The 108,943-nt window shown below is 60.8% G+C and carries 119 protein-coding genes and 3 pseudogenes (2 of these 122 only partly in view); 57 read left to right on the forward strand and 65 right to left on the reverse strand.

The features are described from left to right. The 9 genes from ACXMDM_RS11625 to ACXMDM_RS11665 all read right to left on the reverse strand — a co-directional run. On the reverse strand, positions 1–184 hold the beginning of the coding sequence (locus ACXMDM_RS11625; protein ID WP_499569662.1) for a hypothetical protein. The gene continues 662 nt to the left of window position 1, outside the view; 184 of the gene's 846 nt are visible here — the first part of the coding sequence; its start codon is at positions 182–184; the stop codon falls past the left edge of the window. Positions 185–715: 531 nt separating this feature from the next. Next, entirely contained in the window at positions 716–892 is a 177-nt protein-coding gene (locus ACXMDM_RS11630) for a hypothetical protein (RefSeq protein WP_186437686.1), read from the reverse strand. Between the two features lie 437 nt (positions 893–1,329). Beyond that, positions 1,330–2,388, reverse strand: a complete 1,059-nt coding sequence (locus ACXMDM_RS11635; protein ID WP_071799714.1) for an IS91 family transposase — start codon at positions 2,386–2,388, stop codon at positions 1,330–1,332. Then, positions 2,385–3,293 carry a tyrosine-type recombinase/integrase gene (locus tag ACXMDM_RS11640; protein WP_071799715.1) on the reverse strand — a complete coding sequence of 303 codons (909 nt, stop codon included), beginning with the start codon at positions 3,291–3,293 and terminating at the stop codon, positions 2,385–2,387. Before ACXMDM_RS11640 ends, ACXMDM_RS11635 begins: the two co-directional genes overlap by 4 nt. Positions 3,294–3,689: 396 nt before the next feature. Continuing rightward, entirely contained in the window at positions 3,690–4,655 is a 966-nt protein-coding gene (locus ACXMDM_RS11645; protein WP_499569665.1) for a tyrosine-type recombinase/integrase, read from the reverse strand. Positions 4,656–4,672: 17 nt separating this feature from the next. Further along, positions 4,673–6,184, reverse strand: a complete 1,512-nt coding sequence (locus ACXMDM_RS11650; RefSeq protein ID WP_071799716.1) for a cryptochrome/photolyase family protein — start codon at positions 6,182–6,184, stop codon at positions 4,673–4,675. Then, on the reverse strand, positions 6,175–7,389 hold the full coding sequence (locus ACXMDM_RS11655) for an FAD-binding domain-containing protein (RefSeq protein ID WP_071799717.1): 1,215 nt from the start codon (positions 7,387–7,389) through the stop codon (positions 6,175–6,177). Before ACXMDM_RS11655 ends, ACXMDM_RS11650 begins: the two co-directional genes overlap by 10 nt. 6 nt (positions 7,390–7,395) lie before the next feature. Further along, positions 7,396–8,052: a DUF3598 family protein gene (locus ACXMDM_RS11660; protein ID WP_071799718.1), complete on the reverse strand. Its 657-nt coding sequence runs from the start codon at positions 8,050–8,052 to the stop codon at positions 7,396–7,398. A 69-nt stretch (positions 8,053–8,121) separates the two neighbouring features. Beyond that, positions 8,122–8,799: an AhpC/TSA family protein gene (locus ACXMDM_RS11665; protein ID WP_071801817.1), complete on the reverse strand. Its 678-nt coding sequence runs from the start codon at positions 8,797–8,799 to the stop codon at positions 8,122–8,124. A 207-nt stretch (positions 8,800–9,006) separates the two neighbouring features. Here ACXMDM_RS11665 and ACXMDM_RS11670 point away from each other — a divergent pair, with 207 nt between their 5' ends. After that, entirely contained in the window at positions 9,007–10,392 is a 1,386-nt protein-coding gene (locus tag ACXMDM_RS11670; protein ID WP_162922889.1) for a cytochrome P450, read from the forward strand. Positions 10,393–10,926: 534 nt separating this feature from the next. On the opposite strand, the gene ACXMDM_RS11675 is transcribed toward ACXMDM_RS11670, so the two are convergent. The 7 genes from ACXMDM_RS11675 to ACXMDM_RS11705 form a co-directional block, all read right to left on the reverse strand. Continuing rightward, positions 10,927–11,364, reverse strand: coding sequence for a lysozyme inhibitor LprI family protein (locus ACXMDM_RS11675; protein ID WP_186437656.1), 438 nt, complete (start codon positions 11,362–11,364; stop codon positions 10,927–10,929). Positions 11,365–11,400: 36 nt separating this feature from the next. After that, a complete protein-coding gene (locus ACXMDM_RS11680; protein ID WP_071799719.1) occupies positions 11,401–12,498 on the reverse strand; it encodes a hypothetical protein in 1,098 nt (365 codons plus the stop codon). A 66-nt stretch (positions 12,499–12,564) separates the two neighbouring features. Further along, a complete protein-coding gene (locus tag ACXMDM_RS11685; protein ID WP_071799720.1) occupies positions 12,565–12,813 on the reverse strand; it encodes a DUF8653 family protein in 249 nt (82 codons plus the stop codon). Positions 12,814–13,166: 353 nt separating this feature from the next. After that, positions 13,167–13,616, reverse strand: a complete 450-nt coding sequence (locus ACXMDM_RS11690) for a hypothetical protein (protein ID WP_259723013.1) — start codon at positions 13,614–13,616, stop codon at positions 13,167–13,169. Further along, positions 13,613–14,467, reverse strand: coding sequence for a sulfite exporter TauE/SafE family protein (locus tag ACXMDM_RS11695; RefSeq protein WP_071799722.1), 855 nt, complete (start codon positions 14,465–14,467; stop codon positions 13,613–13,615). The genes ACXMDM_RS11690 and ACXMDM_RS11695 overlap by 4 nt, the downstream gene beginning before the upstream one ends. Continuing rightward, positions 14,464–14,973, reverse strand: a complete 510-nt coding sequence (locus ACXMDM_RS11700) for a rhodanese-like domain-containing protein (protein ID WP_083544311.1) — start codon at positions 14,971–14,973, stop codon at positions 14,464–14,466. Before ACXMDM_RS11700 ends, ACXMDM_RS11695 begins: the two co-directional genes overlap by 4 nt. A gap of 11 nt (positions 14,974–14,984) precedes the next feature. Further along, positions 14,985–16,148: a rhodanese-like domain-containing protein gene (locus ACXMDM_RS11705; protein ID WP_071799723.1), complete on the reverse strand. Its 1,164-nt coding sequence runs from the start codon at positions 16,146–16,148 to the stop codon at positions 14,985–14,987. A gap of 153 nt (positions 16,149–16,301) precedes the next feature. Here ACXMDM_RS11705 and ACXMDM_RS11710 point away from each other — a divergent pair, with 153 nt between their 5' ends. Continuing rightward, positions 16,302–16,625: an ArsR/SmtB family transcription factor gene (locus ACXMDM_RS11710; protein WP_071801821.1), complete on the forward strand. Its 324-nt coding sequence runs from the start codon at positions 16,302–16,304 to the stop codon at positions 16,623–16,625. A 14-nt stretch (positions 16,626–16,639) separates the two neighbouring features. On the opposite strand, the gene ACXMDM_RS11715 is transcribed toward ACXMDM_RS11710, so the two are convergent. Continuing rightward, positions 16,640–17,932: an NAD(P)/FAD-dependent oxidoreductase gene (locus ACXMDM_RS11715; RefSeq protein WP_071799724.1), complete on the reverse strand. Its 1,293-nt coding sequence runs from the start codon at positions 17,930–17,932 to the stop codon at positions 16,640–16,642. A 184-nt stretch (positions 17,933–18,116) separates the two neighbouring features. Here ACXMDM_RS11715 and ACXMDM_RS11720 point away from each other — a divergent pair, with 184 nt between their 5' ends. Next, positions 18,117–18,623: a DUF3122 domain-containing protein gene (locus ACXMDM_RS11720; RefSeq protein WP_162922813.1), complete on the forward strand. Its 507-nt coding sequence runs from the start codon at positions 18,117–18,119 to the stop codon at positions 18,621–18,623. A 76-nt stretch (positions 18,624–18,699) separates the two neighbouring features. On the opposite strand, the gene ACXMDM_RS11725 is transcribed toward ACXMDM_RS11720, so the two are convergent. Together ACXMDM_RS11725 and ACXMDM_RS11730 are read right to left on the reverse strand one after the other, a co-directional pair. Next, on the reverse strand, positions 18,700–19,242 hold the full coding sequence (locus ACXMDM_RS11725; RefSeq protein ID WP_259734974.1) for a rhodanese-like domain-containing protein: 543 nt from the start codon (positions 19,240–19,242) through the stop codon (positions 18,700–18,702). A 229-nt stretch (positions 19,243–19,471) separates the two neighbouring features. Then, positions 19,472–19,702, reverse strand: a pseudogene (locus tag ACXMDM_RS11730) (Rieske (2Fe-2S) protein); the annotation flags it as partial. 82 nt (positions 19,703–19,784) lie between these two features. Between ACXMDM_RS11730 and ACXMDM_RS11735 the strand changes: the two are divergent. Together ACXMDM_RS11735 and ACXMDM_RS11740 are read left to right on the forward strand one after the other, a co-directional pair. Further along, complete coding sequence (locus ACXMDM_RS11735) at positions 19,785–20,459, forward strand: methyltransferase domain-containing protein (RefSeq protein WP_071801823.1); 675 nt, start codon at positions 19,785–19,787, stop codon at positions 20,457–20,459. A 189-nt stretch (positions 20,460–20,648) separates the two neighbouring features. Further along, positions 20,649–21,188, forward strand: coding sequence for a ferritin-like domain-containing protein (locus ACXMDM_RS11740; protein ID WP_071801824.1), 540 nt, complete (start codon positions 20,649–20,651; stop codon positions 21,186–21,188). Between the two features lie 139 nt (positions 21,189–21,327). Here ACXMDM_RS11740 and cysK read toward each other — a convergent pair whose 3' ends face one another. From cysK to ACXMDM_RS11760, 4 genes are all read right to left on the reverse strand, one after another. Then, positions 21,328–22,308, reverse strand: coding sequence for a cysteine synthase A (gene cysK / locus ACXMDM_RS11745; RefSeq protein ID WP_071799727.1), 981 nt, complete (start codon positions 22,306–22,308; stop codon positions 21,328–21,330). A gap of 19 nt (positions 22,309–22,327) precedes the next feature. Then, a complete protein-coding gene (locus tag ACXMDM_RS11750; protein WP_259723012.1) occupies positions 22,328–24,922 on the reverse strand; it encodes a cyclic nucleotide-binding domain-containing protein in 2,595 nt (864 codons plus the stop codon). A gap of 424 nt (positions 24,923–25,346) precedes the next feature. After that, positions 25,347–26,348: a cytochrome d ubiquinol oxidase subunit II gene (gene cydB / locus ACXMDM_RS11755; protein ID WP_071799729.1), complete on the reverse strand. Its 1,002-nt coding sequence runs from the start codon at positions 26,346–26,348 to the stop codon at positions 25,347–25,349. A 2-nt stretch (positions 26,349–26,350) separates the two neighbouring features. Beyond that, positions 26,351–27,760 carry a cytochrome ubiquinol oxidase subunit I gene (locus ACXMDM_RS11760; protein WP_071799730.1) on the reverse strand — a complete coding sequence of 470 codons (1,410 nt, stop codon included), beginning with the start codon at positions 27,758–27,760 and terminating at the stop codon, positions 26,351–26,353. Positions 27,761–28,118: 358 nt separating this feature from the next. On the opposite strand from ACXMDM_RS11760, the pseudogene ACXMDM_RS11765 reads away from it, so the two are divergent. Continuing rightward, positions 28,119–28,424 (forward strand): annotated as a pseudogene (locus ACXMDM_RS11765) (transposase); the annotation flags it as partial. A 172-nt stretch (positions 28,425–28,596) separates the two neighbouring features. Here the strand turns inward: ACXMDM_RS11765 and ACXMDM_RS11770 are convergent. After that, complete coding sequence (locus ACXMDM_RS11770) at positions 28,597–29,439, reverse strand: hypothetical protein (protein WP_145537087.1); 843 nt, start codon at positions 29,437–29,439, stop codon at positions 28,597–28,599. Between the two features lie 101 nt (positions 29,440–29,540). On the opposite strand from ACXMDM_RS11770, the gene atpD reads away from it, so the two are divergent. The 9 genes from atpD to ACXMDM_RS11815 are packed head-to-tail and all read left to right on the forward strand — an operon-like array spanning position 29,541 to position 36,248. After that, positions 29,541–30,920, forward strand: a complete 1,380-nt coding sequence (atpD, locus tag ACXMDM_RS11775) for a F0F1 ATP synthase subunit beta (RefSeq protein ID WP_071799733.1) — start codon at positions 29,541–29,543, stop codon at positions 30,918–30,920. Then, entirely contained in the window at positions 30,920–31,309 is a 390-nt protein-coding gene (locus ACXMDM_RS11780; RefSeq protein WP_071799734.1) for a hypothetical protein, read from the forward strand. Before atpD ends, ACXMDM_RS11780 begins: the two co-directional genes overlap by 1 nt. Next, positions 31,306–31,626, forward strand: a complete 321-nt coding sequence (locus ACXMDM_RS11785) for an AtpZ/AtpI family protein (protein WP_071799735.1) — start codon at positions 31,306–31,308, stop codon at positions 31,624–31,626. The genes ACXMDM_RS11780 and ACXMDM_RS11785 overlap by 4 nt, the downstream gene beginning before the upstream one ends. 30 nt (positions 31,627–31,656) lie before the next feature. Next, on the forward strand, positions 31,657–31,965 hold the full coding sequence (locus ACXMDM_RS11790; RefSeq protein ID WP_071801825.1) for an ATP synthase subunit I: 309 nt from the start codon (positions 31,657–31,659) through the stop codon (positions 31,963–31,965). A gap of 3 nt (positions 31,966–31,968) precedes the next feature. Then, complete coding sequence (locus tag ACXMDM_RS11795) at positions 31,969–32,682, forward strand: F0F1 ATP synthase subunit A (protein ID WP_071799736.1); 714 nt, start codon at positions 31,969–31,971, stop codon at positions 32,680–32,682. Next, entirely contained in the window at positions 32,679–32,948 is a 270-nt protein-coding gene (locus ACXMDM_RS11800) for a F0F1 ATP synthase subunit C (protein ID WP_071799737.1), read from the forward strand. The genes ACXMDM_RS11795 and ACXMDM_RS11800 overlap by 4 nt, the downstream gene beginning before the upstream one ends. A gap of 1 nt (position 32,949) precedes the next feature. After that, positions 32,950–33,744, forward strand: coding sequence for a F0F1 ATP synthase subunit B family protein (locus tag ACXMDM_RS11805; protein ID WP_071799738.1), 795 nt, complete (start codon positions 32,950–32,952; stop codon positions 33,742–33,744). Next, the gene (locus ACXMDM_RS11810) at positions 33,719–35,275 is read left to right on the forward strand and encodes a F0F1 ATP synthase subunit alpha (protein ID WP_071799739.1); all 1,557 of its coding nucleotides are present in this window, start codon (positions 33,719–33,721) and stop codon (positions 35,273–35,275) included. The genes ACXMDM_RS11805 and ACXMDM_RS11810 overlap by 26 nt, the downstream gene beginning before the upstream one ends. Before the next feature lie 4 nt (positions 35,276–35,279). Next, positions 35,280–36,248 (forward strand): F0F1 ATP synthase subunit gamma, encoded by a 969-nt coding sequence (locus ACXMDM_RS11815; RefSeq protein ID WP_071799740.1) that lies wholly within the window; start codon positions 35,280–35,282, stop codon positions 36,246–36,248. Between the two features lie 260 nt (positions 36,249–36,508). Here the strand turns inward: ACXMDM_RS11815 and ACXMDM_RS11820 are convergent. From ACXMDM_RS11820 to pdxH, 3 genes and pseudogenes are all read right to left on the reverse strand, one after another. After that, positions 36,509–37,381: pseudogene (locus tag ACXMDM_RS11820) on the reverse strand (damage-control phosphatase ARMT1 family protein). Positions 37,382–37,470: 89 nt separating this feature from the next. Then, positions 37,471–37,986, reverse strand: a complete 516-nt coding sequence (locus tag ACXMDM_RS11825; protein ID WP_083544314.1) for a DUF4079 domain-containing protein — start codon at positions 37,984–37,986, stop codon at positions 37,471–37,473. After that, positions 37,952–38,632 (reverse strand): pyridoxamine 5'-phosphate oxidase, encoded by a 681-nt coding sequence (gene pdxH, locus ACXMDM_RS11830; protein WP_071799741.1) that lies wholly within the window; start codon positions 38,630–38,632, stop codon positions 37,952–37,954. Before pdxH ends, ACXMDM_RS11825 begins: the two co-directional genes overlap by 35 nt. Before the next feature lie 85 nt (positions 38,633–38,717). Here pdxH and ACXMDM_RS11835 point away from each other — a divergent pair, with 85 nt between their 5' ends. Together ACXMDM_RS11835 and ACXMDM_RS11840 are read left to right on the forward strand one after the other, a co-directional pair. Beyond that, complete coding sequence (locus tag ACXMDM_RS11835) at positions 38,718–39,119, forward strand: thiol-disulfide oxidoreductase DCC family protein (protein ID WP_071799742.1); 402 nt, start codon at positions 38,718–38,720, stop codon at positions 39,117–39,119. Further along, positions 39,116–39,784 carry an HD domain-containing protein gene (locus tag ACXMDM_RS11840; RefSeq protein ID WP_083544315.1) on the forward strand — a complete coding sequence of 223 codons (669 nt, stop codon included), beginning with the start codon at positions 39,116–39,118 and terminating at the stop codon, positions 39,782–39,784. The genes ACXMDM_RS11835 and ACXMDM_RS11840 overlap by 4 nt, the downstream gene beginning before the upstream one ends. Positions 39,785–39,902: 118 nt before the next feature. Here the strand turns inward: ACXMDM_RS11840 and ACXMDM_RS11845 are convergent, their stop codons facing one another. Then, positions 39,903–40,130 (reverse strand): DUF433 domain-containing protein, encoded by a 228-nt coding sequence (locus ACXMDM_RS11845; protein ID WP_071799743.1) that lies wholly within the window; start codon positions 40,128–40,130, stop codon positions 39,903–39,905. A gap of 86 nt (positions 40,131–40,216) precedes the next feature. Between ACXMDM_RS11845 and ACXMDM_RS11850 the strand changes: the two genes are divergently transcribed. From ACXMDM_RS11850 to ACXMDM_RS11870, 5 genes are all read left to right on the forward strand, one after another. Beyond that, complete coding sequence (locus tag ACXMDM_RS11850) at positions 40,217–42,040, forward strand: class I SAM-dependent DNA methyltransferase (RefSeq protein ID WP_259723011.1); 1,824 nt, start codon at positions 40,217–40,219, stop codon at positions 42,038–42,040. After that, a complete protein-coding gene (locus tag ACXMDM_RS11855; protein WP_071799744.1) occupies positions 42,030–43,352 on the forward strand; it encodes a restriction endonuclease subunit S in 1,323 nt (440 codons plus the stop codon). The genes ACXMDM_RS11850 and ACXMDM_RS11855 overlap by 11 nt, the downstream gene beginning before the upstream one ends. 535 nt (positions 43,353–43,887) lie before the next feature. Continuing rightward, a complete protein-coding gene (locus ACXMDM_RS11860; RefSeq protein WP_071801696.1) occupies positions 43,888–44,826 on the forward strand; it encodes an IS481 family transposase in 939 nt (312 codons plus the stop codon). A gap of 51 nt (positions 44,827–44,877) precedes the next feature. Next, positions 44,878–45,192: a hypothetical protein gene (locus tag ACXMDM_RS11865; RefSeq protein ID WP_145537208.1), complete on the forward strand. Its 315-nt coding sequence runs from the start codon at positions 44,878–44,880 to the stop codon at positions 45,190–45,192. Further along, complete coding sequence (locus ACXMDM_RS11870; protein ID WP_071799746.1) at positions 45,189–46,055, forward strand: hypothetical protein; 867 nt, start codon at positions 45,189–45,191, stop codon at positions 46,053–46,055. The genes ACXMDM_RS11865 and ACXMDM_RS11870 overlap by 4 nt, the downstream gene beginning before the upstream one ends. A gap of 272 nt (positions 46,056–46,327) precedes the next feature. On the opposite strand, the gene ACXMDM_RS11875 is transcribed toward ACXMDM_RS11870, so the two are convergent. Then, positions 46,328–46,528, reverse strand: coding sequence for a hypothetical protein (locus ACXMDM_RS11875; protein ID WP_071799747.1), 201 nt, complete (start codon positions 46,526–46,528; stop codon positions 46,328–46,330). A gap of 38 nt (positions 46,529–46,566) precedes the next feature. On the opposite strand from ACXMDM_RS11875, the gene ACXMDM_RS11880 reads away from it, so the two are divergent. Then, complete coding sequence (locus ACXMDM_RS11880; protein ID WP_071799748.1) at positions 46,567–46,749, forward strand: hypothetical protein; 183 nt, start codon at positions 46,567–46,569, stop codon at positions 46,747–46,749. A 303-nt stretch (positions 46,750–47,052) separates the two neighbouring features. Then, the gene (locus ACXMDM_RS11885) at positions 47,053–47,226 is read left to right on the forward strand and encodes a DUF4357 domain-containing protein (protein ID WP_162922815.1); all 174 of its coding nucleotides are present in this window, start codon (positions 47,053–47,055) and stop codon (positions 47,224–47,226) included. 7 nt (positions 47,227–47,233) lie between these two features. Here ACXMDM_RS11885 and ACXMDM_RS11890 read toward each other — a convergent pair whose 3' ends face one another. The 4 genes from ACXMDM_RS11890 to ACXMDM_RS11905 form a co-directional block, all read right to left on the reverse strand. After that, positions 47,234–47,650, reverse strand: coding sequence for a type II toxin-antitoxin system VapC family toxin (locus ACXMDM_RS11890; protein WP_162922816.1), 417 nt, complete (start codon positions 47,648–47,650; stop codon positions 47,234–47,236). Between the two features lie 5 nt (positions 47,651–47,655). Beyond that, positions 47,656–47,904: an AbrB/MazE/SpoVT family DNA-binding domain-containing protein gene (locus ACXMDM_RS11895; RefSeq protein WP_071799750.1), complete on the reverse strand. Its 249-nt coding sequence runs from the start codon at positions 47,902–47,904 to the stop codon at positions 47,656–47,658. Between the two features lie 109 nt (positions 47,905–48,013). Beyond that, entirely contained in the window at positions 48,014–48,532 is a 519-nt protein-coding gene (locus ACXMDM_RS11900) for a GNAT family N-acetyltransferase (RefSeq protein ID WP_071799751.1), read from the reverse strand. Next, positions 48,529–48,813, reverse strand: coding sequence for a type II toxin-antitoxin system TacA family antitoxin (locus ACXMDM_RS11905; protein WP_071799752.1), 285 nt, complete (start codon positions 48,811–48,813; stop codon positions 48,529–48,531). The genes ACXMDM_RS11900 and ACXMDM_RS11905 overlap by 4 nt, the downstream gene beginning before the upstream one ends. A 96-nt stretch (positions 48,814–48,909) precedes the next feature. On the opposite strand from ACXMDM_RS11905, the gene ACXMDM_RS11910 reads away from it, so the two are divergent. From ACXMDM_RS11910 to ACXMDM_RS11935, 6 genes are all read left to right on the forward strand, one after another. Next, positions 48,910–49,428 (forward strand): hypothetical protein, encoded by a 519-nt coding sequence (locus ACXMDM_RS11910; RefSeq protein ID WP_233830904.1) that lies wholly within the window; start codon positions 48,910–48,912, stop codon positions 49,426–49,428. A 220-nt stretch (positions 49,429–49,648) separates the two neighbouring features. Continuing rightward, positions 49,649–49,999 (forward strand): hypothetical protein, encoded by a 351-nt coding sequence (locus ACXMDM_RS11915; protein ID WP_071799753.1) that lies wholly within the window; start codon positions 49,649–49,651, stop codon positions 49,997–49,999. A gap of 75 nt (positions 50,000–50,074) precedes the next feature. Next, positions 50,075–51,124, forward strand: coding sequence for a virulence RhuM family protein (locus ACXMDM_RS11920; RefSeq protein ID WP_071799754.1), 1,050 nt, complete (start codon positions 50,075–50,077; stop codon positions 51,122–51,124). Further along, positions 51,121–54,237, forward strand: a complete 3,117-nt coding sequence (locus ACXMDM_RS11925; protein WP_071799755.1) for a type I restriction endonuclease subunit R — start codon at positions 51,121–51,123, stop codon at positions 54,235–54,237. The genes ACXMDM_RS11920 and ACXMDM_RS11925 overlap by 4 nt, the downstream gene beginning before the upstream one ends. Before the next feature lie 67 nt (positions 54,238–54,304). Then, positions 54,305–55,126 carry a polyphosphate kinase 2 gene (ppk2, locus tag ACXMDM_RS11930; RefSeq protein ID WP_071799756.1) on the forward strand — a complete coding sequence of 274 codons (822 nt, stop codon included), beginning with the start codon at positions 54,305–54,307 and terminating at the stop codon, positions 55,124–55,126. A gap of 130 nt (positions 55,127–55,256) precedes the next feature. Beyond that, positions 55,257–55,640 carry a hypothetical protein gene (locus ACXMDM_RS11935; protein ID WP_071799757.1) on the forward strand — a complete coding sequence of 128 codons (384 nt, stop codon included), beginning with the start codon at positions 55,257–55,259 and terminating at the stop codon, positions 55,638–55,640. A 157-nt stretch (positions 55,641–55,797) separates the two neighbouring features. Here the strand turns inward: ACXMDM_RS11935 and ACXMDM_RS11940 are convergent, their stop codons facing one another. The 3 genes from ACXMDM_RS11940 to psbA form a co-directional block, all read right to left on the reverse strand. Further along, positions 55,798–56,337 (reverse strand): cytochrome b/b6 domain-containing protein, encoded by a 540-nt coding sequence (locus ACXMDM_RS11940; protein ID WP_071799758.1) that lies wholly within the window; start codon positions 56,335–56,337, stop codon positions 55,798–55,800. A gap of 57 nt (positions 56,338–56,394) precedes the next feature. Next, positions 56,395–57,012 carry a Tll0287-like domain-containing protein gene (locus tag ACXMDM_RS11945; RefSeq protein ID WP_071799759.1) on the reverse strand — a complete coding sequence of 206 codons (618 nt, stop codon included), beginning with the start codon at positions 57,010–57,012 and terminating at the stop codon, positions 56,395–56,397. A gap of 82 nt (positions 57,013–57,094) precedes the next feature. Beyond that, positions 57,095–58,174, reverse strand: coding sequence for a photosystem II q(b) protein (gene psbA / locus ACXMDM_RS11950; protein WP_071799760.1), 1,080 nt, complete (start codon positions 58,172–58,174; stop codon positions 57,095–57,097). A gap of 127 nt (positions 58,175–58,301) precedes the next feature. Between psbA and ACXMDM_RS11955 the strand changes: the two genes are divergently transcribed. Then, positions 58,302–58,850 carry a DUF3122 domain-containing protein gene (locus ACXMDM_RS11955; protein WP_083544317.1) on the forward strand — a complete coding sequence of 183 codons (549 nt, stop codon included), beginning with the start codon at positions 58,302–58,304 and terminating at the stop codon, positions 58,848–58,850. Positions 58,851–58,922: 72 nt separating this feature from the next. On the opposite strand, the gene ACXMDM_RS11960 is transcribed toward ACXMDM_RS11955, so the two are convergent. After that, on the reverse strand, positions 58,923–59,312 hold the full coding sequence (locus tag ACXMDM_RS11960) for a hypothetical protein (RefSeq protein ID WP_071799761.1): 390 nt from the start codon (positions 59,310–59,312) through the stop codon (positions 58,923–58,925). Between the two features lie 159 nt (positions 59,313–59,471). Between ACXMDM_RS11960 and ACXMDM_RS11965 the strand changes: the two genes are divergently transcribed. Next, a complete protein-coding gene (locus ACXMDM_RS11965) occupies positions 59,472–60,356 on the forward strand; it encodes an SHOCT domain-containing protein (RefSeq protein WP_071799762.1) in 885 nt (294 codons plus the stop codon). 15 nt (positions 60,357–60,371) lie between these two features. Here the strand turns inward: ACXMDM_RS11965 and ACXMDM_RS11970 are convergent, their stop codons facing one another. Together ACXMDM_RS11970 and ACXMDM_RS11975 are read right to left on the reverse strand one after the other, a co-directional pair. Beyond that, complete coding sequence (locus tag ACXMDM_RS11970; protein ID WP_071799763.1) at positions 60,372–61,037, reverse strand: SDR family oxidoreductase; 666 nt, start codon at positions 61,035–61,037, stop codon at positions 60,372–60,374. Between the two features lie 56 nt (positions 61,038–61,093). Further along, positions 61,094–61,522: a heavy metal-responsive transcriptional regulator gene (locus ACXMDM_RS11975; protein ID WP_233830907.1), complete on the reverse strand. Its 429-nt coding sequence runs from the start codon at positions 61,520–61,522 to the stop codon at positions 61,094–61,096. Between the two features lie 75 nt (positions 61,523–61,597). Here ACXMDM_RS11975 and ACXMDM_RS11980 point away from each other — a divergent pair, with 75 nt between their 5' ends. Further along, positions 61,598–63,685: a copper-translocating P-type ATPase gene (locus tag ACXMDM_RS11980; protein WP_233830910.1), complete on the forward strand. Its 2,088-nt coding sequence runs from the start codon at positions 61,598–61,600 to the stop codon at positions 63,683–63,685. Continuing rightward, on the forward strand, positions 63,682–64,287 hold the full coding sequence (locus ACXMDM_RS11985; protein WP_233830913.1) for a cupredoxin domain-containing protein: 606 nt from the start codon (positions 63,682–63,684) through the stop codon (positions 64,285–64,287). Before ACXMDM_RS11980 ends, ACXMDM_RS11985 begins: the two co-directional genes overlap by 4 nt. A 7-nt stretch (positions 64,288–64,294) precedes the next feature. Here the strand turns inward: ACXMDM_RS11985 and ACXMDM_RS11990 are convergent, their stop codons facing one another. Then, positions 64,295–65,011, reverse strand: a complete 717-nt coding sequence (locus ACXMDM_RS11990; protein ID WP_071799765.1) for a DUF305 domain-containing protein — start codon at positions 65,009–65,011, stop codon at positions 64,295–64,297. A gap of 149 nt (positions 65,012–65,160) precedes the next feature. On the opposite strand from ACXMDM_RS11990, the gene ACXMDM_RS11995 reads away from it, so the two are divergent. The 3 genes from ACXMDM_RS11995 to ACXMDM_RS12005 all read left to right on the forward strand — a co-directional run bounded on the left by ACXMDM_RS11995 (position 65,161) and on the right by ACXMDM_RS12005 (position 66,581). Beyond that, positions 65,161–65,583 (forward strand): hypothetical protein, encoded by a 423-nt coding sequence (locus ACXMDM_RS11995; RefSeq protein ID WP_499569687.1) that lies wholly within the window; start codon positions 65,161–65,163, stop codon positions 65,581–65,583. Continuing rightward, positions 65,576–65,719: a CAB/ELIP/HLIP family chlorophyll-binding protein gene (locus tag ACXMDM_RS12000; RefSeq protein ID WP_071799767.1), complete on the forward strand. Its 144-nt coding sequence runs from the start codon at positions 65,576–65,578 to the stop codon at positions 65,717–65,719. Before ACXMDM_RS11995 ends, ACXMDM_RS12000 begins: the two co-directional genes overlap by 8 nt. Positions 65,720–65,849: 130 nt before the next feature. After that, positions 65,850–66,581, forward strand: coding sequence for a hypothetical protein (locus ACXMDM_RS12005; RefSeq protein WP_071799768.1), 732 nt, complete (start codon positions 65,850–65,852; stop codon positions 66,579–66,581). Between the two features lie 571 nt (positions 66,582–67,152). On the opposite strand, the gene ACXMDM_RS12010 is transcribed toward ACXMDM_RS12005, so the two are convergent. The 5 genes from ACXMDM_RS12010 to ACXMDM_RS12030 form a co-directional block, all read right to left on the reverse strand. Next, the gene (locus tag ACXMDM_RS12010; RefSeq protein ID WP_233830916.1) at positions 67,153–68,142 is read right to left on the reverse strand and encodes a fatty acid desaturase; all 990 of its coding nucleotides are present in this window, start codon (positions 68,140–68,142) and stop codon (positions 67,153–67,155) included. Between the two features lie 287 nt (positions 68,143–68,429). After that, a complete protein-coding gene (locus ACXMDM_RS12015; RefSeq protein WP_071799713.1) occupies positions 68,430–69,383 on the reverse strand; it encodes an IS1595 family transposase in 954 nt (317 codons plus the stop codon). A 188-nt stretch (positions 69,384–69,571) separates the two neighbouring features. After that, positions 69,572–70,357, reverse strand: coding sequence for an ABC transporter permease (locus tag ACXMDM_RS12020; RefSeq protein WP_071799770.1), 786 nt, complete (start codon positions 70,355–70,357; stop codon positions 69,572–69,574). Positions 70,358–70,359: 2 nt separating this feature from the next. Then, complete coding sequence (locus ACXMDM_RS12025) at positions 70,360–71,172, reverse strand: ABC transporter permease (protein ID WP_071799771.1); 813 nt, start codon at positions 71,170–71,172, stop codon at positions 70,360–70,362. Beyond that, positions 71,169–72,152, reverse strand: coding sequence for an ABC transporter ATP-binding protein (locus tag ACXMDM_RS12030; protein ID WP_186437675.1), 984 nt, complete (start codon positions 72,150–72,152; stop codon positions 71,169–71,171). The genes ACXMDM_RS12025 and ACXMDM_RS12030 overlap by 4 nt, the downstream gene beginning before the upstream one ends. Before the next feature lie 56 nt (positions 72,153–72,208). Here ACXMDM_RS12030 and ACXMDM_RS12035 point away from each other — a divergent pair, with 56 nt between their 5' ends. The 3 genes from ACXMDM_RS12035 to ACXMDM_RS12045 all read left to right on the forward strand — a co-directional run bounded on the left by ACXMDM_RS12035 (position 72,209) and on the right by ACXMDM_RS12045 (position 75,335). Continuing rightward, complete coding sequence (locus ACXMDM_RS12035; protein ID WP_083544318.1) at positions 72,209–73,390, forward strand: family 10 glycosylhydrolase; 1,182 nt, start codon at positions 72,209–72,211, stop codon at positions 73,388–73,390. Further along, on the forward strand, positions 73,387–75,063 hold the full coding sequence (locus ACXMDM_RS12040; protein WP_083544591.1) for a mechanosensitive ion channel family protein: 1,677 nt from the start codon (positions 73,387–73,389) through the stop codon (positions 75,061–75,063). Before ACXMDM_RS12035 ends, ACXMDM_RS12040 begins: the two co-directional genes overlap by 4 nt. Before the next feature lie 89 nt (positions 75,064–75,152). Then, on the forward strand, positions 75,153–75,335 hold the full coding sequence (locus ACXMDM_RS12045; protein ID WP_145537311.1) for a hypothetical protein: 183 nt from the start codon (positions 75,153–75,155) through the stop codon (positions 75,333–75,335). Positions 75,336–75,393: 58 nt separating this feature from the next. Here the strand turns inward: ACXMDM_RS12045 and ACXMDM_RS12050 are convergent, their stop codons facing one another. The 11 genes from ACXMDM_RS12050 to ACXMDM_RS12100 all read right to left on the reverse strand — a co-directional run bounded on the left by ACXMDM_RS12050 (position 75,394) and on the right by ACXMDM_RS12100 (position 84,352). After that, positions 75,394–75,885: a hypothetical protein gene (locus tag ACXMDM_RS12050; protein ID WP_499569693.1), complete on the reverse strand. Its 492-nt coding sequence runs from the start codon at positions 75,883–75,885 to the stop codon at positions 75,394–75,396. Positions 75,886–76,046: 161 nt separating this feature from the next. Continuing rightward, positions 76,047–76,262 (reverse strand): chlorophyll a/b-binding protein, encoded by a 216-nt coding sequence (locus ACXMDM_RS12055; protein WP_071801837.1) that lies wholly within the window; start codon positions 76,260–76,262, stop codon positions 76,047–76,049. A 201-nt stretch (positions 76,263–76,463) separates the two neighbouring features. Further along, a complete protein-coding gene (locus ACXMDM_RS12060) occupies positions 76,464–76,973 on the reverse strand; it encodes a DUF1993 domain-containing protein (RefSeq protein ID WP_071799772.1) in 510 nt (169 codons plus the stop codon). A gap of 495 nt (positions 76,974–77,468) precedes the next feature. Further along, the gene (locus tag ACXMDM_RS12065) at positions 77,469–78,251 is read right to left on the reverse strand and encodes an IS3 family transposase (RefSeq protein WP_120352736.1); all 783 of its coding nucleotides are present in this window, start codon (positions 78,249–78,251) and stop codon (positions 77,469–77,471) included. Continuing rightward, positions 78,248–78,577, reverse strand: coding sequence for a transposase (locus ACXMDM_RS12070; RefSeq protein ID WP_071799773.1), 330 nt, complete (start codon positions 78,575–78,577; stop codon positions 78,248–78,250). Before ACXMDM_RS12070 ends, ACXMDM_RS12065 begins: the two co-directional genes overlap by 4 nt. 131 nt (positions 78,578–78,708) lie before the next feature. Next, on the reverse strand, positions 78,709–79,437 hold the full coding sequence (locus ACXMDM_RS12075) for a hypothetical protein (RefSeq protein WP_145537314.1): 729 nt from the start codon (positions 79,435–79,437) through the stop codon (positions 78,709–78,711). Positions 79,438–79,755: 318 nt separating this feature from the next. Next, a complete protein-coding gene (locus ACXMDM_RS12080; RefSeq protein ID WP_071799714.1) occupies positions 79,756–80,814 on the reverse strand; it encodes an IS91 family transposase in 1,059 nt (352 codons plus the stop codon). Further along, positions 80,811–81,719, reverse strand: a complete 909-nt coding sequence (locus ACXMDM_RS12085) for a tyrosine-type recombinase/integrase (RefSeq protein WP_071799715.1) — start codon at positions 81,717–81,719, stop codon at positions 80,811–80,813. The genes ACXMDM_RS12080 and ACXMDM_RS12085 overlap by 4 nt, the downstream gene beginning before the upstream one ends. Positions 81,720–82,355: 636 nt before the next feature. Next, positions 82,356–83,024, reverse strand: coding sequence for a uracil-DNA glycosylase family protein (locus ACXMDM_RS12090; RefSeq protein ID WP_499569696.1), 669 nt, complete (start codon positions 83,022–83,024; stop codon positions 82,356–82,358). Between the two features lie 486 nt (positions 83,025–83,510). Continuing rightward, on the reverse strand, positions 83,511–84,026 hold the full coding sequence (locus ACXMDM_RS12095; RefSeq protein ID WP_145537336.1) for a PIN domain-containing protein: 516 nt from the start codon (positions 84,024–84,026) through the stop codon (positions 83,511–83,513). Beyond that, positions 83,990–84,352, reverse strand: coding sequence for a UPF0175 family protein (locus ACXMDM_RS12100; RefSeq protein WP_145537333.1), 363 nt, complete (start codon positions 84,350–84,352; stop codon positions 83,990–83,992). The genes ACXMDM_RS12095 and ACXMDM_RS12100 overlap by 37 nt, the downstream gene beginning before the upstream one ends. 103 nt (positions 84,353–84,455) lie before the next feature. Here ACXMDM_RS12100 and ACXMDM_RS12105 point away from each other — a divergent pair, with 103 nt between their 5' ends. The 5 genes from ACXMDM_RS12105 to ACXMDM_RS12125 all read left to right on the forward strand — a co-directional run bounded on the left by ACXMDM_RS12105 (position 84,456) and on the right by ACXMDM_RS12125 (position 89,195). Beyond that, positions 84,456–85,988, forward strand: coding sequence for a DUF4055 domain-containing protein (locus ACXMDM_RS12105; RefSeq protein WP_499569698.1), 1,533 nt, complete (start codon positions 84,456–84,458; stop codon positions 85,986–85,988). Positions 85,989–86,037: 49 nt separating this feature from the next. Beyond that, the gene (locus tag ACXMDM_RS12110; RefSeq protein ID WP_145537326.1) at positions 86,038–86,571 is read left to right on the forward strand and encodes a hypothetical protein; all 534 of its coding nucleotides are present in this window, start codon (positions 86,038–86,040) and stop codon (positions 86,569–86,571) included. Then, on the forward strand, positions 86,571–87,719 hold the full coding sequence (locus ACXMDM_RS12115; RefSeq protein ID WP_145537323.1) for a LysM peptidoglycan-binding domain-containing protein: 1,149 nt from the start codon (positions 86,571–86,573) through the stop codon (positions 87,717–87,719). Before ACXMDM_RS12110 ends, ACXMDM_RS12115 begins: the two co-directional genes overlap by 1 nt. A 74-nt stretch (positions 87,720–87,793) precedes the next feature. Continuing rightward, positions 87,794–88,678: a hypothetical protein gene (locus ACXMDM_RS12120; protein WP_145537320.1), complete on the forward strand. Its 885-nt coding sequence runs from the start codon at positions 87,794–87,796 to the stop codon at positions 88,676–88,678. A gap of 385 nt (positions 88,679–89,063) precedes the next feature. After that, positions 89,064–89,195: a hypothetical protein gene (locus ACXMDM_RS12125; RefSeq protein ID WP_259728618.1), complete on the forward strand. Its 132-nt coding sequence runs from the start codon at positions 89,064–89,066 to the stop codon at positions 89,193–89,195. Between the two features lie 66 nt (positions 89,196–89,261). Here the strand turns inward: ACXMDM_RS12125 and ACXMDM_RS12130 are convergent, their stop codons facing one another. Further along, a complete protein-coding gene (locus ACXMDM_RS12130) occupies positions 89,262–89,594 on the reverse strand; it encodes a hypothetical protein (protein WP_071799781.1) in 333 nt (110 codons plus the stop codon). Between the two features lie 364 nt (positions 89,595–89,958). Beyond that, positions 89,959–90,174: a hypothetical protein gene (locus ACXMDM_RS12135; RefSeq protein WP_071799782.1), complete on the reverse strand. Its 216-nt coding sequence runs from the start codon at positions 90,172–90,174 to the stop codon at positions 89,959–89,961. Between the two features lie 432 nt (positions 90,175–90,606). Between ACXMDM_RS12135 and ACXMDM_RS12140 the strand changes: the two genes are divergently transcribed. Continuing rightward, positions 90,607–90,906, forward strand: a complete 300-nt coding sequence (locus tag ACXMDM_RS12140) for a galactose oxidase (RefSeq protein WP_233830923.1) — start codon at positions 90,607–90,609, stop codon at positions 90,904–90,906. A 39-nt stretch (positions 90,907–90,945) separates the two neighbouring features. Continuing rightward, positions 90,946–91,158 carry a DUF1651 domain-containing protein gene (locus ACXMDM_RS12145; RefSeq protein ID WP_499569702.1) on the forward strand — a complete coding sequence of 71 codons (213 nt, stop codon included), beginning with the start codon at positions 90,946–90,948 and terminating at the stop codon, positions 91,156–91,158. Positions 91,159–91,201: 43 nt separating this feature from the next. Here the strand turns inward: ACXMDM_RS12145 and ACXMDM_RS12150 are convergent, their stop codons facing one another. Then, a complete protein-coding gene (locus ACXMDM_RS12150) occupies positions 91,202–91,483 on the reverse strand; it encodes a hypothetical protein (RefSeq protein WP_499569704.1) in 282 nt (93 codons plus the stop codon). A 61-nt stretch (positions 91,484–91,544) separates the two neighbouring features. Between ACXMDM_RS12150 and recD2 the strand changes: the two genes are divergently transcribed. Beyond that, complete coding sequence (gene recD2 / locus ACXMDM_RS12155; protein WP_499569706.1) at positions 91,545–93,770, forward strand: SF1B family DNA helicase RecD2; 2,226 nt, start codon at positions 91,545–91,547, stop codon at positions 93,768–93,770. Between the two features lie 390 nt (positions 93,771–94,160). After that, a complete protein-coding gene (locus ACXMDM_RS12160; protein ID WP_071799785.1) occupies positions 94,161–94,880 on the forward strand; it encodes a DUF305 domain-containing protein in 720 nt (239 codons plus the stop codon). 206 nt (positions 94,881–95,086) lie between these two features. Here ACXMDM_RS12160 and ACXMDM_RS12165 read toward each other — a convergent pair whose 3' ends face one another. From ACXMDM_RS12165 to ACXMDM_RS12190, 6 genes are all read right to left on the reverse strand, one after another. Next, the gene (locus tag ACXMDM_RS12165; RefSeq protein ID WP_499569708.1) at positions 95,087–96,181 is read right to left on the reverse strand and encodes a DMT family transporter; all 1,095 of its coding nucleotides are present in this window, start codon (positions 96,179–96,181) and stop codon (positions 95,087–95,089) included. 111 nt (positions 96,182–96,292) lie between these two features. Continuing rightward, entirely contained in the window at positions 96,293–97,255 is a 963-nt protein-coding gene (gene dmeF / locus ACXMDM_RS12170; protein WP_071799786.1) for a CDF family Co(II)/Ni(II) efflux transporter DmeF, read from the reverse strand. Between the two features lie 16 nt (positions 97,256–97,271). Next, positions 97,272–98,525, reverse strand: a complete 1,254-nt coding sequence (locus tag ACXMDM_RS12175) for a TolC family protein (RefSeq protein ID WP_233830929.1) — start codon at positions 98,523–98,525, stop codon at positions 97,272–97,274. A 331-nt stretch (positions 98,526–98,856) separates the two neighbouring features. Beyond that, positions 98,857–99,822 (reverse strand): efflux RND transporter periplasmic adaptor subunit, encoded by a 966-nt coding sequence (locus tag ACXMDM_RS12180; RefSeq protein ID WP_259723015.1) that lies wholly within the window; start codon positions 99,820–99,822, stop codon positions 98,857–98,859. A gap of 269 nt (positions 99,823–100,091) precedes the next feature. Further along, the gene (locus ACXMDM_RS12185; RefSeq protein ID WP_083544322.1) at positions 100,092–103,262 is read right to left on the reverse strand and encodes an efflux RND transporter permease subunit; all 3,171 of its coding nucleotides are present in this window, start codon (positions 103,260–103,262) and stop codon (positions 100,092–100,094) included. Between the two features lie 42 nt (positions 103,263–103,304). Further along, the gene (locus ACXMDM_RS12190; protein WP_071799788.1) at positions 103,305–103,871 is read right to left on the reverse strand and encodes an efflux RND transporter periplasmic adaptor subunit; all 567 of its coding nucleotides are present in this window, start codon (positions 103,869–103,871) and stop codon (positions 103,305–103,307) included. 123 nt (positions 103,872–103,994) lie between these two features. Here ACXMDM_RS12190 and rppA point away from each other — a divergent pair, with 123 nt between their 5' ends. From rppA to ACXMDM_RS12230, 8 genes are all read left to right on the forward strand, one after another. Next, the gene (gene rppA / locus ACXMDM_RS12195) at positions 103,995–104,693 is read left to right on the forward strand and encodes a two-component system response regulator RppA (protein WP_083544323.1); all 699 of its coding nucleotides are present in this window, start codon (positions 103,995–103,997) and stop codon (positions 104,691–104,693) included. A gap of 15 nt (positions 104,694–104,708) precedes the next feature. Next, positions 104,709–106,085, forward strand: a complete 1,377-nt coding sequence (gene rppB / locus ACXMDM_RS12200; protein ID WP_071799789.1) for a two-component system sensor histidine kinase RppB — start codon at positions 104,709–104,711, stop codon at positions 106,083–106,085. A gap of 243 nt (positions 106,086–106,328) precedes the next feature. Continuing rightward, positions 106,329–106,859 (forward strand): DUF305 domain-containing protein, encoded by a 531-nt coding sequence (locus ACXMDM_RS12205; protein ID WP_233830931.1) that lies wholly within the window; start codon positions 106,329–106,331, stop codon positions 106,857–106,859. 8 nt (positions 106,860–106,867) lie between these two features. Then, positions 106,868–107,290 carry a DUF302 domain-containing protein gene (locus ACXMDM_RS12210; RefSeq protein ID WP_071799791.1) on the forward strand — a complete coding sequence of 141 codons (423 nt, stop codon included), beginning with the start codon at positions 106,868–106,870 and terminating at the stop codon, positions 107,288–107,290. A 281-nt stretch (positions 107,291–107,571) separates the two neighbouring features. Continuing rightward, complete coding sequence (locus tag ACXMDM_RS12215; protein WP_071799792.1) at positions 107,572–107,859, forward strand: nucleotidyltransferase family protein; 288 nt, start codon at positions 107,572–107,574, stop codon at positions 107,857–107,859. Positions 107,860–107,902: 43 nt separating this feature from the next. Further along, entirely contained in the window at positions 107,903–108,019 is a 117-nt protein-coding gene (locus ACXMDM_RS12220) for a HepT-like ribonuclease domain-containing protein (protein WP_205526842.1), read from the forward strand. Continuing rightward, on the forward strand, positions 108,016–108,681 hold the full coding sequence (locus tag ACXMDM_RS12225) for a thermonuclease family protein (RefSeq protein ID WP_233830935.1): 666 nt from the start codon (positions 108,016–108,018) through the stop codon (positions 108,679–108,681). Before ACXMDM_RS12220 ends, ACXMDM_RS12225 begins: the two co-directional genes overlap by 4 nt. A 77-nt stretch (positions 108,682–108,758) precedes the next feature. Next, positions 108,759–108,943, forward strand: partial view of an AbrB family transcriptional regulator gene (locus tag ACXMDM_RS12230; protein WP_071799793.1) — the start only. It continues 187 nt past the right edge of the window; only the first 185 of its 372 coding nucleotides appear in the window; the start codon lies at positions 108,759–108,761; its stop codon lies beyond the right edge, outside the window.

Consider the following 108,943-nt stretch of genomic DNA (forward strand, 5'->3'; position numbering starts at 1 on the left):
AGCCACATTTCGTCCATATCGAATAACTTATATCGTGCGTTGTATCAATTTCTCCTTTATGCTGAGCGAAGAAATACCATAATTCAGCATCTATTCGAGTGAACAAGTCCGAAAGGCATATGGCCCCAGATAGTTCATCAACCAGTCGAATAGTTGCCAAAAGTGTATCTGGATCGCTTTGCATGAAGATCTCAGCAAAGCTATCCTGCGAAATGGGACAGATTGCACGCTCGGATTCAACGGCATTACGAATTAGATCGAGAAGTGCAACGAGGTTCTCGTCAGTCCTCCGACCTATGGCCACGTCACGAAACATTATCCAATATCTAGTGTCTAGGTATATCTTGTAACGCCCAGTTATTGAAGTCGCTAACTCGATGTGCCGGCTACGAACATATGAGGACGGAGCAATCTCGGGCTGTCCCAAGTGCTGCATAAGTGTGTTTACTAACTTCATGGGGGCAAGGCGGAGCGTGGTAGTCTCTCTTTGCAAGTAGCGGGCTGTTCGGAAAAGTCTAAACGAGTAACGCTCAAGATCAGTGGCAGGTCGTAGCTCTGTGATTTAACATGAATGTCAACTTCCGTCCGCAGTACCTTGATGTTAGACGGCTAATGAACTCTTGGTTTATGGTGCTGCACCCCCCTCGTTCCGCTGCTTGTGCTACTGAAATCAATATGAAGAAAACAAGGGAAAGTCCAAGAGATTAGGCTCTTACTATCGCGGAGCTGGAAAGTGCTGTTCGGCAAAATTCTTCAGTTCATTGTCGCTGAATTCTTCTGGCACATCCACTGAGAGGGCAGCTGTTCCTGCAGCATTAAGTGCATAGAAATAGTCTTTACTGTGCGTGTCGTTCGCAAATGCGATGCGCCTTCCTGTGATTTGTTTCAGCATGAGCCGTGAAGATAACATCACGAGTTTCTGAGATTTGTGTCACATCAAATTCAGGTGGCAAGTTCATGGCAGATATGAATCTGCCTAAAAGCTAATCACGAACTTTGCCATTGTCAATATCTGTAGCATCGGCTCCCTAGTCCGTATAACGAATATGGATAGATCGTGCGCAGCCACGATCTTATCCGAAGTTGAACAAGCCCGCAACTCAGAAATCCAAGGCCTACTGCAGAAACATCCAGCCTGATTTCACAGTTGCTCCAGATTCACTGTGGGGGCAATGGCCTGTCGCATGACCCACATGACTCTGGCGTTGCGTCACTGGTTAGTATAAGGGCGCAACCGTACTGGCAGGCCAGTTCTCTGCATAGGGATCGGCCTGGATCAGGCTATAGGGTCTATCTCTCGATTGATCTTCTAGGCCTTTCTTGATCGGCTCAACACAATCGTGGTGCCATATTGCGCACCCGCACGGCGATGATGTTCATCACCCCTCTGCAACGTGGGCAGAGAATGGGGGGCTTTTGGCTCGCTGCTGGCTGATCTGGTAGCGACACCCTGAGAAGGAGTTGCACCAGCTGAATCAGTCGCTTGCAATGGCCATGCAGGATGCCGAAATCGCGGACACGACGGAACCGTTTAGGCAGTACATGCCGCAGAAGCAGCCAGAGGAAGTCACCCCCGGGCACAGTCTGGATTGTCTCGTGTCCCTGGTTGTCCGTCGTTCGGAACGTTACCTTGCCATCCGCGTCAGAAAGGATGTTCTTCTCAGGTAGAACGCCTCGATACAAATAGCGACCAAGGTAGAGCAAGACCTTGTCGCCACGTCCCACATGCTTGCAGTTCACCACCCATTCCTGCGGCAGGGCTGTCTTAATTTGCAAGCCAAGTCGCCGCATTCCCTCATACCACTTGGCACGGAAGACCTTGGCCAGGTTGGCAGCATGAAACAGGTACTGTGTCGCCTTAGTCCTCCATTCCTGACGCTGCTGATTCACAGCACCTGCAGGCACAATCAGATGCACGTGTGGATGGAAATAGAGTTTGCGGTTATGGGTATGCAGTACAGCATGGGCACCGATCTGCCCCTTGAGTTTCGGGTCACGCCGAGCGAATGAATCAATTGTTTGCCAGGCTGTTTTCAGCAACAGATCGTAGGCGGTGCGCTGATGCTGCCAGATCAATGGCCGTAGTTCTGCCGGTACCGTGAAGGTGATCAGGAAATACTGCACAGGTAGCAACTTGGCTCGTTGCCGTTCAATCCACTGTTGGCTTTCATGGTGCTGGCAGTGCGGGCAACTGCGATGGCCGCAGGAATGGGGGATCTTGATGGTGTGTTCACAGTCAGAACATTGCAGCACCATCAGGTCGCTGCCTTGACGGCGGCAGCGCCGCATCGCCTGCAGAGCCTGGCGATGACTCGGCAGCAGTTGAGGGCCATGGCGGCGTTCCAGGTCGCCCTGGTAACGCTCCACCAATTGGGAGAGAAGAATCATGACTCCTCCACCCAGCGCAGCTGGAAGCCGCTCAGCAGCGTTTCAATGCGATCGCCGGTGTGATCGCGGACCACCTTGGTGATGTGGGCGTAGCGGGCTGTGGTGTTGCTATGGCTGTGCCCGAGCAGGGACTGGATGAGGCGCAGGTCCATTCCCTGCTCCAGCAGGTGCGTGGCGTAGGCGTGCCGCAGCGAGTGAACCGTGAGCCTCTTCTCAATCCCGCATTCCAGGCGAGCTGCTTTCAGTGCCGCCTGCACGCCGCTGGCATCCATCGGTGCACTGGCGATCCGCACGATGAATTGGCTGCCGGCCGGACTGGGGAACAGCAACCGGGGATGGCGGTGAGTCGTCCAGAAGCGACGCATGGCTTCCAGCGTCAACGCCGGCATCGGAACGTAGCGATCTTTGCCGCCCTTGCCATCGCGAATATGCACGCGTCGCTGTGAACCGTCGATGTCGGACACTTCCAAGGCCAGACCTTCACTGATGCGCAGGCCCAGGCTGTAGATCACCAGCAGAACAATCCGGTAGCGCAACTTGCGCACCGTATTGATCAGCCTGTGCACTTCCTCGCGAGTTGGAATATCCGGCAGGCTATGAACTCGAGGTGGACGGATGATCTTGATCCACTCCATCTCGCGATCGAGCACATAGCGATGGAAAAACTGCAGACTGCAGAGATCGACCTTGATCGTGCTCCACGAATACTGCTCAAGCAAAGCGGCAAAGTAGTCTTTGAGTTCAGAGGGGCTGAGATCATCAGGGCAACGGTCGAAATGACCGGTCACTCGACGTAGCGTTCGGCTGTAGCTGTCGATCGTCTTGCTGCGTAGGCCATGCAGCCTCATCGCTTGCAGGTTCGCATCAAACAGGCCATCAAAGCGCTCCTGTTCAGCAGGATCCATTGCGGTAGCTTCCCGTTGGAAAGACGAAGGGAGTGGGCGCATCAATAGATGCGCTTCCCTCAGTGTGTTCTCGGAAGACCTCCGCAGTCAGAACACAACAGGAATTGTTCAGCCTTGGTCCGCAGCATCAACCACGTGGGATGGCCTCAAAGACAAGACGAAGCTCCGACTCGAAGTCGTTATATTATGCTTGGATTTTAAATCTGCCGCGTAGCGGCTTTGTTCAACGCTGATTAGGCGGGTCCGGTAACCGCCTCTTGTCTGTGGATCTAACCAGCCTAAGCACTCGTCCTGATCCTCGCATCGGCAGGAAAGCCCTGCCGTCACAGATTTCTCAGATTGAGTCTGCAAGCCCCTAGCAGTTTATGCGGACCCGATAACCATCTGTTTGTTTGGTTACAGAAGATCGACCGGGCTGCTCACCCCCAGCGGTCCCCTGTTCAGCACGTGGGTGTAGATCATGGTGGTTTTGACATCACTGTGCCCCAGAAGTTCCTGGATTGTGCGGATGTCCTGCCCCCGCTCCAGCAGATGGGTCGCGAACGAGTGGCGGAAGGTGTGGCAGGTGGCTGGCTTGGTTAGTCCAGCTGCCAGCACGGCGCGGCGCACCGCCTTCTGGATCAGGCTGGGGTCGAGATGGTGTCGGCCCTGTTGTCCGGAGGAGGCGTCGCGCCACCGCTGATGCTGCGGAAACACCCATTGCCAGCCCTGGGCCAGGTCTTCCCGGTGGATCTGTCTCACCGCCTCAAGATGCCCTCTGAGCCGGACTCCCAGGCTCTCCGGCAGCAGGGTGCGGCGATCCTTGCCCCCTTTGCCATCACGCACCATCAGCTCGTGTCGGCTGAAGTCAAGATCGTGCACCCGCAGCCGCAGGGCTTCGATCAGCCGCAACCCACTGCCATACAGCAGGCCAGCCACCAGCGCCTCCACTCCATACAGTCTTTGCAGCACGGAACGGACCTCCTCCGGCGTCAGCACCACGGGTAGCCGTGGGCGCTTGCGGGCCCGCACCACCCCCTCCAGCTCCAGATCGCGATCCAACAGTTCCCGGTAAAGAAACAGGAGTGCCGCCAGGGCCTGGTTCTGGGTGGAGGCACTCACCTGCTGCTCCACGGCCAGATGACTGAGAAAGGCATTCACTTCGGCACTACCCATCTCCCGGGGATGCCGCAGCTGGTGAAACCGCAGAAAGCGCCTGAGCGACTGCTCATAGGTCTTCACAGTGCGGCGGGCGTAGTGACGCACCTGTAGTTCTTCTCGGTAGCGCTGGATCAGTCCTGGCGGGCGGGCTTCTGTGGCCACAAGCCTTTCACTGTGGAGGGGATTTTCCCAGAGTTCCCAATCAGTGGCTCCCTCAGCCACGGCAACGATCGGGAAAATCAAGGCACAACCGTGGCGCGCGCCAGGAAAGCTTCAGCTGCAGCGCTTAAGCCAGCTCGGCGCTCTGGATCCATCTTGTCGAGCAGGCTCACCATCATCGAGAGGCGGGGGTTGGCACGGAAGAAGGTGCGGTGGTGGTCAATGAAGCGCCAGTAGAGGCCATCCCAGATCTCGCACCAGGGGCCGCGTTTGAAGTCGCCCATTTTAAGGATGTAGTTGGAGCCGCCGATGTAGGGCTTGGTGGCAAAGAGGCCGCCATCGCTCATCTGGCCCATGCCGTACACGTTCGGGCCCATCACCCATTCGTAGGAATCGAGGTAGCGCTCCATGAACCAGCGCTGCACCTCCTTGGGGTGGATCTCACACAGCAGCATCAGGTTGCTGATCACCATCAGCCGCTCGATGTGGTGGTTGTAGCCGAGGCGATTGACTCGCTCGATCGCCGCATCCAGGGGCGGCAGGCCGCTGCTGCCGTCGTTCCAGCAGGGCGCCAGCTGGCGGTGGTGGTTCCAGAAGTTGCTGATCTCCTGGCGTTCGCCATGCACCCGATCGATGCCGCGCACGAACTCGCGCCAGCCGATCAGTTGACGCAGAAACCCCTCCAGCGAGGCGATCGGCAACGCCTGTTCGCTGTCCTGTCGATCGCTCACATGCTTCAAGGTGGCGGCGATCACAGCAGCGGGCGTGAGCAGGCCGATGTTCAGGAGCGCCGAGAGCAGCGCGTGGTGGAGCGTGTCGTGCGTTCGGCTGAGGGCGTCTTCGTAGGGGCCGAACCCGTTCAGCCGGTCGTGGAGAAAGCGTTGCAGCCAGGCATCGGCGCCGGCGTGATCAAAAGGGATCCAGAGATCGCCCAGCTCGCCGGGGTTGTTCGCGAATTGGCTCTCGATCAGCTTGCGCAGTGCCGGCTCATGGCCACTGGCCCCAACGGCAGGCAGGGATGGCTCGTCATAGCCCTTCGGCAAGCGGCGCCGGTTTTCGGTGTCGAAGCTCCAGCGGCCGCCGCTGGGTGTGCCGTCGGCTTCCAGCAGCAGCCCCAGGCGTTGGCGCTGCCGTTGGTAGAAGGTCTTCATCCAGGGGCGGCGGCGGCCTTCGAACCAGGCCTGGCTCTCGGCAATCGATTCGAGGAAAGCGGGCGAAGGCAGCACGCTCAGCTGCACGCCGTGGTCCTGGCAGAACTGTTGCAGGGTTGCTTCAAAGCGGCGATCAGCGATCTCGGCCACCTGCAGGGTGTCGCCATCGCCCAGTTCCGATCGGAGCCGCTGCCAGAACGGCACAGCCAAGGAATCGGCCAGCTCGAAATAACGCACCGCCAAGCCCTGCTCAACAAGGGCATCACGGAAGCTGCGCATCGCCACGAAGGTGTGGAGCAAGCGCAACTTGTGGTAGCGATAGGCCGAAGCCACGCCGTGGTCTTCGATCATCAGCACCCGGCTGCCGGCGGCGAGCTGCAGCGCCGAAGGGCTGAACCACTCGCGGTGCAGCTGATCGCCCAGAATCAGGGTTAAGACCATCGCGTCTGGTGCGTCAGATCAGGGTCATAGCGGCGCACCTGGCGCTCCAGATCGAAGCGGCGTGGTGCTGCTCCACCGAAGCTGCGGGGATCGGAGCCCACACCAGCCAGATAGGCCCAGTTGCCCGTGTTGAGGGCGGGATGGGCGTCGATCAACCACCACTCGAAGCAGCGGGCGCCCCAGGTCCAGGGCAGACGCAGCTCGTTGATGAAGTGCGAGGCCACCCACTGGCGACCCCGGTTGGAGAGGTAGCCAGTGGCGCGCAATTCGCGCAGCTGGGCATCAATCAAGGGGTGGCCGCTCTGTGCCAGCTTCCAACGCCGAAAGCGCTCGCGGTTGGCGTCCCACTGGGGTGGTCGCTGCTGGATGCCGCCGGGGGCATGGAAGGCCGCCCCGTGGCGCTGCTCCGACCAGATGAAAAACTCACGCCAGAGCAATTCCTGCTTCATCCATTCAGAGCCCTCATCAGCGCCATGGCTGGCCTGGTAGTTGAGCAGCTCCTGCCAGATCCGCCGCACCGAGAGCGACCCGATCGCCAGGAAGGGGGAGAACTTCGAGGAGAACTCCGTGCCCACCAGTTCGTTGCGGCTGGCCTTGTAGTCGCGAAGGCCGGTGGAGTCGAACACGTAGTGCTGCAGCCGGGCGAGGGCCGTGGCTTCATCGCCGCAGAAGGGGAAGGCGCTGCGTGGATCGCATGCGCTGGGCTCGGGCGCTGGGATTGGCTGCTGCGGCTGCAGCCAGGCCTGGGGCCAAGCCTCCAGCCCAGCGCCGAGGCCTGTGAGATCGGCTGGCGGCAGCGGTGGCTGCGGAGCCTGCTGCAAGCCGCGACGGAACTCCGCAAACACCCGCGGAAACGTTTCGGCCGGGATCGGCCAATCGGCAAAAAGCCGGCTCTCCTGGCCCTGCAGCACCACAGCGGGGACGACCAGGCCACGGATCGTTTCGAGCGCTTCGGCGGTGGTGCTCTGCGGGAACTGGAGCAGGGGAATGGCCACCGCCGCCAGGTTGGCCTGCAGTGAGGCCATGGCCTCTCGCTCCAGCCGTTGTTGGTGGGGACCCCGCAGCCGCTGGCCCTCGCGCCGGCAGACCAGCACGATCAGGCGCTCACCATGCTGGCGGGCTAGGGCCGCAGCCTCGTGGAAGGCGGGCTGGTCATCGAGGCGCAGCTGCCCTTCGAGAGCCACCGCGATGGTGGTCTCACTCACCGGGGGTTACCAAGGTTTTGGACCGAGGTGATCCAGCCTGGCAAGCACAGCCGGCTGCGCTTGGGGCAGGCCGTTGGCGCCATAGCCACGCTCGATCACCAGCCTCCGGCCCGGCTCGGGCTGCCAGCAAAGCTTGACCGCCAAGGGATCGCCGAAGCGCCGCTCCAGCGCAGTGGTGAGGGTGAGGTCGGCGGTGAGCTGCCAGGAGCAACTGGCAGGGGCTTCGTCACCCTCCACCAACACAGCTCGCAGGGGCTGCGCCGGAGCGGGATCGGCAACTCCGGGACGGGCCTCCACCACGACAACCACGCTCTCAAGTCGTTCGGCGCCATGACGCACCACCACCCGGCGGCGGCGCTCGCCATCCACCAGGCAGAGCTCCATCACGGCTGGCCAGGGGCCAGTTTTGTCGGGGCCGAGGCTCCAGTGGCCCTCGGGGCTGATTGTCATCAAGTCCGGTGGGTCAACGAAACGCATCGTCGCCACCTTGCCGGTGTTCAGGTAAGTGAGAGCCGCTTCGATCTGGCCGTCTAATTCCTGCACGTGCAGGCGTGTACCGAAGCGCTCGCTCTCGAGGCCCTGGCCATCCAGGCGGATGAAGCTGCCTTCCCAGTGGCCGGCATTGTGGTCCAGCAAGTTGGCTCGGCGATTGGAGCTGGGCACTGGTTGGCGTAAGGCAGAGGGCCCTCGATGCTGGCAACCGGATGGACTCCAGCGTGGCTGGCGCAGGCATCAGCTGAGGAAAGGATCCAGGAAGCTGAGCGGCCTGGCCATCGTGGCCGAAAAGCCGAGGATGCCCGCGTCCCGATGGCTGTAGAGCAGGGTGTCGTCGACGCCCAACAGGAAGGTGCCGCCCCGCTGGGTGAGGAAGTCATCCCGTGGGACGTAGGTGCGCCAATGGCCCAGCACCTCAGCCATGTTGCGCAGCCGCATCGTGGCCAGCTCAAACGGTCGCTGGAACCCGCTCCCGCCCGCTTTGGCAAAGAAGGAACCCTTGATCGGCGGCAGCGGGCCCGCCTGGATGGTGTCGTCGTCGGCGATGCGCTGGGGAGCGCTGCGATCGCCCGTGTAACCACGCAGCACCTCGGCCAAGGTGCCCGGTGAGCCAATGCCGGCGCACATCAACAACAGGTTCGGCCAGGCACCGCCCGGCTGCTGCAAGCCTTCGTAGAGCCCCAGGGCTCGATGCAGCTGGGGTTCGGCGTTCACCAGCAGGTTCTGCAGGGGGAACCCGGTGAAGGCGCAGAACCGCTTCCGGCCCGCCTCCGCGCCGATGCCGATCGCCAGCACGGCAATGCCGGCAGACTCCAGCCGCGGCAAGGCGGGCACCAGGGCCTGGGCGTATTCGAGGCTGTCAAAATCGCCCAGCTGGGGCAGCAGCAGCACAAGCCGGCGGCGGCCCGATCCCATCCCCTCCACCTGCGCCAGCAGCTCCAGCAAGGCAGGGACCGCAACAGGCCAAGCCTCGGCCAAAGCGGGATCGACGGTGGACACGGGGCTCGGCGCACGCATGAAGCGTCCATCGTGGCGCGCCAAAGAAAGGCTGCCGCGATAGCGGCGTTGTTCCGGCAGCCTGGTGCGTACCACGAGCGACTTTGATTGGCCCTCGACCCTGGATTGCCCCCCGATCCCGCCAGCCTCCGGCCCCTGCCCACCACACCCGCCGTGAGCGGGGTGCTCGAGACCCTCTCGTTTCTGCGTGATCCCGGTTTTGCCCGCTCGCGCTTTGAGCGCTACGGCGATGTCTATGGCACCACCCTGCTTGGGCAGCGCACCGTGTTCATCCGGGGGGAGAAGGCGATCAGCGACCTGTTCGCCGGCGGCGATGCCCTCGAAGGCTGGTGGCCAGACAGTGTGCGCAAGCTGCTGGGCCCCCTGTCGCTGGCCAACCGCAACGGCGCCGATCACAAGGCCCGCCGCCGGGTGGTGGGACAGCTGTTCGCCGCGTCTGCTCTCAAGCGCTACAGCCCGGCAATCGTGGCGTTGGTCGATGACCTCAACAACGAGCTTCTCAGCGAAGAAGCGCCGCTGGCGCTGGTGCCCAAGCTGAGGCGCTTTGCCTTCAGCGTGATCGCCAGCACGGTGCTGGGGCTTGATCCCGTTGATCGCGATGCCCTGTTCGGCGATTTCGAGACCTGGTGCCAGGGCCTGTTCTCCCTGCCGTTCGCCCTGCCAGGCAGCCCCTACGCCAAAGCCCTTCAGGCCCGTCAGCGCCTGCTGCGCCGCCTCGGCGCGGTGCTCAAGAAGGCGCAAAGTGCCGCTGCAGCTGGTGAGCCTCTTGCCGCTGGCGGGCTTGATCTGCTCGCCGGTGGCCTCGATGAAGCCGGCCTACCCCTTGGCGATGACGACGTGGCCGAGCAGCTGTTGCTGTTGCTTTTTGCCGGCTATGAGACCACCGCCTCGTCCCTGAGCTGCCTGCTGCTGAGCCTTCTGCAGCATCCAGCCGAGCTGGCCTGGCTGCAGCAAGAGCTTGACGGCCTGCCCTGGCCTCCTGCGCAGGCTGAGGCCGTAACCGCCTACGACGCCAGCCGTGCGCCACGGCTCGATGCCGTGGTGAAAGAGGTGATGCGCCTGACCCCGCCGGTGGGGGGCTTCTTCCGCCGCACCCGCAAGCCGCTTGCCCTGGCGGATGTGCTGGTTCCAGCCGATCAGGTGGTGCAGGTGAGCATCACCGCCAGCCACCGGCAAGGAAGCGGCAACGAAGATCTGGAGGTCTTCCGGCCGCAGCGCCATCTCTCGGGAACCTGCACCGCCACCCTGCTGCCGTTCGGTGGCGGAGAGCGGGTCTGCCTGGGTAAGGCGCTGGCCGAACTGGAGATCAGGCTGCTTGCGGTGGGGCTGCTCAAGCAGCTGAGCTTGGCGCTGGAGCCCGATCAGGACTTCACCCTCAGGGTCATTCCCAGCCCCTCCCCAAAGGACGGCCTTTTGGTTCGGCCACACAGGCGGGCCGCCATTCTTGAAAAGGGAGCTGAACTTGGAGCGGCTGCGCTTGATGCTGACTGAGTATCGATGGCTTGCTCTGCTTTGTGGTCAGCGGCGGCGATGATTTGGATTGGCTGATGGCCTCGGATCGGGCGAAGGCCTTGGCTTGGGCGAAGGCCTTGGCTTGAATGTTGGGCTTGGCATTCTTGCTTGTAACTAGAAATCATCGCTAATGAGACTCTTAAAAGCAGGATCAATAGGATTTTGCTATTGCCTAATCGCGACCGAGCAAACCTCGTGGTTTCGATAATTTAAGCCAAGTAGGCATGTCAGTGGATTTGAGCTACAATGGTGATGAGTATATTTTGACCCATGCGAATTCTTCTCCTGGCTGGCGCGCTCCTCCTCTCCTCCCTGGCCCCGGTGGCAGAGGCAAAAACAACCAGGACTTTCTCCGGAGGAGCCCCCGCCGATGTCGAGAAGAACGCCAAGAGAGCAGGATTTGACTATCCCGACGGAGAGATGAAGTGTTCTTCAACACAATGCACGCAACGCTGGGCCCAAGAATGATTGGAGCCAGCGTGCCGTTACAACAAAGCCCTGATCAGGTTGGCTTCAAGGCCGGAATTGATCAAGCATCGTCTTGCTCAGTTCAATCTCACAGGATGTGGTGAAGATGCCATAGCCACTGCCCTGAAAGCTCAATGATTTGGCATAGGCGCAGACCTTGCGCCGTTCGCGGCGAAAGGCCTCTGCCTGCCTGATCGGATCAGGGCTGGTGCGGAAGACGTTCCTGAGGTTGTCGCGCCAGAGGCCCTGGAAATCATCTTCAGGCACGGCTTGCGCCTGTTTGGCAACGCCGCCCAAGGCCTCTTCCAGCTCCTGGTCCAGCTTCCTGAGAACCTTGACCAGACAGCGGCTTGTTTCGACCGTGGTCATGGCATCGCTGCAGGCGTCCTGTTCTGCATGGGCTGCTCCCTGCAGCGGCGGCAACAGGGCCACAAGCGTTCCGAGCAGCAGCACAAGGGGCTTCAAAGGTAGAGAGAATTTCATCAAGGCCATTCAGCGGGTCTGTCAGCGGGGCTGGTTTTATCCTGGGGCATCGCAGCTGGCAGCGACCCGCGTAGAACCACCGGGTGATCGCGGGCGCCGAAGACTGAACAGAACGGCCAACCCAAAGCCACCCAGCTGCATGGGCAACGCGTAGGACAGTCCGGCCAGCTGGGCCAGCAACCCCATACCCAAGCTGCCGGCCAAACCTCCCACACTCCCGGAGCGCTCCAGGCGGTCCCAGCCCATCGCCTTGTCCTCAGCATCGATGCTCTCGGCCAGCCCATGATCGCTTGCGGCGGCCACTCCACCCAAGGGCAGAAACAGCGCCACGGCGCCCCAGCCCGGCACAAATTGGGTGGCGAGCAACAAGGCGGCCATCAGGCCATAGCGGCCGGGAGGCGCCAAGCCAACGAACAAGCGACGCAGCGATCGGCCCAGAAGATAGGCGCTGAGAACCATGCCGAAGTCGAAGCAATTGCCGCTCCCCAACTCGCGCACCCAGAGGGCGATCATCGCGAACAGCCCCCCGAACAACATCCCCTGACCCAGGGAGGCGGCATGCAACTGATCCTGATGGGGACGCGAGCGCTGGTCCAGCTCCTGAGGAACCGGCTCTTCTGGCATCCCCGCCTCGGCCCCAGGCTCAGCACGCAGTGACACCAGCAACAGGGGCAGCAGCAGAAGCAAGGCGTTGACGTACTGGGCCAAGGCACGGCCCAACGGGAAAAGCACGCCCGTCAGCACCGTGCCGATCCATTGCCCCAGGTCACCACTCGAACGCAACTGATTCACGCTGAGGTCCGAGCCCCTGAGCAAGGTCTGCTGCATGGGCAGAACGCTGATGCGTTCACCCAGGGCGAGCAGAACGGCAGCCAGCAGAACCCACAACGGTGAACGCCCAGGAATCCCGAGGCTGGCAAGCAACAACAGCAGTACGGCTACCAGCTTGAGCAGATAGCCCGACCGCCGCCGTGGCAACGCAAACAGGGCCGGCACACTGCTGAGAGCCGGCAACATCGCGTTCATCAACGGCGATGGGGTCAGGCCACTCAGCAGCCAAGCGGTGGAGGCATAGCTCAGACTTCCTCCTGCGACAGCACTGGCCCAGAGCAGGGGACGAAATGCAGGTGACATCGCGTTAAAGTGAAACGGCGCTGAAGCCTTGGACGTTGACTTCTTCGCCATAGCGAAAAGTAACCGTCAGATCATCCTGTACCTGCCAATCTGGATTTTCTCTTCAATTTTTATGGTTTTATTATAAAGATCGATACCTTCCACAGAAGCCACTTCTCCCTGAATGCCTTGGGCTGCCATCTGCTCAACAAGTTGCTTGATGAAGGCTTCTTCAACTTTATTTTGATCAAAGCCGCTTGGAGTTAGCTTCGCAAAGAAGCGACCAATCCTTGATGCCACCACAGAACTAGGATTGCTGATTTTAATCAAGATCATTGGATCTATGCAAAGCGGTTAGCGTGGATCTTAACTCATTACTGAGCTAGTCATTGCCGGAGAGCGTTTAGCCTGTAGCGATACGCACAGATCGGCCGGCTCAGTCAAGCATTCTTGAGCGATAACACAATAAAGACTGCCTTCTTTTGAGTGTATTGATAAAAAATACATTTACGGATATTTGTCACTGTTGCAGCAAATTATTCTGGTATTGAGCAAAGACACCAGGCCTGCATTGATGCGGCAATGCCAATCAAGTTGGCAGTTTTGCAAATAGCAAGAAGTAACAAGAGCAGGCTCTGATTCCAGTTCTGGACAACAACTCCTTCACAAAGAAGCTGATGCTGGTCAGCTCAAGCTTCAGCCAACTCCAAGCTGATGGCTTTCTCCACAGCAGCTGGCAGGTTGCGCGACACAGGGCAGAGCTTCATCCGCCGACTGATGAAGGCGATGGCCACGTCATCGGCGCGGGCCAACTCCTCGGCGGGCGCTCCAGGATCAAGCGTCAGGCGGAAGTGGCCATTCACCTGCTCAAGAATCCAGTCAGAACTGGTGATCACCGTGAACGTCCCCTCCACCCGTTGCAAGGGAATGGCCCGCTCCTGGGCATTGGCCACCAGATAAAAGTGCTGGCAGAGCAACAACGAAAGCAGGTAGAGCCGGAACCCTGGTGTGCTGAGGCTTGGGTGTTGTGCTTGCCAGTCTCCGGAGTCAGCGTGGAATTCCACCAGAAGTTCATCGCTGGCAGGGTCGGCAGCACCGTGGCTGCTGCACAGCCGGAACTCAAACGTGCGTGTGCTCATGGCATGGACCTCAGGGATAGGGGAGCAGAACGGAAGCTGATCGGCGCGGCACGTTGGGCGCTGGCGGTCTGGCGGCGAACAGCCTCCATGCCACTGAGCAGGGCCGAGCCGATCAGCAGGGCCGCGAAACCGCGCCGCAGCTTGCGGTCATTGAGCCGGGGGGCCAGCCACTGGCCCAGCCCGGCGCCGATCGCCCCGCCAGCCAGCAGGGGCAGCACCAGCGGCAGGCTGGCCGCCGGCCAGTGGCCCAGGGCTTCGAGGGCCACCAGGCTGTTGGTGATGATCAGCAGCAGGCTGGTGCCACTGGCCAGCGGCATCGGCAAACCGGCCAGCAGCACCAGGGCCGGCACTAGCGCGAAGCCTCCACCAACGCCGGCAATGCCGGTAAGCAGACCCACCAACACCCCCTGGACGGCCAGGGCGGCTGGCCGGCGCAGCGTCCCGCTGGCTGAGTGGGTGCGATCATCTTCATCTGCGGCCGGGCCACGCCGGGTGAGCAGCCAGGAGGCGACCAGGGCCGCCACAGCGAAGATCCCCAGCTGCACCGGTTCGGAGATCAAGCCGGCCTTGACGAGGCTGCCGCCGATCCAGCTTCCCGCCAATGCCGGCACGCCCAACACCAGGGCGGGCCGGAGGGCCACCTGGCGGCGGCGCAGGTAAGGGCCGATGTTGGCCAGCGCCAACACAATCACAACAACCAGGGAAAGGGGAATGGCCTCCTTGGCCGGCAGCCCGGCACCGCTGATCAGCAGGGGTAACAACAGAATCGAACCACCAGCCCCGAGCACCGCCAGCAGGAAGCCGATCAGGGCTCCGCCGAGGATCAACAGCAGGGCGGTGGAGGTGATCATGCCCTCACCCGGTTCCAGGGCATGGCAGCAAGCAGGCGGGCCATGCCGCAGAAGCCGCTGACCCCGGCAAAAACAAGGCCAGCCCCCACGAAGCCAGCCAGCCAGATCCATCCCGGTGCCACGGTGCTGAGGATCACACCGAGAAGCACCAGCCCCCCGGCCGCGATCTGCACCTGGCGCATCAGCGGCAGGGGAGCGCCGCTGCGTTTGTGGATCGGCAGCCCCGCCTGCTGCCAGGCGTCGATGCCGCCGCTGAGATCGGTGAGGCGATCAGGGTGTCCCCGCCGCAACAGCTCGGCCAGTCCCTTCGCGCTGCGGTTGCCGCTCTGGCAAACCAACACCAATGGTCCCTCGGGGAGGGAGGTGCGGCCCAGCCGGGAGAGGGGAATGTTGCGGCTGCCCGGGATCGATCCGCTGCTGAATTCAACCGGCTCGCGCACGTCGACGACGCTGATCGGGTCGCTCTTGAGCTGGTCGGCCAGCTGGCGTGGGGTTTGGGAGGTCATGGCTCGTGTGGTCAAGGCAGTTGTGGTCGAGGCTGTGGGGATGAAGCGTCGGCGAAGTTGAGGGGGTAGCCATTGGCCTGCCAAGCACGCAGACCGCCGCGAAGGTTGGCCACCTGGGGACGTCCTGCCTTGAGCAGGAGCTGGGTCCCCAGAGCCGAGCGACTGCCGGAGTGGCAGAGCACCACGACGGGTTGATCCTTTGGGATCTCAGCGGTCCGTGCCTCCAGTTCGGGCAAGGGGATCAGCAGGCTGCCGGCGATGCGACCATCGGGACCATCGAATTCCTCGGCCGAGCGCACATCCACCACCACCGCCTCGCCCCGATGGCTGGCGAGCCAGGCCGGCGGCAGCTCGGGCAGGCCGGCATAACTGCGCTGGACCTGCGCCCAGGAGGCACCTCCGGCCGTTGAATCCTCGCGGGGTTTGCCGGAACGCAGATTGCCGGGCAGGGCGATGGCGATGCGGTGGGGGTGGGGCAATTTCATCGTCTCCATGTAGACGACGAAATCGCGTTCGTTGGCCTCGCCACCGAGGCGGGCGTTGAAGGCCTTCTCCTCAGCCACCGAGGTGACGCCTCGGCCGGTGTAGTCGTGGCCTGGATAAAGCAGGCAGGACTCCGGCAACGAGAGGAGTTGCTCGGTGATCGAGCGGTAGAGGGTATGGGCGTCGCCCTGCTGGAAGTCGCAGCGGCCGCAGCCCCGCACCAGCAGGGCGTCGCCACAGAAGGCCAGGCTGTGGTCGTCGAGTACAAAGCTGAGACAGCCATTGGTGTGCCCCGGTGTGGCGCGCACCTCCAGGGCCCGCTCTCCGAAGGCCACCCGATCACCGTGCTGCAGGGGCAGGCTCACGTGTTCCGCCCCGACGCTGGCGGCCAAACCGATGGCGCTGCCGGTGGCGGCGTGCATCAGCCAGCTGCCCGTCACGTGGTCGGCGTGGGCATGGGTGTCGAGGCAGGCCAGCAGCTCGATGCCCAGTTCGCGGATCAAGGAGAGATCGCGGTCGTGCTGCTCGAAAACCGAATCGATCAGCAGGCCCTGGCGGCTGCTGACATCGGCGAGTAGGTAGGTGAAGGTGCCGGTGCCGGCGTCAAAGAGCTGGCGGAAGAGCAGGGGCTGACCACCGGCTGCAGCGGCCAGGGACAGGGCGGCAGACGCTGGAGCGCGAGCAACGGCCATGGGAGAGCAACGGCAACTGCTATGAGCATAACCGCATAAAGAGCTTAGAAGCGTTTTTTTTATGAGCGCAGTGGAGTTAGGCGCCAGGGTTGACATGTTTTTGGCATAATGCTTTGAGCGTCATAAAGACCATTCATGGCCGCCGCCGATTCCATGCCCAGCCCCGAGCTCCTCGAAGAACTCAGCGGTTTCTTTCGGCTCCTGAGTGAACCGGCACGCCTGCAGTTGCTCTGCCAGCTCAAGCACGGCAAGGCCAGGGATGTGACCTCCCTGATCGAAGCCACGGGCTTCAGCCAGTCGCACATCAGCCGTCAGCTCGGCCAACTACAGCGTGCCGGCCTGATCCGTTGCGAACGTGATGGCACGCGCCTGATTTACACGGTGGCCGACCCGTTGGTGGAGGAACTCTGCAACCTGGTTCAGGGCCGCCTGAGGCAGCGCTTGGAGAAGCAACTTCGGCAGCTGCAGGCGGTCTGATCACTCCGGCTTGATCACGGCTGCTGATGCGCCAGCCCCAGCCAGCGCACCAGCGGAGCCAACGGCTTGATGAAACGACTTTCGAGCAAGCGACCCTTCAGTACCCGATTCCAGTACACCCAAGGGAACACCCGTGTTTCCACCAGCCACATGCTCCAGCGCTCCTTGGTTGGATCCACGAGGAAGGAGCTGACCGGCTGGAGCTGGTAGTCAAATTCCGCCATCACCACGCGGCCAAAACCGGTGATCAACGGGCAGGCCGTATAGCCGTCGTACTGGGCCGGTAGGGGAGCAGCATCGAGCTGGGCCAGCAGGTTGGCCACCAACACCGGCGCCTGGCCACGGATGGCGGCCAGGCTCTTGGAGGTGGGCAGAGAGCTCACATCACCGAGGGCGAACACATCGGCAAAGCGCTTGTGCTGGCAAGTGAGCCTGTTCACGTCCACCCAGCCACCCGGTCCTTTGATGGCCAGGGGACTGGCGGCCATCACATCAGGGGCCGACATCGGCGGCACCACATGCAAGAGGTCGAAGTGGATCGCCTCTTGCTGGGGCGGCTTACCTTCTGAGCTGACCTCGAAGATCGCCAGCTGTTCCTCGGCGCGCACCTCGATCAAGTTGTGGAGCAGACGGGTCTCGATCCCCCGGCGCGCCACGACGCGCTCAACCGTGGCGTTGTAGGCCTTCACCGGATAGAGATGGGCCAGGGCCGTGCAGAAGATCACCCGGGCGTTCACGCCCACACCGCTGGTGGCCTGGAAGATGTCATCGGCCAGATACATCACCTTCTGGGGAGCACCGCCGCATTTGATCGGGGTGGCAGGGTGGCTGAAAACAGCCGTACCACCCTTGAAGCTGCGGATCGCCTCCCAGGTGGTCGCGATGTGGGCGCGTGAGTAGTTGCTGATGATGCCGTAGCTGCCGAGTGCCTCCGGCAGCCCTTTGATCTGACTCCAATTGAGCTGGAGACCCATGGCCACCACCAGCACGTCGTAGCTGAGGGCTTCGCCGGCGGCCGTGATCACCCGGCGGGCCTGGGGTTCAAAACTTGCGGCGCTGCCCTGAATCCAGACAGCCCCAGCCGGGATCACGCTGGCCTCGGAACGGTGGGTCTGCTCGAGCGCCAACAGACCAGCTCCAGCCGGGATCCAGCCGGACTGGTACTCGTGGACGGCTGCGGGCTCCAGGATGGCCAGATCCAGGCCGGGCCGAGCCCGCAGCAACTGGGCCGCGACGATGAGCCCGCCGGAGCCGCCACCGACAATCAAAACCTGGAAGTGCCTTGCGCTGGAAGCAGATTCAGCCATCTCTCCATCCCGAGCTCGCCTTTAGCTCTAACCCGGCCTGGCGCGCCGTGCCGCCATTGGCACATCTGTTGATGCGTTTGTAGCCATAAGCGGGTAAGAGCCAGCCTGGCGCAGCACGGCGAAGACCAACAGCCCAGTCCCGATGCTTGCACTAGAATTGCTAGGCCTTTATGCGTTTAGAGCCATGAATTGCCTTGACCGGGGTGAGCTTCGTCCGATGCAATGGTTGCTGGGCGTCCTGCCGCTGCTGATGGCGTTGTTGCTGGGAACGTCGCCAGCCCTTGCGGCGGATACCTGGTCGCTCAGCGATCAGGCGGGCCATCGCCTCAGCGCCCAGGTCTTTGAGCAGCCTTTCCCGGAGTACCCCTCTGGCCTGCGCATCCGCTTCAACGCCCTGGATGCCAAAACAACCCTGGATCACGGGACCGATCTGGTCTTGAGCGATTCGCTGGGTCAGGAGTGGAACCTGCCCAATCGCAGCGAAGAAATCGTGCCCAGCGATGGCTCAGTGGTTCCCGCCGGATCGGCCCAGTTCGATCTCGATGCCTTGATGCCACGGCCCAGTGAAGCCCTGCCCCTCCACGTCGCCGTTCCCAGCGGCCAAGGTGTTCTTGACTTCAACCTCAGCCCCGAGCAGGTGCTGGAACTCCACGCGATGGGATCGGTTCAGCGGCGCAGCGACCTGACCTGAGCACACCGGCATGGAAGGCCCCAGCTCAGGAGCCTTCCAGCCAACTGGGCTGATCAAACTCGATGGACTGATCCGCTCATGGCCAATTGTTCGCTGATGGGATCACAGCTTGTTCTGCGGCTTCCCAGCCAACGAAACCAGGCGGGAAACCCTTGACACGATCAAAGCCCTGCAGCTGAAGGGCCATCACGGCCATGGCCGCTCGATACCCGGTTGAGCAATACACAACGACGTCTTGATCGTGCGGAACGGCATCAAGATGCCGTTCCAAGTCGCTGAGCGGAAGATTGATCGCTCCAGGGATGTGACCAACCTCATACTCCGCTGGATTACGAACATCGATAAGCATAGAATTGCCAGCTTCGATCAGGCTCTTCATGGCTGGAACCGAGCCGATCGCATGAAAATTTGCGGGCAGGAGATCAAGGTAGTGACCAACAGCTGTTTCTATTGGGGTTGGATTCACTGAAGTTGTTGGCACTGTGGTTGCAGCCGCCGTGTTAGCAGCCATGGCGATTGGATGGCTACCAATGCCAAGCAGAATAAAAGCCATCAAGGCAACGCCAAAAAGCGCTGAGGTGATCGAAGCCCAGATTTTCTGGTGGGGAACAGTGTTCATGCGCTCAGCAACTTTTGAACATTGGCGAAGCCAGTAAAAGCCTGCCAGCGATTCCAGCAGCACCGCCCCACCCCCGTCAGCACGGGGTAGACAACGTTAAGGGCGAAAGGCATCGGACTTGAGCGGAGGTCGTGGACCCGCAAAAGCGGCCTCCACCCGATTCTGGCTGGTAGATCCATCAAAATCCATCGCTGAATCGGCAGCGATCCTGGAGATCCCCTCCTGCCAGGCCGGCATCGTCGTACTGGCTGCCGTGGCAAAGGCAGATGAACTTCCCTGGCGCCGAATCCCAAGGCACGACGCAGCCCAGGTGGGTGCGGATGGCGTTGATGCCGTAGCCGTTGATGGCATCGCCGCCCTGATGGCTGTTGAGCCAGCCAGCGGCCGTGATTGGGCTACCCAGCTCGTCGCGGACCATCACTCCCCCGCCGCCGGCCGCCGAACGGGGCGGAATGAAGAACCGGCCCGTGAGTTCAAAATCAGGTGGTGGTGGCGACCACCGAAATCCAGCCACAGTGTCCAAACCTGACCAAATTGAACTGATGAGCAGACCCCTGCCTACCTCACAGAACGTCCCGGGCCGTGCTTCCGCTCTGAGCTGCGATCCAGGGCGCTGGAACCAGCGCTACAGAGAAGGGGGTGATGGCTGGGAACTGGGCCAGCCAGCTCCGCCGTTGGAGAAATTTCTGCGTTGCCATCCCGAGTCACCTGCGCACAAAGGGAAAGTGCTGGTCCCTGGCTGCGGACGCGGGCATGAGGCAGCCCTGCTGGCTGAACTCGGGTTTTCGGCGGTGGCGCTGGACTTCAGCAGTGTGGCCATTCAGGAGGCGCGCCGGATTCATGGCCCCGATCGCTCCGAGTTGCGTTGGCTCCAGGCCGATCTGTTTGATGCGTCTGCGCTCAGCGCTGCCGGTCTGACCAAGGGAAGCTTGGATGGCGTGGTCGAGCACACCTGTTTCTGTGCCATCGATCCAGGTCTGCGCAAGGCCTACCTAGGCACGATCCAAAGACTGCTCAAGCCAGGCGGCTGGCTGCTCGGCTTGCTGTTCTGCCAGAGCCGCGAAGGCGGCCCGCCCTTTGGCAGTGACCCGCAGGAGCTGGCCTGCCAATGGCGCCAGGCTGGTTTCGTCTCAGACATCTGGGAGCCGGCCCAGGGATCCGTGGCCCAGCGCCGTGAGGAGTGGCTGGGTCTTTGGCGAAAACCGAGTGGGTGCTGACCCTGATTGACGCAGGCGGCTTGTCCCGGGACCATCCCGCAGCCGTTGCCCCGTAACAGGCCCAGCGAATAAGGCATCCGACTTCAGATTAATACAACGATATCAGGATAAAGACATTAGAATGACTCCATGGTGAAGCCATCACCGGCAGCACCCGCTCTCTTGCCCGGCCGTTCTGCGGCCCGTGTGATGACTTCACTGACTGACGCCGAAATCCAGGCACTGCACGATGCTCTGAACGACGAGTATCACGCCTGGGCCACCTATACCCAGGTACTGGAGGACTTTGGGCCGGTACGCCCTTTTCAGCACATCCGCGATTCGGAGCAGCGCCATATTCAGGCCTTGCAGCATCTTTTTCACCGCTACAACCTCACCGTTCCTACCAATCCCTGGAGTGCGGTAAACCTGAGCCATTACGCCAGCGCGCAGGAGGCCTGTGAAGCCGGTGTGCAGGCAGAGATCGACAACGTTGATCTCTACCAACGGATCCTGAGGGCTACCCAACGGCCAGAAATGCTACGGGTGTTTGAACGCCTGCGGTCGGCCTCCCAGAACCGCCACCTGGCTGCCTTTCAGCGTGCTGCAGCCCGGTTCAACTTCAACACAAATCCTGTGGCTGCCCAAGTGAACAATGCATGCCCAGGCGGTGGAGGCGGCGGTCGTCGAGGGCGAGGCCACTGCGGAAGGCAGCGGCATGGTCGAATGCCGCTGATACCTGAGCAATAAAGGCGGAAACCATCACGCACAGTTCTCTGTGCTTCAAGCCGACTATGCAATTGGGGTCAAGAGGTTGAGCTGCTGGCATGATTCGTAAAGTTATCAGGTCATAGCTATATATTCATCGATCATTCGAGGTCGCAATAGGCTAAAGCTCGGACTCGCTGAGAGTTTCAGGTAATGGCCCTGTGGGTTTGGCTGAATTCCACATGCGCGTGCTGAGATAACGCTCCCCACCACTCGGTTGGATGACAACAATACGTTGACCTTGAAACTCAGGTCTCCGTCCGATCTGCACCGCGGCATACACTGCCGCGCCTGTTGAAATACCACTCAAAATCCCTTCTTCCTGAGCTAGTTGCCGTCCAGTTTCATAGGCTTGAGCCTCGGTAACTGTAATGATCTCATCGATCAAATCAATTCTCAAGACATCAGGAATGAAGCCCGCCCCAAGGCCCTGAAGATCGTGTTGTCCTGCAGGTTGCCCACTTAGTATGGCGCTATGGGACGGTTCAACAGCAACAATCTTGAGAAGAGGGTTCTGCTGCTTGAGGTATTGTCCAGCTCCCGTGAGCGTACCGCCTGTTCCAACGCCAACGACGAAAACCCCAAAATCGCCATCGGTGTCTTCCCAGATTTCAGGACCGGTGGTTTCATAGTGAATTTTAGGGTTGGCAGGATTGCTGAATTGATGCGGCGAAAAAGCATTCGTCAACGTTCCCAGCAGATAGTTGGCATGGGCAATCGCTCCAGGCATATCAGCTTGAGCAGCGGTCAAGATAACCTCAGCACCATAGGCACGTAAGATCTGTTGCCGCTCTCTGCTCATATGTTCAGGCATCGTCAGAATCAGCCGATAGCCCCTTGCCGCACAGACCATGGCAAGACCAATCCCGGTATTCCCAGAGGTTGCTTCAACAATGGTGGAGATCCCTGGTTGGATCAACCCAGCATTTTCCGCCTCCATAATCATGCTCGCCGCAATTCGATCTTTGACCGACTGGGCAGGATTGAGACCTTCAAGCTTTAAGACGATATCTGCGTCACAGCCCCACCTCCGCGGCAGCCGTTGAAGCTGCACCAGAGGCGTGCGTCCGATCACTTCAAGCACACTGGGATAGATCTTCATGGTGTTTCTGATGGGTCGTTCAAACAATGAGCCAGAAGCCACCGACTGTTAGTCCAACCATCAAGAGAAGGTGGGGCAAGTTGCTCAGTAGCGTCCGTTTTGTGATTCTCAACAGCGGATAGAGGCTGAACACCAGAGCTGCAAGCAATGTCACGCCCTGTATGAAGACGGCTACATCAGCGCTCCAGGTGAGAATGGGTAAACCAATCCCGCTGAATCCAAGGCTGCGGGCAAAAACTGGCACAATCTTCCCCGCTTCTGTCATCGCCGCAGGCACATAGTGAGCCAGATTAAGAGCCAGGGTGAAAGGAAGATAAGCGTAAATAGCCGTGAGATAGGGAGGCTGGTCGGGATCAAATCGGCGCGCGATCGCATGCGCCAGATAGGTCGCCAAAGCCGGAAGACTGAGCAAGAGCAGTGCAATCACGGCGCTGCTCCAAAAATGCTGGGCATCAACCGGTACAGCAGGGAATCCAAATGCAGAGAGGATTCTTTCGCTGTGGTGCATCAGTACACCGCCCAAAAGCAACAACAGGAGGGCCACTTCAGCCCAGAATCCCTGGTGATTCTCCAGCAGATCTGTGGTGGGAAAGCGCAGATTAAGCTGAACCGAACGATTCGGGCAGGCTTTCAAGCAGGTCATGCACAGAACACAATCACGATTATCTTGAAGCTGTGCGGGATGTGAATAGAGCGGGCAGCCCCCCGTCGCCTGCCCTTCGCTAGCAAGCGAATCGGCAAAAGTAACAGTCGTAGCGTCGCTCCCCTTGTAGCATCCAAAAGTGCTGCATTGGCTACCACACACCTGTTGATCTGAGCGCAACTCAACCATGGCGAGTTTGGCAAACATGCCATTCATGCCACCGATGGGGCAGAGATAGCGGCACCACAAACGCCGCTCGTAGATCAGGCTACAAATCACCGCTCCTGCGGTAATCGCCAGGAGCAGCCAGGCCGAGAGATAGGCACTGTTGGGCAAGTCCCAGAGCTTTTCCCATAGATAAATCACCACAAAGCCGCCGAATAGCACCCACGCCCCCCAGCGATTGAGCCATTGGGTTGGCCACGGCAGCTGCTGGCGAGGGAATAACCACAGCGAGGCGCGTCGCAACCATTCCGCTGTGATCATAAAGGGACAAACTGCACACCACAGCCGGCCAATGAAAACAAACAACAGCAAATATCCCGGCCACCACCAAGCCCAAAAGAAATTCAAGGTCACACTGCTCTCTCGTGTTTGCGGCCCCAAAAATCCAGCCAGGGTTACGGGCACAAAAAGCGCCATCATCACGATCCACAGACCTTCGGGGTACCAGCGGCTCAGCAAAAGACCCCTTAGCCAGGGAATCTGGGTGAGCAGGTCGACGCGGAAGGCATTTCTTGGCGACTGCACCGACCAAAGAGCCTGCTCTGGAATGATCAACTGCCCGGCAGGTGACATAATCACTGCACGGTTAAGAATCGCCGCTAGCTCTATGATGTTGCCGGGATAGGCATAGCTGATCAGGCGGCGTAGATCCGACTGAGAGAGGGTCATCAGTGGACGACTCTGGGCTTGACAAGACTGCGCGAGGAAGTGACTAGTAAAGTCAGGAATATCAGCCTTTCGCTGGGAAAGACTGAACAGTTTGATCGTCATACCCTCAAAGCCTGAAAGTACCAACTTTTCAGGAGATGTAAAAATGAGCCGTACCAACGACGGAAAAGTTTTGGGGGTACTATTGGACGCAACATTGAGCTGAATGTTGCCAGTGTTGCAATAGGCAATCAGACGAGCTTGATCCTCCACACTGAGAACCTGGAGGTTGCTCAGCAACAACGTTCCACGCTCCATTAGTTCAATGAGCCCGGCCTCAGACCCTTCACGGCCAAATAACAAATCTGTGTTGAGGGCACCATGTGCTGATCGAGGCAGCTGCCCACAGTCCAGTTCTGCAAAAGGTTGGTCTGCCAGGCCCGAGCGACTATGAATCAGCCCGGCAACGAAGGTCTTACCAGAGCCCTTCGGCCCGAGCAGGACGACCGGCTGGAGCAGCGTGGCAGCTTGGTCAATCGTGTCGTTCAGCTTCTGGCTGAATTTGCTGCTGCCCAGGATGGTCTCGCCTGCTGGCACCGAGCAGATGTAATCCCGCAACCCTTGGACGCGTTGCTGTTCCCGGGCGATACGGGTGCTAAAGGCATTGAGATCTTCAGCCAGCACAGTATTGAACAGATGCTCAATCTCGGTGTACTGCTGCGTGAGCTGCCGCAACAGACGCTGGGGCAAAAACCAGATTTCACTGGCTGTCAGGGCGATGGCCTGCGTCTGGTGTTGGGCGCTGCCTGGATTGGCCAGGAGCGAAACGTAGCCAAAAAGCTCACCCGCACTGCGCTGACGAATGAGTGATTGACCGATCGGAGAAAGCCGCTGAATCTCTACGGCCCCCCACTTCAGCAGATACAATCCCAGTGACGATTGACCTTCACGGTAGATCAGCGTTCCAGCTTCAACCCTCAGCAGGTGTAGCGATCGCGCTAATTCTTTTCGGGCAAGATCAGGTAGCTGCCCCCAGAGGCGATGGAATTGCAGCCAGTTTGAGTACTCTTGAATGCGGCTCTCCTCTTGGGCAGGCATTCCTTCAAGGCCCATTCCCAGAGGTCGATGATCGAGGCCTGAAGGGTGAGGGCTGGGGAAAACACTAACCATGCTTTCATGGTAATAGCTTCAAGGCTTAATAATTGACGACTTCCGTAAAGTTGCTGGTTTTTTTAAGTTTTGGTTGGCCTCGATTCAAGTCCGACTCAAACAGCATGCCACGATGGCTCTAATGCTGCTACCCACGTTTGATATCCTCCAAGATCTTTATCGCACGTTTCACTCACATTCCACTCTGTTACGCTGCGAGCATGGCAGATCCCTCGGCAGTCGCCTAGAGCGGTCCCCCCCGACAGGCCGATGATGAGCACAACTCCCAGCAAGAAGGGACGAATACGAGGAAGGGTGAGGATCAGTGCCATTCGTTGAATAGCTTTGCTTTATTCAGACCCATAGGCTGATCTCATTCGGTGCTCACCTTGCCACGGAAGGCAATATAGTTATAGATATTATAAAATAGCATGATTGGGATCAGTACACCAATAAAGGTGAGCATGAACACCAGCGAACTCACCGACGCTGAGGCCTGAAAGATCGTGATCGACGGCGGAATCACCGCCGGGAAAACCATTACACCTAAGCCAGCAAAGCTAACGACAAACAACAGAACGGTATAAACAAATGGCCATATCTCCTGCTCCATCGCCAAGCTGCGGAACAGCTGCACGATCAAGGCAATGCCCACGAGAGGCAACACCACAAAAAAGGGCAGAAAGGAGGGATCGAACAGTCGTTCGCGTAGCGACTCCGACACGAAGGGTGCCGTGACCGTGATCAGCAGGGCCCCACCAAGGGTGGTGGCAGCCGCCAGACGGGCGGTGCGAACGTGGAGCCGCTGCAGTTCACCGCTGGTTTTAAGGATCAGGTAAGTGGAACCGATCAGAACGTAGCCCTGGATGAGCGTAATAGCCACCAGCAGGCTGCTGGGGTTGACCCAGATCCAGACGGAGCCGGTGAAGTGGCCAGCGGCATCGGTGGGGATGCCGGAGAGAACGGTGCCAAGGCAGATGCCCTGAGAGGCGGCAGCCACCAAGCTGCCGATGCCGAACATCAGATTCCAGGGACGCTTATTGATGGAGTTCTCGCGGAATTCAAAAGCGACGGCCCGCAGGATCAGTCCCAGGATCATCAGATAGATGGGGCCATAGAGCGCCTTGAGGATGGTGCCGTAGGCCAGCGGAAAGGCCCCAAATAGAGCACCGCCCATCAGCACCAGCCAGGTTTCGTTGGCATCCCAGACATTGCCGAGGCTGGTCATCAGCACGCTGCGCTGGGTCTCACCCGTTGAGGTAAGCGACAGGATGCCCACCCCCAGATCAAAGCCATCGAGAATCACATAGAGCAGCAGGAACAGGGCCAGGATCACGAACCAGACCGTGGGCATGAACCATTCGAGGAAGTCCATGCTCAGGCGCTCGGGGTGGGGTTGGCAAGAACGCTGGCCCCTCCACCATTCGGGGGCTCGAGGCTGAGATTCGGGCCCTTGGCAATGATTTGGGAACCGAAGTAGAGCGCAAAGATCAGTAGCACCGTGTAGATCACGGCGAAACCGCTCAAGCTGGTGAGCACCTCTGCGGCGGGCAGGACCGAGGCCGCGTCAGCGGTGCGCAGCTGGCCATAGACGGTCCAGGGCTGGCGGCCCACGCAACGCACCACCCAGCCCGATTCGATCGCCAGGTAGCCGGCCGGGGCCGAGAGGATCCAGGCCCAGCTGAACCAGGGCCACTGGCCTAAGCTGTCGGCGCTGAGGCGGCCGCGCCACCAGAACAGCAGGCTGAGGGCCATCAGGGCCGCTGCTGCCAGGCCGATCGCCACCATCACCCGGAAGGAATAGAAGAGCAGCCCCACCATGTGCGGCCGTTGGTCGGCGGGCCAGCTATTGAGACCCCGCAACGGCTGGCTGAGCTGGGGCCGTGTTTCCAGGATCCAGCTGAAGGCTCCAGGCAGCGCCAGGCTCCAGCGGTTGCTGCCGCTAGCCTCATCAGGGGCTGCCAGCACGCTCCAGGCGGGGGAGCTGCCGGCGGCCTGATCGTCCCAGAGGGCCTCGATTGCCGCCAGTTTGGTGGGCTGGTATTCGGCCACCTGCACAGCGCTTTCGTGGCCGGCCAGAATCTGCAGCGGCGCTACCGCCAGCAGGATCACCAGCGCCAGCTTGAAGGAGAACAGGAAAAACTCCGGCGCCTTGCTGCGCATCAGCGACCAGGCACTGATCGCCGCCACTACGAGCATCGAAGTTTCCAGCGTGGCCAGGGCCATGTGGATCACACTTTTGACCATGAAGGGGTTATTGATCGCAGCAAAATAGTTCTGCACCTGGAAGTGACCATCGGAGAAGGTGCCGCCCGATGGGGTCTGCAGCCAGGAGTTGGCGCTGAGGATCCAGAACACCGAGAGGTTGGCGCCGAAGGCCACCATCACCGTGGAGAGGAAGTGGATGGCCGGCGGCACCCGCGTCCAGCCGTACAGCATGATCCCGAGAAAACCGGCCTCGAGCATGAAGGCCATCGCCCCCTCAAAGCCCAGCACTGAGCCGAAGAAATCACCGGCGAATTCGGATAGGGGCGCCCAGTTGGTGCCGAACTGGAACTCCATCGGCAGCCCCGAGGCCACGCCGATGCCGAAGTTGAGCACGTAGAGCTTTGCCCAGAAGCGGCACTGGTGGTAATACAGGGGGTTGCGTGTGCGCAGCCAGATGGCTTCGAGTACCACCAGATAGATCGCCAGCCCAGTGGAGAGAACGGGCCAGAGCATGTGAAAGATCGCCGTCAGGGCGAACTGCAGCCGTGAGAGGACGATGGTGTCGGCAAGCCAGTTCATGGAGAAGCTGCGGCGGAGAGGTGCGGGAGCGACACCGTGACAACAAGCCGGCCAGCTTGCCAAGCTTTGATAGTGGCACCAGTCTGTGGCAAGCTAGGACAAGCCGTGGGGGTGCAATGGAATGTTGCAATCACCATTCTGTTGCTGGCGAATTCACAAAGGGGATGTTTCCACCCTTTGCTGGCCCTTTGCGGCCGTGGCCCGTTCCGCGGAGTCTGCATAGGCTGCCTTTGACGCTTGTTGGTCGACCTCATACCCCAACCATCCACGGCGCGCAGGTTCTGCGCTTTGCTCTGCAGCATTGCCCTGAGCGGCCTGGTGGGGCGGTGGAACGTGACCGGCATGGGGGTCACGTCACCACCGGATCGTCGACAACTACGCCACGCATAAGCACGCCAAAGTCCGCACCTGGCTGGCCCAGCGGACCCGTTTCCCTATCCACTACACCCCCACCTACGCCTCCTGGCTTAACCAGGTGGAGCGTTGGTTTGGAATCATCACGCAGCGGGCGATCCGCCGCGGCAACATCTCCAGCATCAAGGAGCTGATCGGCAAAATCAAGCAATTCATCGCCGCCTACAACTAGACCAAGGCCCCGTTCAGCTGGACGGCTACGGCGGTTTCAATCCTGGAGAAGCTCCAAAGACTTTGCTCGCATATTTCCTGTATTCCACAATCTGCCTGCACAAAGCGCACTGTTCTGGCTCAGCTTGCCATGCCTGCTGAAAAATTGCTGCTCGCAGGGATGGGGGCCGCGCTCGATCGCGCCTTTGGCAGGCTATCGCCACATGGCACCACTTACCATGACGAAAAACAAGAGCATCTACATGGTGATGCTACAAACCTGGTTGGACCGGTGACTTGGTGGCATCCAACAACTTATCGGCTAGGGCCTGCTTCATGGATTTCAAGAGGGAATGAGCTGATTCCAGGGTGCAGACGTTCCTGCAGAAGAAACAGACACCTCTAGGACTTCGCTTCTCCATACGGACGAGGTCAGCGCCAGCCGCTGAGTTGAAGGCCTCCGCCTTCTTCTGCAAGCTGCTGCAGGGCATACTCAGATCACGTGAAGCATAAGTATTCACTTCCTGCCATAGATCCCGAAACACGGCAAACATCCTTGCCGCCCTATCTGCCCGTTTGATGATCGGCGCCGAACTACCTGCAGCCTTTGCTCCCGAGAGCGCGCCTAAGAATTTCTGAAAGGCAGTGCTGGTGTCGGGCAGATTGTTTTTCAGCTGCCCCTTGTCACGGAGAAAGGCTCCTGTGTGGCGCATGGCGATAGCGAGAATATCCTCTTCAGGACTGGTATTCACCAATCCTCGCCGCCACGCGTGTGTGTAGTACATGCGCTCGGACACGACGAGCGGAGCGCCGACCACCAGCCCGGCAGCACCTTGCGGCGTATTAGGAATCTCGCATCCTATGGGCGATCCACTGGCAGGAGGTTGACAAGGAATGAAGCGCAGGCTTCGATCAGGCCCTATGGGGAAACCATAGTGTGGTACTTCGGCGACCGGTCTGATCTCCCCCTGAAAGCGCACCCGGATCCAGGGGTCGTCGTCATTGCTCCATCGGATCAGAGCTTTATCCAGATCCACGAGCAGCGACCCCTGGGCAGGAAGCATCCAGAGGGTGGATACCAGCAGGGAAACCAGATGGCTTTTGTTCAGGTGCATGTGCTCAGAGGGCAGAAGCCCACCCCAGAAGGCTAGAAAAAAGGAGAATGGTTGTCCACCGGACCTGGCGGCAACCAGGGAAATGAGTCAAAACTGGGCCCATGGCATTGGAAAAAACCAACAGAGGTACTGTCGTTGCAGTTCGGGAGAGCGTTGTTGATGTGCATTTTCCTCAACAACTTCCGTCACTATTGAATCGATTGGATGCTGGAGAAGATGGCCATGTCGTGATTGAAGTAGTCAGCCATCTCAGCACCGAGGTCGTGCGGTGCATCGCCTTGACCACGGCCTCAGGGCTGGCGAGGGGCTCACTTGTTATCGACACTGGTCATTCGTTAAGGGTTCCAGTCGGCAAACAACTGCTGGGACGCATGTTAAATGTATTCGGGGAGGCTATCGATCAGGGTGATCGAATCGAGGGCGTGGCCCGGCGATCCATTCACCAATCCACCGTTCCATTAGTCGAACTATCGACCCATCCGGAAATTCTGGAAACGGGCATCAAGATAATCGATATCCTGACTCCAGTGGAACGTGGTGGCAAGGCGGGGCTATTCGGTGGGGCCGGAGTGGGGAAGACAGTGCTGATCATGGAAATGATCCACAACATGGTGCGTCACCATCAAGGGATTAGCCTGTTTTGCGGAATCGGAGAAAGAAGTAGAGAGGGAGAAGATCTTTATCGCGCCATGCAAAACGCGGAGCTTCTGGACAAGACCGTGATGGTCTTCGGTCAGATGAGCAAGCCGCCGGGTGCCCGTTACAGGGTAGGCCACGCAGCTCTAACGATGGCTGAATACTTTCGTGATGACGCTCACCAAGATGTGCTGCTGCTAATAGATAATATTTATCGTTTCATTCAGGCAGGCCAGGAAGTCTCTGGTTTAATGGGGGAACTGCCATCCAAGGTCGGCTACCAACCGGCCTTGGCCTCTGAGCTGGCGGCGCTTGAGGAACGGATCTCCAGCACCTCCTCGGGGGCGATCACCTCGATTCAGGCTGTGTATGTTCCAGCTGACGACTTCACAGACCCCGCAGCCGTACATACGTTCGGTCACCTCTCCTCCACAATTCTGCTATCACGTAAGCGGGCCAGCCAGGGCTTCTATCCTGCTGTTGATAGCCTTGGCTCGAATTCCAAAATGCTGATGAGTGGCATCGCCGGCCAGCGCCACTATTCCATCGCGCTTGCCGTTAGAGAAGCTCTGGCAACCTACGAAGAACTGAAAGATCTCATTGCGATGCTGGGGATCGAGGAGTTGTCTTCCTATGATCGCAAGTTAGTAAACCGGGCTCGGCGACTGGAAAAGTTTCTCACACAACCTTTCTTCACTACCGAGCAATTCACCGGCAAACCCGGTCGACATGTGAAACTTATCGACGCTCTGGAGGGATGTGAACGGATCCTCAACGATGATTTCGCTCAAGTTCCCGAATCCGCGCTCTACATGATTGGTACCATTGACGAGGCTGTGGCCTGATGGAGTTGCAGGTGCTGGCGCCCTTTGAGGAGATCCTTCGGGCCGATGTCGTTAAGGTGCTGGCGGAGAGCCAAAGCGGATACTTCGCTCTGCTTCCGCATCATGCCGATCTGGTGAGCACCCTGGTCCCAGGGATTCTTTCATATGAATACTTAGATGGTCGCGATGGATTCGTGGCAGTGGACGAGGGACTTCTGCTCAAGAGAGGGAGTCAGTTGATGGTCACAGTTCGTCAAGGCGTGGCAGGAGGATCCCTGGAGACGTTGCAAAAGACAGTGGTGGAAAAGTTTCAGGCCCTTGATGTGCGGGAAGAGCAGGCTCGTGCCGTACTGGCGAGACTAGAAGCCAGCTTTGTGCATGGCCTGGCGGGGCTGGGAGAGTGGGGATGAGACCGACTAGCGGCAAGAGTTTCCGACCCCGGCAAAAGCCACCATCGCTTGCCTCTCAAGTGCGGTATAAGGCCGAAAGTCGGCTTCGCGCCAAGGCTGAGGGTGATCGGAACATCGTGATTAGGGGGCTTGGTCTATCTGGAATGGTGGGCTGGTCTGTAACCCTGCCGGCACTGCTTGGTCTTGCGCTGGGGATGTGGATTGACAGGCGTTTCCCCAACTCCTATTCATGGACATTAATGTTCTTAATACTCGGAATCGTGCTGGGCTGTTGGAACGCCTGGCGATGGATGCAACAGCAGCAGGACGAGCCATAATGGTCAGGTCCTTTGTCTCTGAATTCTAGCGTGGCAGCACTTCTCGCTAACGTTTCACTTCTGATAGCCCTGCTTGTCGGGTTTGTACTGGGTCTGTGCTTTTTCACCTCTCTATGGCTCACAGTGCGCCATCTACCTCGCTCCTCCAATCCGGTGCTACTGATGCTTGGAAGCGGGCTGGCAAGGGTTGCCATAGCAGTTCCTGTTTTCTATTTTGTGGCCGCAGGCCAGTGGCAACGTGTGGCTGCCGCCCTACTGGGTTTTGTACTCGCCCGCTCTCTGCTGATCCTCCGCTGGCGCCCCATCCCTTCAACAGAGCCTACTTTTCTGGATGACTAAGGCATGCAGCTAAGCCCCGATACGAACGTGATTGCAAGCTGGGGGCCTTGGACACTCAGTGCCACCATAGTCTTCACCTGGCTCACGATAGCCGTGCTGGTCGGCTTCTCCCTGTGGTTAGGGCGAGGCCTAAGCGCCGAAGGCATTCCCTCCCACGTGCAATCTATTGTTGAGACTATTGTTGAGGAAATCTGCCAACAAATTGAGGATGTTACACAGCAAGATCCAACTCTTTACCTACCCTTCGTTGGTAGCCTATTTTTATTCATTGTAACCGCCAACATTCTGACAATCATTCCCGGCTTCGAGCCGCCAACCGGTTCACTTTCGACTACCGTAGCACTTTCGATTTGTGTATTTTTTGCGGTTCCCATTTATGGCATTGGTCATTTAGGCTTGCGCCGCTACCTACTCTCCTACTTGAAGCCAACACCGCTGATGTTGCCCTTTCAGATCATCGGTGAGTTCTCTCGAACGGTTGCGCTTGCAATGCGTCTGTTTGGCAATATAATGAGCGGAAGCCTGATCACAGCTATCCTTCTGTCCATTGTGCCGTTCTTTATCCCGGCTCTGATGCAGGCGATGGGACTTGTTTTTGGAGTGATTCAGGCCTATGTCTTCGCGGTGCTTTCGTTGGTCTATATCTCATCAGCGGCTAGCATTAGTGATGAATCCCGGGGTTACTCCCCCGTCAAAAAAACTGGAGCCCCCCCATGAGTGACCTCGCCCTAATAGGCATAGCCTCCATCGCTGGAGCCGCCTTTACGATGGCCGTGGGCTCGATTGGCCCTGCCCTGGGGGAAGGCTGGGCGGTTGCACGCGCTTTGGGAGCGTTGGCCCAGCAGCCTGATAAGGCCAATGTAATTACCCGCACCCTCTTTGTTGGGCTGGCGATGGTTGAGTCAACCGCCATTTATTGCCTGGTTGTAGCGATGGTCCTGATTTTCGTTAATCCATTTTGGATTTATTTCAAAGGACTCTGACATGCTTGTTGACTGGTTTATTGTTGCGGCCCAGATTTTTAATTTTTTACTCCTTGTAGCCCTGCTTCGCTGGGTTCTCTACGATCCAATCCGCAATGTAATTCGAAAGCGTCGGGATCGAATCATGCACGACATCGAGAAAGCAAAAGAATTTCAGCAAACGGCCCAGGGGGAAATGGAGGAGCAGCAGCGCCTCCGCCGTGATCTTGAAGCGCATCATCAGCAGCTCCTCGCCGAGGCCAATGCCGACGTGCAGGCGCAGCGTAATGATCAGCTCAGTCGCATGCGCAATGAGCTGGATGAGCTACGCCATCGCAGTTATCTGTCGCTCAAAGAAGAGAAGGAGGCCTGCCTCCTGACTGTGAGTCAGCGAGTCCTTCAGGAGAGTCAGTCCATTGCACGCAAGGCGCTAAAGGATCTAGCCAACGCCAATCTTGAGCATCAGATTGTGGATGTGTTTCTCGATAGGCTGAAGCATCTTGAGCCCTTCGAGCGAAATTCAATTCAGGTAAAGGATGGGAAAAGTAATGGACCTATCACGGTCCGTACCTCATTCCCCCTTTCAGCGGAACTCCGTCAGGCTCTGATTGATCAGTTGCTTGCGTCTCTCGCTTGCAACGGATGTGTAACATTCATCGATGATCCCCTGTTCCCCATTGGCATCCAGCTTGGGATTGAAGGGAAAGCGATCCGCTGGACGCTGGATCACTACCTTAGCGATCTCGATCAACATCTAACCAAGGCCCTCCTTCCGAACAGCGGCTCCCTTCATGACTCAGCGACAACATCAGCTTGAAGCTGCTTTGCTCGGGGCGCTGGATTCGCTGAGTCGTTCCGTCGCCGTGTTCTGCCCGGCCCTTTCCGTACAGGAGATTGGCGTCACCCTTTCTGTACGAGGTGGAATTGCTCAAGTGAGTGGACTTCCTAATGTGCGATCTGATGAACTCGTCAGTTTCTCTTGCCAGGATGAGCGATCAGGCACGTCATCCCTTCTTGGAATCGCCTTCAATCTCGACCCTGAGGAAGTAGGAGTGGTCCTGCTGGGGGACGGTCGTCATCTCAGTGCCGGGGATCCGGTCGTTCGAACAGGCCGGGTCGTGGAGGTGCCGGTTGGTGAGGGTCTGCTGGGCCGCACGATCACGGCCTTAGGTGAACCACTTGACGGATTGGGAGCCGTCGAATTCAGCGCGATGCGCCCAATCGAACGCGAAGGTCCGGCGATCCTGGAGCGGGCGGCAGTAACGGTGCCACTTCAGACCGGCTGGAAAGTTGTTGATGCACTGATTCCGATCGGCCGAGGCCAGAGGGAGCTCATCATCGGAGATCGTCAGACAGGAAAGACTCTGCTGGCTATTGATACGATACTCAATCAGAAAGGCAAGGACGTTATATGCATTTACTGCGCGATGGGACAGCGTTCAGCCTCCATCGCGAACGTGATTGCGACCCTCTCAAAATATGGCGCAATGGAGTATAGCATCGTAATTGTTGCCTCGGGACAGGATTCACCAGGGCTGCGCTATGTTACACCTTATGCCGCTACCACGATGGCAGAATACTTTATGGAGAAGGGGCGTGATGTGCTGATTGTTTATGATGATCTCACCCACCACGCACGCACGTATCGGGAGATCTCCCTTCTGCTGCGGCGAACCCCGGGACGTGAAGCTTATCCTGGGGATATCTTCTATCTGCATTCGCGCTTACTGGAGCGGGCTACTCACCTTTCAACCGCCCTGGGCGGGGGATCTCTTACTGCGCTGCCAATCATCGAAACCCAGGCACAGAATATCTCAGCTTACGTCCCAACCAATCTAATTTCTATTACCGACGGGCAAATATATCTCTCTTCTGAACTGTTCCAAATGGGAATCTTCCCAGCTGTGGACGTTGGTAAATCGGTCTCCCGAGTCGGCTCAAAAACCCAGCTCGCCTCCCTTCGGGAGATTAGTCCTGGCCTGCGCTTAGCCTATGCCCAGTATCAGGAGATACAACTCTTCACTCGTTTTGGAACCCAACTTGATTCCAGTACCCGTGAAATCTTGCAGCGAGGGCACCAGATCCGGGATGTGCTCCGGCAGGGGCTGCACAACCCCTTGTCAGTGTCTGACCAAGTTGCCATGTTGTTTGGGACGGATGCGGGGCTCTTTGACGAGCTGCCGAAGATGAGTCTGCAACAAAAGGAAGCGAGTATTCTGAGCCATGTGCGTCAGGAGCTCGATGCCCTTTGCCAGAGGATTGATGCCGGCGAGCCCCTCACGGCAGACGATCGTGAGGCACTCTGCGTGACGATTGGCTCCGCCATTGGCGGAGCCTCAAAGCCATAAAAGCATGCAGACGCTTGAGGAGTTGCGAGCAATGATTCGCACGACAACAGAGCTTCAGTCGGTGGTACGAACAATGAAGGCACTGGCTATGGCGGGTACGCGACAGTCTCAGTTGGCGCGGGAATCACTCGTCGCCTATACCGCTAATGTGGAGCAGGCCCTGCAGGCTGTGCTGCGGTTGCAGCGCTTTGACGCCGGCCCTTCTTCTCTGACTTCTTTATTGCCTTCTGTCTCCTCCACTGGGGATGTGGGAGTGATTCTTTATGGATCTAGCCACGGACTTTGTGGTCCGTTCAACGAACAGATCGTGACCTTCACTGTTGAGGAACTACGGCGCCTTGGCATCGCCGACCAGCGATGCAGGATGGCGGTGGTTGGAGACCGCCTCTCCACCCTGCTGGATGGTGGCCCCCTACCGATTGAGGCACGTTTTTCACTGCCCAGTTCGCTGGAGGCGGCTTCAGCACTGCTTCAGGAACTCCTCCCGTTGATCGAAGGCTGGCGATTCCCTGATTCAACCGCTGGGGCAATGAAGGCAGGTCCCGAATGGGCCGATATGGAGCATTCGAGCACCTGTGTCGTACGGATCTTGCTTGTGTACCAGAGTTATCTTGCTGCGACGACCCATCAGCCCACGGTGCGGCAGCTCCTGCCCCTTAATCCCTCTTGGCTGGCGAATCTGCAATGGCGTGAGTGGGAATCGTGCGGTGAGCCGATGAGCAACCAGCCGCTGCCCGGCCTTTTCGCAGACATCGTGCAGGAGTATCTCCACCTCTCCCTATTCCGGGCCGCGGTTGAATCGTTGGCCAGCGAGAATGCTGCTCGACTCGCAGCCATGCACGCTGCGGGAGAACACATCGAGGAGCGCCTCTATGACTTGAATGCTATGCACCGACAGCAGCGGCAGAATGCGATCACCGGTGAACTCCTCGACATCGTTTCTGGTTTCGAAGCTCTTCGGCAGAGAGAGTGAACCGATTTGTGCCAGTGGAATAAAGTTTTCGCTATTGCTTCTTGATTTCAGTAACCACGGATAGGACGAGTTCTCGTTCATGCGTTTCCCGCTTTGCAGAAGATGACACCCCTCTCATCCACAACTCAAGGGCCCTGATGCGAGACATTTGATGAAACAGATCAAGGCGTCGTTGTACGAGATGGGCTAGCCGAAGGTTTCTACGAAGCAGTTGGCTGATGCCCGCCAATCACCTAGGGGCTCTTGTTGAAGGGGGCTGTTCAATGTATTGCCGTTGCTAGCGACTTGGAATCAACTAACATTTGCATGCCCATCGGCTGGTTGACAAGATTGGCTATCACAAGACATTTGACCTTGAACAAGAAAAAGATATTACCTGGTGCGTCACTGAGAGTCTCAAAGTTTCCTTGCCCTTTAGCAATAATTAGATCGGCAGTCTCAAATCTGTCGCGAAGATCTTGATTGCATTCCGTCAGGATGGTTCCTGGAGCGTCTGAACCATTGTCCATAACCTCAACAATTTGATCAAGCCCCACCGTTCGCGCATCCGCAAGCGTGGCATCATTCAGGACTGGCGCACCGCGCACAACAAAAGTAAGCCGGATCGGAAGAAGTTGTTCAACCAGAAGTCGATCAAAGGCAATTTCACCGGCATTATCAGATAAATACTAGATGGATTGAGCTTGGGTGATCGCCTGACGAAACCTCTCCTGCTCTCCAGAGAATGGGTCTGTCAGAGCTTGGTTCAAAGTTTGCCGCACATCTGCCTCTGTCAAGCTGCTATTACTGCCCATATCGATGACATTTCCAGCGATCGCCAGACGAGTTGCCATGAACAAGGGATCGCTGGCAGCTTCAACCTCAGCGCGGAACATCGGGATCAACTCCATCGCAACGCGATTTTGCCAGTCCTTCGTTGCACGGTAAGGGTCAGCGACCCCCGTAATTTCGCGCAACCGTCGATGGATGCGTTGCGCCATTGCTGGAGGTGATTGATTGAGGTCCATGTCTCCAGCCCAGCTCAGCGCATCACGTAGAATGCGCTCATGAACTAACGGATTTGTGGACACCAACCTGGCTGCATCCAAAGATTGACGCAAGAGACAGGGAATGCAATCTAACGAAGTCTTCACGATGGTTGCTCAATTCGATTGCAAGCTACGCGCTCTTCTGAAATCACTCCGGCCGAACGGTGCAGCTACCACTCAGCTGCACCGTTCGATCAGGCACTCAGCAGCTTTTGAACGATGGCGATGGCTGTGAAGGCCTGCCAGTCGAATAGCAGCAGCACTACCCCATTGATCGACACGTGCAGAACGCGCGCCCAGTTTTTGCCCTTCTGAAGCGATGACCCCAGGAAGGCTGTGGCGATCACCAGCACGGCCACACCCAGCCCAACGAAGAGGTGGGGGCCAATGATCAGCTTGCCATTTTTAAGGAAGGTGACGGCCATTCCAGCAGCAGCCCCCAGCAGCGTGACGCCCAGGATCACCGTACCCAATTGGGCATGACGCTGGCCGTATTGCAAGGGAATCATTGCCTTGCGTTCCTCGGCGCTCAGCTTGCGGATCAAGCTGGCCATGTAGCCGAGATAGCCCGAATAGAGCATCAAGCCAAGCAGCGGCATCTCTACAAGTTTGGCCAGGATGTTGGCCGCAGAATCGGCAGCGATCCTGGAGATCCAGCCCTGCAGGGCCGCGGTGTTAGGGCGCCAACCGCTCGATGCACCAGGCAACATCCGCACCAGCAGCTGAGCCCGCCTGATCCCCGGCGGGCCGATAGCGAAAGCGATCGTGCAGGCGGTTCTGTCGCCCCTGCCAGAACTCGAACTCGAATGGCAGCACGCGCAGGCCACCCCAGGCCGGCGGCAGTGGCACCTCACCACCGGCAAAGCGGCGTTTCATGGCTTCCAATTGGCTTTCGAGGATCGAGCGCGAGCCGATCACGGTGCTCTGCTGCGACACCCAAGCCCCCAGCCGGCTTCCGAACGGACGCGAGAGGAAATAGCTGAGTGATTCGGCTGCGCTGATCCGCTCGGCCCGGCCCAGGATCGCCACCTGGCGCTCCAACCCATACCAGGGAAAGAGCAGGCTCACCTCCGGGTGGGCAGCGATCTCGTTGGCCTTGCGGCTCTCGTAGTGCGTGAAGAAGACGAAGCCCCGCGCGTCAAAGGCCTTGAGCAACACGGTGCGGGCGCTGGGGCGGCAGCCATCGCTGCTGCCGAGCACCATGGCGTTGGGCTCGTTCAGCTCTGAGGCCACGGCCTGATCGAACCAGCGGCGGAATTGCGTCACCGGATCGGCCGCCAGATCGGCCCGCCGCAAGGCCGCGCTGCGGTAGTCGCGACGCAGCTGGGCGGGATCAATGGGGGCGGCGGGTGGCATGGGCGGTTAGGCAGGGCCCCATCCAACAGGGCCGCAGCCTTCAGCCTGACGCGTTGCCACCGGGGCTTGCGCCAGGATCAAAGCCATGGCCGAACCTGCGCTGACCCTTCTGTACGACGGGGCCTGTCCCCTCTGCCGCCGCGAGGTGGACACCTTGCAGGGGCGCGATCGCGGCCGGGGCCTGATTCGTTTTGTCGACATTGATGCGCCGGATTACGATCCCGCTGCCCATGGCGGCATCAGCTACCGCGAGGCGATGGGAAGCATGCGCGGCCTCGGCGCCGATGGCCGCGTGATCAAGGATGTGGCCGTGTTCCGAGAGGCCTACCGCTTGGTGGGACTGGGCTGGCTGTATGCCCCCACCGCCTGGCCCGTGATCGGCCCGTTGGTGGATGCGCTCTATGGCGTCTGGGCCAGCTGGCGCCTACGGCTGACTGGCCGGGGCGACCTGGAAATGCTCTGCCGGGGAAGGGGAGCGAGCGGATGACCCAAAAGCTGGCCCATAGCGAGCGCTACACCGCCGCCCTCAGCTGGGCCACCCAGCTGCACCGCTTCCAAACCCGCAAGGGCAAAACCGTGCCCTACATCTCCCACCTGATCGCCGTGAGCGGCCTGGTCTGGGAAGACGGCGGCAGCGAAAACGAGGCGATCGCCGCCCTGCTGCACGATGCCATCGAGGACGCAGGCCAGACCTACGACAGCATCGCGGCCGCCTTCGGGGTGGAGGTGGCCGGCATCGTGCGCGACTGCACCGACACCAGCGAGGGCCTCAGCGGCGACAACAAGGAGCCCTGGCTGCTGCGCAAAACGCGCTATCTGGCTTCCCTTGAGCGCAAACCCGAGAGCTCGCTACGGGTGACGGCAGCCGACAAGGCCCACAACGCCCGCGACATGGTGCTCGACGCCCGCCGCGATCCAAACAGCTGGGATCGCTTCAAGGCCGGCCTCGACGGCAGCGCCTGGTATTTGCTGCGGATGCACCAGACCCTCAGCCACCGCCTGCCCGGCAGCCGCTCCAGCGAGCTGCTGGGAAGATCCGTGCGGGAGATCCTCGCCAGCGAGGCCTACCTACGGCTGACGCCCACCGGCATCGCCCCGGCGGTGTGGGCGGCGGGCTACGCGGAGCGATCGATGGGGCAGTTGCAGGGCTGAGGCTGGCCCTGGCTTGATCGAGGCAGCGCAGCAGGATCACCTGAAGAGAGAGGTTGGACGTATTCCCCACCCGAAGCCAAGGTTTCTGACCGAGAACGCCTCGATGTCGGGGAAGCGACTACTGATCCAAGGGGAGAGCGACTTCCCGTGCCGCGTAACGAAGAGCTGCTGGTAGATCCTCCGCTTCAAGATCGGGGAGCTCAGCGAGGATCTGTTCGCTGCTGAGCCCGGCGGCATAGAGATCGAGCACATCACTCACCCGGATGCGCATACCCCGGATGCATGGCTTGCCACCACACAACGCCACGGCCACCTCCGGATCGCAGCCTTCTCCGCGACGACCCATCGGTAAGCGATGAACCGCTGGCCTAACCCTCAAAACTGCCCCACCTCAGGCAGACTCCCTGCAGCGCCGCCCAACCCGCTCCATCCATGGCCGATCAGGAGCACCTGGACGACTTCCTCGAAGCCCTGGAAAAGGCCGGCAGCCCCGTCAAAAACCCAGCTCTGCGCCAAGCCCTTGGCTGGGAGGAGCCCCTCTACGAGGATGTGAAGGCGGCACTGGTGGCCAAGGGAATCGTCACCCGCGGCCGAGGTCGCAGCGACAGCGTGTCCCTGGCCGGCGCCGAGCCCGTGGTGCAGCAGGCCGCCCCCGCCAAGGCCACCCGCAAGGGCAAAACCTCCAGCAACGGCACCGCCAACCTTGGCTTCGAGGCCAAGCTCTGGCTTACGGCCGACAAGCTGCGCAACAACATGGACGCGGCCGAATACAAGCACGTGGTGCTCGGCCTGATCTTCCTCAAATACATCTCAGACAGCTTCGAAGAGCATCGCGTCAAGCTGCTCGCCGGCGTTGGCGACTACGAGGGCGCCAACCCGGAAGACCCCGACGAATACAAGGCCGAAAACGTGTTCTGGGTGCCGGCCGAGGCCCGCTGGAGCCAGCTGCAGGCCCATGCCAAACAGGCCACGATCGGCAAGCTCGTGGACGACGCCATGGTGGCGATCGAGCGCGACAACCCACGCCTCAAGGGGGTGCTGCCGAAGGATTACGCCAGAGCTGGCCTCGACAAGCAGCGCCTGGGGGAACTGATCGATGTGATCGCCACGATCGAACTCACCGCCGCCAGCGAAGGCGAGGGCTTGTCTGCGAAGAGCCATCGCTCCGTGGATCTGCTGGGCCGGGTGTACGAATACTTCCTCACCCGCTTTGCCTCAGCCGAGGGCAAGAACGGCGGCCAGTTCTACACGCCCAGTTGTGTGGTGCGCTGCCTGGTGGAGATGCTGGAGCCCTACAAGGGCCGCATCTACGACCCCTGCTGCGGCTCGGGCGGCATGTTCGTGCAGAGCGAGAAGTTCGTGGAAAGCCACGGCGGCCGGCTGGGCGACATTTCCATCTACGGCCAGGAGAGCAACGCCACCACCCGCCGGCTGGCAGTGATGAACCTGGCCCTGCGCGGCATCGAGGCCGACTTCGGCCCCGAGCATGCCGACAGCTTCCGCCGCGACATTCATCCCGATCTGCGGGCGGATTACGTGATCGCCAATCCGCCCTTCAACGACTCCGACTGGTTCCGCAAGGACGACGACGTGCGCTGGCAGTACGGCGTACCGCCGAAGGGCAACGCCAACTTCGCCTGGGTGCAGCACTTCATCCACCACCTGGCGCCCCGCGGCATGGCCGGCTTCGTGCTCGCCAACGGCAGCATGAGCTCCAACCAGAGCGGCGAAGGCGAGATCCGCCGCGCCCTGATCGAGGCGGATCTGGTGGACTGCATGGTGGCCCTGCCCGGCCAGCTCTTTTACAGCACCCAGATTCCGGTGTGCCTCTGGTTCCTGACGAAGAGTAAAGCTGCCGACGGCCATCGAGGCTTCCGCGATCGGCGCGGGCACACATTGTTCATCGATGCCCGCAAGCTCGGCAGCCTGATCGATCGGGTGCATCGGGAGCTGCTTGAGGCCGACCTGGAGAAGATCACCAGCACCTATCACCATTGGCGGGGAGTCAACGGCGCGGAGAGCTACGACGATGTGCCGGGGTTCTGCAAATCCGCCACCACCGCCGAGATTGCGGCCCATGGCCACGTGCTCACGCCAGGGCGGTATGTGGGGGCGGAGGAAGTGGAAGACGACGGCGAGCCGTTTGAGGTGAAGATGCCGCGGCTGGTGGCGGAGCTGGAGGCTCAGTATGCGGAGTCGGCGAAGCTGGAGCAGGCCATCAGAGCCAACCTGAGGGGGCTGGGTTATGGCGGGTAAGTGGGAAGATCTAACTCTCGGTGATTTGGGACGAGTCATTACGGGCAAGACACCACTGACTGCGATCGAAGGAAACTTCGGTGGTCAGATTCCATTCGTCACCCCATCAGACATGGACGGAAGGAAGACCATCAGCACGACCGCACGCCACCTCACTGAAATAGGCGCGGAATCAGTTAGAAGCTCAAAGATTCCCGCGGGTTCCGTTATGGTTTCGTGCATCGGCTCCGACATGGGGAAGGCCGTTATCGCTGGCCGCGATTGCATCACCAATCAGCAAATTAATTCAATCGTCGTGGACGACCGATTCAGCAGCGAGTTCATCTACTACAACCTCAGCACGCGCAAAAATGAGATTCGACACCAAGCAGCAGGCGGTTCAGCGCAACCAATTCTGAATAAAGGACATTTCTCGCAGCTTGAAATCGCGCTACCACCCCTCGCCGAGCAACAAGCCATCGCGGCGGTGCTTGGGGCGCTGGACGACAAGATCGAGTTGAACCGGCGGATGAACGCGACGCTGGAGGCGATGGCGCGGGCGCTGTTCCAGAGCTGGTTCGTGGATTTCGATCCTGTGCGAGCCACGCTGGATGGGCGGGAGCCTGTTGGGCTCGATCAAGACACTGCTGCCAGGTTCCCCGATCACTTAGAAGATTCACCGCTCGGAGACATTCCAAAGGGATGGCAAGTCAAGCGAATCAGCGAAGTTGTTGAAGAAGTCTTTGATGGCCCACACGCTACACCACCCAATGCGGAGGAAGGCCCTGTCTTCCTTGGGATCAAGAACCTTACCGGAACGGCTCTTGATCTCAGCGAAATAAGGCATATCAGTGAATCAGACTGGTTCCATTGGACGAAACGCGTAACTCCAAGGCCGCTTGATATTGTATTCAGTTATGAAGCAACACTTGGATTCTTTACCCTAATCCCCCCAGGACTGAGATGTTGCCTCGGACGCAGGCTGGCGCTGATTCGGCCAAGAACTGAGAACGGCCACGCTCACTTTTGGTTTCACCAGTTCATCGGCCCAGAATTCCAGCGATACCTTATGCAGCATTCTGTTCAGGGCGCTACCGTGGATCGAATCCCTCTGACTCAATTCCCTAACTACTTGGTACTCAATCCGCCCACAGCTTTGAAGAAAACCTTTGAGGTCCGTGTAGCTCCACTTTGGGACAAAATCCACTCCAACGCAAACCAATCCGGCACCCTTGCCAACCTGCGCAACACGTTGCTTCCGAAGCTTCTGAGCGGGGAGCTGAGGCTGGCGGGCGACGGATGGCTTGCCGAAGAAGCATCCGCCACCCTGTAATCTCATTCCATAATGCCCAGTGCAATTTATAGGATTGAGTCAGTCGGACGCCAGCTAGGGATTGGCGTTGCTGGAAGTCGCTATGTGTATTTAAGCGCAGTTGCGAAAGAGAACAGCGCGGCGGTGGCTCCTTACTGCATCCCGAACGAATTGATTTGTGGCGAACTCGGACGCTTTCTCCGCCTGCCCGTTCCTCCAGTGGGAATAGTTTCGCAGGCGAGTGGCGGGCCTCTTTTCGCTTCGCTGGACTTCAACTTAACCGGGAATACACTGCCGCCGGTGAATGTGGCGAATTGCGTGAGGGTTTTGCCGTCATTGTCAGCGGGGTTACTACTCTTTGACATTTGGATAGCGAACTGTGACCGGCATGCGGAGAACTTCTCAGTGGATTTCTACGGCATTCCATTGCAAATGAACATCTTTGACCACAGTCACGCTCTCTTAGGTGTGTAGTCCCACCACGTTGTTCAGCTGACAAGGGGGTGTGAGGTCGCCAGGGTCGGAGTGTCACCACCGTCCCAAGACCTCACACACCATGCATAGCCACCCTCTGGCCCGACTGACACCCATCAGTCGGGAACGGCTCATCCGCCGGCATCTCGATGAAGGCGTGCCACTCAAAGCCCTTGCAGCACAAGCCGGGATCAGCCTGCGTACGGCCTACAAGTGGCTCTCCAGGTTTCGAGCAGGCGGCGTAGCGGCACTGGCGGATCGACGGAGTGTTCGCCGCAGCCAGCGGCGGACGCTCGATCCGCAGCAACTCCAGCAGGCTGTAGACCTGCGGCACCAGCGCTGCACGCTCCGCCGCATCGCCAGGGCTCTCTGTGCGCCCCTCTCCACCGTTGGTCGGCTCATGAAGGGCCTGGGCCTGGGACGCCTGAAGAACCTTGACCCCAAACGTCTTGTTCGTCGCTACCAGTGGGAGCGCCCCGGGGACATGATCCATGTCGACATCAAACAGCTGGCCAGGTTTGAGCGGGTCGGCCACCGCATCACCGGCGACCGTCGTCAAGGCTCCTCCCGAGGTGCCGGCTACGAAAAGGTGCACGTCGCGATCGACGACGCCACCCGCCTGGCCTACGTCGAAGTGCTGGCTGATGAGCAGAAGGAGACGACCGTTGGATTCCTGGCCCGTGCCGTCGGCTGGTTCTCTGAGCAGGGGATCACCTGTCGGCGGATCCTCTCAGACAACGGCCCCTCCTACCGCTCTGGAGACTGGCGAAAAGCCTGTCGCGCCTTGGATCTCAAGCCCATCCGCACCAAGCCCTACACGCCGCAGACCAACGGGAAGGCCGAACGGTTCATCAAAACCATCCTGGCGGAATGGGCTTACGTGATCGCCTACCAAACATCGGATGAACGCAACCGCTGGCTACCCCGCTATCTGGGGATCTATAACGGCAGCAGGTGCCACATGGCTCTCGGTGGCCTCACGCCTCAGCAATGCCTCCAGCGGCTGCTGATCGCTGAATGACCTGGTGAGAAAGCACACTTAGGCTACGCCGCAGGACAGGGCGAGACACGCTTGACGACGCTGCGCGACCGGCTAGGAATTTCCTGGACGACGAATAATCCAGTGGACTCTGGTCAACACCGGCATTGCTTGCTCGATGCCGTGAACGATGACTATTACTTTGATTACTGGCTCAGGAGAATCAGGGCAACGCCGGATTTCTATATCGAAGAAGTCTGCGAAGACGCCAAGCCTTACGGACTAACGGCACAAGAAGTCGCCGCTGCGATTGACTTTTTGAAGGCAAGGCGAGATAATATGAAAGATATCATCAGCAACAACCAGGCCGAGTTTTCGGCCATCCAGGCTTGGAGGCTGCCATTATGAACACGACCAAGTACCTGCTTGCAAAATACATCCCCGACTTGCACCGGTTCGAGCCGCGCAACATCGGCGTCATCGTCTGGTCGCTACTCGGCATTGAGGCGCGTTTTCTTGCAGAGTACTCTGATCGCCCGGGAGAAGTGGATGGTCGCTCCATTCCCAGCTTCGTGACTTCCGCCAGTGCCTATCGGCAATGGATTCGCTATTGGCGGGATGCAGTCGTGGGAACGAGCATGCGACCTTTGGGCGGCGGTGACGTGGTGTCGTCAAGTTCTCCGGGCTTTATTGAGGTGTTGCAACAGACGGCGCGCGGCAATTTCGTCGTGGTGGATTCAGGTTCTGTGCTTGATGACATCAGCGAGGAGGAGCTACCGGCGGTGGCGGATCAGCTTTTCGCGCAACTTATCGAGGCGAACACCGCTGAGGAACCACGCGATATTGGGTTCGACGAATTGTGTGATTCACTGATGACTCTAACTCAACTCAAGGATCATCGCAACTTCTACGATAGGTATCCTGTGAGGTGCACCGTCCGTGGCGTTGATGAGGAGTTTTTCTTCAGCCACGCCATTGCCAACGGTACGCTTGAACGAGCTTATCAACGCTTTCCGATTCCCAAACGAAAGTCTCAGATCCAGAAGAATAGGGACTCAACGGCTTGGATGCTTGAGAGCATATTGAATGCCAAACTTATTACTTCCGATCACACAGTGTTGTTGGTGAATGCGACGCCTGAGCAGCTTTCGCAAGCCGAAGTGGACAAATCGATCCGTTTACTTGGCTCCATGTCGCGGGTCGTGAATATCCTTGATGAGGCAGAGGCCTTGGCAGAGTTTGGTGCCGCTGCTCAATTGCCTGCACACTAAACAATTCCTCCATTGTTATCCCCGGCCCACATTTGGCAGTACAGGAAGCCATCCCCACCCCAGACGACGTTTTTGGCCCTATTCCCCGAATTTCGGTGCCGAGCTCCCCGAATTTGGGCTCCAGCTCCCCGAATTTGAGTGCCAGCTCCTCGAATTTGACCGAGCAGCGCGACCTTGAGGATTGCTTGGTGTCAGGCCAGCTGCCATTTCCTATGGTGGATGATCTGGCGCCGCTCTCAGAGGCTTTGCGCTCCCGTTTGGAAGCAATGGCATTAGAGCCCCGAACCAAGAGAAAGGTGGATCGCCAGGTGCTGATCGATGTCGTCCTGGACCTTTGCGAAGGACGGTTCATCACCCTCCGCTGACTGGCAGAACTGGTGAATCGGAAGCCCGACACCCTCCGGGATCAGTACCTCAAGGTGCTCGTCCGCCAGCGGGAACTGAGCCTTGCGTTCCCGAAAACGCCCAACCATGAACGGCAGGCGTACACCGCCGTCAAGGTGTCCAACCCATGACCACCACCCGCCCTTTCGCCTTGCGCTTGTTCGTGCCCTCTGGCCTGCCGGAAGGGATGCGAATCGTGGAGAGGACGAACTGGAGCGGCATCGGCTACGTGATCCCTCGCTCCCAGCTCAAGGAGTTCACCCAGAGGCCTGAGGCCGGTCGTCCTGGCGTGTACAGGTGTACATGTTGACGGCGGCCCTGAGGACGGCGGCGTCGACATCGCCTACATCGGGGAGGCGGACCCCCTCGCGTGGCGCCTGGAGCAGCACCAGGCCAAGGAGTTATGGACTACCGCCTACGCCTTCACCTTCAAGGACGGCCACCTGAACAAGGCCCACGCCCAGCGCCTGGAGACCCTGCTGATCGGCCTGGGTTCACCGTCCTCAAGGGGGCCAGGGGGCGCCGGGACTTCACCGCCAGCGCCCCCAACGCACTGATGCGCACGCGGTAGCAACTCATCCGGCAAGGCGTCCACGCCAGGCAGGACAACCAGGTGGCACTGCTCCAGGACTACGAGTTCAAGTCGCCGTCCCAGGCGGCGGCTCTATTGCTCGCCCGCAGTGCCAACGGCCGGCTTGAGTGGAAGGATGCCGCGTGGATCACCCTCAAGGAGCACCAGGAGCGAGCGGCGGCGGTCTCCGAGTTGGTTGAGACATACAGGCCCTAATTCCCGCTCAGGAACGTGCCGGTACAAACAGACGTGGCGCGAGATTGAGCTGGCGACTGCGCCGAACGAAACCGCGATCATCAAACGACGCCATCGCCTCGCAGCTGCGGCAGCTGGCATGGTGCAGGGCATCGGCGAAGTCGAGCCCATTGCCCACCCCGGCCACGGCCTGCTCCAGGGCTGGCCGGTCTTCTGCCGTGAGGCCGGGATGGGCCAGCAAGTGGTCGAACACCTGCAGCACCTTCTCCACCGGGAAGCCGTAGTAGCCACGCAGCACCCACTCCAGTTCCAGGGCCACGGTTTTGGCCAGGAACAGCGGCTGGCCGGATTCGATCAGATCGCGGGCAGCCCGGTGCTGGCGTTCCGTGGCCGCACCGGCATCGTCCTCCGCTACGAAGTAGCGGGCCAGCACATTGGTGTCCACGCCAATCACGGGCGCAGCAGGCTCGCGGGGTCAAAGTCAGCCGGCACGGCTGGCCGGCTGGTCTTCAGCAATCCGAACCCGCTCTCAGGCAGTGGCTGCTCCGGCTTCCAGGGGCGCAGCTCGATGTGATCCCCCACTAACGCGAAACGCACGCGGCTGCCCCTGGCCAGCCCGAACTGCTGACGCAACGCCTTGGGGATGGTGACCTGCCCCTTGCTGGTGATCGAGCTGGTGGCGGCATCGGCAGAGTCCATCGACACTCGCTCCTGGGCTGGGTATTACCTGGTAAGGATAGGTGTGGGACGCTCCCATGGGCATGCCTGCCTCGTTCAGCCACGAGCAGGGTCATCTGTCTTTTGGAGCTCACCCCATCGTCCGCAGGATGTCCTTCATCAGCAGCACCAGGTGCAATGGGTCGGTGGGGGAGGGCTCGAATTCCGGGATGAGATGCAGATAGAATGCTCGCGCCGATGTGCTCTCGGCATGGACGAGCAATCCCCGGCAACCAACTTCTGAGCCGATCTGTGCCGTGCGGCCGATCACATCCGCCAGCAGAGCGGCACCGAGGCCCCGACCTTCATGGTGAAGGTCAACCCCCAGGCGAGCCAGCAGGGCAACGGGCTGGGGATAGCGGCCGGCGCCCTTTTGAAGCCGCAGCGGAGCCTGCGCCGGAGTGATGCTGGCCATGCACCAGGCGTAGTAGGCCACCACATCAATGCTGCCCGCTTCGGTGACCACGAACACCCTGCTGGTGCCGCCAGGGGCATGGGCCTGGCGGGCATGCTTTCGCAACCAGATCGTCTGCTCCTCGGACCGGCATTCGAAACCGTCGAGGCGATCGGCGGAGGCCAGCAGCCGGGGCGACTTGTAGCCGGCGCTCACTCCTGAAACGGTGAGGGCCGATCCATCAGCGCACGCAGACCCTTCAGCGAACGGGCCGGCCGTTGGTTGGCGTGCTCCCAGGCGTCGAGCGCCTCGGGGTCGAGGCGGAATCCGTCGCGGTCGGCCAGCACCTGCTGGGCGGCCAGGCGGAGATGGGTGATCACGAACCGGGTGAGATCGGTGCCGGAAGCGGTGACAGCCCGATCAATCAGTTGGCGATCCTCGGCTGTGGCCCGTACTTCGATGCGTCGATTGCGGGAACGGGTGCTGGCGGGGTCCAAAGGCCTGCCTCGGTGTCCGGCAATTGTACGGCCACCAAGATCCTTGGCCCGCCTAGGCTGATGACATCAGGCACACAGCCTCCCTAGGCTTGCCTGATGAAGCCCTTCGCGTGGAGCCCTGAGAAAAATGCTCAACTCCTGGCCGAGCGGCAGCTGTGCTTCGAAGCAGTGGTGGTGGCGATTGAGGCGGGCGATCTGCTCGACGTGTTGGAGCACCCCAACCAGCAGCGCTATCCAGGGCAGCGCATCCTCGTGGTGCGGCTCCATGGCTACGTCCACCTGGTGCCGATGATCGAAACCGAAGAGCATCTGTTAGCGAGAACGATCATCCCCTCCCCGCCTGAACTGGAGCCTGCAGAGCAGCAGCTTCTCACTGAATTCGAGGCCGGTGAACTGCGCAGTGTGGCCACGCCGGCTCTTCTCAGTCAGCTCCAGGAAGCAGCGAAGACAACGGGCCAGAAAGACCAGCGGATCAACATCCGTCTTTCCAGCGGTGACCTCCAGGCCCTCCGCACCCGTGCCATGCAGGAAGGCATTCCTTATCAAACGCTGATCAGCAGCGTGCTGCACAAGTACGTGAGCGGCACGTTGCAGGAGCGCACCACGGTGAGCTGATGGCGATGCGTGAAGCCGCCAGCAACTCGAATCTCCCGGGACTGCCCCGTGCCAGCGACGGCCATGGGTCATCTGTCCTGCGGGAGCTCACCGCAAGGTCGGAAGGATGACCTTCATCAGCAGCGCCAGGTGCAACGGGTCGGTGGGACTGACAGCAGGTCTGACAGTCGTTCAGGAACCGCTTAGCCTCTGGCTGGCAAGCAAACGAGTTGCCGGGACGATGCTGAGCAAGGACCTCACCGGCAAGCCTTGGGCGGTGACCCCCGAGAAGATCGCGGAGGCCGTGCGCCGGTTGGTTGCCGCAGCCGCACCCACGCGCCTGATCGCCTTTGGTTCCGCTGCCGCAGGGGATCTCAGCGTTGCCAACGTCCTTGACCTTCTGGTGGTGGAAGCCCAGGTGGCCGACCGCTACCAGGAAATGCTGCGCCTGCGCCGTGTCCTGCGCGGGCTGTTGATGCCGATCGACCTGATCGTGACGAGCCAGGCCCTCTACGACTCCCGCGCCCAGGTGCCAGGCACTGTGGAGTTCGCGGCTCGCACACAAGGCCGGGTGCTGTATGCGGGCGATTGAGCAGGCCACTTGCATGGTGCCACAAACAACCGTTGCAGAATCTGCAACAGTTCACTCCGGAAGCTGGCTGAACTCATGAGCGACGAAGTCTTGCCCGATTCCGAACTCATCCTCTACCAGACAGAAGATGGCCGCACACGCATCCAATGTCGATTAGAAGATGAAACCCTGTGGCTGACCCAGGCACAGATGGCCGAGCTGTTTGAAACAACTCCCCAGAACGTGACCCTGCATTTGAAAAGCATCTTTTCTGAGGGTGAGCTGGTCGAATCGGCAACTTGTAAGAACTACTTACAGGTTCGTTTGGAGGGTGGGCGCGAAGTCTCGCGCAAGCTTCGCCATTATCGGCTTGAAGCGGTTTTGGCGGTCGGTTTCCGCGTGCGCAGCCATCGAGGCACTCAGTTCCGCCAGTGGGCCATTGGCTGCTTAAACGAGTATCTGGTGAAAGGCTTCACCATTGACGACGAGCGGCTGAAGAATCCCCCAGGAAAGGGTCAGAGAGACTATTTTGACGAGCTTCTCGATCGCATCCGCGACATCCGCTCGTCGGAACGTCGCTTCTATCAGAAGGTACTGGATATCTACGCAACGAGTGTGGACTACACGCCGGATGCGGAAACCACCCAGCAGTTCTTCGCCACTGTGCAGAACAAGATGCATTGGGCGGCCCATGGCCATACAGCCGCTGAGGTCATCGCCGAGCGGGTGGACGCGACAAAGCCATTCATGGGCTTGCAGACCACACGACCCAGCGGCATCGTGCGCAAAGGTGACATATCTGTCGCCAAGAACTACCTCTCCGCAGATGAACTTCAGGTCTTGAACCGTATCGTTAGCCTCTACATCGAATATGCGGAGCTCCAGGCGTTGGAGCGCAGGCCGATGACGATGCGAGACTGGATCAAGAAGCTGGATGAGTTTCTGGCCATCTCCGGACGTGATGTACTGGACAATGCAGGAAGCGTTTCTGCTGAGTCTGCCAGGAGGAAAGCTGAGTTGGAATATGGCCGCTATCGGGCGCTGCTCGATGCGCAACCTCAGCCTATCGATGTGGAGTTTGAGAAGGCTGCCAAAGACTTGAAGAACTTACCGACGCCGAAGAAGCCCAAACCGCCGAAGCCATGACCCTCACCGAAGCCCTCATCGAAGAGGCGGCCCTTGGCTGGTTCCAGGAGCTGGGCTATGTGGTGCGCCATGGCCCTGATCTCGCCCCCGGCGAACCGGCGGCGGAGCGGCAGTCGTTCGGCGATGTGGTGCTGGTGGGCCGGCTGCGCGAAGCTACTCGCCGGCTCAACCCAGCCATCCCCGATGACGCCCGTGAGGAAGCCCTGCGCAAGCTGTTGCGCCTGGCCACCCCGTCGCTGGTACAGACCAACAGCGCCTTCCACCGCCTGCTGCGTGAGGGCGTACCGGTGGAGTATCCCCGCCCCGATGGCAGCATCGCCGGCGACCATGTACGGCTGGTCGACTTCGCCGACGCCAGTGCCAACGACTGGCTGGTGGTGAACCAGTTCAGCGTCAGCGACGGCCAACACAACCGCCGGCCCGACCTGGTCGTGTTCCTCAACGGCCTGCCCCTGGGCCTGATTGAGCTCAAGAACGCCGCCGTTGAAGGCGCCACCATCTGGAGCGCCTACGCCCAGCTGCAGACCTACAAAGCTGAGATTCCTTCGCTGCTTCAGTACAACGCCGCCCTGGTGGTGAGCGATGGGCTGCAGGCCCGCATCGGCTCGATCACCGCCAACCAGGAGTGGTTCAAGCTGTGGCGCAGCATTGATGGCGAAACCGACGCCCCCGCCACAGCCCTGGAGCTGGAAACGCTGATCCGTGGTGTGTTCGAGCCGCAGCGGTTCCTCGATCTGCTGCAGCATTTCATCGTCTTTGAGGAAGACCCTGATTCGGGAGCCCTCCACAAGATCATTGCCGGCTACCACCAATTCCACGCCGTGAATGCGGCCGTGCAGGAAACCGTGCGCGCCAGCGGCATGGGGCCCGCCGCCCGCAGCTTGGGCGGCAGGCCGGGCGACCGTCGCGCCGGCGTGGTGTGGCACACCCAGGGCAGCGGCAAGAGCTTTTCGATGCTCTTCTATGCCGCCCGCATCGTGCGCTATCCAGCGATGGCCAATCCCACCCTGGTGGTGCTCACCGATCGCAACGACCTCGATGATCAGCTCTTCGGGCAGTTCCAGCGCTGCGCCGACATCCTCGGGCAAACGCCGCTGCAGGCCGCCAATCGTGAGCAGTTGCGCGAGCTGCTCAACCGCGCCAGTGGCGGCGTGGTGTTCACCACCATCCAGAAGTTCATGCCCGAAAAGGGTGCGCCGATGCCCGAGCTCAGCGCCCGCCGCAACATCGTGGTGATCGCCGATGAAGCGCACCGCAGCCAGTATGGCTTCGGCGGCAAGGTGAATGAGAAGACCGGCGCGATGACCTACGGCTTCGCCAGCAACCTGCGCGATGCCCTGCCCAACGCCTCCTTTATCGGCTTCACAGGCACGCCGATCGAGCAGACCGACGCCAACACCCGCGCCGTGTTCGGCGATTACATCTCCATCTACGACATCCAGCGCGCCGTGGCCGATCGGGCCACCGTGCCGATCTACTACGAGAGCCGCATCTCCAAGCTCTCCCTGAACGCCGCCGCGTTGCCTGGTCTTGATGCCGAATTCGAGGAAATCACCGAAGGCGAAGAGCAAACCAGCAAGGAAAAGCTGAAAACCAAGTGGGCCGCCCTCGAAGCCTTGGTTGGCGATCCCCAGCGCCTCGCCCTGGTGGCCGCCGATCTGGTGGCGCATGTGGAGAAACGCCTGGAGGCGATGGATGGCAAGGCGATGGTCGTCTGCATGAGCCGCCGCATCTGCGTCGATCTCTACAACGCTTTGATTCAGCTGAGGCCCGAATGGGCGACTGACACCCTCAAGGTGGTGATGACCGGCAGCGCCGATGACGGCCCCGACTGGCAGCCCCACATCCGCAGCAAGGAGGCCCGCCGCCAGCTGGCCAACCGCTTCAAGGATGCCAACGATTCCTTCAAGATCGTGATCGTGCGTGACATGTGGCTCACGGGCTTCGATGCCCCCTGTCTGCACACCATGTATGCCGACAAGCCGATGCAGGGCCACGGGCTGATGCAGGCGATCGCCCGCGTCAACCGCGTCTTCCGCGACAAGCCCGGCGGTCTGGTGGTGGATTATCTCGGCCTCGCCGATCAGCTCAAGCGGGCCCTGGCCACCTACACAGAAAGCGGCGGCAAAGGCGACCCCACCTTCGACACCGCCGGCGCCATCGCCGTGATGCTCGAAAAACACGGCATCGCCTCGGATCTCCTGCACGGGTTTGACTGGTCGGCCTGGACCAGCGGCACCCCCACCGAGCGCCTGCAGCTCCTTCCCGCAGGCCAGGAGCACATCCTGTTTCAGGAGAACGGCAAGCAGCGCTGGCTGCAGGTGGTGGCCGAACTCTCCCGCGCCTTCGCCCTATGCTCCGCCAGCGACGAAGCCGCCGAGATCCGCGACGACGTGAGTTTCTTTCAGGCGTTGCAGGCTGCCCTCTCCAAGCAAACCAGCTCCACCAGCCGATCACCTGAGCAGATCGACGCCGCCATCCGCCAGCTGGTGAGTCAGGCGATCAGCACCGACGGCCAGGTGATCGACGTGTTCACCGCAGCCGGCCTGCCAAGGCCCGACATTTCGATCCTCAGCGATCAGTTCCTCGCCGAGGTGCGTGGCCTTAAGCATAAGAATGTGGCCGCGGAGTTGCTGGAAAAACTACTCAAAGATGAGCTCAAAGTGCGCTCAAAACGCAACCTGGTACAGAGCCAGGTGTTCTCCGAGAAGCTCAAAAAAACCCTTAATGCTTACCACAACCGCGCCATCACCACCGCCGAGGTGATCGAGGAGCTCATCTCGCTCGCCAAAGAGCTCGATGCCGCCAGCAAACGCGGCGAAGACCTCGGCCTCTCCGACGACGAAGTCGCCTTCTACGACGCCCTCGCTGCCAACGACAGCGCCGTTGAAGCCATGGGTGACGCCAAGCTCAAACTGATCGCCGCCGAACTCATCACCCAGGTGAAAAAGAGCGTGTCGATCGACTGGACCCTGCGCGAAAGTGCCCGCGCCAAGATCCGCGTGATGGTGAAACGCATCCTCAACCGCTACGGCTACCCACCTGATCTACAGGACGCCGCTGTGCAAACCGTGCTGGCTCAGGCGGAGCTGTTGTGTTCGGCCTGGGTGTAAGTGGTTGCATTGCGGAGCTACCGTTGATCCAGCGCATCAACCACTCCCGCCCGATCCAAGTAGGCCCATGAGCAAGAAGCAACGTCTATCACCCGTCGAGACAATTGAGGAGATGCAGAACAATCTTCCCTACGACAAACCGATCGACAAGAAAGACTACAAACAAGACCTCGAAGTGCTTCAGATCGAACTGCTCAAGGCTCAGCGCCATATCAAGGCTGTCGGACAGCGCGTGGTGATCCTGTTCGAAGGTCGCGATGCGGCAGGCAAAGGCGGATCAATCAAGCGCTTCCGCGAACACCTGAACCCTCGCGGCAGTGAACATGTGGCGCTACTTAAGCCCAACGATGCCGAAGCGACCCAGTGGTACTTCCAGCGCTATGTTCCGCACCTGCCATCGGCCGGCGAAATCACGATGTTCGACAGGTCGTGGTACAACCGGGCAGGCGTTGAGAAGGTGATGGAGTTCTGCACACCGCAGGAACACGCTTTGTTCCTGCGCCAGGTTCCTGGCTTCGAACAGTCACTCGTCAGCAGTGGAATTCTATTATTCAAGCTCTGGTTTGCCGTGTCAGAAGCCCGCCAGAAGCTGCGTTTCAAAGACCGGCGCGAGGATCCACTCAAGCAGTGGAAGTTGTCGCCCATCGACGAGGTGAGCGTGGAGAAGTATGGCGAGTACACCGAAGCTCGCAATGAGATGCTGCTCGCCACCGACACCCTCGTGGCGCCTTGGACCATCGTTAACTCGAACGAGAAGAAACGGGCCCGTCTTGGCGCCATCCGCAGCGTTCTCCACGCCCTTAACTACGAGCTCAAAGACCACGACGCCGTCGGTGAGCCCGATCCACGGGTTGTGCGTACAGCCCATTCACTGTTCATCGACAACTGAGCTGGTCGCCTTGCGCCGGTCTGGGTTTTTTGGACGTCACCTCAGGACTGGCCAGGGTCACCACAGTTTGTCCATCAGCCCAGACATGTGAGACGCCTGGGGCACTGATCAGTACAGCCGCCCCACCGCCTTGGCCACCCGCGCAGTTTATTCCTTCAGAGGCTTTCCAGGCGCTCCGATCCGCCATCTCTACCTGCACCACGATGGCTACCCGACCGGAGCCGCCTGGCGCTTCGCCATGGCCCGCCGCCACAACCCCAGCTCCGCTGGTTTTCTTAACGCCTTCCTGGAAACTCAGCCGCGAGCGGAACCCCTGGCCACTCCAGATCAATCTGCAGATGCTGAATACCGCTATGGACTGGAGCTACTCGCTGGGGATGATTCCCATCTACAGGTGCAGTACTGGCGGCGAATGCCTGGGGGAACCAGCTGGCAGCCCCGTTGCGGACCGATCACCTTGGAGAAGTTCATCCAGCGCTTCCTGCCCGGTGAACCCCTTGAATCCGCTCAGTAACTCGGGCCATATCTGCATCACAGGGAAACGTGACTTTTAGCTTATAGAGAAGCCACTAGACAACTTCTCAGCTGGTCCATGACAAGGATTCCTTGCCAGTTGTTTATAAAATAGACAGCAGGATTTAATACCACCAACTGTCACGAACTGGATAAGCTCAGGATGCTCCGCTGCCTCGCCTCAGAAACCGCCGCACCTGGCCCGGCCAGTCGCCAGGAAGGTCGCCTTTTTTGACGGCGGGATTGGTCATCGAGGCCAGCAGCGGCCAGCCGCCCAGTTGCAGGCTGGCGCCAACGTGAACCAGCACAGTGAGGGCGATCAGCAGCCAGGCCAGCAGGTGCAGGGAATAGGCGAGGTGGTTCAGCTCTCCCTGCCTGAGCCAGTCCTCCTGCATCAACTTGCCCGTGCCGATGGCCAGGGCCAGGGCCACAAGGGCCACGGAATTGGCTGATCGCCGCAGGCGTGAGCGGCCCAGGCTCAAGGAGTAGGCCAGGAAGGGCACAGCGAGCAGCAACAGCAACACGCCGATCTGACCGTGGAGGTCAATCCAGTGGCCTGCTGGGGTGAAGGGAAGTCGCCCCCAGCGGCCGTCATAGCGGCTGTAAACGATCAGGCCGCTGATCCAGCAACCCAGCACCGCCAGGGCCGTGCCGCCATGGAGCAAGCGCAGCAAGGACGGTTGATAGGGGCGGGGCATCCAGATGGCTGCAGATGGGAAAAGCTTGCCTCAGGCGGCGTCAGCCAGCAGCACCAGTTAGTTCTGTGCTTCCGCCAACGCCTGTTGCAGCTCGGGGATGAACACGGCGTACATGCCGCGCAGGTCCCCCACGTTGAAATCGAAGGCCTTATCGGCGGGGTAGTTGTCTTTGACGAAGGAAGGCCGGCTGGCTTTGCTGCCGTGGCAGGCCAGGCAGCTGGGCTCCACGTTGATACGGCGGTAATAGTTCACGCCGCTCGCCTGCTCGGCGCCAGCCGGCTGCCACAGTCCGGTGATCGCCGGCTGGCGATGGAACAGATCGAGCACCTGCCGCTCCTGGGCCGTGGCGGGCGCATGGTCGGGATTACGAAACTTGCTGGCCACCTGGCGCACCTGCCAGCCGTTCTCCTTACCGATCGCCATCGCCCGCAGGCCCACCGGTTTGCAGACCTCCTTCATCGTTTGCAGCGTTGGCTCCTCGCTGCTGCCCTCAAGCGTGGAGGCCAGGCTCACGCGCATCCGATCGAGCTGCTCCATCTCCGCCACAGCCCGGGCCAGCTCAGCTGGTTCGACGGCAGAGCGGGTCGGCGGCCGATCGCTTTGGGCAGCCCAAGCCGCTGGGGGCGTGAGGCTCAGCAGCAAGGCGGCAAGCAGCGCGAAGAGAAAGGACGTCATGGGCTGGACTCCAGGCAAGAGAGCGGGGCGAGCAGGCGGTGGGCGCCGTCCTGGGATCGACTGGGCGGGGGTCAAAGTCCCACTAACCGATCGCTGGTGCCGTCAGGGCCACGGGGGTGCTGGCGCTGGTGGCCAGATCAAGCGGGAAGTTGTGCACGTTGCGCTCGTGCATCGCCTCGATGCCCAGGCCACCCCGGTTGAGCACATCGGCCCAGGTGTTGATCACCCGGCCTTGGTGATCCAGCACGGAGTGGTTGAAGTTGAGGCCGTTGAGGTTGAACGAGAAGCTGGCCACGGCCAGGGCCGCGAACCAGATGCCCACCACCGGCCAGGCGGCCAGCAAGAAGTGCAGGCTGCGGCTGTTGTTGAAGGAGGCGTACTGGAAGATCAGACGGCCAAAGTAGCCGTGGGCGGCCACGATGTTGTACGTCTCTTCTTCCTGGCCGAACTTGTAGCCGTGGTTGAGGGATTCGGTTTCGGTGGACTCCCGCACCAGTGAACTGGTGACGAGTGAGCCGTGCATGGCGGCGAATAGGGCCCCGCCGAAGACACCGGTGACTCCCAGCATGTGGAAGGGGTGCATCAGCACGTTGTGCTCAGCCTGGAGCACCAGCATGAAGTTGAAGGTGCCGGAGATGCCCAAGGGCATGCCATCGGAGAAGGAGCCCTGGCCCACCGAATAGACCAGCAGCACGGCGGTGGCAGCAGCCACTGGGGCTGAGTAGGCCACAGCGATCCAAGGACGCATGCCCAGCCTGTAGCTGAGCTCCCACTCTCGTCCCATCCAGCAGAAAATGCCAATCAAAAAGTGGAAGATGATCAGCTGATAGGGGCCGCCGTTGTAGAGCCACTCATCCAGGCTGGAGGCGGCCCAGATCGGGTAAAAGTGCAGGCCGATCGCGTTACTGGAGGGAACAACCGCGGCGGTGATGATGTTGTTGCCATAGAGCAGACCACCGGAAACAGGCTCGCGAACGCCATCGATGTCAACGGGGGGCGCGCCGATGAAGGCGACCACGAAACAGCTGGTGGCAACCAGCAGGGTGGGAATCATCAACACCCCGAACCAGCCCACATAGAGGCGGTTCTCGGTGCTGGTGACCCAGTCGGTGAAGCGATTCCAGGGATTGCCCCGGGAGCGCTTGAAGGTGGTTGACGTCATGGTGAGACCTCAGAAGACAGGAGTCGGAGCGGGACGAGCTGGCCTGGCCAGAGCGAACATTCGGCAAAAGCCCTCCCGACCCTCCTACAATACTAACGATATATCGGCCTAGGTCGCACATGCTGCTATGAGTCATTCTGCTCCGATCCTCCAGTCACAACAGCCGCCGACGACGCCTGGGCCACAGCGGCGTTGGCGAGCCCGCCTGCTCAGCCTTCTGGTCGCCCTGCTATTGGCCGCCCCCGTGCTGGCCTTTGCCGTGCCAGTCCAGGCTGCAGCTGAGATTCAGCGCTGGTCACTGGCCGATACCAACGGCGATGGCTGGGCGATCAGCCTGTTTGAGCAACCCGACCCGGATTTTCCGAAGGGCTGGCGCCTGCGCCTGACGGCCCTGGCTCTCGGTGAGCAGCTCGACCACCAACGCGGCCTCGAACTCGAAGACAGCCAGGGGAGCCACTGGCAACTGGCTAACCACAGCGAGGAACAGGTGCCGGCAGGCGATCCAGCCGTTCCAGCCAGTTCGGCCCAGTTCGATCTGGCCAGGCTGCAGCCCAGGCCCAGCGCGATCTTGCCCCTGCGACTGGCGATTCCGCTCCAGAACGGGACCGATCAGGCGCTGATGCTCTCACCGGAGATCGTTGAAGCCATCGGCCTCAAGGCTGGGCAGGGAAGCTGATCGGGCGCGCTGAGGTCTGCTGCGGCGGAAGTCCCAGGGGCGTCGATGCAAGCGCTGGCGTCAATGCATTGCTCAGGAGGGATTCTCCAGGCCCTCCAGAGCCGTTCGCAGATCTCCCATGAACGCCTCATCGAGCTCAGTGGCGGTGATCTCTTCTCCCACCAGGTCCTGGATCAGGGGGTAAAAGCGCACCTCAAACCACTTGCGAAACACCGAATAGGTGTGCTCCGCCGGCCAGGTGCCGCTGTCGCGATTCCAGAAGTCGAGCTCCGCCTCAAAGATCGCCTCGTAGATCTCCTTGAGGATCTCTTCGGCTTCGTCGTTCGTCTCGAAATCGGGGATCAGATACAGACAGGGCTCCCGGGCTCCACCCGCCGTGGTGTCGAGATCCAGCCGCTCGGCCCAGGCGAGCAGATGGGCGGCGGGGTAGATCCCGACGGCGCAGCGATTGACGATGGCCATGGCGCTGCCTGCAGGTCTGCTGGAACCCTAGACAGAGCCATCCGGTGCTCCAAGCCACGGAGTTGGCCAGGTGGTGGTGATAGGTTAAAAAATCGCTTCAGATTCAGCCGGGATTTGCACCGGCACTCGCACAGGATTTGGCTCAGCCAGAACATCGCAATGGAAAAACTCACGGCCGAAGGGCTTGAAGTCGTCAACGACTTGGCCCAGCGCTATGGCTTCAGCCAGGACGCCGTGCTGCACATGACCTTCGCGGTGCTTAAGGGGCGTGGCGGCATGGCCCAGTTCAATCACCCCGAATTCGCCGGCTCCGGCCAATGGATGAACGGCGGCATGATGATGCTGGGTGACATGTTCAACCAGGGGCTCAAGGCCCGCGTCGATGGGCTCTGCCAGGGATTGGCCGCAGCCGTCGCCAGCCAGCCCGACCTCTTTCCAAAGGGAAGCTTCCAGTCGCAGAGCCAGAGCGGCGGCGGCAGCCAGCAGATGCAGGTGGGCGGTGGCATGCAGATGGCCACGGGCATGCAGCCGATGAGCTTTGGCTCCGGCGCGCTATTCAGCGCCGACCCCCAGGACAGCTGGTGGCCAGCAGGTCTCGGCGCCCCAAGCTCCAGCGGCTCCCAGAACGACATGCACTACGCCTATTTCCCGGCCGCCGGCCGGCTGGCGGTGAAGGTCAACGGCAACGTCAGTGTCTACGACACCAGCGGCCACCAGATCTCCGGCCTCTCCCAGCAGCAGTCGTCCGGTGGCGGCGTGGTGTTTAGCACCGGCACCGGCAGCATCAGCCTCACCCACCTGCCAGCGGTGAACGTCACAGCAGCCCCCACGGCCACTCCTGCAGCCGCCCAGGCTGAGCCTCAAGCACCGAGCGCTGCAGTTGCCGCTCCATCCAGCTCTGCACCATCGAACCCGGCGGCCAGCAAGGCCAGCAGTACCGATGTCTTCGCCACCCTGGAGCGTCTCGGGGAGCTCATGCAGAAAGGCATCCTCACCGAGGACGAGTTCACAGCCAAAAAGGCCGAGCTGCTCAGCCGCCTCTAGGAACAACCCCAGCCCTCACCAGGGCAAGAGCTGGCCATTGGCATGCCAGAAGCTACCGGAGGTCTCCAGGCTGAGCGCGTCGATGCGGGCGAGCAGGCCCGTCACCGCCTGCTCAGCTGTGATGCCTTGCTCGCTGAAGCCGGTCATGCGGGTGCTCACCAGGCCGGGATGGAGCAGGGCAACGGCAATCCCCCGGGGCTTGAGATCGATCGCCATCGACTTGCCGGCCATGCAGAGCGCCACCTTCGACATCCGGTAGCCGTAGGAGCCGCCCGAGGTGTTGTCGTCGATAGAGCCCATGCGGCTGGTCATCAGGATCACCTTGGCGCCTGGATGCAGCTGGCCCAGCAAGGCACTGGTGAGCTCCAGAGGGGCGATGGCGTTCACCTCGAACTGGCGCCGCAGACTGCCGGCATCGAGGTGCTCCAGGTTGGTGCGCTCGACGATGCCGGCGTTATGGATCAGCCCATCGATCGGCAGCCCATCGAGCCGCTCCACCAGGCCGGCTATCGCTTCGCCGGAGGTGAGCTCCAGCCCCGCCTCCAGGCGCACACCCAGGCTCTCCAGCTCCGGCGATGGCTGGCGGCAGGCCGCCACAACCAGCTCACCGCGGGCCTGCAGCTGACGGCAATACTCCAGGCCGATGCCGCGGTTGGCGCCGGTGATCAGGTAAGTGGCCATGGGCTGAAGAGCTGCTGCTGCCAGTCGTTGGAGCGTAGGAAGTCAGGCGCGTGCGCTCACACCTGAAGGTTTGGGCAGATCAGCTCCGCTTCCCTGGCCGGATGGCTCTGCCAGCCCGCCAGCAGCCCCTGCAGTTCCTGGCGAAGCTGGCGCAGCTCCTTGATCTGGCCATCGATCCGCTCGATCTGGCGCCCCAGCTGGATCGCAATGTCGCCGCAGGGCAAATCACCGGCGTCATGAACCGCCAGCGATCCCTGGATTTCTTCGAGGCTGAGCCCAAGGGTCTTGAGACGGCGAATGAACTCCAGACGCCGCAGGCTGTCTTCGGCGAACAGGCGATAGCCCCCCTGGCTGCGGCCGATCGCCGGCAGCAGGCCCAGCTCTTCGTAGTAGCGCAACGTTTTGACCGGCAGACCACTGCGGGCCGCCAGCACACCGATCTTCATGCCGGCCTGCTTACCGGCCTGCAGGCCGGTCTTCTTCACAACGACTTCCACAAGGGTTGACTCTCCACCTAGATGGAGACTCTAAGGTAAAGGTTGGCCTTTGCTCCTGATTCCGTGTCCGTCAGCGATCCGTGCTGCGCCACCAGCTCCGGCCCTGATCGGGAGCTGGCGAGGGAACTGACCCTGCTGCGCCGAAAACTGGCTGTCGGCGCGGTGCTCACCGGGCTGATCGTGATCGCCCATCTGCCGCACATGCTCGGCCAGCCGCTGCCGTTTGTGCCCGCCTGGTTGTCGAGCCCATGGACGCAGCTGATCCTCTGCACCCCGGTGATGGCCTGGTGCGGCGGGATTTTTTTCCGCGGCGCCTGGGCCGCCTTTCGCCGCCATGGGGCGGACATGAACACCCTGGTGGCCGCCGGTACTGGTTTCGCCTATCTCGGCTCGCTCTTCGCCACGGTGTTTCCGGGCGTGCTCAAGGCCGAGGGATTGCCGGCAGACGTGTATTACGAAACCGCCGCGGTGGTGATCTGGCTGGTGCTGCTCGGCAATCTGCTCGAAGCCCGCGCCCGCGGACAGACCTCCGAGGCGATCCGCAAGCTGATCGGCATGCAGCCACCCACCGCCCGGGTGCTGCGCAACGGCACAGCCGTGGATCTGCCCGTTGGCCAGGTGGTGGTGGGCGAGCGGATTCAGGTGCGCCCGGGCGAACGCATTCCCCTCGACGGTCTGATCGAGGAGGGCAGCTCCTATGTGGAGGAATCGATGCTCACCGGCGAACCCACCCCCGTGGCCAAGGCCAGCGGCGATGAAGTGATCGGCGCCTCGCTCAACCGCAGCGGCAGCTTCATTTTTCGCGTCACCCGCATCGGCGGCGACACCTTGCTGGCCCAGATCGTTGAACTGGTGCGTCAGGCCCAGAGCTCGCGCACCCAGGTGCAGAAACTGGCGGATCAGGTGGTCGGCTGGTTCGTTCCCGTGGTGATCGCCATCGCCATCGGCGCCTTCGTGATCTGGTTCCTGGTCACCGGCAACACAGTGCTGGCCCTGCTGTTCAGCGTCAGTGTGCTGGTGATCGCCTGTCCCTGCGCCCTCGGGCTGGCCACGCCCACCTCGATCATGGTGGCCTCGGGCAAAGGAGCAGAGAACGGCCTGCTGTTCCGCAGTGCTGAAAGCATTGAGACAGCCGGCAAGCTGCAGACCATCGTTCTCGACAAGACCGGCACGCTGACCCGCGGCCAGCCGGAGGTGACGGATTTCGAGCGGGTCGGTGGCGGGCGGGTGGAGGCCAGGGCCCTGCTGGCGATGACGGCCGCGCTCGAATCCCGCTCTGAACACCCCCTGGCTGAGGCGGTCGTCAGCTACGTGCGCGGCCAGCTGAGCGACCCAGAACTCCCGGCCGTGCAGGGCTTCGAAGCGATCGCTGGTCGAGGCGTTCAAGGAACGGTGGGGGGCCAGGAGGTGCGGATCGGCACTCCGCGCTGGTTCGAGGAACTCGGCCTGCCGATGACGGCCCTGGCCCCACTCACCCAGCGCCTGGAAGACGCGGCCCGCAGTACAGCCGCCGTGGTGGTGGACGGCAGACTGGAGGCCTGTTTCGGCATCGCCGACGCCCTCAAGCCCGGCTCCACGGAGGCGGTGCGGGCGCTCAGGCGCCTGGGCCTGGAGGTGGTGATGCTCACCGGCGATGCAAGGCGCAGCGCCGAAGTGATCGGCGCACAGCTCGGCATCACGCGGGTGATCGCCGAGGTGCGCCCCCAGGACAAGGCCGCCGTGGTGGAGCACCTGCAGCGCAGCGGCCAGATCACCGGCATGGTGGGCGATGGCCTCAACGACGCTCCGGCCCTGGCGGTGGCCGATGTGGGCTTCGCGATCGGCACCGGAACCGATGTGGCGATCGCCGCCAGCGACATCACCCTGCTCAGTGGCGATCTGCGCGGCATCGCCACCGCCATCGAGCTCAGCCGCGCGGCGATGGCGAACATCCGCCAGAACCTCTTCTTCGCCTTCGTCTACAACACCGCCGGCATTCCCCTGGCAGCCGGCGTGCTGTTTCCCTTCACCGGCTGGCTGCTGAGCCCGATGATCGCCGGCGCCGCCATGGCCTTCAGCTCTGTCTCGGTGGTGATGAACGCCCTGCGCTTGCGCCAGTTCCGCCCCTCGCCGGCGTTGGCTGAAAGGCAGCTGGCGGAGGTGCAGCCATGATCACGATCCTGCTGGCTGTGGCTTTGCCGGTAGCAGTGGCTTTGCCGGTGGCGATGGCCTCCGAACCGGCCTCGCTCCCATCCTCCAGACAGCTGCTGGCCCAAAAGCCGATCGCCGTCGAGCGCTTTGAAGCCAGCGGTACACAGGCCGCTGGCATGGAGGCCGTCATGCAGACCGGGCCGTGGCGGCGCACCGCCCAGCCCCTGGGCCTGCAGCTGCTGGTGGCCAGCGGCGGGCTGGGCCTGATCCTGCTGGAGCTGTGGTGGTTTCTGGGGGCGAGCAAACCGGCGACGCTGGCGGCCTCCAGGGGAGATGGGATCCAGCAGATCACCATCACCGTCGATGGCGGCTACGAGCCAAGGCGGATCAGGGTGCGGGCAGGACAGCCCGTGCGGCTTGCCTTCCACCGCCTCGATCCCAGCAGTTGCGTGGCCCAGGTGCTCTTCCCCGACTTTCAGCGCGTTCTCGATCTCCCCGTCGGCGACACCACGGTGCTGGAGCTGCTGCCGGAGAAGCCGGGGCGCTACCCCTTCCACTGCGGCATGAACATGGTGCGCGGCGAGCTTGAAGTGGTGGAGCGAGACGCGCCGCCAGGAGAATGAGCCTCGCTCAAAGGGCAAAGAGATTGTCGAACTTGTAGTAGGCGGGTTTGCGTAATCCTTCCACCGCCAGCATCCGCCGCAGCGCGATGATCTCGGCCCGCTGGGCCACGATCACCTGCCGCGCAAAGCGACGAATCGTGGTGTTGGAGCTCTTGGCGAGGGCATCGTGGGCCATCATCAACGCCCCGCCGTGATGCTCAAGCATCCCCTCGAGAAACCAGACCACCCGGTTCTCCCTGGTGGGGCCCTCGCCCATCATGCGCATGCCCTCGATCTGGGCCTGGCTCATGCGGATGAGGCCCGAGAGGCTGTCTGGATCGGCACCGGGAGCCAGGGCTACGGGGTAGGCGGGGGCCTCGGGATACCAGGCCTTTCGCCACAGCCCCATCGCCCGGATTTCAGCGGCTTGCTCGCGCCAGATCGAATTGGCCAGGGCGCCAACGCCCGGCTCGCCAATCCCGAACACAAATTCGCTCATCCGCAACGCCCCGGTGTGGTGCTGCACCATCCCGTCGAGGAAGCGCAGGTCGAAGGTGGCTCCGGCCGGGCCAACGTCATGGGCGTGGGCACCGTGATCCATCGGTGCCGCATGGTCCATCGGTGCCGTGTGGTCCATCGGTGCCGTGTGGTGATGGTGAGGATCCATCTGGGCACGGGCCTCCGGCACGGAAGCGGCGAAACCACTGAGGCCGATCCATACACCAAGGAGAAAGAAAGGACGCATGCCAGGGGATCAGGAGTCCACTCACCGTATGGTCTCCCCTCAACTGGAGAGTCAAGGACTAGGGGAACAGTGCCATCGGCGCAAGCCGGCTAACAAGTCCATCGGTCGACGAGCTGATCAGCAACTCTTCCACTTGCCTCAATTCATCGATGGGGGAGGCGTTGCTGCGATTTCCTGGGAATGATGGAGGTGGTGTCCTCGGGCCGATCAAGCCAGCCTCACTGCCTGGCCTGGAAAAGCAAGCGGTTCTTGCCGGCCCCGCCTTGAAGCAGAAGGCTGCGACGGTCGATGCTGCAGCGCCGCACGCCTTCAAGCGCCGTGCCGAAACAGAGGCGATCACCCTCGAGCTCGATGCCGCCAATCAGGCGATTGCAACCACCATTGCCAGAGAAGTGCAATGGACCGCACTCTGCGAAGAAGGGGCGCACCCTGGCAAAGGCTGCAAATGCTGCAGGCGCCAACTTGAAAAGCAAGAGGCGAAACCGGGCAGGCCCAATAGCCGAAAGGAAGTGACACATTGCTTCATAGGCTGTTACACTTCTTGCAGTTACCACCATCAGCACCATGGCTGACTCCACCTCCCGCTTTGGCTTCGTTGATTTCGCTGAAACCTGGAATGGCCGCATGGCCATGCTCGGCTTCGTGATCGGCTTGGGCACCGAGCTGCTCACCGGCCAGGGAATCCTCTCCCAGATCGGCCTCGGCTGATTCAGAGCGCCAGTCGTTCTCCTGAAATCTGAACCAGACGTCCGATCGGTCTTTTCGGATTCAGGTTTTTTTACCCGGATGGACCACCATCCGGGTTTTGTTTTTGGCTCTTCTCCATCAGGATTGCTGAATGGCTTTTGCAATCATTTTCGTGCTGGCCGCCGAAGCGGACCTGCCTGGTGAGAATCCCGATTGGGACGCCTTGCTGACAGCGCAGCACAAGGGAATCAGCGGTGGCGTTGCCCTGCGGATCTTCAAGGTCCCCAAGGAGGAGACCAAAACCCTGGATGAACTGGTGTCTGAAGGGCTGGCCGTCCTGGCTGGAGCCGATCCGTTGCCAGGTGTTGCCGATGAATCGGGAAGTGACCGGATCTGTGATGCGACGGTGCCCCATCTCGAACCCCGTTCCCGCTGGCTCGCGGTTTACGAACTGAGCGGAGCGGCCGCTGTGGCTGTCTCAGGCCATCCAGCCCTCCAGATGGAGATCGAGGCTTGCCGCTGCCTCGACCGTTTCCCCCTGCGCGAAGCCGCAAACGAAACCTGTTGGTTCTATCCCACCGAGAACGGCCGCTATCTCTGCTGGGAGAACCAACGCCAGCTGCAAAGCCTGCCGGGCTTCCTGCCCGACCAACCGGTCGAAGCCAAACCGGTGAGCTACGACCGTCAGGACGTGCATGTGCTTTGGTCATTGATGGCCGACGACCAGGCCCTCACCTGCGTGGGACTGACCTATCAGGGGCGACAGATTGAGTGGAGCACCACGCCGACAAAGTCGGAAAACTGGGCCACCTGGACGTCATTCGAGGTGGACACAATGGCCGACGAGGCCTACAAAGAAATCACCACCTTGACGGTGTTCTGACCCCTGCAGCACCCACCTCGATCAGATCAGCAGACCGATCGTGAGGCTCACCAAAGCCAGACCAGCCAGGCCTGTGGCAGCGAGAAGGGGAATCGAGGTTGCCATGGAGAAGCCCTGCAAGCCGCAAATCTAAAGCAATCCTTAAGCCCACCAAGGCTGCGGGCGGAGGAGCGGCGCAATCCGTAATGCTGAGCCAGTGAAGCCAGCCGTCAAGAAGCAACTTCAAAGCAAAAAGTCTGATCAGCGTTTAAGGCTGCCAAGGGAGAAGGTCAACGCTTCATTGGAACGCCTCGTCAATCTATGGCTTCCACGATCCATTTCCAGGTTTGGCCTCAACTCGGGATAGTTTCCGATGCTTAGATAGTCCAAAACAACAGAAAACATGACTCCAAAAAAAACGACCTGTGCCACCGTTCAATCAGAACGAGTGCGCAGGTCATCATGAACGGTAGCGGGCTTGTCTCAGCACCCGATTGACATAGAATCTATTCAACAACCAGATCAGACATGACTGAATCGTACTGATCAGACCAAACAAGGCCTGATCAAACAGATCTAATCACAGTTGCAATCATCTGTAGTAATAGCCCCCGTCGGCTGGATTGCGTGTCACGTAGCTGCACTGACGGCCAATTCTCCAGAGAGCAAGATGAATCGGTGTGGGGTCGTAGCGGACAACTTCGGGGAATGCTTCGCGGATCAATTCAGTGGCACGCCAGGCGTTGTAGTGGGGAATGCGTGAGCTGAGGTGGTGAGCCACGTGGGTGGAGCCGATACCGTGGTGCAGAAAATTCAACAACGGTCCATAGGGACGGTCAACGGTCTGCAGGGCTCCCTTCGCCCAGTTCCACTCGTCAGCCGTGAAATGGGGAATGTCGGTGTCGGTGTGCTGCAGCCAGGTGTAGCAAACCAACCAAGCATTGATCACCAGGTAAGGCAACCCATACACGCAAAGCACCCGCAGCAGCGACGTTTGCATGGCCCAGAAGACCATGAGCGAAAACACCACAACCAGGCCGATGTTGGACATCTGCACCAGGCCTTTCCAGCGACCTGGAAACAACTCACGGCTTCCGGGGCTGACCTGGGGGATGGGAATGAAATGGGAGGTGGGAAAACCCTGCGCTGGCCCACCGGTGATGCCAAACATCAAATAGAGCGGCCAGCCGACTAGCAGGTGGACAACAACAGAAACGACTCCATAGGCCGATTCGCCCAACACACCTTTGAACCAGAGGCTGAACGATCCCCACGCCGATTCGAGCAGGGAAGGAACATGGGTTTCGCCAGCTTCGAGATGGTTGCAATTGGCGTGGTGAACCGCATGGCTGCGCAGCCAGGAGAAATAGGGCACAAGCAGCAAGCTGTGCAGCACCAGCCCGACAGCGTTCTCCACCGTGCGGTTGGGATGGAAGGCGTTATGGCCGCATTCATGGGCCAGCACCCAGCAGCCGCCTGCCAAGGTTCCAGTGATCACGGCATAGAGCAACCAGACCGGAGCAAACACCCACTGCAGTGGAATCAGGCAGCCAACGCCATAGGCCAGAAGAGACGTGGACAACGAAAAAGCAAGGCATCTCCAGGCCTTTCCGGTGTCTATTTCACTGATCTCCTCAGGGAGGCAAGCCAGCAATTGTTGTTTGGTGGGCCAGGAACGGGGCCCGGAATGTTCAGAAGTGGAAGCTGGAACTTGGTCTGCAGGCGAGAGAAAAACAGCTTGGCTCATAAATCAATCAAAACCACCAAGCACACTCCTCGAACGAATCATGGATTGAGGCGAAATCTAACCGCCGACTGGCCCACCTGTGGCACCCCTCGAGCATCGATTCAAGCCAAAACTCGTCTCGATTAGGTAGCAAACTCCGCACACCTCAGGAGTCGTTCCGGCCGTGCTTGACAGCTGCAGATGGCATGAACCACACGCTCGGTCATTGCCGCCAGATTGAACCGCCGATTGAAGCGGTAGCTGAAGGCGCCCAAGTAGCGATCAGCGTACTTTTCGAAGCGAAGGGCATGGAAGCTGCCGCTGAAGCTGGTTTTCAAGTTGCTGAGCACCGTGTTAATCCAACGGAATTCTGGTAATTCATTGGGATGACGACCCTTTACGACCACAGGATGATGGAAGCAACCGACTTCTGCAACGGCGCGAAAGCAAGCCAGCCCATCGGAGATCACTTCACAGCCTATCGCCAGTGAATCTTGGGCCCAATCAGCAATAGCGGCAAAAGAGAACGTGGGCACGGTGGCAAGTTTTATATACCGGGGGTGGCCCGCCTCATCGACAGAGACGGCTGCCACGACCGGCACCTTGTTCTCCGATCCACGACCAGGCTTGCCACCACAGCGTTCTCCGCCAAGGTAGGCATCATCCACCTGCACCCTTCCTCTGAGGACATAGGCGCCATCACGTTCTTTCATTGCCTGCATGATCTTGTTCTGAAGCAACCATGCCGTTCGGTAGTTCACACCGAGATGACGCCTCAGAGCTAGTGAGGAGATTCCTGTCTTGGCTTGGCCGACGAGGTAGAAGGCAAGGAACCAGGTGGTCAGAGGTAACTTTGTTGCCTCCAAGATGGTACCGGCCGTGAGGGTGGCTTGATGACGACAGCTCCGGCACTGATAGCGCTTGTGGCGCCTGCCAATGATGAGCCCGTACTCCTTGCCCTCACAACGTGGGCAACGGAAACCATCAGGCCAGCGCGCCTGTTCCAGGGCAACTTCACATTTTTGCTCGGTTCCGTAGAGCTCAATAAACTGGGGCAGCGACAGGCTGGCCTGGAACTGGATCCGATTCATAGCCATGGCAGTGACGACTGGTATATGCGTACCAGCCTAGGTCCCAAAAGGGCTGCCTGCGGAGCTTGCTGCCTAATCAAGAAACTCGTAGCACACGACAGCTCCTGGGTTTTCAATCGCAGCGGGGATCGGAATGCAACAAGTTCAAACCCTGACCCAGAGAGAACTGCAGCCGCTTGAACCCAGGCTGGCGATCAACTCGATGCCGAGGTGTAAAAGCGCAGGGCGAACTGCCAGAACTTGCGGCTGCCCAAGAGGCAGAACGCCGCCACCGCGAGGGAGGCGAGCAGCCAGGGAGCCGAGCCACGGCCGAGAATCGCCTCAGCCGGCACGGTTGTGAGGAAAGCCACCGGCAGGACAAAGGTGAAAAACGTGCGCAAGGCCACGGGATAGGCGCTGACCGGGTAGCGGCCTGCCACCAGGGCGGCGCGCAGCACCTCGGTGGCGTTCCAGACCTTCACGAACCAGATGCTGGTGGCCGCCAGCACGAACCAGAGGCTGTAAAGGATCAAGGTGCTGCTGAGCAACAGCACCAGGGCCGCGACGACGCTGGCGCCATCGGGCCTGGCGCCAGCCTGGGCGGCGGCCACCACGATCAGAGCAAGACCGGCAGCCACCCCCGGCAGCCCCCAGGGGGAGAAGGTGCGCGCCGAGAGCCAGAACTGGCTGTCGACCGGCTTGAGCAGCACGAAATCGAGGGTGCCCTCCCGCACGTGCGTGACGATCGTGCTGAGGTTCGGCTGCAGCACCGTGCTGGTGATGCCGTCAAGCAGGGTGTAGAGGCCGAGAACCACCAGGGCCTCCTCCCAGCTCCAGCCGCCCAGGCTGCCGCCCTGGCCGAACAGCAGCGAGAGCACGAACAGGCTGCCGGCCAGGTTGCCGCCCACGGCCAGCAACTCGATCAGCACGTTCACCTGGTATTCCAGGTCAGCGGCCAGAGATGTGGCCCAGAACCGCCGCAACAGCCGCAGGTTTCGCATCCTCAGGCCCCCATCGCCGAATAGCGGCGCAGGCCCGCCTGCCAAAGCCAGAGGGCGAGGGGCAGCAGCAGAGCCGCCCAGACGCCGATTGTGATCAGGCCACCGGCCAGATCCACCGGTTCACCGGCGAGCAACTGGGCCGGAAACGACAGCATCGCCGGGAAAGGGGTGAGCAAGGCGAAGGCACGCACCCCCTCCGGGAAAGCCTCCAGGGGCGCCACCAGACCAGAGAGAAACAGGTACGGAATCAGCAAGAGCCGCTCCAGTGCAGCGGCGCGCTCGGTCCAGAAGCAGAGCATGGTGATCACGGTCTGAAACAGGAAGCGCAGCAGGAAAGCCAGGTGGATGGCGACCACGGCCAGCAGGAAGCCGCCCGGGCTGGGCAGCCAGAAGGCGGCGGGCTGAAACAGAAAGAAGATCGCCATGATCAGCACCACGAACGGCAAGCGCGTGGCCTGCTCGGAGAGGTGGGAGGCGAGATAGCGCCAGAGGGGGTGCAGCGGCTGGAGCAAATAGGGCGAGAGCCGGCCCTGGAGCGCGTCTTCTTCGAAGACATGCACCAACCAGACAATCGTGAATTGCCGCACCACAAAAGCCGACAGGAAGTAGCGGCTGAGGCGCTCCGGGCTCAGCCCCAGGCCACCGGCCGCCTCCGAACCACTCCAGACCCCGAGCATGATCAAGGGCAGCACGCCCGAGAGCGCCCAGAGGGCGATTTCAGCCCTGTACTCGAGCATGTAGGCGTACTGGGTGGAGAGCAGCACCCGGGCGATGCGCCACCCGCGAGCGAAACGAAGCCTGCGGCTGCCCCTCATGACACGGCCCCCTGACGAAACAGCCGGCCGATGATCTCCTCGATCGGCGGATCGCTCACCTCCAGGTCGAGCACGTCGAAATCGGCCAGCAGCCGGCCGACCGTGGCCGTGAGCTCAGAGCGCGGCACCAACAGCCGCAGCTGCTGACCATCCTGGGATTCAAAGGTGCCATAGGAGGCAAAGGCCGCCGCCGGTGGCGGATCGCGCAGCTCAAAACGCACTTCGCGATGGGGGGCAAGCCGTTCGGTGAGGCCGTCCAGGCTGCCGTCATAGAAGAGACGCCCCTGGTGGATCAGCAACACCCGGCGGCAGAGGGCGGTGATGTCGGCCATGTAGTGGCTGGTGAGCAGCACGGTGGCGCCATGGCGGCGGTTGTAATCGGCGAGAAACTCACGCACCCGTGCCTGGGCGTTGACATCGAGACCCAGGGTGGGTTCATCGAGAAAGAGAACGGCCGGACGATGCAGCAGGGCCGCCAGCAACTCCGCCTTCATCCGCTGGCCGAGCGAGAGCTTGCGCACCGGGCGGGTGAGCTCCTCGCCCAGATCGAGCATGCCGGCCAGCTCGTCGATGCGGCGTTTGGCTTCGCTGTCGTCGATGCCGTAGACGGCAGCATTGACCCGCAGCGAATCGAGCGGCGGCAGATCCCAGATCAGTTGCTGCTTCTGGCCCATCACCAGGGTGATCTGGCGCAGGAAGCCGGCCTGGCGGCGGAAGGGAACGCAGCCGGCCACCTCCACCTCTCCGGCGCTGGGGTGAATCAGGCCGGTGAGCATCTTGAGTGTGGTGGTCTTGCCGGCGCCGTTGGGGCCGAGAAAGCCAACGATCTCTCCGGGCTCGATCGTGAAGTTGACATCGCTGACCGCCTGCACATCACGGCTGCGGCGGGCGAAGAAATGGCGCAGGGTGCCGCCCAGGCCCGGCTGCTTGTCGGCCACCCGGTAGGTCTTGGAGAGGCCGCGGGCGGAGATGATCGGCATCGAGCCTGGCGGAACACAGCTCCTAGGATCACTGGTCAGAAGCTGGGGTGGCGAGGATGAGGGGATACCGCACCCTGCTCCGCGCTCTTTGCCTGCTGCTGGCCTGGTTGCTGGTGGTGCTGCCCGCCAGGCCGGGAGACTCTGAGCCGGTTCCAGCGCCAGCCTTGGCTCAGAAAGAAATCCGCGGGGTCTGGCTGACCGGCAACGACATGGACACCCTGCGCAGCCGTCCGCGCCTGCAGGCCGCCTTGGGCGAGCTGAGCCGCCTCAACTTCAACACCATCTACCCGGTGGTCTGGAACAGCGGCTACGCCTATCACACCAGCGCGGTGACCAAGCGGCGAAAGATTCAGTCGTTTTCGTTCAAGGGCTTAGAAGGGCAAGACATCCTCGCTGATGTGATCAAGGAGGGCCATGCCCGGGGCCTGCTGGTGATTCCCTGGTTTGAATTCGGCTTCATGGCGCCGCCCTTCTCAGAACTGGCCGTTCAACATCCCACCTGGCTGACCCAGAAGCGCGACGGCGGCAAAACCTCGATCAGCGCCGCCGGGGAGGTGGTCTGGCTGAATCCGTTCCACCCGGAGGTGCAGGCGTTCATCACCGAGCTGGTGCTGGAGATCACCAGCCAATACGACGGCGACGGCATTCAGTTCGACGATCACATGAGCCTGCCGCGGAGTTTCGGCTATGACGACTACACCGTGGCCCTTTACACCAAAGAGACCAAAAAAGCCCCACCAGCCAACCCAGAAGACCCCGGTTGGGTGAAGTGGCGTGCCGACAAGATCACCGCCTTTATGACCAGATTAAACAAGGCAGTGAAAGCGGCAAAACCGAAGGCGATTATTTCTGTTTCCCCCAACTACTACGACTTTGCCTACAAACTCCAGCTCCAGGATTGGCTTGAATGGATGCGGCGCGGCATTGCTGACGAGGTGATCGTGCAGCTCTACCGGCCCGATCTGCCCAGCTTCGCCGCCGAGCTTAATCGCCCTGAACTACAGGAAAGCAAGCAGAAGATTCCAACGGCCGTGGGAATCATGAGCGGCCAGCGCACCAGCACAGTTCCGATCCAGCGCATCACAGACCAGGTGAGCGCCACGCATCAGCGTGGCCTGGGCGTGGCCTTCTTCTATTTCGAAAGCCTCTGGGAGCACACCGACGAGCCCGTGGAGGTGCGCCAGGCCAGCCTGCAGGACCTCTTCCCGATCCCGGCACGCCGATGGCGCCGCTCATGAGGGTGCGTGTTCTGCAGAGTCGGCTGCTGACTCGGCTACAGCGATCGCTCGCGCTCTGCCTGGCCCCCCTGCTGTTGGGCCTGGCTCTCGCTCTGGCCCCGGGGCTGGCTCCCGCCCAGGTCGGGCCGGCTGCGGCGGCTGAGAGCGCGGAGCTGGATCCCGGCTCAGCGTTCGTGGTGGTTGACGGGATCGAGCTGTTTCGGGTGCGCTCCTCAAATGACTACAGCGCCGAGCAACGGGTGGAGGCCGTGAATGACGTGCTCAGCGACACGGTGGCCGCCAACGATCCCGCCGAGGTCTCCGTGGTGGAGCGCAATGGGCTGCCGGTCATCGCCATCGATGACAAGCCACTGCTGACAGTGACAAGGCGCGATGGACCTGAAGGCGTCAGCCCGGAGGCCCTGGCGGAGGTGTGGAGGCGGCAGCTGGGGCGCGCGATCGAGCGGGGCCGGCAGGAACGCCAACCCGCCACCGTGCTGCGACTGGTGCTGATCAGCCTCGGCTTGCTTCTGGGTGCCTGGATCGTCCAGCGTCTGCTGGGTCTGGCCTTTCGGCGGCTGTTTCCACAGGCCATGGTCCCGCCGGATCGTGAAGCGGAGGTGGGAGCCCCGGACCTGCAGGGCTCCAGGCTGTTACTGCGCTTCCTGCTGCGAACCCTGCAGCTGGCGGTCTGGATCGGCGTGATCGCCCGCTGCATCAGCTTGTTTCCGGTGAGCCGAACCTGGCTCGGAAAGATTCGGGACGCGCTGGCCGACAGCCTGGCCTCACCCTTCCTGCCCCTGGGCGAGCGCAGTTACTCCGTTCTCGACATCCTCGTTCTGATTGCCCTGTTCCTGCTGCTGGCCAAAGGGCTGGGGGTGGTGCATCAGCTGTTGCGCACCCGGGTGCTGCGGTACACCGGAATCGGCAAAGGCTCCCAGGAAGCGATCGCCTTCATTGTTCAGTACACGTTGCTGTTCGTGGGCTCGCTGGTGCTGCTGCAGCTCTGGGGGCTTGATCTGAGCTCCCTCGCTCTGTTCGCCAGTGTGTTCGGGGTGGCCCTGGGCCTGGGCCTGCAAGGCATCACCAAGAACTTCATCAGTGGCCTGATCATCATCTTCGAGCGGCCGATCGAAGTGGGTGATTTCGTTGAAATCGGCGCACTCCAGGGCACTGTCCAACGGATCAGCCTGCGCTGCACCGAAGTGGTGACGTTGGATCGCATTGCGATCATCGTTCCCAACTCCGAATTTCTCGAATCTCAGGTGGTGAACTGGAGCCATGGCAGCCCCACATCGCGGCTGATCCTGCCGGTGGGGGTGGCCTATGAATCGGATTGCCAGCAGGTGCGCGAGGTGCTGATCCAGGCTTGCCAAGGCTATGGCGGGATCCTGAGTGAGCCACCACCCAAGGTGTATTTCAAGGGGTTCGGTGACAGCTCCCTGGATTTCAGCCTGCTGGTGTGGATCTCCCAGCCGATGCGGCAGTACGAAATCATCAGCGAGCTCAATTTCAAAATCGAGGCCGCCCTGCGTGAACACCAGATCACGATTCCCTTCCCCCAGCGCGACCTGCATCTACGGCCCGGCAGTCTGCAGCTCAGCCTGCCGAGCGAACTGAGCGATGCTCTGCGCGAGCAGGCCTCCAGCCGCAGCGCAAGCCCCCCCCCAGCCTCACCGGAAGCAGGCTGCTGAGCCAATGACTGCCGGGCCAACATGCTCTCATCGAACAGAATCCTGACCTGACTAGATCCTCATCTGACAACGAAGGGCAAGCTCAGCTTGTGACACACTTGCCACACCAGCAACGGCCGACCGTGCCCAACGAGAAAAAGTCTTCAACCTCGGCGATCGCTGGCCTGCTGGTCGTGATCGGATCGATCGGCGGTGTGGGCCTGCTGGTGTGGCTGACGGTCGTTCTGCTGGATCTCAAGCACCTGAACACCTCAGGGTTCACCCTCCCTTGAACGCAGGCTCAGCCGCCCGCCCCTGTTGGTTTGGTTCCTCTGCCCGCTGATCTGATCGTCAGCTGATCCCGATCCAATCGCGCAAGGATTGCAGAGACTGCTGTTCATAGCTGCAGAAATCAACCTGGCTGATGTTCCTCACCTTGGCCTTCTTACCCAGGGCTAAACCGGAGTCAAAGGCAAACAAGTGCTTCCAGGAGAATCGATAGGGCTTTGGATAAAACAGCAGGGAGCAGAACTTGAAGAGTGCCAGATGAAACCCGTTGGTTCGCAGATCGTTTCCCATCGTGAAACCAACGACGAAGGCCTCATCATCAAGGGAGAAGTGCCTGCGCAGCAAAAGGTGAAGGCAATCATGCCGGTACAAGTTGATGTTGCCCGGCAAAGCGAACCTGCTGCTTGGGTTCTCAAGCAATCGCACCAAGAAGGGGATGCATGAACCGGGATCGCCCGTCATGCTTAGAAGCGCTTCGCCGAGGCTGGAAGAGCCAGGGATCGGGGCAAGATCCTGTAGCCCTGAGGCTAAGTCGTTGCTGGGGCGGGAATCCATCAGAAAACTGCGAAGTTGGGGAATCCGGCCTGAAACAATCCGGCCTGAAACAATCAACCTGATCTGTAAACCCAAGCTAGTGGGGCCAGCGACGATCACCAACAACACGGGTCTGGTCTTTGCTCAAACCGCAACACGTGCCGCGTCCATTAGGCCTTGGCTCAGCCGAGCAGCCAGAGCAGCATCAACCGCAGTTGACCGACAATGCCTTCGCCGGTGATCAGTTCACCAGCGATCGCCGCCACAAAGCCGAGCATGGCCGCCCGGCCATTGAGGCGTTCCACCCCAACCAATGCCGAGCGATTCCAGGGCAGATCACCGGTCATGCTGGCACCAAAGCGCTCAACGGGTTCGTAATTGAACGCGTCATCAGGCATGGGATTGGGCGTTGGATGGGGCGTTGGATCGGGGATTGATTTGGGCGTGTGATCACTCATGGGATTGGGAGACTAGGGCAACCAAAAAGGGCTGGAAAGGTGCAAAACAGTGCCTGAAGTGGCCAAACACAACCAGTTTTAAACCACAAAAAAGGTCAGTAGAGAAGCGAAGCCCCAAGACCTGAATGGATCCATGGGCGCCTACGGCTCGCCCAGGAAATCACGCTTGCCCAGCACCACGCCGTTGTGGCGCAGCAGGTCGTAGGCGGTGGTGATGTGGAAGTAAACATTTGGGAACACGAAACTGCTCAGGAACGGCCAGCCCTGCATCGTGATCGTCGCCCCACGGCCCACCGGCACCGTCACCTCCCGGATCTCTGATCCTTGGAGCTGCTCGGCCGTCACGCTGTCGAGGTAGGCGACCGTGTCCTCCAGCCGCTTGATCAACTCCCCGAAGCTGGTCTCGGTGTCAGCGACAGCCGGGGCCTCACTGCCGCTCAGGCGGGCCACGCCGCGCCGGGCGATGTCTGCGGCAATTTGCACCTGACGGACCAATGGGAACATGTCGGGATAGAGGCGGCACTGCAGCAGCACCTCGGCATCGATTCCCTGGGCTTCGGCATGCTGTTGGCCCTTGGCCAGAACTGCAGCCAGGTTGCTGAGCGCGCGCTTCAGGGGCGGCACCGCCGCCACATGCATCGACAGTTCCATGGGCAAGCGCTTTAGCCATTGCAGATAAAAGCAGTCTAGGTGGGGGCTTGCGTGCGGCTTACAAGTGGCGCTCCAGGTTCCAAGACAGTTGTGATAAGGCAGTGGCGTGGGGGGAGGGGCGTGGGGGCAGTGGTCGATCGCCAAAGTTTTTGCAGCCCGCCGATCCGTTGCATCGCTAGCAGACAGTTGGCGTGATTCATGCGGATGAACCACCGGAAAACTGGCCGACTGCGGAGTGAGCTTGAGCGGCCCCTACATTAATCAGGCCTTTTTACAGAGAGGTAGTTGCCGGCGGCCCCTTAGGCATTAACAAGCTGGAGTTCTTGCACGGAGTTCATGCTACCGTAAATCAATGGAGTTGCCCCGATTTCGTGGACACCGCTCAGGAGTTCACAGATACGAGTGTAGGGGCAGTGATGAACTGTTGCTCGTAATCGATCGGAGCGAGGTAACTGATCGTTGAATGGCGGCGCTCACGGTTGTAGTAGCCCTCGATCAGAAGGCCAGATCGTTTTGCAGTTGCTGGGGTGAAGTCAGATCCTTACGGTCGTCATCAAGATCCAGCTCGAATTTGAGAGTGGAGAAGAAGCTCTCCACCACCGCGTTGTCCCAGCAGCAGCCCTTGGCGGACATGCTGCACACGATCTCGTGTTTCTCCAGGAGATCGCGGTAGTCAGTAGCCCGGTATTGGCTGCCCTGGTCCGTATGGATCAGCAGCTTCTCGGGTTCGACCTGGCGATGACCGAGGGCTCGGTTGAGCGCCTCGATCACCAAAGCGGTATCGATCCGGCTGTCGAGTTTCCATCCGACGACCCGGCGACTGAACAGATCGATCCAGACGGCCAGGTACCGCCAGCCGGCCTTGGTGCGGATATACGTGATGTCGCCGGCCCAGCTGCGATTGGGAGCCGAGGGCTGGAAGTCCTGCTGCAGCAGGTTTTCCGTTGCCCCGCAGACGCTGCTGCTGGCCTTGCGGCAGGGGCGGAATGCCTTGCGGGTTTTGGCCTGCAGCTGGGCACGACGCATGAGCCTGGCCACGCGGTGGCGCCCGACCTGGCGGCCGGCAGCAGCCAACTCCTGGTGCACACGCGGTGATCCGTAGAAGCCACGGTGCTGCTGGAACACCTCCTGGATCTCAGCGGTGATCACTGCATCCTCCCGGGCCCTTGACCCTGGGTTCTCCTGCCGCTGTCGCCAGGCGTAGTAGCCACTGCGGGCCAGCCCCAGCTGCCGGCACAGCCAGGAGACGGAGAAGCGGGCCTCCAGGTCGTGAATCAGGCAAAACCTCTTGGCGGCAGCTGCTCCTTGGCAAAGTGCGCTGCCGCCAGCCTGAAAAAATCCTTCTCCCTCCTGAGCTCACGGTTCTCCTGGCGGAGTCGATTCAACTCAGAGCGTTCCTCGCTTGTGAGCAGGCCCTGGTCCTTGGGGCCGCTATCACCACGGTCAATCCGGGCCTGGCGAACCCAGTTGGCGAGGCTGCTGGAGGGAAGGCCCAGCCGCTGGGCGACGGCAGAGCAAGAGAGGTCCTCTTGGAGGCAGAACGCGACAGCTTCCTGTTTCTGCTGCGCCGTGAACCTACGCCTTGTCTTGGTGGGATTGGTCATTGATGGAGAGTCTGGAGGTTATGGCGTGACCCTTAGCGACCTGTCCACAGAATCAGGGGAACCCCAGGCGAGCGTTAGCGAGTCCAGTGGAGGCGCAGCTTTTTGCGCCGGAACGATATTTAAGAAATTTGTTATAGGCTTTTACCAAGACTATCCTCCAATGCTTTTAGAAGACTAGGCGCAGACTGCCTAACGAAATAGACCTGGTCATTAGTTATATTCTCGCCATGTACTGCATAGTTACAAATTGATATGACCTCTTGTATGCCAATGACAATCTCTTTAGGCATGTAATCTGACTGTCTTAGTTGATACAACAATTTCCCAACAGAGACTCTTTTGCTATCAAGCCCGAATGCTATAGAGTGCCGGCGAAGAAGCTTTTCAAAAGCCAACCTAACCTCGAACATCTCTGTTTCAATCGAACCAGCATATTTTTCGCGTAGATTTTCTGTTTCTTCTGCCTTAATACCTAGCTTGGCTAGTGCATCTTGAATTTGAGCTGATAAATCTGGGATTTCCGAATCCTTTGGAGGTTCGGGATTTGTATTTACATATATTTGATTATTGTTAGCGGAAGAAACTTCAATAGAGGAAGTAACTTCGGTTTTTAATATTGCTAATTGATGAGTCAAATCTTTCTTCAGCTCTTGAATATCTTGCTTAAGCTTGATTCCGAATAGATCCATTTCTTGAAAAATAGGAGCAAGGCAGATGCCAATCCATATAATAAATACTATTGAATCAAAATAAGTAGGTTTTCCACTTATTAGGTCGTCCTGTCTGCTGTACAGAAAGAGGCCTATGACGATCACAAGGACAAACCACCAAAATATTTTAAAATCTTCCGTATTTTTCATAAACGCTCGATTCGCGGGATTGCCTTATAACGAATATGGATAGATCGTGCGCAGCCACGATCTTATCCGAAGTTGAACAAGCCCGCAACTCAGAAATCCAAGGCCTACTGCAGAAACATCCAGCCTGATTTCACAGTTGCTCCAGATTCACTGTGGGGGCAATGGCCTGTCGCATGACCCACATGACTCTGGCGTTGCGTCACTGGTTAGTATAAGGGCGCAACCGTACTGGCAGGCCAGTTCTCTGCATAGGGATCGGCCTGGATCAGGCTATAGGGTCTATCTCTCGATTGATCTTCTAGGCCTTTCTTGATCGGCTCAACACAATCGTGGTGCCATATTGCGCACCCGCACGGCGATGATGTTCATCACCCCTCTGCAACGTGGGCAGAGAATGGGGGGCTTTTGGCTCGCTGCTGGCTGATCTGGTAGCGACACCCTGAGAAGGAGTTGCACCAGCTGAATCAGTCGCTTGCAATGGCCATGCAGGATGCCGAAATCGCGGACACGACGGAACCGTTTAGGCAGTACATGCCGCAGAAGCAGCCAGAGGAAGTCACCCCCGGGCACAGTCTGGATTGTCTCGTGTCCCTGGTTGTCCGTCGTTCGGAACGTTACCTTGCCATCCGCGTCAGAAAGGATGTTCTTCTCAGGTAGAACGCCTCGATACAAATAGCGACCAAGGTAGAGCAAGACCTTGTCGCCACGTCCCACATGCTTGCAGTTCACCACCCATTCCTGCGGCAGGGCTGTCTTAATTTGCAAGCCAAGTCGCCGCATTCCCTCATACCACTTGGCACGGAAGACCTTGGCCAGGTTGGCAGCATGAAACAGGTACTGTGTCGCCTTAGTCCTCCATTCCTGACGCTGCTGATTCACAGCACCTGCAGGCACAATCAGATGCACGTGTGGATGGAAATAGAGTTTGCGGTTATGGGTATGCAGTACAGCATGGGCACCGATCTGCCCCTTGAGTTTCGGGTCACGCCGAGCGAATGAATCAATTGTTTGCCAGGCTGTTTTCAGCAACAGATCGTAGGCGGTGCGCTGATGCTGCCAGATCAATGGCCGTAGTTCTGCCGGTACCGTGAAGGTGATCAGGAAATACTGCACAGGTAGCAACTTGGCTCGTTGCCGTTCAATCCACTGTTGGCTTTCATGGTGCTGGCAGTGCGGGCAACTGCGATGGCCGCAGGAATGGGGGATCTTGATGGTGTGTTCACAGTCAGAACATTGCAGCACCATCAGGTCGCTGCCTTGACGGCGGCAGCGCCGCATCGCCTGCAGAGCCTGGCGATGACTCGGCAGCAGTTGAGGGCCATGGCGGCGTTCCAGGTCGCCCTGGTAACGCTCCACCAATTGGGAGAGAAGAATCATGACTCCTCCACCCAGCGCAGCTGGAAGCCGCTCAGCAGCGTTTCAATGCGATCGCCGGTGTGATCGCGGACCACCTTGGTGATGTGGGCGTAGCGGGCTGTGGTGTTGCTATGGCTGTGCCCGAGCAGGGACTGGATGAGGCGCAGGTCCATTCCCTGCTCCAGCAGGTGCGTGGCGTAGGCGTGCCGCAGCGAGTGAACCGTGAGCCTCTTCTCAATCCCGCATTCCAGGCGAGCTGCTTTCAGTGCCGCCTGCACGCCGCTGGCATCCATCGGTGCACTGGCGATCCGCACGATGAATTGGCTGCCGGCCGGACTGGGGAACAGCAACCGGGGATGGCGGTGAGTCGTCCAGAAGCGACGCATGGCTTCCAGCGTCAACGCCGGCATCGGAACGTAGCGATCTTTGCCGCCCTTGCCATCGCGAATATGCACGCGTCGCTGTGAACCGTCGATGTCGGACACTTCCAAGGCCAGACCTTCACTGATGCGCAGGCCCAGGCTGTAGATCACCAGCAGAACAATCCGGTAGCGCAACTTGCGCACCGTATTGATCAGCCTGTGCACTTCCTCGCGAGTTGGAATATCCGGCAGGCTATGAACTCGAGGTGGACGGATGATCTTGATCCACTCCATCTCGCGATCGAGCACATAGCGATGGAAAAACTGCAGACTGCAGAGATCGACCTTGATCGTGCTCCACGAATACTGCTCAAGCAAAGCGGCAAAGTAGTCTTTGAGTTCAGAGGGGCTGAGATCATCAGGGCAACGGTCGAAATGACCGGTCACTCGACGTAGCGTTCGGCTGTAGCTGTCGATCGTCTTGCTGCGTAGGCCATGCAGCCTCATCGCTTGCAGGTTCGCATCAAACAGGCCATCAAAGCGCTCCTGTTCAGCAGGATCCATTGCGGTAGCTTCCCGTTGGAAAGACGAAGGGAGTGGGCGCATCAATAGATGCGCTTCCCTCAGTGTGTTCTCGGAAGACCTCCGCAGTCAGAACACAACAGGAATTGTTCAGCCTTGGTCCGCAGCATCAACCACGTGGGATGGCCTCAAAGACAAGACGAAGCTCCGACTCGAAGTCGTTATATTATGCTTGGATTTTAAATCTGCCGCGTAGCGGCTTTGTTCAACATGCGTTTCGACGGTCCGCATAACACCCCTACCCAGCACTGTCTCTTCCGCATATCACGACGAGGTCAGCTCCCATAAATGGCTCAGACCGATGGCTCCGCATAGGTTCTCAGGGGTGAGGTGGTTGCGGCCCAACAACTTGGGCTGATCCGTATAGCATCCTGATTCTAGCCTCTGCTTCTCCTGGTTTCCTTGGCATCGGACTCTGTCTCTGAAGCGAGCAGATCCGCCGGGCTTCTAACCCCAACCGGTCCCCGATTGAAGACATGTGTATAGATCATGGTGGGCTTCATATCGCTGTGCCAGGGCCGCCTAACGGAAAGGATCAGGCGGCGGCTAGAGGAACTCGCCCAACATAGCTACTTTGCTCCCGCTCGCCTGCATCCGTTTGTTCTGCCCCATGCATACCTAAAGGCGGTGCTTATCAATGATGGCGCTGATGCTCTCGGTGCACTGGTTAACTCCGCCCCTTCCTGGATGCCGAGCATGCTCAATAGCGATAGATGGATGTTCGCCCCGAAACGCATGCGAGAACGCTTTCTGCGCATTGGCACCCAAGAGAATTACAACACGGGGCTCCAAGGCAGCTACCATTCTTTGGGTGCCATATTCACAGATTCGCTTGAGTCGTCGGTATTCTTCAGCTCGGGGCTGCTTGATGAAGTCCTTGATCCCATCTGAGCCGGTTTGCACCCAAAATCGATTTAGACCCACACATTGCCGAAGCAAATCCTCACGCTTTAAGTTGCAGTTGAAGATCGTTTTAAGCTGAGCAGCAAAGGTGTGATTGTGTACAAGATATGAGGACTTCTGGGGGACGCCTTTTTCGATCTCCCTAACAATATTTAATGCCAAGGTCATATCAACACGATCGAACCATGAGGGATTGTCACCGATCAGCATCAAATCAGGGCGGATCTTGGGAATTGGGGTATACAGGATCGCAAAATGCCCCAGATCATGACCCCTATCCTCGGCTTTGTACCCCCTTGATTTCAGATCAAAATACTCAAATACCAATGGATAGTTTATCCTATTAAGGTGTGATCTGAAGTCACGATAAATTCCGTTGACCAACTCGTTGACAGATGCTAGGTCATTCATATGCCTACTCAAATACAAAAATCACTGTGGGCAGAACTTGTTATTGGATGGTTTCCGTGAACCACCGCCGAAAGCTCACCCCTTTCCGAGAACCACAGCTCAAGGACATCGGGCGCAAGGCACGAACTCAGTTGCATCAATGGGTTTCCGATTTATCTCCATAAGCTTGGCCGTGGTTCCCAGGTCCGAGAACCACTTGTTCAGTACGCTACACAATCTCTGCCGGGCTGCGGACCCCAAGCTGATCACGATTGAGAACATGGGTATAGATCCTGGTCGTGATCACGTCCCGGTGGCTCAGTAGTTCCTTGATCGTGCGGATGTCCTGGCTGCTCTGCAGTCGGAGGCTGCAAAGCGGGTCGCGCCACTTCAGGTTGTTGGAGAACAGCCTTGAGGCAACCCGTGGCGTTGTCAGTCCATCTCCCTTTGCTGGGCTGAGCGTCGTAGCCCAGACCTCTCTCAGGGATCCTGTGGAGTTTCAGGGCTGCTCTCTCCGCAGCGCCGCAGAACGGCATGAATCACTGCCGGAGCGATCCTGAAATCGCTGTCATGCAGTTGGGACAGCACGGCCCGAGCTGACGGGATCAAATGGCGCGCTCGGGCCATGCCGATGACCGCGGCTGTACCTGCAATTGACAGCCCCAGGCCCTGGGCCACGGCCCGCCCTGAGCGCTCGTCGATCAGCAACAGCGCCGGGCCCGGATGTGCAAGGGCCAGGCGAATGCTGGCCGCTTCTCCCTCATCGAGATCCGGCAGGTCAGGCCCCGCTGGGATGGGACCAGCAATCTGGAGCCAGCCAGCCTCCAGTGCTGCGGTGATGCGCGCTTCTTCTGCAGGGAAGCCTCCGGTGATCACTTCATCGGCCACCACCGCTGGGATGAGGACCTCCACGAACAGCTCCTTCAGCCAACCGATCCCGTTCACACGGGCGAGGCCGATCAGAGGGCTGGCGTCACTGATGACGACTGCAGCCATTGCTCCAGGGTGTCAAGGTCGGCGTTGGTTTCGGCTTCCGTCAGACGGATCACCGGGATCCCCAGCCGCGAGAGATGGGAGATGAAGGCGGCCGTGTCCATCTCGGCGACCCGGGCGGCGCGAGCCAGGGAGAGCTCACCATCGCGGAACAGGGCGGTGGCCAGTGCGGTCCGCACGCCCGGTGCCTGCAACAGGCCGCCCTGATCGAGGCCCATCATCACCGCATCGGGATGGTCCCTGTTGAGCACGACGACCATGCCCTGCTTGGACTGGCGCAGGGCCTCGGCCGGATTGTTCTTGAGGCCGCTGACGCTGACGGCATGCATGGCCCATCCCTCCAGGGATGATCTGATGGGATGACTCTAAGGGCGATTGAGAAGGGAGCAGGCAGGCCCCCTCCTGGCAATAGCCCACAGCAGCACCAAGCCCTTGGCCTCCAGGAGTCGCAGCCGATCCCGCAACAAGTGGCTGCCGCTCTCTCCGAAAGAGCAGCACGCAGGCGTTGCCGCCAAGGGCGTCTCGCCGCTGGAGCCCTGGCGGGAGCATCCCTCCCTGGTGGCCGTGCGTGATCGGCTTCAGCTCGCCTACGACTGCTGGAACCTGCTGCAGTCACCGGAAGGCGCCTGCCGCCGCAGCGTCTACCTGCCCCAGGGCTACAAGGAGCCTTCTCTCTCCTATGGGAGCCGCATCGAAGCCGCCCGGCCGACCGGCTTCTTCCGCGATGCCCTGCGCACCTATGCCGGCATGCTCTCCTTCCTTCACCCCCGCGCCCTGCCGAGCAGCCTGCTGCGGGTGCTCGGTGATGTCGATGGCCACGGCACTGACCTGTCGGTGTTCCTGTTTGTCGCCGATCTGCTCGTGCTGCGCGATGGCGGCTGTCTGTTGATGGTGCTGCCGCCCGAGCACCGCTGGCCCTCCGAGGGTCATCGCCTCGATGCCATCGCCGCTGGTGATCGCGCTTCCCTGCCCCGGCTGCTGCTTGTGCCCCGTACGGACCTGCTGGACTGGGCACAGCCGAATCCCCAGGCGGCGCCCCATGGCCTCTGGTGGCGCCAGGATCGCCGCCGGCCGGTGACGCCGCGGCAGCACGGTGCCATCCCTGTTCACTTCATCGGCGCTGACGGCAATCAGCTGCAGTCCGCTCAGCTTTCGGACTGGACCTACCACCGCCTGCTGCTCACACCAGATGGCATGACCCAGGCGTCGTTCGCCGCGGTGCCCAGCCCCCGTGAACCCGGTGGTTTCAGGGCCCAGCCCCTTGGCACCGCCTTGCTTAGCCCCAGGTTGCATCAGCTTCCTGCGGTCTGGTACGCCGCCGATGGCGCGGGCTTTGGGCAGGGTGACCTCCCGCACCTTGGCCTGGCGCACCAGTACCTCACCCACTACCGGCTCAAAAGCGAGTACGAGGACCTGCTTTCGCGCTGTGCCCTGCCGGTGGCGGTGCGCAGCGGCCTGGTCGATCAGTTCGGCAACGTGCCTGATGCCAATGGCGATGAGCGCCCGGCGGAACCGCTGGTGCTCTCCACCAACACCTTCATGGACCTGCCTGCCGGCGCGGACTTTGAGTGGAAGGAGATCCGCGCTCGCTCCCTGGCCGAGCACCGCGCCTACCTGCAGATGCTGGATCAGAACATGCGCCGCGATGCGCTCGTGCCCGCCGAGAACATGGGCGCCGGCCGCAGTGAACAGGAGATCAGCCTCACAGCCGGGCAATCCTTTGCGCTCCTCCAGTCGCTGGCGACGCACAAGACTTCGGTGTTCTCCACCCTGCTGGGCCACTGGTGCGCTCTCACCGGTGATCCGCTGGAGGCAGGAGCCGGGGTGTCGCTGACCGTGACGCCGCTCACCCCGCCAGCTCGGCCCCTGCCCTCAGTTGATGAATGGCTCAGCCTGCACGAGCGCGGCGTGATCAGCAGCGCTGAGCTACGCCACCAGCTCGCGCTCTCCAGCGCCCCGTGGTGAACCCCATGGCAGCAACGGCTGATCCGATCGCCGTACCCAGCCACCAGCCATGAGCGATCCCATCACCAACCCCTACGCCTGGCGTCCCACTGATCTCGAAGCGATCCGCCGTGCCCTGCAGATGCCCGCAACGGCACCAGCCGTGCGTGCCATCAATGACGCCATGGCGCAGCTGGAGGCCAGCTACCCCGATCCGATCCCCAGCGCCAAGGCCAGCCTCGATGCCATCGCCTTGATCGATGCCGCCCTGCTCGCTCCACCTCCCCCGCTTGACCCTGATGCGCCACCGCAGAACGCGGTGGTGACGAAGGTGTCGCGCAAGGGCGCTGCCATTCCGATCCCCGAGCAACTGCCGACAAAAAAGCTGGATGTGATCGAGTACGCCACCGATCTGCTCATGGAGGAAGTGGTCACCGAATACGAGATCCCCAGCGCAGACCAGGCGGCTGCCGCTTCCGCGCTGGCGCCGGCCCAGCAGCGCCGTCTTCACGCGCAGACGATTCTCCTGATCCTGCCGAGCCTGCGTAGCTGGCAGGCCAGCCCCCAGCCCAGTAGTTACCAGGGCTGGATCCTGCGCGGCTGATGACCATGTCCGCCTCGCCGTTGCAGGTTGTCGCCAATGCCCGGTTGCTGTTCTTTCAACCCCAGCACCCCGGTTCCAGGGAGCCGGTGATCGTGGCGCGGCATGTGCTCGATGTCTTCATTGCCCAGCAGCGCCTGATCTCCAACAACACCAACGGCCCTGGTGTCGATACCGGCGACATCCTCTGCGAGGGCTACATCTGCCGGGCGGCGGTGCTCGATGCCAAGCGCCCCTACGCCTGGGACTTCCTTGATGCCAGCCAGCCCTGGCAGGGCATCGGTGTGCGCGGCATCTACCAGCCGCCTGATCTCACCGACCCCGACACCGGCATCACCACGACGCCCCCGGCCACCACCTGCTTTGCCCCCTGTGATGGCCTCTGCTGGCTGGGTGATCTCTCGGGCCTCCAGTCGCCCGGCCTGCTGCCCCCACAGCCGCGAGCTGAGCTGCTTGGTCTCTCTCTGCTGCTGGTGGGCCAGGCCTATGGCTCCGGTGGCATCGGCGCCCTGGTGCAGCCACAGCTGGGCGAGAAGGTGGTGCTGGCGCTCAAGCCCAACCGGGTGCTGGTCATCAGTCCCGGTGACACATTGAGCGTGATTGCGGAGCGCTACGGCACCACCGTGCAGACCTTGCGCAAGGAGAACCCTGAACTGGCGACCTACGAAACGATTGTCACCGTGGTGGGCGACACGCTCAACCTGCTGGCTGGTCGTCACGGCACCACGGTGGACACCCTGCGCAACCTCAACCCGCAACTGCTTCGCGCTGATGGCCACCTGGTGCTGGAGGGCGACACATTGGCCGTGCTCGCTGAGCTTTACGACACCACCAGACCCACCCTGCGCGAGTACAACCTCCCGGATCTCGATCGCTACCCCGGCGCTGAGCAGCTGCCGCTGGGCCTGGTGGTGAACGTGCCGGCGATCAGGCCCAGCAGTGAGCTGGACCCTGGCCAGGATCTGGTGGTGCCAGCGATCCGGCCCTCGACCCTGCTTCCCGCTGGCGGATGGATCCGTCTCCCGAAACTGCGCGGTGTCTCGGTGACCGATGACCTCTGGGATGTGGACCCGACACTGGAGCAGCCCACGCCCGATCCCGATCCCGATCCCACTTCGCCGCTGGTTGGTTTCTCTTCTATCAATCTCTGAGCAGCTGGCAATAGATGGCAGGAGCAGAGCCCGGACGGGCTGCTCCCATCAACCACAGCCGCGATGGGTGGACCATGCCTCAAGCCTTCTTTGATCAACTCGCTGCAGCTCAGCAGCGCTACGTCACCTTTGAGCAGCAGCAGCACCAGCCCAACCAGGTTGCCGGCGACACTGACCATGACCATGCAGCCGATACCTCTGACCTGGAGGATGAGTCGCTCGACGAGGACCAGGACGACGAGGAACCCCTCGATGACATTGCTGGCGATGAGCCCGAGCCCGAGCCTGCTCCCCGCGGCGCGCAGATCAGCGAGGCCCTCAAGGCCGAGCGCCGCAAGACCAACAACCTGGAGCGCGATCTGCGCACCTTGAAGCGCCAGCTCTCCCAGTTCTCCAAGATCAATCCCGATGAGTACGAGCGGCTGCAGGAGGCCGAGCGGCAGAAGGAACAGCTGGAACGTGAGATTGCCACCCGCGAGCGCCAACTGGAAGCCTCTGCTGCCCGCAAGGTGAAGCTGGTGGCCAAAGAGCGTGATGAGGCCCTCAAGCAGGTGGATGAACTGCGCAAGGATCGCTTGCTGGAGCGCTTGTTCATTGATGCCGAGGGGCGTACCGGTGGCGACAACCGTGGCAGCTTCTTTGAGATCTTTCGCTCCCAGGTTGGCGCTGAGTTCAGGCTCAGCAAAGACGCCAATGGGCGTGACATTCTCGAGCCGATCGACAGCAAGGGCAGCACGATCCTTGGCGATGACGGCACCCTCGCTGCCTCCGAGCACGTGGAGTCGTTGCGCACTCACCCGGTGCTCAGTTTTCTCTTCAGTCAGCGTGGCGGCCTTGGCCCGAACACGGTGATCGCTGAGTTCGATGGCAATGGCCAGACGACCAACCTGCAGAGCATGACCACCTCAGAGCTGTACCTGGCCAGCTATGGACCCAAGCCAGCCGGGGCCAGGCGCTGATCCCAGCTGCACCGGCTACTGATCAGGACAGAGGCAATGACTGAATCTGCTGGCCCGAGCACATCTGTGCCGGGCCTTTTTTATTGGAGAAGATGCGAGTAGGAAGCCAGTGTGGTTCTCGCTTTCGCTGTTGAACGGCGCCGTCGATGTTGCTGTGAATGAATCGATCGACAACCAGACGCGACGGTGCAAGATAAGCAGAGGTGTACGAAAATAAAAACCAAGATCCAAAAAGGGGTAACTATCCTTTGAAATGAGAAACGCGCGGACATTGCCTCGGAAATGTCGCAAAATCTGGAAGACCAATGCACCACAACTGGAGGCATCACACGAAAAGTGATAACGAAGCCCGAGCAGGCGCGAGAGGAGAAGAGAAGCTGTGGTGATGCCGGCTGCTGGCTTTGATTTGGCGGTACAGGTGCAAGGCAGCGGAATCCCGAGTGGGAGCGAGCGGGTGGAGCGGCCTGGAGCAGCCGCCACCAAGACCAGAGCGCAGCGCAGCGGCGATGTCCTCTGATGTCTGCCGGATGATGGTTGACATCTGCGGGCAGTTTTGGGCGGCCCTGAGCCGCCCTGGCTGGGGCTACACGGCCCAGGAGAGCGGAAGATCCTGATCGGCCTCCTGCTGCTCGCTTTGCGGCTGGAGATCGCGCCACGAGCCTGTGTCGATGGGTTGTGGCTCGATCCAGCGACCGGCTTTGACTTCCTCCTGCCAGGCCTCGATGGTGGCCATCAGCTGCGGATTGGCCGGTGCCAGCCGTGCCGACGCGACAGCGGAGAGCCGGCCATTGAGCCAATGAATGCCGCTGCCCAGAGCGAAACCAGCGCCGTAGGCGATGGAGCAGCAGAGGATGAGCGTGGCGAGGCTGTGAGCCAGCACGGAGCGCAGCAGGGACTCGGTGGTGTGGGTTTGCATCGCACCAGAGGCGAAGAACGCCGCCCCCACGCCCTGGGTGAGCCGGACGGGTCAAGGGCGGCGAAGCCGCTTGCGGAGCCCTTGACGCGGCCGGCGGCGCCAGCCCGAGAGCGCAGCGATCGGCTGCTGGCAGCCCAGGGCACCATGCGGTGCGTTTCGCCCGTTCCGATGCGCCCGCGCTCTGAGTCGCGGCCGGTGCTGGTTCGCCCGAGTGTTACTGACGTTGCTGTCTGCGCGGCTGAGGCCGCGTCGTCATCGGCCGCGCTATCAGCCTGGTGCAACACCTAAGCCGCACACCGTTGGTTCGCTCCAGCTCTTGTGGCGAGCAGGAGCAGAGAAAAGGGCCGCGTTAGCGGCCCGGGGCTCAGATCACCGAGACGGTGCAGCCCCTTGTGCCCTGCAAGGAGCGGGCGATGGCGAATGCCTTCTCAGCAGGCACGAAGCGCATCTTCTTGACGGGCTTGCCGCGCTTCCCGAAGAACCGCTGCTCGCAATGGTGGGCGCCGCCCTTGGGGCCATCGGGATAGAAGTGAACGATGACGCGGCGGATTTCGCAGCTGGGTGCAGAGGGTGTGGCCATGGCCTTGAGGTGAGGAACCCGATGCAGCAGCGCGGCCCGCGCAGGGAAGGCAGGGGGCGCGAAGCGCCTCGCGTCAGCCCTTGCCGAACCGAGCAGGCCAGCGCAGCCTTCGGGGGCTCCTCACCGGGGCCGTGGCGGAACACTCCCCATCGGTGCTGACCAATCCGTGTTGGCCGGCGGCTGTCGCCGATCCGAGGCGGCGGTGATCACGCCCGGCGGCCGGTGTCAGAGGTCGTTCGCTTGCTTGGTCAACTGCACGTGTGCAGTTCATGGCCGGTGGCATCGAGGAACCGGGTGCGGGTCTGGGTGCCGGACCGATCAGCCCGCTTTCAGCGCGACGTTGTCACCTGGGGCTCCACCTGGGGTCGCGCCCGAGCTGGCGGGAACCAGATGACTTCTGCTAGTACAGGTGTTCTCTTTGATGGTGTCGCCGTGGCTGCTTCCCTGCCCCGCTCCCGCGGTGCCAGGCCGGCGCCTAGCTCAGCCGCAGGCGATGACGGCTGCGAGCACTGGCCCTTTCTTGATGAAGCAGTCCTGCTGCCCACCCGTAGCCGCAAGGTCTGCATGACTTGTCATTGGTTTCGGCACCACGCCGGGGTCAACTGCATCCCCCTGCTCACCTGCCAGCTGCACCAGGGCCTGCTGGTGCAAGGGGAGCACCTCACCCACCGCTGCCATGGCTGGACTGAAGACCTCTCGCGCCAGCGTGGCTGGGCGCCGGAAGGGTCGTGACAGCTGCGGCCAGGAGGCCAATACCGCTCTCCCCCAAGGATGGCTGGCTGCGTGATGGCCGCCAGGTGCTGCGTTCGCCCGACCCGCTGGGAGCGGGATTACCACCGGCTGGAAATCACCACCGGCGAGTTGCTCCCCGACCAGGAGATCCCCTTGCTGAAATCACGCCGGGATCTGAGCCGTGCTGAGGCCCTGAAGCTCTGGGAGGAGAAACGCAAGGCGGGCTGGACGCCCTGCAGCCCCCAGTGGTGATCACCACCACAGCACAAACCGATCGACTCCCACCAAGCTGAGCTCAGAATTGATGACCACCTTCTTGCCGATCAGCAGCAGCCACCAGCCACGGCGTTATCGCCTGGTGGATCACCACGGCCAACCTCACCTTGAGCTCGATGAGCACTTCGAGTCGATCGAGGAGGCCTGGGCCTTCGCCACCAACTGGTGGCAGCAGCGAAAGCCCACCGGCGATCCGGCTGCTCAAGTTGGCCTTGGCCTGGAGGTGAGCACCGAGAGCGGCAGCTGGCGCACCCTTCGCCCCCGAAGGGCTGAAGCCTGCAAAGGTGAGGCCACAAGCCACTTCTGCCCTGGCACGCCAGTCCCCGTCAGATCAGACCCAAGCCAGCCCGCAACCCACCGAGGTGCTGGCAGGCTCAATCGAGCGCGTCACCTTCCACAACGCCGAGAACGGCTTCTGCGTGCTGCGCATCAAGGCCCGCGGCCACCGCGACCTGGTGACGGTGGTGGGTCATGCCGCCGAGATCAGCGCCGGCGAATGGGTGACGGTGAGCGGCACCTGGGTGAACAGCCGGGAGCACGGCCAGCAGTTCAAGGCCTCCTTCCTCAGGGCCTCCGCCCCGACCACCGCAGAAGGGATCGAGAAGTACCTGGGTTCTGGAATGATCCGGGGCATCGGCCCGATCTACGCCAGCAAGCTCGTGGCGGCGTTCGGCGATCAGGTGTTCGAGGTGATCGAGCAGGCGCCCGAGCGCCTACGAGAGGTGCCGGGCATCGGCCCGGTGCGGGGCCAGCGGATCAGCCAGGCCTGGGCCGATCAGAAGGTGGTGCGCGAAATCATGGTCTTCCTGCACAGCCATGGTGTCGGCACCGCCAGGGCCGTGCGCATCTTCAAGACGTATGGGAACGACGCCGTGCAGGTGATGGCCGAGAACCCCTACCGCCTGGCGCGCGACATCCGCGGCATCGGCTTCCGCACCGCTGATGCGATCGCCGCAAGGCTGGGCATTGAGCCCACCGCCATGATCCGCCTGCGGGCCGGCGTCAATTACGCCCTGCTGGAGGCGAGTGGTGATGGCCACTGCGGCCTGCCCAGCGCTGAGCTGCTCAAGCTGGCTGGAGAACTGCTCAGCGTCGAGCGGCCCAGTGGGCCGGTTGAGGAGAGCGGCGCCACCTCTCGGGTGCCGATGGAGCCAGGGTTGATCCAGAGCGCCCTGGATCTGGAACTCGCCGAGGGCTCGGTGGTGGCCGACACCCTGGCTGGTGAACCCGCCATCTTGCTGGCGCATCTGCACCGCGATGAGCGCCGCATCGCCGAAGCCCTCCAGGCCCTGAACCTCAGTGCTCCGCCCTGGGGAAGCATCGAGGCCGCCATTGCCATCCCCTGGGTGGAGCAACGCCTCGCCCTGGAGCTCGCCGCCAGCCAGAAGGGGGCGGTGGAGCAGGCCCTCTCCAGCAAGGTGCTGGTGATCACCGGTGGGCCGGGGGTGGGCAAGACCACCCTGATCAACGCGATCCTGCGCATCATGGCGGCCAAGAAGCTACGCATCCTGCTCTGCGCTCCCACCGGCCGGGCCGCCAAGCGGATGGGCGAAACCACCGGGCTAGAGGCCAAAACCATCCACCGGTTGCTGGAGTTCGACCCGGCAGCCTTCGGGTTCAAGCGCAAGGCCGAGCTGCCGCTGGAGTGCGATCTGCTGGTGGTGGATGAGACCTCGATGGTGAATGTGCCGTTGATGGCCTCACTGCTGGACGCCCTGCCAGCCGAGGCGGCCTTGCTGCTGGTGGGTGATGTGGATCAGCTGCCCTCGGTGGGGCCCGGCCAGGTGCTCGCCGATCTGATCAACAGCGGCGCCCTGCCGGTGGCCCGGCTCACGGAGGTGTTCCGCCAGGCCGCGAGCAGCCGCATCATCACCACCGCCCACGCCATCAATGCCGGCACCATCCCCGATCTACGGCCACCGCCGGCTGAGACCACCAGCGACTTCTATTTCCTGCCTGCCGACTCGCCCGAGCAGGCGGTGGCCTTGATCCTCAAGGTGGTGGGCGAGCGCATCCCGGCGCGCTTTGGCCTCGATCCAATCGCCCAGGTGCAGGTGCTGTGCCCGATGGCGCGCGGTGGTTGTGGCTCCCGCTCACTCAACATCGAGCTGCAGCAGCTGCTCAACCCCGACCCCACCGAGCAGGTGGAGCGCTTCGGCTGGCGTTTTGCCCCGGCCGACAAGGTGATGCAGGTGGCAAACGACTACGAGAAGGAGGTATTCAACGGCGATGTGGGCACGGTGGAAACAATCGATGCCGATGCCAGCGAACTGACGGTGCGCTTTCCCTCCGGGGAATCCGGGAGCAGCGACGGCCGCGAGGTGACCTATGGCTGGGGTGAACTCGACAACCTGGTGCCTGCCTACGCCTGCACGATCCACAAGAGCCAGGGCAGCGAATACCCCGCTGTGGTCATCCCCCTGCTCACCCAGCACTACGCCATGCTGCAGCGCAATCTGGTGTACACCGGCATCACCCGCGGCAAGCAGCTGGTGGTGCTGGTGGGGCAGAAGAAAGCACTGGCGATGGCGGTGAAGAACCACCTGGGCCGCCGGCGTTACACCAAGCTGGCGGAGTGGCTCAGCTGATCAGCTGCCAGGGCGACGAGGCGATCTTGGCTACTTCTTTCTCTGCGCAGTTGCAATCGCTCTGATGCCGCCGTCGCTGAGGTGGATGGCTCGGCTTGCCGTACTGACAACCAAGGCAGGCGGATCTATCAATGAATCAGAGGCAAAGTGGAAGAAGCACTTGAGTAAGACTTAGCCTCCCCCGGATCTGAAGGAGAGCCGCCCACCGTCAGAGGAGTTGCAAGTGCCCATTCCGTGGCCCTGACCGAGAGTTTCAGAGAGCCAGGGGTGCACCCATCTTCGCCAAAACTTTGAGTTCACCAGAAGCCGAGGTGTACATCCTTGCCTTCGCTTGACTCTCCTGCATAGGGGAGACCATACGGTGTAGACGTTGCATTCACATCCACCCCCATGCCACGTCGCTCGCTGCTGATCACCTTGTCGGCCATCGCTGCAGTCAGTGTTCTGCCTTTTCCGGCGCTGGCCCAGATGGATCCCCACGAGGGTCATCGCGGCATGGACGGCATGCCTGGCATGACGACCCCGACCGGTGGCGACCCGGCCCATGCCGGCCATGCGCACGATGTTGGCCCGGCCGGCTCCACTTACGACCTGCGCTTCATCGACGGCATGGTGCAGCACCACACTGGGGCGCTGCGCATGAGCGAGTTCGTCTTCAATATCGGCCAGCCTGGCGTGGGGGCCTTGGGTCATTCGATCTGGCGCGATCAGGCCCAGGAGATCCGGGCGATGGCTCTCTGGCGCAAGGCCTGGTACCCCCAGGCGCCGGTGTACCCGGTGGCGCTCAAGCCGGGCGGAGACCCCAACAGCCTGGCGGGGCTTACCCGCATGAGCCAGGCTCAGATCGATGGCATGCGGATGATGGGCGATGGGCCCACGAAGGAGAACCGGGTGGTGTGGTTTCTCGAAGGAATGCTCGATCACCACGGCGGGGCGCTGATCATGGCCCACGACGCCCGCGCCAAGAGCACCAATCCCACAATCCTGCGTTTCGCTCGGGAGGTGATCATCGCCCAGCGGGCTGAGATTATTGAACTGCGCCGAATGTTGGCGGTCGAGGGATTACGCAAGCCGGAATATCACAAATACGACGCTCTTTTCGCGCTCTGAGCAGCCGCTGGCCCTGCAGCCCTCGTCTCATCCTGCTCTCCTGGTGCCGTGGTTCGCTTGTCGTCCTGACAGATCACCTCTGTTGTTCTACTCATGAATTCAGATGCCATCACCCGGGTGATACGAGCCATTGAGCTTCTGCGTAGGCGCAGCCTTTTCGATGAGAAGCTGTAGGGCGCCAGGCAAGGGGCGTCCTACTTCGCCACTCAAAGCCCTTGCTGATGCCGGTGCCGGTGATGTGCATCACTGACGTGAGGGTGATAATGCTCGATCGGTTCGTGCTGATGTTCATGGGCATGCCAGTAGCCCTGCTGTGCGTTGCCCGTTGACGGACTGCCCTCAGGGTGGAGATGGCTGTGGTGAAGGTCTCCGACGACTGGATCGTGCTTGTGTCGGTGGGCATGCCGGAACGCCTGATGGCGATGCCAGTGGGCATGGTGTTCTTTCAGCAGCACCGCAACGCCGAGCAGCATCAAGGCTGAGGCCATGGCCATGGCGCCGGTGAAGGCTTCGCGCAGCGCCAGCACCGAGAACAACACGCCCACGAACGGAGCCGTGGCAAACACCACAGCCTCGCGAGCTGCGCCCAGGTGGCGTAGAGCCAGCAGATCCAGCCAGATCGAAAGGCCGTATCCCACGGTGCCGATGGCCAGCAGCCCCAGCACAGCGGGAGCGGCCGGCAGGGATTGGCCAGATGCGAGAGCCAGGATCAGCATCGGAGCTGAGGCCCCGATCGCTTTCAGCAGGGCGATCTGGAGCGGGTCGCGCAGGCTCAGGCGTTGGCTGAGGTTGTTGTCGATCCCCCAGGCCAGGCAGGCGCCGCCGATCAACAGCGTGCCCTGCAGGGTGGCACCGTCAAAGGAGCTGTCGGTGAGCAGCACGGCACCGCTGAGGATCAAAACGGCAGCGATCAGTCCCTTGCCGCTGAGGTGTTCACGGCCAATCAACACCGCGATCAACAAGGTGAACACTGCTTCTAGGTTCAGCAGCAGCGAGGCTGATCCCGCAGGCAGCAGGGTGAGCCCCTGCACCAGGCAGATGGGTCCGACCATCCCACCGAGAATGCTGATCCCCAGGAGTGGTGGAAGGTCTTGGCGCTGAATCGGGGATTCCTCCTGTTGATGGACAACAAAACCCCGCACGATCAAAAGCCCGAAGGTGGCTCCTCCGTACAGCAGTGCCGCGATCATCAGCGGCGAGCCATCCCGACTGAAGACACTGATCAGCGGAGCGCTAAGACCGAAGAACAAGGCAGCCAGCAGCCCGGCGATCAAGCCCTGACTCTGTGGGGCACCCCTCACTTTCGTGGCATGGTCGTGGAACATGATCACAAGCCTTCTATATCACTTGTTTGATCTTCATCAGCCTGAGAATATCTGCCGTGCAATGAAGCCCGAGGTGTCAGATTGTTTCTAGCCAGCGAGTTGCAACCTTTCGGCAGATTCTGGGCATGCATGCACTTCAACTGTGACATGGACAAGGCCCATGTTCTTGGGGATACATGCTTTGTATTGAGCTGGCGTCAGTGGTTCATGTGCAACGACGGAGATGATGGCGGAATAGATCTTTGGCCCAATCGCCCACACATGCAGATCCGTGAGCACTGTGTCATCGTCGGCCTCGATGCTTTGCCTGATTGTGCGCCTGAGATTGTGCGGACCTTCCTGGTCCAGCAATACCCTGCTCGTAGACCGTAATAAGACGACCGACCACTGCGCGACAAGCACAGCTCCAACGATTCCCATTGCCGAATCCATCCAGATGAACCCGAAATACTTTGCAGTGAGCAAGGCGACTATTGCCAGGATAGAGGTAAGCGCATCAGCAAGGACATGTAGGTATGCTGCTTTGAGGTTGTGGTCATGATGATGGCCGTGGTGATGGCTGTGATCATGCTCAACATGGCTATGGTCGTGGTCTCTGACGCCGAGGATAAGCACACAGACGCCATTAACCAGCAAGCCCAGCACAGCAATGAAAATTGCCTGATCAAAAATAATTTCAATCGGATTAAGTAGTCTGCCAACACTTTCCACTGCCATAAAGAGTGCAAAGACAGCTAGCAGTAGTGCTCCGGTGAAGCCCCCAAGTGCGTTGACCTTGCCGGTTCCAAAGCTGAATCGAGGATTGCCGGCGTTGCGCCTGGCATAGACATAAGCGAAGGCTGAAACGCTGAGCGCAACGGCGTGTGATGCCATATGTAGGCCATCGGCCAGCAATGCCATCGAGCCGAACATCGTGCCGGCGACGAGCTCAACCACCATCATCACGACCGTGATCCCAATGACAATCAGCGTGCGCGATTCTCCAGGTCGTCTTAGCTCTTGGCCAAACGTATGCCCGTGCTGCCAAGTGTGAATGTTTTCGTTATGCATGCTGTGTTTGTTGCCCCTAAGGTGAACTGTATGGCTCTGGCCGGATAGATGCTGAGCCCTTGCGGGTTTCAACCAGCGGCAAGGTGCTCGCAGGCCATTGGGCCGAATAGCGGTAGAGGCTGGCGACTGCAGTGTTGTGGCTGTGTATCGCATCGATTCGATCCACGGCGGCCCGCTCTGCACTGCGCAGATTGTCAAGCACGGTGGTCATGTCTGTCACCCCAAGCTCGTACCGGGATTCGACGGCGATAAGAGCGGCCCGTGAGCTTCTGATTCTGGCTTCCGCACTTTCGATCGCCAGCTGCGAAATTGCATAGCGTGCGAGGGTGGCGACCGCCTGCTTGCGGATCTGCAGCCGCTGCTGAGCTGCCTCCGCTTGCCATTGGGACGATTCCGATCGGCGACTGTTGGCAGCAGCACGCTGGAGCCCACCATCAAAGAGGGTCCAGCTGAATCCGAGTCCAACGGCACCGTCCAGGGTGGCAGTTTCCGAATTTCCTCTGGAAAGCCGGTTGATGCCGGCAGCTGCCGAGAGGGAGAGTTTGGGCAGATATTGATTTTGTAAGGCGCTCGCCTCCCAGGAGGCCCCACTGGCCTGGGCCAGGCTTGCCTGGATTTCCTCGCGCAGGGCCAAGGCCTGCTGAAGTGTCTGTTCGCGGTCCAGCGGCCAAGCCTCGCTGGGCTGCAGCGGTTCGGACGGCAGCACGAACTTCACATCAGGCAGCGCCATGGCTCCAGCCAGTTCGGCAGAGTCAGTGAAGAGTTCTTCATAGGCTCGTAAAAGCTGCTGGAGTTGCTCGAGTTGGGCAGTGCGGATCTGTTCAACATCAGCAATGCTGCGCAAGCCGGCATTGAAGAGCGCCTCGCTGCGCATAACCTGCTCGGTGGTGAAGATATAGATCTCTTGATGTGTCTGAATCTTTTCGAGCATCGCCTGGAGATCGACGTAGCGCGTCTGGAGCCTCAGCAGCAGGTCTCTGGCACGGATGTCGAACAGGAATTTTTTAGCTTCGAGCTCGGCGCCCGCGGAGCGGATTGTGGGCCCGCGAGCGGGGTCAAAGAAGGTCCACTCGACCCCTGCCAACTGGACGATCTCATTGGGCCCGGTGGCACCGGCCGCCTGGGGGCCGATGGGAATCAGAGGCTGGGAATACTCCGTGGACGCATTCAGGCCGACCAAGGGACTGGCGGAAAGCTGGATCGTGGGAGACCACTGCCTTCGAGCTGCCACGAGCCGCCATTCCGTTCCCTGGATCTCGGCATAGGCCATGGCCAGCTCGGGTTGGTTCTCCAGCCCGGAACGCAGGGCGGTTTCCAGGTCCACACGTTTCGCCTCACTGCTGAGTTGCCCCTCAAGCACTCCAAGTCGCTCCTTCAACCTGCCGGCAATCGGGCTGGGCTCGACGGTGAGAGGCTTAAACCAAAGGGGCGATGGAGGCGTCCGTGCAACGGCCAGCTCAGGGCCGGCGAACATGCCAGCAATGGCTACCGGCAGCCAGAGCATCAAAAAACGTGGTTGTCGTGTTGGCATGGAACTGGATCGATGGTTTACACCTATCCCTGCTCTGCGCTGGGTAGGTATGGAGCGACTGTCCTGAGGCCTAGGGGCGACTGCGTTCCAGCTCGGTCTTCAGCACATAGGTGTTTGAGCCGGCAAGAGTTTCGCCTCCCTTGAGGCCCGAGAGGATCTCCGTGCGGCCTCCTGTCTGCTTCCCAATCGCCACAGATAGAGGCCTGGCCACACCCTTTTCGTAGAGAAAGACCACTGGGCTGCCGTTCAGGGTCTGAACAGCTCCTGAAGGCACCGTGAGGCGAATGTCGGCGGCATTGACCACAGGAAAAGCCGTCACCGCCGTTCCCGCCGGCGGTGTCGTGGCGTTGATCGGCTGCGCCCGCAACAGAGTGCCACGATTAGCTCCGCTGCCGCCGCTGCCCACACTGGTGACCCGGGCCTGGAATTCACGCGATCCTGCTGTCACACGCAGCAGTTCCCCGACTTTGATGCTTTCACCAAGAATCGGTGTCACAACAAAGTGGAGTTCCGTTGCGCCAGGATTACTGATTTCGGCTACCACTTCGCCGGCCTGCACGAAACTACCAGGCAACATCTTCACGGCCGTCACTTGGCCGCTGATCGGGCTCTTGAAAAGAACATTTCCCGATGCATCTGGTGAGTCCGCAGTGCTGGCCTTGGCGGCGGCGGCTCGAACCTCGGCATTGGCGCGCACGATCTCGATACGTTTGTTCTCTAACTCCTGCCAGGGGAGATAGCCTTTCTTCGCCAGTGGCAGCATGCGGCGATACTGGCCGTCAACCAGCTTGGCCTGGGCCCGCGATACTTCCAGTTCGGCGTAGATCATCGCCGCTTCAGGGCTGACGACCGCTGCAATCGGCTGCCCGGCACGAACAGCATCACCGGGCGCGACAAGCAGCTTGCGGATTCGACCAGCTACCGGCACGCCCACCGCGGAACTGCCACCTACTGCAGCTTCAACGAAACCTGAGATCGGACGTTCGGCGCCACTGCTTCGCTCCGGCTCGATCAGCTCGATGCCGAAGCTGCGCAACTGGGCCTCGCTCATCTTCACGCCCTCCATCGGCTTGCCCTCCCTGACCTGGCTGGTATCGGTTTGGCTCGGGTCTGAGGGGGTAGTGATCTGTGGGCTAGTGCCAGAACAGCGGCCAAGGCCGAAAGCCACCGCCAGGGCAAGGCCAGCCCCCACGGGCAGCAGCCATGGCCGACTGGATTGAACCGTTGCAGAATCGAGGAACTGGAGAACTCCGTTCCGCTTGCCTTGCTGGTCTTCTTCCCCGGAGGGAGAATTCGGGGTGTTCGTCATTGCTTAGCGACAAGAATCGGCGGTGATACGGTTTCTAAAGAATGTTCTTGAGCGTCATCACGCCGGTGCACTCCGGTGGCCGGCAGCAACCAGCTACCGAAGCGGGCATAAAGAGCCGGGAGCACTAGCAGAGTGAGGCCGGTAGAGGTGATCAACCCCCCGAGCACCACAATCGCCAGGGGTTGGAGGATCTCGTTGCCTGCCCCGAAGGCCAGGGCCAGCGGCAACATGCCCAGAGCCGAGCTCAGGGCAGTCATCAGAATTGCATTGAGACGCTCAAGACTGCCCGCGCGGATCACCTCTCTGAGCTCTATTCCTTGCGCATGACGGCGGTTGTAGTTGTCGACCAGAAGCAGGCCATTGCGAACCGCTACCCCGAACAGGGTGATGAAGCCGATCAGCGAGGCCACCGAAAGCACACCGCCACTCAGCAGGATGGCGGCAAGGCCACCGACGAGGGCCAGCGGCAGGTTGATGAGGATGGCGATCGTTGCCGGGAGTGATTGAACCGACATGAACATCAGCACACCGATCACCACAACTGCCAGCAGGCTGTAGAGCACCAAGTTGGCGGTGGCCCGCTCCTCGGATTCGAACTGTCCGCCATAACGGATCAGGTAGCCGCTGGGCAGAGTGATGGTGGAATCGATCACCTTCTGAATGTCTTTGACGACTGGGCCAAGCGGCCGTCCACTGACGTTGGACGACACCACGATCAACCTGGAGACATCCTCCCGGTTCACGATGTTGGCCCCCAGGCCGTTGTCGACCCGGGCAATGCTGCCGATCGGAACTGTGACTCCGGAAGGAGTAGCGATTGGAAGGGAACGGATGGCGTCGAGGTTGTCGCGTGCTCCTGCTTTCACCGTCACGAGCACATCAGTGGGCAGGGAATCTTCCATCACCTGCCCTACCACCTTGCCGTTGAGGGCAATCTCCAAGGCCTCAGAGAGCTGTTGAACATTCAGACCCAGCACCGCTGCCGCTTGGCGGTCGAAGCGGATCTGCACCTGCTCGATAGGCAGTTGCGGCTCAAGCTGCAGATCCACCACCCCCTCAATCGGCTCAATGGCGTCACGCACCTGCTCGCCGATCCTGCGCAGCTCGCCGAGATCGGGGCCGTAGATCTTGATGGCGATCGCACTGCGCACACCCGAGAGCACTTCATCCATACGGTGGGAGATAAAGCCACCGATGTTTGGGGCTACCCCAGGCAGCTTCAGGAATGCTTCACGCAGCTGTCTGATGCTCTCCTCACGGTTGTTCATGGCCTGATCACTCAGCTCCACATCCACATGAGCCAGATTCACCCCAGCACCGTCGGCATCACCGGGGGCCCGGCCAACCCGCACCTGCACCCACTCGAACAGGGGGCTGGCCATCAGGGTGTTGGAGAGTGCGAGGCCGGCGCGGTTGGTCATCTCCAGCGACACGCCGGGGTAGAGCACCATCGAATTCACCAGGGACTTCTCGCGGAACTCCGGCAGAAAGACCCGCCCAAGGCTGGGCAGGATGGTGAAGGCCACCACGACGGCCACCAGGGCAACGGAGAGCACCCGCTTGGGTGAAACCAATGCGATCTCCAGCAGCGGCCGGTAGAGCCGCTCCGCCCGGTCCGCAATCCAGGTGTTCTCCGCTGGAAGCTGGGCCCTGGCCAGGAGAATCGCGCAGAGCGCAGGCGTGAGCGTGATCGCCACCAGGGTGGAGGCCACGATCGAGAACAGATAGGCCAGGCCCATCGGCGCGAAGATCCGTCCTTCCACCCCCGACAGGCTGAAGATCGGCGCGAAGACCACCACGATGATCACGGTGGAGAGAATCACCGGCTGGCGCACTTGCACCGACGTGTCAAACACCACCTGCAGGGGATTGCTGGGCCGACCGGCGGCCTGGTTGCGGCGCAAGCCGCTGTAGCAGTTCTCCATGTCGACAATGGCGTCGTCGACCACCGAGCCGATCGCCACCACCAACCCACCGAGGGTCATGGTGTTGATCTCCAGCCCGAAGGCACGCATCAGCATCAAGCCGATCAACAAAGACAGGGGGATGGCACTGAGGGTGATGACGGCGGTACGCCAGTTCATCAGGAACAGCACCATCACCACCGAGACGATCACGATGCCTTCGATCAGCGAACCACTGACGTTATTGATCGCTGTATCAATGAAGCTGGCCTGACGGAAGGTGCGCTTGACCTGAATGTCACTCGGCAGGGTCTGGCTGAGGGCGGCGATTCGCTCCTCCACCTCACGGGTGACCTTGGGAGTGTCGATGTCGGGCTGTTTGTTGATCATCAGCACTAACGCCGGCTTGCCGTTGAAGCTGCCGTCTCCGCGCTTGAGAGCCGGGGCACGCCGTACCTCGGCCACAGCCGTCAGTGGCACGCTTCTGCCTGTCTGGTCAACAACCACCGCGCTCGACAGATCCTTGCTATCGGTGGCCTGGCCGAACGGTCGGATCAGCCTTTCCTGGCCTCCGCCGACGAGGAAACCGCCGGGGGTGATGGCGCTGGCGCCAGCCACACCATCAGCAACGGCCTGCAGCGAAATCTGGCGACGCTGCAGCTCCTCTGGATCAATCAGCACTTGTTGCTGGGGCTCATCGCCGCCGTAAAAGCTGACCTGGGCCACCCCTGGAATGGACAGAATCTGGTTGCGAAAGGTCCTGACTACCAGGCGATGGAGCTCCATCGGCGTGGTGGAGCCGTCCTCGCTGACGGTGAAGGCGTACTGCAGGATCGTGCCGAGAGGGGAAAGCAGCGGAGAGATTTCCGGCTTGCCGGCGTTGGCTGGAAGTACCGAGGAGATCTGCCCAAGGCGCTCCGCCACCGATTGACGAGCCCGGTTGATATCGGCGTTCTGATCAAAGACCACCTGCACCATTGAGAGTCCGACCTTGGAAGACGAGCGCACCGTTTTCACACCCGGCAGACCATTGACGGCCGATTCGATCGGCACGGTGATGCGTGACTCCACTTCCTCGGGCGCGAGACCATCGGCTGTGGTCTGCACATCCACCTGTGGTGGGGCGAACTGGGGAAAGACATCGAGGGGCATCCGGCTCAGGATGGAAAGGCCCCAGAGGGTGATCAAGATGGCGGCAACAACAACCAACCATCTCCTGGTGATCGAGGTCCGCAGCGTCTGGTTGAGCAGGCGGTTGAGCATGAAATCGAGTTGAGGAGCGGGAGAGAACGAGGGGTTCGGGGGTCAGTTCTTTTTGCCCAGGCGCGAGGCCACCACCACCCCGCCAACCACCAGCACTGCGGCACCGGCACCAATCACCAAGGGGTTGAGACCAGCCGCTTCTGCCGCGGTGGCGGCCACTGGGGTTGCCGCTGCCGTTGTGGCTCCTTCTCCGCTGGCTGCTGCTGCGCTCTGGCTCTTCTTGGACTCGGCGTAGAGAGAGAGTGCACCCTGGTTCACCACCTTCTCGCCAACTGTCACGCCGTCAGTCACTGCGATCTGATCGCCCTGACTGGCACCTGTCTGAATGAAGACCGGGTCATAGCTGGAGCCGTACTTCACGAACACCAGCGGCTTGCCATCCGCATCCACCACGGCGGCGACGGGAATGGTGACAACACCACCAGCCTCTGTGGCTGCTGCGGTGGTGATTCCCAGCAGCGAATCGATCTCCGTGCTCGCCTTCACCTGGCGCACGTCCCCCGTCTGCTGAAACTCATCGCCATGCCCCACATGGGCCAGGGCCGGGCTGACGCTGCCGAGGGCCAGCGTTCCAAGGCTGAGGCTGCCGGCCAGAAGTAATGCGTGCATGCTGCTGCTGCCGCAAAGGCAGGACAAGGACTCGCCGAGGATGCCGCAGGTGGGATGAAAAACAGGTGAAACCGCCTGTTCTCACTAGGATCAGCGTCACCCGCCGCCCCATGACCCAGGCCCATGCCCCTGCGCATCCTGTTGGTCGAGGACGAGGCCGAGCTGGCCGCTGCAATCCAGGCCGTGCTCAGTGCCGAGCGGCATGTGGTTGATCACGTTGCTGAGGGCCTGGGGGCATGGAGTTTGCTCCGCAGCGATCTAGCCACGTACAACCTGGCGATCGTTGATTGGATGCTGCCGGGTCTGACGGGAGTTGACCTCTGCCGGCGCCTGCGTGGGGCCGGACTCGATCTGCCGGTGCTGATGCTCACGGCCCTGGCCGACACCAAGCACCGGGTTCAGGGCCTCGATGCCGGCGCCGACGACTACCTGAGCAAGCCGTTTGCGATGGAGGAACTACTGGCAAGGATCAGGGCGCTGCATCGGCGCCAGCCCAGTTACCGCGAGCCTGTGCTCCGCGCTGGTTCTTACGTTCTCGATCCAGCTGAAGGCTGCCTCAGCGTCGAGGAGGCGCTTGGAACCACGACGATCGCTTTGTCTGCCAAGGAACTCCAGCTGATGGGCTACTTCATGGAGCATCCCCGCGAAATCATCCCGGGATCACGCTTGCGCGCCCAGCTCTGGTCGCTCGATGAGGATCCGATCAGCAATGTGGTCGCTGCCCAGGTGCGGCTGCTGCGGCGCAAGATCGCCAGTCACGGGCTGCCCTCTCCGATCGACACCGTGCCCTCGAAGGGCTATCGCTTCGATCCGGAGCCCTAGCGAGGGAAGCGCCCCATGCTCAAGCTTGGTCCCATTCCCCGCAGTCGTCTGCGGCTGGCGGCTGCCTACCTGGTGGTGATCGGGGTGATCCTCTATGGCGCGGGTTACGGGATGTTTGGACTGTTGATGCGCGCCAACTGGTCGGCCCTCGAGAGCGAGGTGGAAACTCTGGCCGGCACCTTGCATGACAGCCTCAAGCCGTTGCTGCCTGCAGAAGCCAGGCCCTCTCCCGAGCTCGCCTCGGTTCTCCCCGGTCTTTGCCTGGTGGGTGATCCCTGTCTGGCACCCGCTTCGCTGCTGCCGCGCCATGCCGTGAGCATCACTGATTCGGAGCGCTTCTACCTGCGTCTGCTTGATCCCCGTGGCGTTCTGATCGCTCACTCCCCTGGATCACCAAAAGCCAGGGGGCCAAGCCCTGGCCCCACCTGGACCGTGGTGGAGGAACAAGCAAAGGAGCGCTTCCTGCAGTATTCGATCCATCTGCACCGCTCCGACACGCCAGGGCAGCCAGGCACAGATCAGAAGGAACTGGATTGGGGGTATCTGCAGATCGGGCGCAGCTTGCGCGGGCTCGATGCGGAGCGGGAACGGCTGTGGTGGTCGGCCCAAACGATCGTGGTGTTGGCGCTGCTGGTGGCAGCCCTGGCCAGCTGGTGGTTGTCGGGCCTGGCGATGCGGCCGCTGCTGGCGGCCTACCGGCAGCAGGAGCAGTTCACCGCCGATGCGGCCCACGAACTACGCGCACCTCTGACCAACCTGCTGGCCGTGGTGGACGCCCACAGGTCGCAGCAGTCAGCTGACCCGATCGCCATTAACCAGAGACTGGATCAGACGCTGGCCGTGGTCACTGGGCAGGGGCAACGGCTGAGCCGCTTGATCAGCGACCTTCTGCTTCTCGCCCGGCTCGATGGACCTGAGGCAGCTTCGGCGCCGCAGCCGTGTCCATTGGCGCAGATCGCGCGCGACCTGGTGGAGGAGACCAGCGAGGCGGCGGCGGCGGCAGGCGTGCAGCTGCACCTGGTGGGTGGTGCAGACGACTTTGACGTGCTGGGAGTGGAGCCTGATCTCTATCGGCTCGTATCCAACTTGCTCCTCAACGCAATTCAGTACACGCCTACGGGTGGAGAAGTGGTTCTGAGAGTGAGGCGAGAGGGAAGCCATGGGCTGCTGCAAGTACAGGACAGCGGTATTGGCATCACCCCGGCGGATCAACGACGCATCTTCGATCGTTTCTTTCGCAGTGATCCAGGTCGCTCCCGTCGTCAGGGCGGCACCGGCCTTGGACTCTCGATCGTGGCGGCCATTGTGCGCCGCCATCACGGACAGATCTCTGTGGCCTCAAGCGTTGGTTCCGGAAGTGTCTTCTCTGTGAAGCTCCCCATCGCTGGCTGAAGCACAAGAGTGAACCTTCTCACCTGATCAGCGTCACCGTCCCTGTGCGTGGCGAGCTTGAAAGCAGAGGTTCAAGACGAAGGTGCAGCTCAGATGGCAAACGATTCCAAACAGACCAGAGCCTGGAGACCGGCCCTCCTGGCCTTTGCCACTGCAGGGGCCTTCTCCTTGACCCTGCTGACGGGTTGCCCGTCGTGGTCTCAGAGCAGGGGTAGTTCATGGATGCCTGGTTCTGGCAGAGGCATGGGGGAACCTGGCCAGATGGGGATGGGCTACTCAGATCAGCAGTTCATCGTGATGATGATCCCGCACCACGACGGGGCGATCGCCATGGCTGATCTCGCTCTCACGAAGTCACGCAGGCCTGAGATCAAGGCCCTCGCCAAGAGCATCAAGGCCAGTCAGACCAAGGAGAACGCCCAGATGCGCGCCTGGTACCAGGAGTGGTACGGCCAGGGGGTGTCGCCCTGGGGGCCTGGCTCGAGCTGGGGCTGGCAGGGCGGGATGGGGCCTATGGGAATGGGAATGGGAGGTGGATTCATGGGCAACATGGGTACGAACCTGACCGCCCTGAGCACCGCCCCTGACTTCGATCGCGCCTTCATCGAACAGATGATTCCCCACCATCAAATGGGCGTGATGATGGCGTCAATGGCTCAGACCAACAGCCAGCACCCGGAGCTACGTCAGTTGCAGCAGGCCATGCTGCGGGTGCAGAGCGATGAAATCCAGCAAATGTCCCAGTGGTATCGCAGCTGGTACGGCAAGCCTTGACGCCACCGATGGATCAGTTCTTCATCCTCGACACGCCGAAATCCTTCGAGGAGGCCAGTGCCGCCCTCCAGGAGGCGGTGTTGGATCAGGGCTTCGGCGTGCTGGCCGTGCATGATCTGGGCAACACCCTGCGCAGCAAAGGCCTGCCGTTCCCGGAACAGTGCCGCATCTTCGAGGTGTGCAACCCCCAGCAGGCCGCCGCGGTGCTCAGCACCACGATGGCGCTCAACATGGCTCTGCCCTGCAGGATCTCCATCTACACCGAAGCCGGCCAGACCCGCATCGGCATGATCCGCCCCGAGGCGATGCTCGCCAGCCTCTCGGCCGATCCCTCCCTTCGGGAGGTGGCTAGAGCCGTGGAGGCCTCCACCACGGCGATCATCGAGGCCGCTGCGGCTTGGCCGTCCGTGTCAACCAGCCTTTCCGGCTGACACCGATCGATCGGGAGCGGCAGATCCGGCTGCCTTTCGATGGGTCACGGCGGCTGGATCAGCTCGCTTCCGAGAACGGCAACGGCTTTTCATCAGCCATCGAGGTCAGAGAACTTCACCAAGCCCTGCAACCGGCCCTAGCCCTTGGCTTCTGCGCAGCAGTAGGGCGCTCGACACGGGGCGCCCTTCTCATTGGAACTGAGTTAGGCCCTGACAAGGCCATGCGTAGACGTGCCGAGCTGAGCTGTCTCTCTTAGGCTGACCACGGCTTCTGAGTTGCCATGCGCCTCGACGACCTGCTGGCTCAGGCTCCAAGGATCAGGGAGATTGCGACGGCACACGGCGCCAGCAATGTGGCGGCGTTTGGCTCGGTGGCCCGTGATCAGGCAGGAGCCGACAGTGACCTGGATCTCCTGGTGGATCTGCCCCCGCGCACGGGTCTGCTGGAGCGCATCGCCCTGAAGCTGGCTTTGGAAGACACGTTGCACTGCCGCGTGGATTTGATTCGCCGCCGCAATCTCAAGCCAGCCGTCCTGGCTTTTGCTGAGCGGGACGCCATTCCCCTGTGATCGAGCCAAGGGACCGTGATACCCCTGGCGGGAGATGGCCGGGATGCGGGACGTACTCATCCATGCCTATGACCGAGTGGACCTCGAAGAGGTGTGGATCACGTTGAGCGAGCAATTGCCAGCGCTGCTGGAGCAGATCGAACCTGTGCTCGCCCTTTGATCAGGTGGCTGCTGATCGGTGCCGCTGCGTTCATCGCTGGGTGGGGCAACGTTTTCTCCGCCGACACCGCGCAGGCCAACCAACAGGCTTCCGCCACGCTGCTCTCGATCGGTGATGGCGACACCATCCGCGTTCAACAGGGTCAGCAGCGGATCACGGTGCGGCTGGCCTGCATTGATGCGCCCGAGATGGCCCAGGCTCCCTATGGCGAACAGGCCCGCAGCTATCTGCAGAGCCGGTTGAAGATCGGCAGCAAGGTGAACCTCCTTTCTCAGACCGTGGATCGCTATGGCCGCACCGTGGCCGAAGTGATCGGGGAGGTCAACTTGAACTTGGCGATGGTGGAAGACGGGATGGCCTTTGCGTATCGGAAGTTCCTGGGCCATTGCGACGAGAAGGCCTATCTCGATGCCGAATTCAGAGCCAACCGGCGCCGCTATGGGGTGTGGAAGGTGCCTGGCGGAATCACCAGGCCCTGGGACTTCCGACGCAGTAGAAGATCATCGGGATCTGCTGCTGATTCCAGATCCGTTCCTGGCGGCCGCCGCTATCGCTGCAGCGAGATCGGCTCCTATGCCCTGGCCCAGGAACTGCTGCGCCAGGGTCACAGCTATCTCGATGGCAACGGCGATGGGGAAGCCTGCGAAAGTCTGCGCCCTTGAGATGACGGTTGGCCGCACCTTTTACGCCAAAACCCTCTTCCATCTTGCTATGTTGGTTCCATTCTTGCTCTACATCGATGGCCCTTGTTGGATCTGATCTGCTCGCCAAAGTCAAAGAACTTGGAGATGGCTCCAAATCTGATCTGGTGCGAGCTGCCGGTTACGTGAGCACCAAGAAAGATGGCAGTGAGCGCCTGAACTTCACGGCCTTCTACGAGGCCCTGCTGGAGGCCAAAGGCCTCAGCTTTGGTGATGGCACTAG

Source organism: Synechococcus sp. CS-603, assembly GCF_977929215.1.

What these genes read in the sequence shown, in the direction of transcription:
- ACXMDM_RS11630 (WP_186437686.1), bottom strand. Translation starts at nt 892, where the DNA reads ATGCTGAAACAAATCACAGGAAGGCGCATCGCATTTGCGAACGACACG.
- ACXMDM_RS11635 (WP_071799714.1), bottom strand. Translation starts at nt 2,388, where the DNA reads ATGATTCTTCTCTCCCAATTGGTGGAGCGTTACCAGGGCGACCTGGAA.
- ACXMDM_RS11640 (WP_071799715.1), bottom strand. Translation starts at nt 3,293, where the DNA reads ATGGATCCTGCTGAACAGGAGCGCTTTGATGGCCTGTTTGATGCGAAC.
- ACXMDM_RS11650 (WP_071799716.1), bottom strand. Translation starts at nt 6,184, where the DNA reads ATGGTCTTAACCCTGATTCTGGGCGATCAGCTGCACCGCGAGTGGTTC.
- ACXMDM_RS11665 (WP_071801817.1), bottom strand. Translation starts at nt 8,799, where the DNA reads ATGGGATCGGGCCGCCGCCGGCTTGTGCTGCTGCTGCCCCAGCTGGGC.
- ACXMDM_RS11675 (WP_186437656.1), bottom strand. Translation starts at nt 11,364, where the DNA reads ATGAAATTCTCTCTACCTTTGAAGCCCCTTGTGCTGCTGCTCGGAACG.
- ACXMDM_RS11680 (WP_071799719.1), bottom strand. Translation starts at nt 12,498, where the DNA reads ATGTCACCTGCATTTCGTCCCCTGCTCTGGGCCAGTGCTGTCGCAGGA.
- ACXMDM_RS11685 (WP_071799720.1), bottom strand. Translation starts at nt 12,813, where the DNA reads ATGATCTTGATTAAAATCAGCAATCCTAGTTCTGTGGTGGCATCAAGG.
- ACXMDM_RS11690 (WP_259723013.1), bottom strand. Translation starts at nt 13,616, where the DNA reads ATGAGCACACGCACGTTTGAGTTCCGGCTGTGCAGCAGCCACGGTGCT.
- ACXMDM_RS11695 (WP_071799722.1), bottom strand. Translation starts at nt 14,467, where the DNA reads ATGATCACCTCCACCGCCCTGCTGTTGATCCTCGGCGGAGCCCTGATC.
- ACXMDM_RS11700 (WP_083544311.1), bottom strand. Translation starts at nt 14,973, where the DNA reads ATGACCTCCCAAACCCCACGCCAGCTGGCCGACCAGCTCAAGAGCGAC.
- ACXMDM_RS11705 (WP_071799723.1), bottom strand. Translation starts at nt 16,148, where the DNA reads ATGGCCGTTGCTCGCGCTCCAGCGTCTGCCGCCCTGTCCCTGGCCGCT.
- ACXMDM_RS11710 (WP_071801821.1), top strand. Translation starts at nt 16,302, where the DNA reads ATGCCCAGCCCCGAGCTCCTCGAAGAACTCAGCGGTTTCTTTCGGCTC.
- ACXMDM_RS11715 (WP_071799724.1), bottom strand. Translation starts at nt 17,932, where the DNA reads ATGGCTGAATCTGCTTCCAGCGCAAGGCACTTCCAGGTTTTGATTGTC.
- ACXMDM_RS11720 (WP_162922813.1), top strand. Translation starts at nt 18,117, where the DNA reads ATGAATTGCCTTGACCGGGGTGAGCTTCGTCCGATGCAATGGTTGCTG.
- ACXMDM_RS11725 (WP_259734974.1), bottom strand. Translation starts at nt 19,242, where the DNA reads ATGAACACTGTTCCCCACCAGAAAATCTGGGCTTCGATCACCTCAGCG.
- ACXMDM_RS11735 (WP_071801823.1), top strand. Translation starts at nt 19,785, where the DNA reads ATGAGCAGACCCCTGCCTACCTCACAGAACGTCCCGGGCCGTGCTTCC.
- ACXMDM_RS11740 (WP_071801824.1), top strand. Translation starts at nt 20,649, where the DNA reads ATGACTTCACTGACTGACGCCGAAATCCAGGCACTGCACGATGCTCTG.
- cysK (WP_071799727.1), bottom strand. Translation starts at nt 22,308, where the DNA reads ATGAAGATCTATCCCAGTGTGCTTGAAGTGATCGGACGCACGCCTCTG.
- ACXMDM_RS11750 (WP_259723012.1), bottom strand. Translation starts at nt 24,922, where the DNA reads ATGCCTGCCCAAGAGGAGAGCCGCATTCAAGAGTACTCAAACTGGCTG.
- cydB (WP_071799729.1), bottom strand. Translation starts at nt 26,348, where the DNA reads ATGGACTTCCTCGAATGGTTCATGCCCACGGTCTGGTTCGTGATCCTG.
- ACXMDM_RS11760 (WP_071799730.1), bottom strand. Translation starts at nt 27,760, where the DNA reads ATGAACTGGCTTGCCGACACCATCGTCCTCTCACGGCTGCAGTTCGCC.
- ACXMDM_RS11770 (WP_145537087.1), bottom strand. Translation starts at nt 29,439, where the DNA reads ATGCACCTGAACAAAAGCCATCTGGTTTCCCTGCTGGTATCCACCCTC.
- atpD (WP_071799733.1), top strand. Translation starts at nt 29,541, where the DNA reads ATGGCATTGGAAAAAACCAACAGAGGTACTGTCGTTGCAGTTCGGGAG.
- ACXMDM_RS11780 (WP_071799734.1), top strand. Translation starts at nt 30,920, where the DNA reads ATGGAGTTGCAGGTGCTGGCGCCCTTTGAGGAGATCCTTCGGGCCGAT.
- ACXMDM_RS11785 (WP_071799735.1), top strand. Translation starts at nt 31,306, where the DNA reads ATGAGACCGACTAGCGGCAAGAGTTTCCGACCCCGGCAAAAGCCACCA.
- ACXMDM_RS11795 (WP_071799736.1), top strand. Translation starts at nt 31,969, where the DNA reads ATGCAGCTAAGCCCCGATACGAACGTGATTGCAAGCTGGGGGCCTTGG.
- ACXMDM_RS11800 (WP_071799737.1), top strand. Translation starts at nt 32,679, where the DNA reads ATGAGTGACCTCGCCCTAATAGGCATAGCCTCCATCGCTGGAGCCGCC.
- ACXMDM_RS11805 (WP_071799738.1), top strand. Translation starts at nt 32,950, where the DNA reads ATGCTTGTTGACTGGTTTATTGTTGCGGCCCAGATTTTTAATTTTTTA.
- ACXMDM_RS11810 (WP_071799739.1), top strand. Translation starts at nt 33,719, where the DNA reads ATGACTCAGCGACAACATCAGCTTGAAGCTGCTTTGCTCGGGGCGCTG.
- ACXMDM_RS11815 (WP_071799740.1), top strand. Translation starts at nt 35,280, where the DNA reads ATGCAGACGCTTGAGGAGTTGCGAGCAATGATTCGCACGACAACAGAG.
- ACXMDM_RS11825 (WP_083544314.1), bottom strand. Translation starts at nt 37,986, where the DNA reads ATGTTGCCTGGTGCATCGAGCGGTTGGCGCCCTAACACCGCGGCCCTG.
- pdxH (WP_071799741.1), bottom strand. Translation starts at nt 38,632, where the DNA reads ATGCCACCCGCCGCCCCCATTGATCCCGCCCAGCTGCGTCGCGACTAC.
- ACXMDM_RS11835 (WP_071799742.1), top strand. Translation starts at nt 38,718, where the DNA reads ATGGCCGAACCTGCGCTGACCCTTCTGTACGACGGGGCCTGTCCCCTC.
- ACXMDM_RS11840 (WP_083544315.1), top strand. Translation starts at nt 39,116, where the DNA reads ATGACCCAAAAGCTGGCCCATAGCGAGCGCTACACCGCCGCCCTCAGC.
- ACXMDM_RS11845 (WP_071799743.1), bottom strand. Translation starts at nt 40,130, where the DNA reads ATGGGTCGTCGCGGAGAAGGCTGCGATCCGGAGGTGGCCGTGGCGTTG.
- ACXMDM_RS11850 (WP_259723011.1), top strand. Translation starts at nt 40,217, where the DNA reads ATGGCCGATCAGGAGCACCTGGACGACTTCCTCGAAGCCCTGGAAAAG.
- ACXMDM_RS11855 (WP_071799744.1), top strand. Translation starts at nt 42,030, where the DNA reads ATGGCGGGTAAGTGGGAAGATCTAACTCTCGGTGATTTGGGACGAGTC.
- ACXMDM_RS11860 (WP_071801696.1), top strand. Translation starts at nt 43,888, where the DNA reads ATGCATAGCCACCCTCTGGCCCGACTGACACCCATCAGTCGGGAACGG.
- ACXMDM_RS11870 (WP_071799746.1), top strand. Translation starts at nt 45,189, where the DNA reads ATGAACACGACCAAGTACCTGCTTGCAAAATACATCCCCGACTTGCAC.
- ACXMDM_RS11875 (WP_071799747.1), bottom strand. Translation starts at nt 46,528, where the DNA reads ATGGTTGGGCGTTTTCGGGAACGCAAGGCTCAGTTCCCGCTGGCGGAC.
- ACXMDM_RS11880 (WP_071799748.1), top strand. Translation starts at nt 46,567, where the DNA reads ATGACCACCACCCGCCCTTTCGCCTTGCGCTTGTTCGTGCCCTCTGGC.
- ACXMDM_RS11895 (WP_071799750.1), bottom strand. Translation starts at nt 47,904, where the DNA reads ATGGACTCTGCCGATGCCGCCACCAGCTCGATCACCAGCAAGGGGCAG.
- ACXMDM_RS11910 (WP_233830904.1), top strand. Translation starts at nt 48,910, where the DNA reads ATGAAGCCCTTCGCGTGGAGCCCTGAGAAAAATGCTCAACTCCTGGCC.
- ACXMDM_RS11915 (WP_071799753.1), top strand. Translation starts at nt 49,649, where the DNA reads ATGCTGAGCAAGGACCTCACCGGCAAGCCTTGGGCGGTGACCCCCGAG.
- ACXMDM_RS11920 (WP_071799754.1), top strand. Translation starts at nt 50,075, where the DNA reads ATGAGCGACGAAGTCTTGCCCGATTCCGAACTCATCCTCTACCAGACA.
- ACXMDM_RS11925 (WP_071799755.1), top strand. Translation starts at nt 51,121, where the DNA reads ATGACCCTCACCGAAGCCCTCATCGAAGAGGCGGCCCTTGGCTGGTTC.
- ppk2 (WP_071799756.1), top strand. Translation starts at nt 54,305, where the DNA reads ATGAGCAAGAAGCAACGTCTATCACCCGTCGAGACAATTGAGGAGATG.
- ACXMDM_RS11940 (WP_071799758.1), bottom strand. Translation starts at nt 56,337, where the DNA reads ATGCCCCGCCCCTATCAACCGTCCTTGCTGCGCTTGCTCCATGGCGGC.
- ACXMDM_RS11945 (WP_071799759.1), bottom strand. Translation starts at nt 57,012, where the DNA reads ATGACGTCCTTTCTCTTCGCGCTGCTTGCCGCCTTGCTGCTGAGCCTC.
- psbA (WP_071799760.1), bottom strand. Translation starts at nt 58,174, where the DNA reads ATGACGTCAACCACCTTCAAGCGCTCCCGGGGCAATCCCTGGAATCGC.
- ACXMDM_RS11955 (WP_083544317.1), top strand. Translation starts at nt 58,302, where the DNA reads ATGAGTCATTCTGCTCCGATCCTCCAGTCACAACAGCCGCCGACGACG.
- ACXMDM_RS11960 (WP_071799761.1), bottom strand. Translation starts at nt 59,312, where the DNA reads ATGGCCATCGTCAATCGCTGCGCCGTCGGGATCTACCCCGCCGCCCAT.
- ACXMDM_RS11965 (WP_071799762.1), top strand. Translation starts at nt 59,472, where the DNA reads ATGGAAAAACTCACGGCCGAAGGGCTTGAAGTCGTCAACGACTTGGCC.
- ACXMDM_RS11970 (WP_071799763.1), bottom strand. Translation starts at nt 61,037, where the DNA reads ATGGCCACTTACCTGATCACCGGCGCCAACCGCGGCATCGGCCTGGAG.
- ACXMDM_RS11985 (WP_233830913.1), top strand. Translation starts at nt 63,682, where the DNA reads ATGATCACGATCCTGCTGGCTGTGGCTTTGCCGGTAGCAGTGGCTTTG.
- ACXMDM_RS11990 (WP_071799765.1), bottom strand. Translation starts at nt 65,011, where the DNA reads ATGCGTCCTTTCTTTCTCCTTGGTGTATGGATCGGCCTCAGTGGTTTC.
- ACXMDM_RS11995 (WP_499569687.1), top strand. Translation starts at nt 65,161, where the DNA reads ATGGGGGAGGCGTTGCTGCGATTTCCTGGGAATGATGGAGGTGGTGTC.
- ACXMDM_RS12000 (WP_071799767.1), top strand. Translation starts at nt 65,576, where the DNA reads ATGGCTGACTCCACCTCCCGCTTTGGCTTCGTTGATTTCGCTGAAACC.
- ACXMDM_RS12005 (WP_071799768.1), top strand. Translation starts at nt 65,850, where the DNA reads ATGGCTTTTGCAATCATTTTCGTGCTGGCCGCCGAAGCGGACCTGCCT.
- ACXMDM_RS12015 (WP_071799713.1), bottom strand. Translation starts at nt 69,383, where the DNA reads ATGGCTATGAATCGGATCCAGTTCCAGGCCAGCCTGTCGCTGCCCCAG.
- ACXMDM_RS12020 (WP_071799770.1), bottom strand. Translation starts at nt 70,357, where the DNA reads ATGCGAAACCTGCGGCTGTTGCGGCGGTTCTGGGCCACATCTCTGGCC.
- ACXMDM_RS12025 (WP_071799771.1), bottom strand. Translation starts at nt 71,172, where the DNA reads ATGAGGGGCAGCCGCAGGCTTCGTTTCGCTCGCGGGTGGCGCATCGCC.
- ACXMDM_RS12030 (WP_186437675.1), bottom strand. Translation starts at nt 72,152, where the DNA reads ATGCCGATCATCTCCGCCCGCGGCCTCTCCAAGACCTACCGGGTGGCC.
- ACXMDM_RS12035 (WP_083544318.1), top strand. Translation starts at nt 72,209, where the DNA reads ATGAGGGGATACCGCACCCTGCTCCGCGCTCTTTGCCTGCTGCTGGCC.
- ACXMDM_RS12040 (WP_083544591.1), top strand. Translation starts at nt 73,387, where the DNA reads ATGAGGGTGCGTGTTCTGCAGAGTCGGCTGCTGACTCGGCTACAGCGA.
- ACXMDM_RS12050 (WP_499569693.1), bottom strand. Translation starts at nt 75,885, where the DNA reads ATGGATTCCCGCCCCAGCAACGACTTAGCCTCAGGGCTACAGGATCTT.
- ACXMDM_RS12055 (WP_071801837.1), bottom strand. Translation starts at nt 76,262, where the DNA reads ATGCCTGATGACGCGTTCAATTACGAACCCGTTGAGCGCTTTGGTGCC.
- ACXMDM_RS12060 (WP_071799772.1), bottom strand. Translation starts at nt 76,973, where the DNA reads ATGGAACTGTCGATGCATGTGGCGGCGGTGCCGCCCCTGAAGCGCGCG.
- ACXMDM_RS12070 (WP_071799773.1), bottom strand. Translation starts at nt 78,577, where the DNA reads ATGACCAATCCCACCAAGACAAGGCGTAGGTTCACGGCGCAGCAGAAA.
- ACXMDM_RS12075 (WP_145537314.1), bottom strand. Translation starts at nt 79,437, where the DNA reads ATGAAAAATACGGAAGATTTTAAAATATTTTGGTGGTTTGTCCTTGTG.
- ACXMDM_RS12080 (WP_071799714.1), bottom strand. Translation starts at nt 80,814, where the DNA reads ATGATTCTTCTCTCCCAATTGGTGGAGCGTTACCAGGGCGACCTGGAA.
- ACXMDM_RS12085 (WP_071799715.1), bottom strand. Translation starts at nt 81,719, where the DNA reads ATGGATCCTGCTGAACAGGAGCGCTTTGATGGCCTGTTTGATGCGAAC.
- ACXMDM_RS12095 (WP_145537336.1), bottom strand. Translation starts at nt 84,026, where the DNA reads ATGGCTGCAGTCGTCATCAGTGACGCCAGCCCTCTGATCGGCCTCGCC.
- ACXMDM_RS12100 (WP_145537333.1), bottom strand. Translation starts at nt 84,352, where the DNA reads ATGCATGCCGTCAGCGTCAGCGGCCTCAAGAACAATCCGGCCGAGGCC.
- ACXMDM_RS12110 (WP_145537326.1), top strand. Translation starts at nt 86,038, where the DNA reads ATGAGCGATCCCATCACCAACCCCTACGCCTGGCGTCCCACTGATCTC.
- ACXMDM_RS12115 (WP_145537323.1), top strand. Translation starts at nt 86,571, where the DNA reads ATGACCATGTCCGCCTCGCCGTTGCAGGTTGTCGCCAATGCCCGGTTG.
- ACXMDM_RS12120 (WP_145537320.1), top strand. Translation starts at nt 87,794, where the DNA reads ATGCCTCAAGCCTTCTTTGATCAACTCGCTGCAGCTCAGCAGCGCTAC.
- ACXMDM_RS12125 (WP_259728618.1), top strand. Translation starts at nt 89,064, where the DNA reads ATGCCGGCTGCTGGCTTTGATTTGGCGGTACAGGTGCAAGGCAGCGGA.
- ACXMDM_RS12130 (WP_071799781.1), bottom strand. Translation starts at nt 89,594, where the DNA reads ATGCAAACCCACACCACCGAGTCCCTGCTGCGCTCCGTGCTGGCTCAC.
- ACXMDM_RS12135 (WP_071799782.1), bottom strand. Translation starts at nt 90,174, where the DNA reads ATGGCCACACCCTCTGCACCCAGCTGCGAAATCCGCCGCGTCATCGTT.
- ACXMDM_RS12145 (WP_499569702.1), top strand. Translation starts at nt 90,946, where the DNA reads ATGGCTGGCTGCGTGATGGCCGCCAGGTGCTGCGTTCGCCCGACCCGC.
- ACXMDM_RS12160 (WP_071799785.1), top strand. Translation starts at nt 94,161, where the DNA reads ATGCCACGTCGCTCGCTGCTGATCACCTTGTCGGCCATCGCTGCAGTC.
- dmeF (WP_071799786.1), bottom strand. Translation starts at nt 97,255, where the DNA reads ATGCATAACGAAAACATTCACACTTGGCAGCACGGGCATACGTTTGGC.
- ACXMDM_RS12175 (WP_233830929.1), bottom strand. Translation starts at nt 98,525, where the DNA reads ATGGCCTATGCCGAGATCCAGGGAACGGAATGGCGGCTCGTGGCAGCT.
- ACXMDM_RS12185 (WP_083544322.1), bottom strand. Translation starts at nt 103,262, where the DNA reads ATGCTCAACCGCCTGCTCAACCAGACGCTGCGGACCTCGATCACCAGG.
- ACXMDM_RS12190 (WP_071799788.1), bottom strand. Translation starts at nt 103,871, where the DNA reads ATGCACGCATTACTTCTGGCCGGCAGCCTCAGCCTTGGAACGCTGGCC.
- rppA (WP_083544323.1), top strand. Translation starts at nt 103,995, where the DNA reads ATGCCCCTGCGCATCCTGTTGGTCGAGGACGAGGCCGAGCTGGCCGCT.
- rppB (WP_071799789.1), top strand. Translation starts at nt 104,709, where the DNA reads ATGCTCAAGCTTGGTCCCATTCCCCGCAGTCGTCTGCGGCTGGCGGCT.
- ACXMDM_RS12205 (WP_233830931.1), top strand. Translation starts at nt 106,329, where the DNA reads ATGGGGGAACCTGGCCAGATGGGGATGGGCTACTCAGATCAGCAGTTC.
- ACXMDM_RS12210 (WP_071799791.1), top strand. Translation starts at nt 106,868, where the DNA reads ATGGATCAGTTCTTCATCCTCGACACGCCGAAATCCTTCGAGGAGGCC.
- ACXMDM_RS12215 (WP_071799792.1), top strand. Translation starts at nt 107,572, where the DNA reads ATGCGCCTCGACGACCTGCTGGCTCAGGCTCCAAGGATCAGGGAGATT.
- ACXMDM_RS12220 (WP_205526842.1), top strand. Translation starts at nt 107,903, where the DNA reads ATGCGGGACGTACTCATCCATGCCTATGACCGAGTGGACCTCGAAGAG.